Origin of the sequence: Roseobacter sp. HKCC-CH-9351, from assembly GCF_037830295.1 — a bacterium.
Taxonomy (GTDB): Bacteria; Pseudomonadota; Alphaproteobacteria; order Rhodobacterales; family Rhodobacteraceae; genus M30B80.
The window spans coordinates 1,921,581-2,024,574 of record NZ_JBBLYM010000001.1; the positions used below are offsets into that span (position 1 = coordinate 1,921,581).

The following is a 102,994-nucleotide window of genomic DNA, read 5'->3' on the forward strand; positions in this document are numbered from 1 at the left end:
TAGGATTGCTGCGCAATGCGGCGCCTGAACACGCCAACAGGCCCGCTGAATTCAGCATAGATGGGCGCGACTATGTCCTTCATTCCTTGGCCGAAGGCGCGAGCCGCGCCGAGTTTGACAATGCATTAAGCGGCGATGTTACCCTGACGGCTATCACGGCCAATGAACGGATTGCCCATATCACCGCTGCATTAGAAACAGGCACGATTTTGCCCGATGGCGTGAATTGGCAATGGGGCGGCGACCAAGCCGAGCAAGCCGAAAGTCAGGCTTTCTTATCTCAGGCCTTTGCGGCCTCATTGGGCTTGATGTTCATCATCCTGCTGGCGCAGTTCAATTCGTTTTACAATTCGGTGCTGGTGCTTCTGGCGGTTGTCTTGTCGACCGCAGGGGTGTTGATCGGGCTTTTGACCATGGGGCAAAGCTTTTCGATCATCATGACGGGAACGGGCATTGTCGCCTTGGCGGGGATTGTGGTGAACAATAACATTGTTCTGATTGACACCTATCAAGAATATAGCCGCTATCTGGCCCCGATTGAGGCGATCATCCGCACAGTCGAGGCGCGCATTCGCCCTGTTCTTTTGACCACTATTACCACGATGGCGGGGCTTGCGCCGATGATGTTTGGCATCAGCCTTGATTTTGCAAATGGCGGTTACACCATTGATAGCCCGACTGCCCTGTGGTGGAAAAACCTTGCCACGGCAGTGGTCTTTGGATTGGGCATTGCCACAGTTCTGACCCTGGTCTTCACGCCATCGCTTTTGGCGGCGCGGGTCTGGTGGAATGAAATATTAGGCTGGATTGCGCAGGCCTTGGCGCGCATTGGCGCGGCGCGCTTGTCACAGCGCACCCAAGATTACGCTTTGGCGCGCGCGGCATTGGAAACGGCAAACCCCCTCATCTTGTGGGAGGATGACACAGCCGAAGATCAAAAAACACAACCTGCAGGCCCGACCGTTCACGCCGCACAGTAAAGGCAATCGCGCCCCTTATTGGGGCGCGCGTTCCTGTTCACTCATCTGCCGCGCCCACATGGCCGCATAGCGGCCACCTGCTGCAACCAAATCTTCGTGACGGCCCCGTTCCACAACAACGCCTTTTTCAAGCACCATGACCAAATCTGCATCCACCACAGTCGAAAGGCGATGCGCGATCATGATCACGCTGCGCCCTTGACCAAGCGCGCGCAATTGGCCCTGAATCTCGCGCTCGGTTTCCGTATCAAGCGCCGATGTCGCCTCATCGAGCAAAAGAATGGGGGGATCTTTCAACAAGGTGCGCGCAATCCCCACGCGCTGCTTTTCACCACCAGAGAGCTTTAAGCCTCTCTCCCCCACGATTGTCTCATAGCCTTCGGGCAGGCTTTCGATGAAATCATGGATTTTAGCGGATTTTGCGGCGGCCTCAACCTCGGCACGGGTGGCATTGGGACGGCCATAGGCGATGTTGTAGAAAATCGTATCATTGAACAAAACCGTGTCCTGCGGCACCACGCCAATGGCATCATGCAGCGAGCTTTGCGTCACCTTGGCGACATCTTGCCCGTCAATCACAATCTGGCCTTTTTGGGGATCGTAAAAGCGGAACAATAAGCGCCCAATGGTGGATTTTCCCGACCCAGACGGCCCAACCAGTGCCACGCTTTGACCCGCCTCTAGGGTGAAATCCACTCCGTGCAAAATCGCGCGCGTGCTTTCATAGGAAAAATCAATGGCGCGGAATTCCACTTTGCCAAGGCTCACCTTCAGCTCTTGCGCATCAGCGGCATCATGCACATCGGCGGGCTGCTCAAGCAACGTGAATAATTCGCCCATATCAACCAAAGCCTGTCGAATTTCGCGATAGACTGTGCCCAAGAAATTCAATGGCATGGTGATTTGGATCATAAACGCGTTGACCATGACGAAATCGCCCACAGTCAAATCGCCCCGCTCAACCCCATGGGCCGCCATGATCATCACAATCACAAGACCCGTGGTGATGATCAATGATTGGCCGAAGTTTAGAAACCCGAGCGAGTAATTGGTCTTGATCGCCGCCTCTTCATAGCCCGCCATCGCGCGGTCATAACGCTGTGCCTCACGCTCTTCAGCGTTGAAATATTTCACGGTTTCAAAATTCAAAAGACTATCGACCGCCTTTTGATTGGCATCGGTGTCCTGATCATTCATTTGGCGGCGAATTTTGACGCGCCATTCTGTCACCTTAAAGGTAAACCAAACATAGAGGGCAATGGTGACAATCAGAACCGCCAAATAGCTGATGTCAAACACCGTGGCGAGGATGATCCCCGTCAGAAGTAATTCAAGGATCAGCGGCCCGATTGAGAACAGCAAAAACCGCAAAAGAAAATCTACGCCCTTGACCCCGCGCTCGATAATGCGGCTTAGCCCGCCTGTGCGCCGCGTGATGTGAAACCGCATCGATAAGGCGTGGATATGGCGGAAAGTTTCAATCGCAATCATGCGCAAGGCGCGCTGCCCGACACGGGCAAAAATCACATCGCGCAATTGTTGAAAGCCAACATTTCCCGCGCGCGCGACCCCATAGGCCACTGTCAGGCCAACCGCCCCAAGGCCAAGAGCCCAAGCAGGGCTTGGGGCATCGCCCCCAAGCGCATCCACGGCGGCCTTATAGGCAAAAGGCCCCGCAACCGCGACCAATTTGGCAACCACCAAGGCGGCAAGGGCAAAGACAACCCGATATTTTACCCATGGCATCTCTTTGGGCCAGAGATAGGGCCCCACCTTGCGCAAGGTGATCATGCTAGAGGCGCGACTTTCAGGATCAATCGCTGGCCCGTTTGTATGTGGTGCGGTCATTATTTGGAGACTCGGATTTGGTCAGGTGACCCAAACGTAAAGAAGCGGGGCGCTGATGACCAGAGCCCCGCTTGAGCGATCCCGCCCCTACCCCCGCGACCTATTGCGCAGGGATGGTGAAGACCTGACCCGGATAAATCAGATCGGGATCCCGAATTTGGTCGCGGTTGGCATTGAAAATCTGAACATAGTCAAAGCCAGACCCTAGCATATTTTCGGCAATTCCCCATAGCGTAAAGCCACGTTCAACTGTCACCACACGAATGGCGTTTTGCGCGCCACCTGCGGCATCCGCAATCTCAGCCGCAGCCTCGCGGATAAAGCTGGTTTCAGACCGCGCGATCACTGTGCCATCCGCGGCCAGTTGATCTATGCGCAGATCATAAGCACCTGCGGCAACATTGGCGACATCGGCGCGCCATGTGCCATCTTCGGCGCCTGTCACCTCAGCCACAAGCGCGTTGTTGAGGTAAACCCGCAAAGCAGCGCCGCTATCGGCACGCCCCGCAATTTGAACATCCCCCGCACTGGAATAGCTGACCGTGTCAATGCTGAGGGCCGCGCCATCGGTGCTGCCACCTTGCACTAGCGAAACCTCCTGCCCGTCTGATTGCAGAACGATGGGCGTTGTGGTGCTTTGGGTCACTGTTTCCGCCTCGTCTGTGGCCTCTGCAACAGTCACAGGCGCGGCAATTGGGGCCACGACCAAGGTTTGTGCTGCAGCCACCCGCGCACCTGTCTCATCGGTCGCTTCAACCGACAAAAGACGCGGACTGTCCGAAGGGGCAAGTTTGGACAAAAGCACGAAATTGCCGGCTCGATCCGCAGTAGCATCCGCGCTATCTACCCCATCCAGCAAAAGATAAATCTCGGCATTAGGCATCGCGCTGCCGGCGATCACGGTCATGCCATCGGGCGAGACACGGATAACATCCAAAACAGGCGCGGTCGTGACCACGGCCTCAGCCACATCAGCCGCCTCCTGCGCCGTAGAAGGTGTTTCGGGCGCAGTGGTTTCATCGCTCGCGGTTTCAGCAGCAGTGGTTTCTTCTGTGACCTCAGAGGTGACTACTTCCGCAGCCGCTTCTACTGCGGTTTCAGAAGCAGCTGTTTCCTCTACGACCTCTGTACTGATTTCTTCCGATGCCACTTCTACTGCGGGCTCTGGCGCTGCCGTGCCGTTTGTGGCGTCATCTGCCGCGGCAGGCGCCTCTGCTACGGCCTCCTCACCAGCGCGGTCTTCGTTCACCACTTGCCAGCCCAAATAACCCAAAGCGGCGATTGCAAGAGCGATGATGCCCATCCCAAGCCCCGACAAGCCACCCGCAACTTTTGACCCGTTTGCCATATTTTCTACCTTCATGACCGCACCGCATTGCGAGCGTAAATATTTATCCCCAATCCGAAGGGCTTGCGCACATATTGCACCACGCTTAGCACCATCCGCAAGATGTTGCGAAACCTATCTGTCACAAAACTGCGCCACACTAACATCGCCGCAACAGTTGAGCCCTTTGTCGAACGCGGCTATCACAGAACCGACCAAATATGCAAAAACCAAAGGATAGGCCCGATGCGCGATTTTTCAGTTTGTGTCTTTTGTGGCGCGCGGGACGGGGCAAATCCCCTTTATGCAAAGGCCGCGCGCGACTTAGGCCTTGGGATTGCAAAGGCGGGAATGCGCCTTGTTTACGGGGCTGGTGATGTTGGGCTTATGGGGCATATCGCCCGCGCCGCGCAAGAAGCAGGTGGTGACACATTCGGGGTCATCCCAACCCATCTGATGGCCCGCGAGGTCGGCAAACGCGACCTGACGCGTTTTGTCATCACCGAGACAATGCATGAGCGCAAAAAGGTGATGTTCATGAATTGCGATGCGGTCGTGATGATGCCAGGCGGCGCTGGTAGCTTGGACGAGTTTTTTGAAGTGCTGACATGGCGGCAATTGGGACTCCATGATAAGCCCATTATCCTCATGAACACCGCAGGCTATTGGGACAGGCTGACCCATCTGTTGCACCATATGGTCACAGACGGCTTTGCCGATGCCAGCCTGTTGGGCTTTGTTGAAACGGTAGATACGCCTGCCGACACATTGGCGCGGCTCTCTGCCTATCGCGCTGCGTGAGGGCGCATAGCCCCTACCGAATAGATAGCGAGTCCTGACCAGATCATTAGAAACGTAATTGTATGCCAAAGCGTCATAGCTTCGCCAAAAATGAGAACAGCCACGCTGAATTGTATTGTGGGATTAAGATATTGCACTAATCCGATTGTCGATAATGCAGTACGTTTCGAAGCATAAGAAAAAAGTATCATCGGTATAGCCGTCAGCGGCCCTGACAGTATCAATAAAATCAATTCTGTAAGGTCGGGAGAAAAGCCACTTTTGGTAGAATAGAGCCATGCAAGGTATGCCATAGCGAGTGGCATCAGTAGTGATACCTCTGCGGTCACCGAAACTACGGGTCCAGCAATTACGTGACGTTTGATTAAGCCATAAAAACCGAAGCTGAATGCTAAAATCAATGAAATCCAGGGCGCGACACCCAAGCCTAAGGTTAGTTGTACCACCGCAAGTCCCGCCAACAATACAGCGATCTTCTTTGATCTCGTAAACGGCTCTTTTAAAATGAATGCCCCAAGCGCTACGGCCACCAGCGGAAATATATAAAAACCGAGCGAACTTTGCATCAGATGGCCAAGATTTACCGAAACGATAAAAAAATACCAATTTGTTGAAACCAAAACTGCAGCAGCAAATACTTGAGATAACGAACGTTTGTTAGAAAGCACGACGCGCAATTCGCCAAGACGGGACTGGATTGATAAAACTATAACAAAGCAAACAGCTGACCATATCGTGCGGTGCGCAAGGACTTCTGAGGAAGTAATGTCCGACAGTAATTTATAATAAAGCGCGGAGAAGCCCCAAATCACGCAGGCCCCCACCATCGCCAAAACGCCTTTGGTGGCCTCTGTCATGAAGCATCGCCTTCGGTTCTGTGATTATGATCACATGTGAGGGGGGATTACGGGGGAGGTCAAGGGGGGGCATTTGCGATCGATGCCCACCTTTGCATTAAATCTGACGGGAAAAGAAAAAACCCCCCGCTTTCGCGAGGGGTTATTGGTTCAATGAACGCTGCCTTCAAAGGGCTTAGCCCATCCGAGAGGCCACGTTTTCCCAATTCACGAGGTTGTTCAGGAAATTGTCCAAATAGGCAGGGCGCTTGTTGCGGTAGTCGATGTAATAGGAATGCTCCCACACATCGCAGCCCAACAGGGCCGTTTGACCAAAGCAGAGCGGGTTCACGCCGTTTTCGGTCTTGGTAACCTTAAGGCCGCCATCTTTGTCCTGCACCAACCAGCACCAGCCCGCACCAAACTGACCAGCGCCTGCGGCGGCGAAATCAGCCTTGAACTGATCAACCGAGCCAAAACTATCAACCAGTGCCTTTTCCAATTCCGATGGCATGGCCGACGAACCTGGTCCCATCATTTCCCAGAACTGCACATGGTTCCAATGCTGGCTTGCATTGTTGAAGATGCCGTTTTGGGCCACAGCGCCTGCCTGATAGGTGCCTGTGATGATTTCTTCAACAGATTTGCCTTCCCATTCGGTTCCTGCAATCAGCTTATTGCCATTATCGACATAGGCCTTGTGGTGCAGGTCGTGGTGAAATTCCAATGTCTCGGCCGACATCCCCTTTGCGGCAAGCGCATCATGGGCATAGGGCAGGTCAGGAAGTGTAAAAGCCATGGGTTTATCCCCTCGTCTCGCGGTTTCAATTTCTAGACCACAGATGGGGGGCATAGCCCCCAAAGGTCAAGGGGGGCAGATCAGAAATACCCCACCTCGCCGCCTTTTGCGCCAGAGACGCGGAGCAGGTCATGGACATATTGTTTGACCGAACGAAACGCAAAAAGCCGCGCTGTCTTTGGATCGGTCAACCAAACTGCGGCTGCCGCCTGTGCCACGCGACTGCGGCGCAATTCACCAACCCCAAAACTGTCGGGATGAAAATCCGCGGGCATCAGTTTGGCCAAACAATCGCGCAATGCGCCCGCTGTGGGTGCGGTGATCTCAAACACCGCGCGCGCATCGGACATATCGAGCGCCAAATGATGCAGCTTGGCCAATTTCTTGTCCAAACTGGCGACATGGGCAGCGCATTCCGCATAGGGGCAGAGGATCATCACCTCGTCATGTGACATCCATGCGACCCCATAGGCGCCCTTCTCAAGGATTGCGCGCGGGGCGGGCATGGCAAGGCCCGTGATGGCCTTGACCGCTGTCGCCACAGTTTTCTGGGACAGATCTGCACGCAAGGTGATCATCCCTTGCAGTGGCAGTTCGCTGACGCTGACATAAGGTGTTAGGGTGCTGAGATCAGACATTTTGCTTCTCCCCCTCGGGATCAAAGAAGATGGTCGAACAAATCCGTGCCTTGATCTGACCACCCTTACCATCGGTGAGATTCACCACCTCGCCTATGCGATCAGGGCCATTATGGATCAGCGCCATCGCGATCCCGCGTTTCAGGGTTGGTGAATAATAGGTCGATGTCACCCGCCCTTGGACATTGTTCTGACCATTGGCGTTTTTGCATGCGCGGATCACATAGGCACCATCTGGCAGAACCCCACCATCCAGCGTCTCAAGACCGACCAATTTCCACCGATCAGGATTATCCATGAAACTCCGCGCCTGTGCGCGTTTGCCCAAATAATCCTCTTTCTTTTTGGAAATCGCCCAATCAAGGCCCAAATCCTGTGGGATTACAGTGCCATCAGTTTCATCCCCGATCATGATAAAGCCCTTTTCTGCCCGCATGACATGCAGCCCTTCGGTGCCATAGGGGGTGATGTTCCATTCTGCGCCCGCCTCAATCAGGCTTTTCCAGAAATCCAATCCCTGACTTGCAGGAACAGCGATTTCAAAGGACAGTTCACCCGAGAAGGAAATGCGGAACACCCGCGCCTCAAACCCGCCGATTTTCGCATCTGTCCACGCCATAAAGGGCAGTGCTTCTGCCGACAAATCCGTGTCAGAGCCGAGCTTTTCCAACAGCTTGCGCGCATTAGGGCCAACCACGGCCACCTGTGCCCATCTTTCGGTCACATTGGCCGTGTATACCTTAAAGTCCCACCATTCGCATTGCAGCCAATCTTCCATGTGGGCGTGGATGTGATCAGCCCCGCCTGTGGTGGTATGCACGAGGAACGTCTCTTCATCGAGACGCGCCACAACGCCGTCATCCATCAAAAAGCCGTTCTCATTGCACATAAGACCATAACGGCAGCGACCCGGTTTCAGGGTGCTCATCATATTGGTGTAGAGCATATCCATGAACCGCCCCGCATCAGGCCCTTTGACGATGATCTTGCCCAAGGTAGATGCATCAAGCAGACCAAGTGAGCCGCGGGTGGCATTGATCTCGCGGGTCACAGCTGCGTGGCGATCTTCCCCCGCCCGTAGATAGCTATACGGGCGCCTCCATTGACCCACGGGCTCAAAATCAGCGCCATGTTCTACGTGCCAGTCAAAGATCGGGGTGCGGCGCAGCGGTTGGAAAACCGCGCCACGCGCCTCTCCTGCGATGGCCCCCATGGAGATGGGCGTATAGGGTGGGCGGAATGTGGTGGTTCCCACAGCAGGGATTTGCGCCTGAAGCGCATCAGCAAGCACCGCAAGGCCATTGATATTGCTGAGCTTTCCTTGATCGGTTGCCATTCCCAAGGTGGTGTAGCGTTTGGTATGCTCAACGCTTTCATAGCCCTCGCGCGCGGCCAACTGAACGTCAGACACTTTCACATCGTTTTGGAAATCCAACCACATTTTTGCGCGTTTCTGAATGGGCGCGCGGGCGGGCATGATCCAAATCGGGGCCAAGGCCCCCAATTCAGGCTCGACCACTTTGGGCAGGCGCGATTTCACCGCTTGACCTGTGGCGGCAGCAACAGCCGCCTGCGCGGATTTCATCGAGGCTGCTGCAGTGGAATGCCCGTCTGCCGCCCCTGCCACAAAAACAAACCCTTCGCCATCATGGCTGAGCGGCGGGCGTGTAGGATCGGGGCGGAAACAGGCCTGCGCCTCATCCCAAATCAGCTTGCCACCGCAATGTGACCACAGATGCACCACAGGCGACCATCCGCCCGACATGCCGACCGCATCACAGGCGATGACCTTGCCCGTGCTGCCATCACTGTCTTGCGCGCAGATTTTTACGCCAGTGACGCGCTTGCCCCCTTGCGCCTCCGCAACGGCCATCCCCTGCTTGATCGCAATCCCCGCAGAACGGGCGGCTTCAATCAAATCGCCGGTCGCAGCAGGGCGTGGATCGATAATGGCGACAACCTCAAGACCCGCCTCTTTGGCGACCAAAGCACTGCGATAGCCATCATCATTATTGGTGGCAATCACGATACGCTTGCCGGCAGCCACACCGTAATTGACGATGTAATCGCGCAAGGCGCTCGCCAACATCACGCCCGGAATATCATTGCCTGCAAAAGACAGCGGGCGCTCGATTGCACCTGTCGCAGTGATGATGCGTGCGGCGCGAATGCGCCACAACCGATGACGTGGGGCATCAACGCTCGGCGCATGATCCGTCACGCGCTCATAGGCCAAGGCATAGCCGTGATCATAGACCCCTGCCCCCATAGTGCGGCTGCGCAAGGTGACATTCTTCATCTTGCCAAGGGCGGCCAATGTTGCGGTGATCCAGTCATCCGCAGATTTACCGCCCAATTCGATCCCATCGACAGGCGCGCGGCCACCCCAATGGGCGGTTTGCTCAACCAAAAGCACCCGCTTGCCTTGCTTGCCTGCGTCCAACGCAGCCTGAAGCCCTGCAATCCCACCGCCAATGATCAGAAGATCAACATGGGCGTAGAAATGCTCGTAACGATCTGCATCGCGATCTTTGGGCGCTTTGCCCAAACCCGCGGATTGGCGGATGATGGGTTCAAACACATGCTTCCAAAACGGGCGCGGGTGGATGAATGTCTTGTAATAAAAGCCCGCAGGTAAAAACCGCGCGAGGTAGTTATTCACCACGCCGATATCGTTCTCAAGGCTTGGCCAGTGGTTTTGGCTTTGCGCCTCAAGCCCCTCGAACAATTCGGTAGTGGTCACGCGTTGGTTTGGCTCAAACCGCGCATCACGGCCCAAACCGACAAGCGCGTTTGGTTCTTCCGCGCCCGAGGCCACAATACCGCGCGGGCGGTGATATTTGAACGAGCGGCCCACCAACATCTGGTCTTCCGCCAAAAGCGCAGAGGCCAGCGTATCCCCCGCAAGCCCGCGCATTTTTTGGCCGTTAAATTCAAAAGAAACCGTGCGGGCCTTGTCGATCAGACGGCCGCCTTGAGGCAAACGATGGCTCATGTCAGGCTCCAATCAGGGCGTTTTGCCTGTATCTTTGCGATAATCTCTTTGGGGGGTTCGGGCGTTTGTGCGCTATAGGTTCCAAACACCTCTAGGGTTGCGGTGCAGCGCGCCGCCAAGAACCATTTGCCACAGCCATATGTGTGCCGCCAGCGTTCAAAATGCACGCCCTTTTGGTTGTGCCGCATGAACAAATAACCTTCAAAATCCTCATCCGAGGATCCAGGGCCAAAGCGTTTAAGATGCGCCTCACCGCCTGGGGAAAGTTCAGTCTCATCGGCGGAGACACCGCAATAAGGGCAGGTCAAAAGCAGCATAGCTGAACCTCGCTTTGGTAAATCTTAAACATCAAGGCAGGCATCAATGCGCCACCCCTGCGGCCACGCTTTCATCAATGAAGCGACCCTCGCGGAAGCGGTTCAGGCCAAACTCATCGGCCAAAGGTGAATGCCCTTTGGCCATAAGTTCCGCCATCGCCCAACCTGATCCGGGGATAGCCTTGAACCCGCCCGTGCCCCAACCGCAGTTGATAAAGCAATTTTCAACAGGGGTTTTCGAGATAATCGGGGAACGATCCCCCGTCATATCGACAATCCCCCCCCATTGGCGCAGCATCTTAAGGCGCGAAATCATCGGGAATGTCTCGACCAAGGCGCGCACCGTCTCCTCAATATGCTGGAAAGAGCCGCGCTGCGTGTAGTTGTTATAGCCATCCGCGCCGCCGCCAATGACCATCTCGCCCTTGTCAGATTGGCTCATATAGCCATGCACCGTGTTGGCCATAACCACCACATCCATGCAGGGTTTAATAGGTTCGGATACAAGCGCCTGCAGCGCAACCGATTCAATAGGCAGACGGAAGCCTGCCATATCGGCCACATGGCTGGAATGACCCGCCACCACGATGCCCAATTTGTTACAGCCAATCCGACCTTTGGTGGTTTCAATTGCGCTGACTGCGCCATTTTCGCGGTGGATGGCTGTGACCTCGCATTGTTGGATGATGTCCATCCCCATCGCGGAACAGGCTCGCGCATAGCCCCATGCCACCGCATCGTGACGCGCTGTGCCGCCGCGCGCCTGCCACAAACCACCCAAGACAGGATAACGCGGCCCCTCAAGATGGATGATCGGGCAAAGTTCTTTGACCTCGCGCGGGGTGATGAAGCGTGTCTCAACGCCCTGCAGCGAATTTGCGTGTGCCGTGCGCAAATAGCCGCGCTTTTCATGCTCGGTCTGCGCCAACATGATCACGCCGCGCGGGCTGAACATGATGTTATAGTTCAAATCTTGGCTCAGGGTTTCATAAAGGCTGCGCGATTTCTCATAGATCGCGGCAGACGGATCTTGGAGATAGTTCGAGCGAATGATCGTGGTATTGCGCCCCGTGTTCCCGCCGCCAAGCCAGCCCTTTTCAATCACGGCCAAATTGGTGATGCCAAAATTCTTACCCAAGTAATAGGCCGTAGCCAAACCATGGCCGCCTGCGCCAATGATGATCGCGTCATACTGGGCCTTTGGTGTTGGGTTACGCCACGCGCGTTCCCAACCTTGGTGATATCCCAATGCCTCTTTGACGATGGCAAAGACAGAATAGTGGCGCATGGCGAAAGACACTCCTGAAAACTTGCCCCTGTTTGGCCCTGTTCGGGACGCAAAAGGATACTGCGGGCGGCATATTTGCGCGCAAAAACGACCAGATGCAAAACGCAATTCCTGCATTTCTTGCCGTGCTTTGCGGGCCTGCGCAAGATGGTCGCGGCTTTGTGTCACGATTATCCTTTTGATCTGCGGGCCAAGGGCTTACATCTGGGCCAAGACGACATTTCGCAGGAGAATAGGCTTGATGGTTTTCTGGATCACAACTGCTGCAATTTCTGTGGCAGCTATCTTGATTTTGCTGCGTGCTTTTCTGCGCGGCGTATCCGAGACAACCCCAACCGAAGCCTATGATGTGCAGGTCTATCGCGACCAATTGCAGGAACTTGAGCGCGATGAAGCGCGTGGCGTGCTATCGCCGCAAGATGCAGAACGCGCGCGCGCCGAAGTTTCGCGCCGCCTGATTGAGGCAGACCGCGCCCTGCAAGCGGCCCAAGAGGCGGGAACGGGCCTAACCAATGGCAAGGTTCTGATCCCTGTGGGTTTAGTCGCAACGCTGGCTTTTGCGGTTTTGGTCTATGCGCAATTGGGGGTGCCCAATTATCCAGATATGCCGATTACAACCCGCATTGAACGGGTCGAAGAAAATCGCGCCACCCGCCCCTCACAGGCCGAGGCGGTGGCCGAGGCTTCGGTGTCGGCCCGCCCTGCCATCCCCGAAAACCCAGAACTTGAGGCCTTGGTTGAACGTCTGCGCGCGATTATGACGGAGCGGCGCGATGACCCAATAGGGTGGCGCCTCTTGGCGGAAAACGAGTTGCGCCTTGGCAATTTCGAAGCTGCCGTGGCCGCGCAAGAACAGCTTGTCGGCCTGCTTGCCCCAGAAAGCCCAGAGGGCGTGGCCGCAAGGGCCAATCTGGCGGAAATGATGATTTTGGCGGCGGGCGGGTATGTTTCGCCCGAGGCTGAAGCCGTGTTGACCGAGACCATCGCGCAAGAGCCACGCAATGGAACCGCGCGCTATTACATGGGCCTCATGTATGCCCAAGGGGGCCGCCCTGATCTGGCCTATACAATCTGGCGCACTCTTTTGGCCGAAAGCACGTCTGATGCACCATGGCTTGAACCCATCCGTTTGCAGATTGAAGAAGTAGCCTTCCTTGCGGGTGATCCCATCAATGTGGATGACCTGCCTCAACCCCGCCGTGAAGACGCCCCTCTTCGCGGCCCCGATGCTGCGCAAATGGAAACCGCAGCTCAAATGAGCGCCGAAGATCGCGCTGCAATGATTGAGGGCATGGTTGGCAATTTATCGGCCCGTTTGGCCAATGAGGGTGGCACTGTTGAAGAATATGCACAGCTGATTACGGCCTTGGGTGTTTTGGGCCGCCTTGATGAAGCGCGCACGATTCTGGCTGAGGCGCGCGCAAATTTTGCGGGCCAAGACGGCGCTGCGACAGTGCTGAACACTGCCGAGGCAGGCCTGTCCCAATGACCGAGGGTTTTGTCGACCTTCACGACTTTGCCGCGGCCACAGCGCCGCCCGCCGCGATTTTGGGTTTGGATTTTGGCACCAAAACCATTGGCATTGCCATCAGTGATTTGTTCCAAAGCGTTGCAACCCCTTTGGTCACAATCAGGCGCGAGAAATTCACCCAAGACGCCGCCGAATTGGCGAAACTGGTGGCGGCACGCGATATTCGCGGCCTGATCCTTGGCCTGCCCCGCAATATGGATGGCAGCGAAGGCCCGCGCGCCCAATCAACCCGCGCTTTTTTGCGCAATATTGGCCGATTTGAGGGTCTGTCGCATTTGCCTGCCGCGTTTTGGGATGAAAGATTATCCACTGTGGCCGCCGAAAGGGCGCTTTTAGAGGCGGATACGTCCCGAAAACGTCGCGCCGAGGTGATTGATGCGGTCGCTGCAAGCTATATATTGCAAGGATCACTAGATCGCATGCGGGTCATCCGCAGCGCAGAATAGAGGCAGGGCAGGCAATGGTGGATGAGGTTTGGTCGCGCGAAGAAATCGCTTCGCCTTGCATAAAAATCTGCCTTGTTCATCCGACCGAACGGATTTGCACAGGATGCTATCGCACGATTGATGAAATCAGCACATGGGGCCGCAAGTCACCCGAAGAACGCGCTGACATCATGAAGGCCCTGCCAAGCCGTGCAAATCTTTTGACCAAGCGCCGTGGCGGGCGCGCGGCACGGGTGCCAAACTAGGCAGGCTCACTCATCATTTGCATCGCGCGCGCAATCACCTTGGGACTTGCATCGGCTGTTTGTGCCTCGGTCGATAAAATGCGCCGCCATGCGCGCGCGCCAGGCTGCCCCGAAAATAGTCCCAATATATGACGCGTCACATGATGCAACCGCCCGCCTTGCGCGATATGGCGCTCGGCATAGGGGATCATCGCATCGGCCACCTCATGCGCCGACAGCGCTATGCGCGGGTCATGAAAAATCACTGCATCCGCGTGGCCCAAGATCACATAGGGGCTATGATAGGCCGCGCGCCCAACCATTACCCCATCAAGCCCATCCCTGAGGTGGGATGCGACCGCGCCTAGATCCTCAACACCGCCATTGATCGATAGAAGCAGGTTCGGAAATTCTTCCTTCATGCGCCGCACCAAGGCGTAATCAAGCGGCGGGATGGTGCGGTTTTCCTTGGGGCTTAGCCCCTCAAGCCACGCTTTGCGTGCGTGAATTGTCAGACGCCTGACCCCTGCCTCTGCCATCTGTTCCAAAAATGCGGGCAAAATCTCGGCGGGGTTTTGATCATCAACCCCGATGCGGCATTTCACCGTCACCTCGACAGTCGCAGCATCCTGCATGGCCCGCACGCAATCTGCGACAAGCTGTGGGGTTTTCATCAAAACCGCCCCAAAACAGCCCGATTGCACCCGATCAGACGGGCACCCCACGTTGAGATTGATCTCATCATACCCATAGGGCGCAGCAATTTTCACCGCCTGCGCCAATTCGGCAGGATCAGAGCCTCCCAATTGCAGCGCAACGGGATTCTCGGCCGCATCATAGGCCAAATGCCGTGAAGCCTCCCCATTCACCAAAGCAGCGGAGGTCACCATTTCGGAATAAAGCAAAGCGTGACGCGACATCAGACGATGGAAATAACGACAATGCCGATCCGTCCAATCCATCATGGGCGCCACGCTGAGGCGGGCATTGTGGGTGAGGGTGAGGGTCTGGGTCACATCATTACCGCGTTGGTGGTGGGGCCTACCAATATGCGGGGTTTTGCAAGGCAGGCGCACAGGTCGCGGGGCCTTCTAGCGACAAAATCGGGGCCTTTGTCAAGGATTGTGCAACCCACCCTTGCGGTTGGCTTAACGGGTAAGGTGCGGGCAAAACCGCAGGGTCAATGGTCGCAAACCCCGTTTTTCCGTAAAACGCAGGGTCACCATATGTGACCACAATGTCGCCCACCAACTGTGACAGGGCGTAAGCAATCAACCCCTGCCCCACGCCCTGCCCCTGATGGTTTGGCAATACCGCCATTGGCGAGAGCAAGAACACAATTCTACTTATCTGCGGAAAATAGAGCCGCGTGAAAATGACCGCGCCCACGCACAGGTCGCCCTCATGGGCAATAAAGGCTGCGATGTCATTTTCTGGGGTAGTTTTGATTAAGTCAGCCGCGAGTGCTGATACAAATCCCCCCTCCTCCGCCCCTGCAGAGGCGGTGAAGCTTTTCAAAAACACATCCGCAAAGGCGGCGGGATCAGGATTTATGGCACGGCTATACTGCATCTTTGGCAGCGTTAGCATCGGGCATCACGAACTCAAGCCAAAATGCGACTTTGCCCTCTGGGCTTGGCAAGTTCGGCTTTTCCCCCTAAAACCCGCCCGAACAGCATAGGGGGCGCACTGGCCCCTCGCGGCCAAAATCAACGCTTGATCACGCTGATCGGATATGACCCCGCCTTGGCATTCCAAGGCCGGCAAGGGACTAGATTTGATGATATCTCTCGCGCATTACCGCCATGAATGGACGCATAATATCCGTGGCGATCTTTTGTCAGGATTGGTTGTGGCCTTGGCCCTGATCCCTGAGGCAATCGCCTTTTCCATCATTGCGGGTGTTGACCCCAAAGTAGGCCTTTACGCCAGTTTCTCCATCGCTGTGATTTGCGCAATCACAGGCGGGCGGCCTGGCATGATTTCGGCTGCCACTGCCGCCACCGCCGTTTTGATGGTGACATTGGTGCGCGATCACGGGCTGCAATATCTCTTGGCGGCCACGGTTTTGGCGGGTTTTTTGCAAATCATGGCGGGTCTTTTGCGGCTGGGCTATGTGATGCGCTTTGTTTCAAAATCCGTCATGACAGGATTTGTGAATGCATTGGCCATCTTGATCTTCACGGCGCAACTGCCCGAGCTTGACCCGCGCAATGTGCCGATTTTGACCTATCCCTTGGTCGCGGCGGGGCTTACGATCATCTACCTTTTCCCGCGTCTGACGCGGGCTGTTCCCTCGCCCCTTGTCACGATCATCGTGTTGACGGCCCTATGTGTGTTCATGGGGTGGGATGTGCGCACCGTGGGCGATATGGGACAATTGCCTGACACGCTGCCCGTATTTTTGATCCCTGATATCCCGCTGACATTCGAAACATTGCAGATCATTTTCCCGTATTCACTCGCCGTTGCGGTTGTTGGCCTGTTGGAAAGCCTGATGACACAGCAGATTGTGGATGATCTGACCGACACAGCGTCAGATCGCAATCAAGAATGCATCGGGCAAGGTCTGGCCAATTCCGCCACGGGATTTATCGGCGGGATGGCGGGCTGCGCCATGATTGGGCAGTCGATTATCAATGTAAAATCAGGCGGGCGCGGACGGCTTTCGACCTTTGTGGCGGGAATTTTCTTATTGATCCTCTGCGTCTCGCTTGGCGATGTTGTGGCGATTATCCCGATGCCTGCCTTGGTCGCGATTATGATCATGGTGTCGATTGGCACATTTTCATGGTCATCCATCACCAATTTGCGCGAGCATCCCAAATCCTCCTCTATCGTGATGTTGGCGACCGTGTTCTTTGTGATTTACACGCACAACCTTGCGATTGGCGTTTTGGTCGGGGTGCTTCTCTCTGGCATTTTCTTTGCGTGGAAAATCTCGCAGCTCTTTCGCGTTACATCGAGCATCACCGCCGATGGACGCCATCGCAACTATCGGATTGAAGGCCAGCTTTTCTTTGCCTCCTCCGAAGATTTTATGAAGGCCTTTGATTTCCGCGAAGCCTTGGATCGTGTCACCATTGATCTGACCCATGCCCATATCTGGGATATTTCATCCGTGGCAGCCTTGGATATGGCGATTTTGAAATTCCGCCGCGAGGGTGCTGAGGTTGAGGTCATCGGCCTAAACGAGGCCTCAGAGACCATCGTTGATAAACTTGCCATTCATGACAAACCTGGCGCTTTAGATGCGCTGACGGGCCATTGAGGGGATTGTGTGATGACCGATAAACCAAACCTGATGGCGCTTGTGGATGCCTCGGCCTATTCCGAAAGCCTGTGCCATTACGCAGCATGGATCGCGGGGCAGAACGCGTGGAAGGTCAAGCTTTATCATATCTTAGGTCGCCGTTCGGGGCATGATCGGGGGGATTATAGCGGCGCAATTCGCCTTGGTGCGCGCAGCCGCCTTTTGGCCGAGCTGTCACAAATTGACGAAGCCCGCGCAAAATTGGCCCAAGAGCAAGGCCGCGCTGTACTAGAGGATGCCGCCGCCCTTATCAGCGCCGAGGGGGTCGAGGTCGAAACTCGCCTGCGGCAGGGGGATCTTGTGGATACAGTGGCTGACAAAGAACAAGCGGCTGAAATGATCATGATCGGTAAACGTGGCGAGGCGGCAAGCCACGCCATGGCGCATCTGGGGTCAAACCTTGAACGGATTTTGCGCAGCGCGCACCGCCCCGTCTTTATCGCCAATCGCAGCTTTGCCCCTATTTCAAAACTTTTGATCGCATTTGATGGTGGGGTCTCTGCCACAAAGGCAGTCGATTATGTCGCCACTTTGCCCGCGTTTTCAAAGCGCGCCGTCACTTTGGTTTTTGCGGGAACACCAAGCGCCGAACAGATTACGGCGCTTGAGGCGGCAAAAAATCGTCTGACCGAGGCTGGAATGGGCGCAGACATCCTGATCGAGGCGGGCGAGCCCGAGCACCTGCTTGCGCGGCTCTGTGACAGTGACAGCAGCAGTGGCGCTGCCCATGATCTCTTGGTGATGGGGGCCTATGGCCACAGCCGTGTGCGCCAATTGATGATCGGCTCAACCACCACGCAGATGATCCAATCCTGCAAAGCCCCCGTTTTGGTCATGCGGTAACGCCCCTCTCACATGGGTGTGAGGGAGAGAAATAAGACTAGGCGCGCGCGGGATTCTTCGTCAAAAGCGGTGAAGCGCTGTCGAATGAGGCTAAGGGGACCACGATGAAAAAACGCGCTATAGCCGCATTTTTGGTGGTGCTGATTGTCTTGGGGTTTTGGGCTCTATCCGCGCTTGATTTATCCCTTGAGGGGCTGCGCGGCTTTGTGGATGGCGCGCAAATGTGGCGCGACCAAAATGCAGGGCTTTTGTGGGGCCTCTATTTCCTGATCTATGTGGCGGTCACCGCGCTGTCTTTGCCCTTAGCGGTTTGGATGACCTTGGGGGCTGGCGCAATTTTCGGTTTTTGGTCGGCGTTTTTAATGGTGTCCTTTGCCGCATCCCTTGGGGCGACCTTGGCCTTTCTCACCGCCCGCTATCTGGCGCGGGATTGGGTTATGGCCCGATTTGGCGCGCGGCTTGAGGGGGTCAATCGTGGGCTTGCGCAAGATGGGGCCTTTTACCTCTTTACCTTGCGCCTTGTGCCTATTGTGCCCTTTTTCGTAGTTAATCTGGTGATGGGCCTATCGCCGATGAGGGCCTTGACCTTTTACGGGGTAAGCCAAGTGGGGATGCTTGCAGGAACGGCTGTTTATGTGAACGCAGGGACGCAATTGGCAACGATCACAGCCGTTGCTGATATCCTGTCGCCCGCGCTGATTGGGTCTTTTGCAGCGCTTGGCCTTTTTCCATGGATTGCAAAATTTGCGATTGCGTGCATCAAACGCTATCGCGCCTATCGCCCCTATACGCGCCCTGCCCGTTTTGATCGCAATCTGATCGTGATTGGCGCAGGCGCAGCTGGTCTTGTTTCGGCCTATATCGCCGCTGCGGTCAAGGCCAAGGTCACCTTGGTTGAGGCCGGAGAAATGGGGGGGGATTGCCTCAATTTTGGCTGCGTCCCCTCTAAGACGTTGATCAAATCTGCCAAGCGCGCCCATGACATTGCCCATGCCGAGGAATACGGCCTCATCGCAGCGCCCCCCAAGGTGGATTTCCCGCGCATCATGGCCCGCATTCATGAGGTGATTGAAACCATCGCACCCCATGACAGCGCAGAGCGCTACGAGGGTTTGGGGGTTGAAGTGATCAAAGGCTATGCCCGCATCCGTGACCCTTGGCATGTTGAGATCACGCAAAATGATGGCAGCGTTGCGACCTTATCCACCCGCGCGATCATCGTGGCCACGGGCGCATCCCCGACCATCCCCCCCATCACGGGACTGTCCGATGTGCCCTATCTGACCTCTGACACATTGTGGTCAGAGATGAAAACCCGTGAAACCGCCCCACAATCCATGGTGGTTTTAGGGGGTGGGCCGATTGGCTGCGAATTGGCGCAAAGCTTCGCACGGCTTGGGGTTCAGGTCACGCAAATCGAACGCGCGCCGCGGCTTTTGACGCGCGAAGATGAGGAGGTCAGCGCCGCCCTTCTTGCCGCGATAGAGGGCGATGGGGTTGCCGTCAAAACAGGCTCCACGGCGCAATCCGTGAGCCTTGCGGGTGATCAGATTGCCGTGGAAATCGAAGGGCCAGAGGGCCGTGAGGTGATCCTTGCCGATGATCTTTTGGTGGCAGTCGGGCGCAGCCCGCGCCTGACGAGGTTTGGCCTTGAGGAATTGGGGATTGTCACAGATCGCAAGGTCGACACGAATGACTATTTGCAAACCCTTTTCCCCAACATCCTCGCCGCTGGCGATGTCGCAGGCCCTTATCAATTCACCCATACGGCAAGCCACGAGGCCTATTACGCCGCCGTAAACGCGCTGTTTGGGGATATTAAGCGCAGCAAAGCCGATTATCGTACCATTCCTTTTGCAATTTTTACCGATCCCGAAATCGCCCGCGTTGGCCTGTCTGAAAGTGAGGCCCGAACCAAGGGCGTGGCCTATGAGGTCACGCGCTACGATCTCGATGATCTTGACCGCGCCATTGCCGATGGCACCAGAAATGGGTTTGTAAAGGTGCTGACCGCAAAAGGCAGTGACCGCATTCTTGGGGCCACAATCATCGGGGCCGAGGCGGGAAATCTCTTGGCCGAATTCACCTTGGCCATGAAACACGGGCTTGGGCTGAACAAAATCTTGGGCACCATTCACATTTATCCAACCCTCGCAGAGGCGAATAAATATGTCGCGGGGAATTGGCGCAAAGCACGCGTGAACCCCCGCGCCCTTGCGCTGCTGCAGCGGTTTCACGCCTGGAGGTTGGGAAAATGATCGATGCCCGCCTATTGCCCCTGCAACGCCGCCTGGCCCGACCCTTTGCCGAAGCTTTGTATAAGGCCGGTATCAGTGCAGATCAGATCAGTTTGTTTGGCTTTGCTCTGGGGCTGTGCGCCCTGCCTGCGCTTGCCATGGGGCACTTTGGGCTGGGTCTTATGTTCATCCTGCTCAACCGCCTTTGTGACGGGTTGGATGGGGCTGTGGCGCGGATCGCGGGGCCAACAGATCGGGGCGCGTTTTTGGATATCGCGCTTGATTTTCTCTTTTACGCTAGCATCCCAATTGGGTTTGCGCTCTTCGATCCGACCCGCAACGCTCTTGCTGCTGCGCTCTTATTGGCTAGTTTCATTGGCACGGGCGTGTCATTTATGGCTTATGCGGTGATTGCCGCGAAACGCGGGTTGCACTCTTCAGCCTTCCCGCAAAAAGGGTTCTATTATTTGGGCGGCCTGACCGAAGGGGCCGAAACAATTGCCGCATTTGTGGTCTTTTGCCTTTTCCCCATGGCCTTCCCCGCCTTTGCGTTTATTTTTGCGGCGGCCTGCGCCATTACAACACTCACCCGCCTCATCGCGGCATGGGTGGCTTTTTCACCGAACACGCATTGAGAGAGAGACCTCATGATCAAACGCCTTCTGCCGATACTGGCCCTGATGATGGCCACACAAACCCATGCGCAAACATGGCAAGAGACAGTGGATGCCGCGCGCGGGCAGACTGTCTATTGGCATGCATGGGGCGGTGATCCGCGCACGAACAGCTATATTGATTGGGTCGATGCGCAGATGCAGGCGCGCTTTGGTATCGCGGTCGAACATGTGCCGTTGACCGACACGGCCGAGGCCGTGACAAGGGTTCTCTCAGAACGTGGCGCGGGTCAGAACACGGGCGGCGCGGTTGATCTGATCTGGATCAACGGGCCAAATTTTCTGGCGATGAAAGAGCAAGATTTGCTGTTTGGCCCTTTTGTTCAGCGCCTGCCAAATGCGCGTTTTGTTGACCTTTCGCCTGATGCGCCTGCATCGGTTGATTTTACCGTTCCCGTTGATGGGCTAGAGGCCCCATGGCGCTTGGCTAAATTCGTGTTCATCCATGACAGCGCCCGCCTCCCGAACCCGCCGCAATCTATGGGCGAATTGCTCGATTGGGCGCGTGACAATCCAGGGCGTTTCACACATCCCGATCCTGCCAATTTCATGGGGGCAAGTTTTCTAAAACAGGCTTTGATCAGTTTGCTTGATAGCCCCGCCATCCTGCAAAACCCTGTGAGCGAAGCGGATTATACCGCCCTCACCTCCCCCCTTTGGGCATGGTATGATGCCTTGCGCCCCTTGATGTGGCGGGAGGGTGAGACATTCCCAGAAAACGAGTCGATCCAAGCGCGCCTTTTGAACGATGGCGAAATCGATATCACCATGTCCTTTGACCCAAGCTATGCGGCAGCGGCCATCAATTTGGGGCTTTTGCCCGACACGGCCCGCGTTTTCGTGCCCGAGGGGGGAACGCTTGGAAATATAAGTTTTGTGGCGATCCCCTATAACGCGGCCCATGTTGAGGGGGCGCAGGTTGTGGCAGATTTCCTTCTATCGCCCGAAGCGCAGGCGCATATGCAAAATATCGACAATCTTGGCGCGTTTTCTGTGCTTGACCCCGCGCTGATGGATGCCGAAGCGGCACCGTTTTTTGCAGACCTTCCCCAAAGCCCCGCCTTGCCCGAATTGGCCGATCTGGGGCCAACCTTACTTGAACCCCATGCAAGCTGGATGACCGCCATCGCCGAAGATTGGGCGGCGCGCTACGCACGCTGATGGGGCGTGGTGCGTCTATCGGTGTGTTCAGCGCGGCGGCGGCCTTGGTCTTGGCCCCGATTATCGCGGGCTTTGCCTTTGGCTTTGCGGCCAGTTTGGGCTTTTTCCCCGCGATTGGCGCAGATCACCTGACATTTGCGCCCTATCACCGTTTGATGGCGGTGCCCGAGTTTTGGGGCGCGCTTGGTCTGTCGCTGCAAACAGGGGGGGTGGCCACGGCCCTCTCGTTGTTGCTTGCGCTGATCTTCGTGGCACAAGTCGGCGGGGAAAGCCGTATCTTAGCCCCGCTATTGGCCATACCCCATGCCGCAATCGCCCTTGGCCTTGCATTCCTAATTGCGCCTTCGGGGTGGATAATGCGCGCGCTTGCGCCCCTTATGGGCTTTGACCGCCCCCCAGATCTCGCCTTGGTGAATGATCCTGCCGGTTTTGCGCTGATCCTTGGCTTGGTGATCAAGGAAACCCCGTTTTTGGTCATCGCTATCGCCAGTGCCATGGCGCAATTGCCCGTGATCCGCACCCGCCAAATCGGGGCAAGCCTTGGCTATGGCACGCTGCGAATTTGGGCGCTGCTGATCTTGCCGCAGCTTTACCCGCTGATCCGACTGCCTGTGATGGTAGTGTTGGCTTACGGGCTGTCTGTGGTGGATATGGCCTTGATCTTGGGGCCGAATGCCCCGCCGACCTTCGCCGTCTTGGTCACGCGCCTGTTCATCGCGCCTGATTTGACGCTGCTTTTGCCCGCATTTGCGGGGGCTATGGTTCAAATCGCAACGATTGCCTTGGCCTGCCTCAGCCTATGGTTATGTGAGCGCGGCTTAATGCGACTTGCCAAGGCAGAGGCCCGCATGGGGCGGCGCGGCGGGACGCGGATACCCCTATCATGGATCACGCCCCTGCCGCGCGGGATCATGGGGTTGGGTCTGATCGGCGTTGCGGGATTGCTTTTGTGGTCAATCACATGGCGGTGGGTTTGGCCTGATGTTTTTCCACAATCCCTATCCCTCAGGGCATGGCAAAGCGGTGATTGGGGCGCGCCCCTTCAGACAAGCCTTGAGATCGCAGTAATCAGTCTGATAATCGCAACACCGCTTGCGCTTCTGACACTCGAGGCGGTGGATCATTTACCCAAAAAATTGGCGACACCTATCCTTTTGCCGCTGATCTACACCCCGCTGTTGATGCCCCAAATTGGGTTTCTTTATGGGGTGAATATTGCCGCGCTGAAACTTGGCATCACGGCAGGCGTTGCGCCCGTGATTTGGGCGCATCTTTTATTCGTTTATCCCTATATTTTGTTGTTGCTGCTTGATCCGTGGCGCGCAATAAATCGCAGGGTGTTACAGGCGGCAGCCGACCTTGGCGCAGGGCCGTGGCGGCGGTTTTTCGCAGTGAAACTTCCCTTGATGCTTCGGGCCATCATGGTGGCCATGGCGGTTGGTTTTGCCGTTTCCATTGCGCAATATCTGCCGACCCTCTTTGTGGGCGGCGGCAGGGTCGCTACGATCACCACTGAGGCGGTCACGCTCGCCTCAGGCGGGGATCGCAGGATCACAGGGGTTTATGGCAGCCTACAGGCCGCGCTGCCCCTGTTGGTATATCTGCTGGCCTTCTTGACCCCGCGCTATGTTTGGCGCAACAGACGCGCGATGCAAGCGAGGGTGACATGAGCCTAGAGATCACAGAACTGAGCCTCAGCATTGGGGAACGGATGCTGTTTCAGCCCCTCAGCCTGTGTGTTGCGCGTGGTGAAGTTGCCACGATCATGGGGCCATCTGGCATTGGAAAATCCACCCTTTTGGCGGCAATCGCAGGCCATCTTGACCCATCCGTCACGGCGACTGGTCATGTGACACTTGAGGGACAAAACCTCGCCCCACTGGCCCCCGAAACGCGCGGGGTGGGCATGATTTTTCAAGATCCGTGCCTCTTTCCCCATCTCAGCCTTGGTGACAATCTTGCCTTTGGTCTGCGGTCAAGCGCCGACCGCGCGGCGCGCCGCGCAAGCATAGAGGCAGCCCTTGAGACAGCGGGCCTTGCGGGCCTCTATGGGGCAGACCCCGACACCCTTTCAGGCGGCCAGAAATCCCGTGCCAGCCTGATGCGCAGCCTCTTGGCAGAGCCACGCGCGCTGTTGATGGACGAGCCTTTTTCGGCCTTGGACATGGAATTGCGAGATGAGATGCGCCGCTTTGTTTTTGCACATATCCGCGCGCGCAATATTCCTGCAGTTCTGGTTACACATGACCCCGCGGATGCAGAGGCCGCGAACGGCCCCTGCTGTCAGTTACAGCGAGATTAGATCGCGTCTAGCTCTGCCTTAAGGTCGCCCATCTCGGCGCCCCCTGACATCAAGCGGCGCATTTCCTTGTCACCGATCTCGGCAGCGGTGCCCGCCCCAATCGTTTTACCAAGCGCAAGGAACGTGTAGCGATCCCCCACCAGACGCGAATGGATTTCGTTATGCGTGATGAAAATAATCGCAATGTCCCCGCGTGCGCGGACGCGTTTGATTGTTTTCAAAACACCCATCTGCTGACGCTGACCAAGGGCTGATGTTGGTTCATCCAAGATCAAAACCTTGGCCCCGAAATAAATCGCACGCGCAATCGCCAATGTCTGACGCTGTCCGCCCGACATTGTGCCAACCGCCTGCGTGGGGTCAGAGAAATCAATACCGATTTTCAGCATCTCATCATGCGCAATCTGGTTCATTTCATTCATGCGCAAGCTGCCAAGGGGCCCTGTCAATTCACGACCCATAAAGAAATTACGGGTGACGCTCATCAACGGGTTCAGGGCCAAATCCTGATACACCGTGCCAATGCCAGCCGCAGACGCATCCCGCGGCGAGCGGAAGGTGACAGGTTTGCCTTCGATATAGATTTTGCCTTCGGTGGGTTGGTGAACACCTGCAAGGGTTTTGATCAGGGTCGATTTGCCCGCCCCGTTATCCCCCAGAAGGCAATGCACCTCACCTGGAAAGACCTCAAGGTCAACGCCACCAAGGGCTGTGAAAGGGCCAAAGCGTTTGACCAGATTTTCTACGCGAAGATATGGTTCGGCCATGGTTAAATCCCTCCCGTAATACGCTTGCGGATACGCTCATTGGCGAAAACCGCAGCAAGCAGGATACCGCCAAGGAAAACGCGGAACCATGCGCCATCGATAGCAGGAATGAAGAACACCGCATTCGCCACAAGGCCAACGGTAATCGCCCCAAAGACCACGCCAAGGATGGATCCAAAGCCGCCCGTCATCAGTGTGCCACCCACAACCGCGATGGCAATCGCGAACAATTCCATCAAATTGCCTTTTGCGGCATCTGATGTGTTGGTGTCATACACCTGACATGCGGCAAACATCGTGGCGCAAAAGGCGGTGAACATGAACAGGCCCACTTTCACCTTATCGACTGGTACGCCATTGGCCCGCGCGGCCTCTTTGTTATCGCCTGTCGCATAAATCCAGTTGCCGATTTGCGTGCGGCTAAGCACGAAATAGGCCACGCTCGCGATCACAATCCACCAGAAAAACCGCGCGTCAAACCCGTGAACCCATTGTTCGCCATTGCGATTAAGATTACCGCCAAGCGCGAACCAAATATCATAGAACCACCCGAAAACCTCGCCGCCCATGATATCGGCGAACCAGCTTTCCAGTTTGAAATCTTGCAAACCCGATATTTGGGTCGATTGGTTGATCAAGCGGAAGCAAACTTCGGTAACCCCGCGCAAGAAAAACAAAAACGCCAAGGTCACGATAAAACTCGAGAGGCCAGATCGCACAACGATCATGCCAATCACCCAACCAATCCCCAAGGTCATCGCAAGGGTGATGAAAAAGGCGGCGGCAGGGGTTGCTTCGCCCAGACCAAAGGGCAAGCCCCATTTCAGCATCATCGCCATGGACATGCCCGCAAAGCCAATCATCGAACCGATCGACAGGTCAAATTCGCCTGCAATCATTAACACAGCGGCCCCTGTGGCAATGATCCCATATTGGGCAATAATCGCGATGTTATTTTTCAGACCCAAGGGGTTAAACGCCTTACCATCCGAGGCAATCGCCAAGGCCACAATGATGATAATCATCACCACGAAAGAGCCGATCTCGGGACGGCGTAAGATTTTTTGAAAGGCAGTTTCTTGTTGAAGCCTGTTTGCTTCGCTTCGATCGGCCATATCTCACATCCTGTTTTATCTGGATTTTGAAGGTGAAAACAGGCGGGAAATCCCGCCTGTTTCATGTCTTGACTGATCAAAAAACTTAGCGATCGATACCTGCGAGTGCAGAAACCGATGCCGCGTTTGATGCATCCACAAAGCCTGGGCCAGATGGGATGTTCGCACCAGGCAACAGGCCTGCGCCTGTGTTGTAGAGGTGCAGAACGATCACAGGCATATAGCCCTGCAGACGCTGCTGCTGGTCGATTGTGAAGGCCGCATCACCTGCTTGGATCATGTCCATAACGCCGGGGGAAAGGTCGAAACATGCCAAATGCACGTCTGCGCCAACTTCCTTGATCGCGCGGTTTGCCGCTTCACAGACATGTGGGCCAACAGCCAAAACGCCATCGATGGATGCGTCTGCCTGCAGCGCCGCTGCGGTACGGGTTTCGATCTGTGCAGGGTCGTTTGACACGTCAATCATGTTCAGATCGCCGCCGACACCTTCGAAGTAGCCTGTGCAACGATCCACAAGCGCGGTGTTGAACGCTTCTTGGTTCAAGCAAAGCCCGTTGGTCACGCCTTCTGCTGCGGCGCGCTCACCTGCTTTTTGACCTGCCAAACGCTCTGGCTGACCTACGTGCATCAAGGCACCAAGCGCTGCGGATGACTCAAGACCTGAGTTCATAGTAACCACAGGAATGCCGTCCGCAACAGCGGACCGGATTGCTCCACCAAGCGCGTCTGCGTCAGGCAGCGATACGATGATGCCATCGGGCTGCGTTGCTGCTGCGGCTTCGATCAGCTGCGCCATTGCAGCCATGTCGCCAGATACGTCGAAGTTATATTCAAGGGTCGCGCCTACAGCCTCAGCTGCATCACGACCACCCTTTTCCACAACAGGCCAGAACGGGTCTGTGCCCTGCGTGTGGGTGATCATAACATAACGCTCAGCATGTGCCGCACCTGCCATCAAAGCAGCTGCTGCAGCGGTGAGAATGAGTTTCTTCATGGTCTTCCTCCCAAGTTATATGCTCCGAAGAGCCGTTATTCTGCGCTTATGGCAGAATTCTTTGAAACACCCACGCGCGCGTCCTCACGTTTGGCCCCTCCTCACGGCACCAATGCATGAGCAGGCGCAGGTGCCTGTCCATCATACCCGCCCCAGACAGATTGATCGAAATGAATAACAGAGCCCGTCATCATTCCACTATCGTCTGACGCCATCCACAACACTGCTTTTGCCACCTCCACCGGGTCAAGCAGTCTTCCGAAAGGTAACTCTTTTGCGGCGCGATCAAGGGCGCCTGGATCTCCCGTCTCCGCCTCTTGCAAGGCGCGTTCGCCATCGGAATTCATCCATCCGATATCCAATTGGTTCACCCGCACCCTATTGCGCATCAGGGCAAACCCCGCATGGCGGCTCAGCGTGGCAAGCGCACCCTTTGACACTGCGTAAGGTGCAAGAAACGGTTGCCCCACCCTCGAAGATGCGGATCCGATATTGACGATGCTGCCTTTGACACCTGCCTCTTGCATCAGCAATACGGCGTCTTGCATCAAGAAAAACGGCGCACGGGTGTTAACCGCAATCATTTTGTCAAACAGCGCGGCGTTAGTGTTCAGCAGATTGCCACGATCGGTCATGCCTGCCGCATTTACCAAAATATCCACGCGGCCAAATTGCGCCTTGGCTGCGGGAATAATACCACGCACGGCATCTAAATCGGCCAAATCCGCGCCCACAAAGTGACATTGGGTGCCAAATTCATCCGCGATAAGATCGCAAACACGCTGACCTCTCGCAGCGTTACGACCTACAACAATAAGGCCTTCTACATCCGCCTCTGCAAATACGCGAGCGATTGCTGCTCCAAGGCCCTGAGTTGCGCCTGTTAGAACAGCAATTTTACCAACTAAACTACTCACGAGAATGCGCCCCGCGCCAAAATCGAATTGCACAACGCCTTGTTAGCGCTAACTAAACACTTGCACAAGCAACAATAAAGAAAAACAGAAAATATTTTAAGCGAAGCTATGCCAAAAAAATTAGTTTTAAAAATCATTATATTTCTACACTATATCCAGATTTAGAAAATAACTCTGATAGTACTCTGTGTCCAAGTGACGCCATTTCACGAGGCGAATTCATTTTGGGATCCTGCTCTGCCTCCACAACAAACCAGCCCTCGTAACCGACACCTTCGAGTGCGGCAATAATGCTAGAAAAATTTAGATCCCCATCGCCTGGTACAGTAAAGACTCCCATAACCACTGCATCAAGGAAACTATTTCTAGTTCTGTCAATTTTTTCCACAACTTTTTTGCGAATATCCTTCGTATGGACATGAGAGATCCGCGCATGATGATTGTCAATTACGCGTAAATTATCCCCGCCCGCAAAAGCCATATGCCCCGCATCAAACAGCAGCGGAACCGAAGAATGCTTCATAAACACATCAAGCTCAGGCTCGGTTTCGACCACAGCGGCCATGTGATGATGATAGGAAATCGGCATCCCTTGGGCCGCGCACCAATCGGCAAAGTCCGACATCTTGCGCCCATAGGCGGCCATCTCGGCCTCACTGATCGCTGGCTTTTGCGCCAAAGGCACCTCGCGCTTGCCCTGCACAGACCGCGCTGTTTCTCCGTAGACGATGCACGGCGCGCCTGCGGCTTTGAAAAACGCCATTTGCTCTGCAATGCGATCCTTTTCGCGCTCGATATCCCCATCAAGCAATTCACCCGAAAACCATCCGCCACAAACCGAGATCCGATAGCGATCCAAGATCGGACCCAAAACCGCCATATCCATTGGAAAGCGGCGGCCTGTTTCCATGCCGCTAAACCCTGCCTCCGAGGCTTGGGTCAGACATTCCTCTAGGCTGACGTCATCTGATAATTCAGGCAGGTCGTCATTCCACCATGCAATCGGGGCAATGCCCAATTTGGCCTTCAACATGAGGTTTACACTCCAATCCGCTGTTTTTTGCGGAATTCTTCTTGACCCTTGCGGGCGGCTTGAACGCTTTCACGGGGGCTAACTTCGGGCACGCCCACATACCAATCCGCACCGCCATCTGTCCAAGTATAGGCATCAGAGGCGATTGAAATCACCGTTGTCGCATCGGTGGTCTGCGCCCATTCCATCGCGGCCTCTAGATCGGCAAGGCTGTCACAATGGCGTGCATAGGCCCCCATGGCCTCGGCATGTTTTGCAAAATCAACATGGCGCACATTGGCTGGGTCTTTCACGCGGCAATCTTTCAGCAGGTTGTTGAACCCTGCCCCGCCCGTATTGGTCTGCAAACGATTGATCACCGCATAACCACCGTTGTCGCAGACGATAACAATCATCTTATGGCCTGAGATCACCGAGGAATGGATGTCAGAATTCATCATCATATAAGACCCATCCCCAACCATGACGATGGGTGTGCCTTTGCTGCCTGCCATCGCCAACGCGTGGCCCCAGCCCCCTGCAACCTCATAGCCCATGCAGGAATAGCCGAATTCACAATCATAGGTGTGCGGTGCTTTGCAGCGCCAATTTTTGATCGTTTCACCGGGCAATCCGCCTGCGGCAGTCACCATCACATCTTCGGGGCGCGCCATGCGGTTCACAACACCGATGACCTGCGCATAGGATGGCACGGCCTGATTTGTGGGGGCTTGGCCCTTGTCCAAGAAATCATTCCACTCGGCATACCATTTTTGTGCCTGCGTCATACGGGCAGTAGAGGCAGACCAATCCCCCAATTGCGCATCAATCTCGGTGATCGCCTCAAACGCATCCCCCACAACGGCCTGTGCGCGGTGCTTTTGCGCATCAAACCGCGCCGCGTTGATATTGATAAACCGCGCATCCTTTGGGAATGTTGTCCATGATCCTGTGGTGAAATCCTGCAAACGGGTGCCAATGGCGATCACCACATCCGCCGTTTCGGCCAATTGCCGCGCGGCCTCGGTGCCCTCAATCCCCATTGGGCCTGCATAGGCAGGGTTGTCATGCACAACGCCGCCCTTGCCAGCAATGGTTTCAGCCATCGGGATACCACGGCGCTTCGCGAAATCTGCCACCGCGGCCTCAGCCCCAGAATAGCGCACTCCACCGCCCGCGATAATTAAAGGGTTTTTCGCAGTTTTCAAAATTTCGACCGCCGCCTCGACCTGATCGCGCGAGGGGCGTGGGCGGGCGATAGTCCAAACTTTGCGCTCGAAAAACGCCTCTGGATAATCATAGGCCAATTCCTGCGTGTCCTGAGGCAGGCCAAGAAAGGCCGGCCCACAATCTGCAGGGTCTAGCATCGTGGCCACAGCCGCAGGCAAGGATTGGATAATCTGCGCGGGATGGGTGATCCGATCCCAATAGCGCGTCACAGCGCGGAAACTGTCGTTCACCGTGATGCTTGGATCCCCGAAATGCTCGACCTGCTGCAACACAGGATCGGGCAAGCGGTTTACATAAGTGTCGCCCGACAACAACAGGACAGGCAGGCGATTGGCATGCGCAACGCCCGCAGCGGTGACCATATTCGTGGCACCTGGCCCGACTGATGAGGTCGCGACCATGATCTGACGGCGTTTCTTTGCTTTGGCATAGGCAATCGCGGCCAAGGCCATGGATTGCTCATTCTGCCCGCGCCAAGTGGGAAGCTGATCTTGAACGCGCTCTAGCGCCTCGGCCAAGCAGGTTACGTTGCCGTGGCCAAAGATCCCGAACACCCCTGCAAACAGCGGCACCTCCTCGCCATCAATGATGGTGAATTGATTAACCATGTAGCGCACAATTGCCTGCGCCATAGTTAGACGCACAGTGCCGTTTGCACTTGCTCGGTAACTCATACCAGCACCCCTCCCCTGGGCTAGATTCGTCCTCACACGAAATGTATATTGACAAAAAAATTTTGATGCAACGATCATTGCAAAAACTTTTTGACGCTGCAATAGTGACGCTGAAAGACTGTGCGCTTGCTTAAACTTTGGGCGAGGGATTCCCCCAAATCGCGACCGCAGTCATGGGGAGGTTAGAAATGAAAGCAAACAAACTCAAGGCCTTATGGCAAGGGGATCAGCCCGCGTTGAATGGGTGGTGTTCCATCGGTTCTAGCTTTACCGCCGAGATCATGGCGGCGCAGGGTTTTGACAGCATCACCATTGATATGCAGCATGGCGCGTTGGATTATAGCATGGCTTTGCCCATGGTGCAGGCCTTGCGTAATGTAGGCCCCACGATCATGGCCCGCGTACCGTGGCGTGACCCCAGTTGGATCATGAAGGCCTTGGATATGGGCGTTGAGGGGATCATCTGCCCCATGGTGAATTCTCGCGCCGAAGCAGAAGAATTCGTCAGCTACCTGCGCTACCCCCCGCATGGGCAGCGCAGCTATGGCCCGACCCGCGCGGTGATTGCCGACCCCAGTTACAACGTCAAAGACGCGAATGCGCAGGTTCTGGCCATTGCCATGATCGAAACCGCAGCGGGCATGGAACATCTTGAGGAAATCGCAGCGACCCCTGGCCTAGACGGTATTTATGTTGGCCCTGCTGATCTGACCCTCGGCACCCAAGCGGGGCGTTTGCCCCCAGGGTTTGACCGCGAAGAACCCGAGATGATCGCGATGATTAAGGAAATCGCCGCCGTATGTCGCAAGAACAAGATCGCCGCCTGCCTGCATTGCGGCAGCCCCGCCTATGCAGCCCGCGCCATTGAGTGGGGCTATCGCCTCACCACTGTTGGGGGTGATGTGCGCTTTTTGGCGCAATCAGCCCGCGCGGCGGTCACAGGCTGGCATGAGGTTGTGGGCCGCGCCGGTGGTTCGGACAGCACAGGTGCTGGCAAAGGGGGCTATTGATGACACGGCTCTTGGTTGCAGGGGCGCTTCATCCAACGGGCGAGGCGCTGCTTGAGCGACTTAAAACGCAGGGCGTGGATGTCACCTATGTGACCGATCCCGCACCTACGGCCTATCTGCCCTATCTGCCGCAGGCCGATGCGCTTGTGCTGCGCACACAACCCCTGACGGCCGAGATGATTGCAACTGCAACAGACCTGAAAATCGTCTCGCGCCACGGCGTGGGATATGACGCGGTGGATGTAGATGCATTGTCGGCCCGCGGAATTGGCTTGGCCATTGTGGGGGATGTCAATTCTATCTCCGTGGCCGAGCAGGCCATGATGATGATGCTTGCTGGCGCGAAACAGGCGTTAGACGCGCATTTCGCCACACGTGGTAGCGAAGGGTTCGATTGGAACTGGCGTAATCTTTTGCGCGCGCGCGAAGTGTATAACAAACGCCTCTTGATCATCGGCTATGGCCGCATCGGGCGGCGTTTAGCGAAAATGGCCGTTGGGTTTGGCATGCATATATCCGCCTATGACCCCTATCTTTCCCAAATGGGCGCATGGCCCGAAGGGACCGTGCAAGAAGTGACAGATTTATCCGCAACCTTGGCTGAGGCTGATTTCATTTCGGTGCATATCCCCGCCGCCAAAGGCGCGCTGTTGGATCACGCCGCCTTTGCGCATATGAAACGCGGTGTTGTGATCTGCAACACGGCGCGCGGTGGCATTGTCGATGAGGCGGCCCTGTTGGCGGCGCTCAAGGATGGCACGGTGGCCGCGGCAGGTTTGGATGTGTTCCAATCCGAACCCCCTGCCCTTGACAACCCACTTTTCTCGGATCCGCGGGTGATCCTGTCGCCCCATATTGGCGGGCTGTCCAATGAGGCGGCTGAACGTATGGCCTGCGCCTGTGTGGAAAACGCGCTGAACTTTATAAAAGGCAGGATTGATCCTGCGCTCATTGTCAATCACGAGGCAATCAATGGCAGCTAAACCGAAACTTCGCATCGGCTTGATTGGATCGGGCTTTATGGGCAAAGCGCATGTGTTTGGCTTTGCCACCGCCGCGCGGGTGTTTGATTTGCCCTATGAGGTGGAATTACACACGCTGGCAGATGTCACGCTTGCGGGGGCGCAGGCCGCGGCGGCAGGGTTTGGCTTTGCTCATGCCACAGATCGGTGGCAGGATTTGATCGAAAACCCCGATATAGATGTGGTCGATATCACCGCGCCAAATGCGTTGCACAAAGAAATGGCCATGGCAGCGATTGCGGCGGGCAAGCATGTTTATTGCGAAAAGCCCTTGGCCCCCTTGGCGCGTGACGCAGAGGAGATGGCCATTGCGGCAGAGGCGGCAGGGGTCAAAACCCAAGTTGGTTTCAATTATCTGTGTAACCCTATCATGGCGCTTGCCCGCGAGATGATTGCGGGCGGCGAATTGGGTGACATTCGCAGCTACCGCGGCGTGCATGCCGAGGATTATATGCGTGATGCAAACGCGCCCTATTCCTTCCGTCATGATCCTGCGGGCGGCGGGGCCTTGGCCGATATTGGCAGCCATGCCTTGGCCACGGCAGAATATCTGTTGGGGCCAATCACCCGCGTTATGGGGGATTGCGTCACCATGATTAACCACCGCAAGGATGCCACGGGATCCACCCGCAAAATTGAGGTCGATGATGTCGGGCGCGCCTTTTTGCGGTTTGAAAATGGCGCAACGGGCTCGATTGAGGCCAATTGGGTCGCCACGGGCCGCAAGATGCAGCATGATTTCGAGGTCTATGGCAGCAAGGGCGCGCTCATCTTTACGGGCGAGCGGTTCAACGAACTGCATTTCTACAACACCGATGACGCAACAGGCCGTCAGGGGTTTCGCAAAATCGAGGCCAGCCCAGATCACCCGCCCTATGGGCAATTCTGTGTGGCACCAGGCCATCAGATTGGCTTTAACGACCTCAAGGCGATTGAGATCGCAGGCTATCTTGATGCCATCGCAGATCGCGCGCCTGAACCCTTTAACTTCCGTGCGGGGTTGCGCATTCAATATCTGGTTGAAACCATTCAAGCCTCGGCCAAATCCGAGGCGTGGATCGCGACTGTCTGATCGGCGGCGTGATGGATCACAACACCCCCCTCACCGATGCCCCGCCGCCTGATACCTACGAGGGGTTCATCCGCCTGATCCATGAACGTCACAGTGCGATGAGCAACACCTATCAGGCCATCGCGCTCTATCTGACGCAGAACCCCAATGATGTGGCGGTGCGTTCGGTCAATACGATTGCCGAAAGCTGCGGGGTGCATGCCTCGAGTTTCGTACGCTTCGCGCAGGCCTTGGGGTATAAAGGGTTTCGGGATGTACAGGCCCTGTTCCAACAACGCCTAGAGACGGCTGCGCCTGGATTTGGGGCGCGCGTGCAATCCTTGCGTGATGGCATGGCCGCGCGCGATGATATCTCGGAAATCGGATTCCTGCGCGAGATGATCGTGCAAGACATTGCTTCGCTCGAAGGTCTGGTTGATGAGATTTCAGGCCTTGATATGGCCGCCGCCGCCAAGCTGATGGAGCGGGCCGAAACCATTTATTTGGTCGGACAAAATCGATCTTCACCCGTGGTTTTGCTCATGCGCTATCTGCTGACCATGATTGGCAAACGCTGCATCCTTCTGGATGCCAGCGGCGGCCTTGCCACCCATATGGCGCGCAGTATGGGGCCGCGGGACGTGCTCTTTGCTGTATCCTTTCGCTACTACGCCAATGAGGTTGTGCAGATTGTCGATCAGGCCGCCTCGGCGGGGCATGATGTGATTGCCATTTCCGACACGACCCTATCGCCCCTCGCAAAATCGGCAAAGATCCTGTTTGCCGTGCCCGAATATCAGCAAAGCCTCACTCGCTCCTTGGCCGCGCCCATGTGCGTGGCGCAGGCTTTGGTTGTGACGACAGCGGCGCGCCTACAAAAGGGGGCGGAGGCACCGCTGATCCCCCATGTGACCCAACAAGACACTTGAACCCCGACTTCCAAAGGAAAGATCCGCAATGAGCGTGAAAAAAGACCTGGATGTCATCACAATTGGCCGCGCTTGGCTTACGGGGCAAGTCAGCGATGCGCAGGCAATTTCGCAAATGGCAGATCGCTATCGCAGCTTGTCAGCGCTTTGGGATCAGGCCCGGAAAGGGTGAGAGATGGCCGCGCATAAAACCCTTGCTGATCCCATTTTCAACCCGCTGTGGCGGCGGGTGGCCTTGACCATGTTTCTCTGCCTCTGGACAGGGGTCGAGATTTGGAACCAAACCTATGGGTGGGCCGCATTCATCGCAGCCATCACGATCTATTGCGGGTGGAATTTCTTTGTCCTGTGGGAAGATGTCCCAAGCAAGGAATAAGGGCGGCAAATATGCCGCCCCCTTGGTCGCTTAGATTGACCCAGCCTCGACCATGTAATTATTTGCGGTGCACATGGCCGCATCGTCAGAGGCCAAGAACAAAACCATCCGCGCGAGATAAACGGGTTCGATCTCATCGGGCAGACATTGACGATCGAGCGCCTCTTTCAAGGCCTCAGGCGTCACCCAAAGCTGTTTTTGCCGCTCTGTCATCACCCAGCCCGGAACGACCGTATTCACCCGAATGCGATGATCCCCCAAATCGCGCGCCATTGTGCGGGTCAGGCCGTGCACCGCCGATTTGGAGCTGGTATAGGCGGGCATATCGCCACTGGCCTGCATCCAAGAGTTGGACCCAAAATTGATGATCGAGCCACCACCCGCCTCAATCATCGCGGGCGCTACGGCCTGAATGGCGAAAAACATATGACGCAGGTTGGTTGCATATCGCTCGTCCCAATAATCGGGTTCGACTGTCCGCCAGTCATGACGATCATCACGGGCGGCGTTATTCACCAAAATATGTGCGGGCCCGCAGGCCTCAGCCAATGATTTGAAGGCTGTTCGCAATGCAGAAATATCGCGCAGGTCACATTGCTCGAAATGCACAGTATCGCCCAATTCGGCGGCCAAGGCCGCACCGCCTTTGGCATCAATATCGAAAAAACCAACGCGGCTGCCTTGCGCCGCAAAAGCCTTGACGATTTCCGCGCCAATCCCAGATGCACCGCCCGTAACAAAGACGGATTTATCCTTTAGGCTCGGATATATGGCGAATTGTGATTGATCAATCTGACCCATGGGTCTGCCCCTCCTTTGGCAATGCCTCTTTTCGCGCAAAACCTAACCGCTGCCCCTTTAGGCGGCAAGGCGCAAAGCAGTTATTCGTGGAAAGGATTGACAGAAATGAGTGGCAATGGTTGCATCTGTAAAGGCGTGCATAGGGGAGGATGCCCGTGAATAAGATCACCCGAGATTACAGCCTGCTTGGCGCATCTGCGGTCGAGGCAGAGGAAAAGGGTCTGGCCGCCGCGCAGTGGTATCACTCAGATATCCCGCGCGAGGATATGCGCCGCCTGATGCAGCGCAAAGATGGGCCTGCCATTCGTGATACGATCCTTTACTTCGCGGTCTTGTTCGCCTCTGCCACGGGCGGGATCATGCTGTGGGGGTCATGGTGGTCAGCGCCCTTTTGGGTGATATATGCCACATTTTACACCGCAGGCGCGGATAGCCGCTGGCACGAGGCAGGTCATCGCACGGCGTTCTTGACCCCTTGGATGAATGCCGTGGTCTATCACATCGCCTGCTTCATGCTGTTCCGTAATCCTGTCTTGTGGCGATGGAGCCATTCCCGCCACCACACCGACACGATCATCGTGGGCCGTGATCCCGAAATTATCACCATGCGCCCGCCGCAAATATTTAAGGTTCTATGGCTCTTTATCGGCAGCCATACATGGGATGGGTTCAAGGCCACGTTCCGCCACGCCCTTTATGGGCTGAACAAAGAAGAACGCAGTTTCACCCCTGACCGCTATTGGAAAAAGGCGCAGGTGATTGCGCAGATTTGGCTTGCGATCTGCGCCGTGGTTTTGGCATTGGTGCCGATCACGGGGTCGATCTTGCCGTTGATGTTGGTGGGGGTTGGCCCTGCCCTCTTGGGGTCATGGCATCTGATCATGACGGGGTTATTGCAGCACACCGGCATGGCCGATAACGTGCTTGATCACCGCCTCAATTCCCGTAGCGTTTACATGAACCCGATCAGCCGTTTTATCTATTGGAACATGAATTATCATGTTGAGCATCATATGTTCCCAATGGTGCCCTATCACAATCTGCCCGCCCTGCATGAGGTGATCAAACATGATCTGCCGCCCGCAAATCGTGGCTTTGTCGATGGGCTGCGCGAGGTGGCGCATGCGCTGAAAATGCAGCTGAGTGACCCCGAATATCGAATTGAGAAAACCTTACCCCCGACCGCAAAACCCTATCAGGCGCATCTGCACGATCTGGAGGTTTAGGGTTTCAGCGCGCGCAAAACGGGGCGGGTCAGCGCGACCAAGGCTTCCTCGGTTTGGCCAAGGATTTTGATACGATCAAATTCGGCGGGCTGCTCTGATATCACATGGGACAAGGCCGCGCCAAACCCCATGCGCAATTCGGTTCCGATGTTGAATTTACAAATCTTAGACATGCGCGCCAAATCTTGACGCTCTCGCACAGGCACGCCTGAGCCGCCATGAATAACCAGTGGAATGTCACAAAGCGCCTCAATCGCAGCAAGGCGGTTGTGATCCAGACCTTGGTGCTTTTCTTGTTGCAAATGCACATTCCCGATGGAAATCGCCATTGCATCTATGCCCGTCTCTTGGGCAAATCGGGCAGCCTCCTCAGGGTCTGTGCCCCGCGATTTTGCCCCATCCGCATAGCCGACATACCCAATTTCACCTTCACAAGAGACACCTGCCGCATGGGCCATCTCTGCGATTTCGGCGGTGCGGGCAATGTTTAGCGATAGGGGCAGCGCCGAGCCGTCAAACATCACCGAGGAAAACCCTGCTGCTATTGCTGCGGCGCACTCCTCAAGTGACGTGCCGTGATCCAAATGGCTGACCACGGGCACTGAAACGCTTTCGGCCAATTCGCCAAACATCACCCCCCAAACCGAAATCGGCATATGCGCCCGCGCGCCTGGGCCCGCCTGCAAAATAATGGGCAGCCCCTCTAATTCCGCGGCGCGCGTGTAGGCGCGCGCGTCTTCCCACCCCAAACAGACCACGCCTGCCACCGCATAACCTTGGGCTAAGGCGGGCGTCAGGACATCGGTGAGGGTCGCGCGGGTCATTTAAACTTGGCCACCATATCCAAAATGCCTGGGATCGTATGGATCTGTTCGGCATGGGTTGGTTGGAAATATTGTTTGAGCGAGCGTTGGCTCAGGCCGCCTAGAATGGTGAAGTAATACATCTCATAGCCCGGCAGCGCGGCGCACGGGTGATAGCCGCTATCAAGCAAAATGGTCGAGCCATCCATGATGTGATAGGCTTCGCCCACCTCATTATCGAGCCGCTGCAACATTTGCACACCTGACCCGTAATTGGGGCGGAAGCGGAAATTATAGGTTTCATCATGACGGGTTTCGATGATCTCGCCCGCGTCATCGGTTCGATCCGTGTCATGTTTGTGGCTGGGAAAGCCTGACCAGCCCCCTGCCCCTACAGTGAACAATTCCGACACCAAAAGCCGCCCAACCTTATCCGCGTATTTTGTGCCGAGGATATGTTTGATCTTACGATGCGTTTTGGTGTCATCCGATCCGTATTGGATCACATCCAATTCCGCTTCGCGCACATCAAACGGCTCCAAAACTTTGTCATATTTGGCCCCCGCAATGAAGGTTTCAGTCGTGTCACTAACACATGTGATCCGCACCCGCGCGCCCACGGGAACATAAACCCCCTCCGGTTCGCCATCCCAAACATCGGCCCCGCGATTGCCAAGGCGGGGATAGGACGCGCCATCGACATCCACATCGACACTGCCCGTAGCAGGCACGATGCAAGTCTCATATCCAGCAACTTGATAGTCAAACACCTCGCCTTTTTTCAGCTTTACGATGTTGAAATAATTCAGCGGCACTAAGTCGTGATCTACGTCAACGATGGGTTTATTTTGGTTGTCATGGGGTGGGATATGCATCGGGCCCCTCCTTTACTGATGAATTTCGATGAATTGGGATAGGGTCGCGCGGTCGGGCATGGCCCCCGCACAACCTGGATGCGAGACGGTGATGGCCGCCGCTGCGGCACCTTGATCCACGGCATCGGCAAGGCTTGCCCCATTGGCCAAGGCCGCAAGAGTTGCCGCCATAAAACTATCACCCGCCCCAACAGGCTTGAGCGGCGTGGCGGGATAGGTGCCTGTGCGAAATTCCTGATCCCCCGTCATAGTGATCGCGCCTTCGGCCCCCATTTTGTAAATCACCAATTTGCCGCGCGCGGCCAAGCCCCGTGCCGCGTCAAGACCGCGCTCATAGGCGCCTGCCATAAATCCGAATTCCTCATCATTGCCGACAATCATCGCCGATGCGTCTGCCGCACGGGTCAGAACATCGGCTGCAACGTCTGGCGAGGGCCAAGAATAGGGCCGATAATCAATATCAAATATAATCGGCACACCCGCTTTTTTTGCCAAATCAAAAGCGGCAAAGGTGGCGCTGCGCGAAGGTTCCGCTGCGAAAACCGTGCCTGCGGTGACGAGCGCGCCAAAGCGTCCATAGTCAATATCGGCAACATCCTCAGGCGTGACCTGAAAATCGACTGCATTGTTGCGATAGATGCAGACCTGAAAATTCTCCATCACCGATTCATAAACCGCCAAGGAGGAGCGGTATTCCCCCGCTAGAGTGCGGATGTGCCCCACATCCACGCCATACTGGATCAGCTTATTACGGATAAACCGCCCCACCGTGTCATCGCTCAGCGAGGTCACAAGCGCGGCTTGCATCCCCAATTTACAGAGGCCTGCACAAATATTCGCAGAAGACCCGCCAAGATCAGCCCGAAAATTTTCGCCGAATTCGGCCTTTACCCCAATCGGATCGGCATAGAGATCCATGCCCGCGCGGCCCAAAACCACGAAACTGCCTTTTGCGATCCCATTGTGTAATTGCGCAGATAATTCGGACACTGGCCCCCGCCCCTCATTCGTGACCTTGCTTGCACTGCAATCATGCTTGCATGACTATGCGTTCAAAGCTACTTCTTTTGCAACCGCTTGCAAGTGCATTTCACGAGGGGGCCGCCATGTCAGAAATTGGGATAGGAATTATCGGAGGCGGCTATATGGGCAAGGCTCATGCCGTGGCCATGTCCGCCGTTGGTGCGGTGTTCAACACCACGCTGCGGCCCCGTTTGGAAATGGTCTGCGCGAGCAGCACAAAAAGCGCAGAAACCTATCGCGCCGCATATGGTTTTGCCCGCGCGACCGATGATTGGCGCGTTTTGGTCCATGATCCGAAGGTGGAGGCAATCATCATCGCCTCGCCGCAAACCACACATCACGACATCGCACTTGCCGCATTCGCGGCGAAAAAACCTGTTTTATGCGAAAAACCTCTTGGCGCTTCTTTGGCCGAAAGTCAGGCTATGGTCGCCGCGGCTGAGGCCGCAGGTGTCGCCAATATGGTTGGCTTCAACTATATCCGCACCCCAGCCAGCCAATATGCCCGCGCGCTGATTGCACAGGGGGCAATTGGCCAAATCACATGGTTTCGCGGCGAACATACCGAAGATTTTTTGGCCGATCCAAACCTGCCCGCAAATTGGCGCACTTCGGGAATGGCCAATGGCACAATGGGGGATCTGGCCTCGCATATCATCAACGCAAGCCTTGCACTGATGGGTCCCATTGCATCGGTCATGGGGGTTTATGAAACCGTCCACACATCACGGCCCGAAGGCGTGGTGACCAATGACGACCATGTGCAGTTCATGTGTCGCTTTGAAAACGGGGCCATGGGGCAAATCTATGCTTCGCGCATCGCGACTGGCCGCAAAATGGGCTATGCCTACGAGATCACAGGCACCAAAGGCGCCATTCGATTTGATCAGGAAGATCAAAACGCGCTCTGGCTCTATGAGATGACAGGGCCAGAAGCCACGCGCGGCTTTCGCAAGATTTTAACAGGGCCTGCGCATCCTGATTATATGCCCTTTTGCCAAGGGCCGGGTCATGGGACGGGCTATCAAGACCAAATCATCATCGAAGCCCGTGATTTTCTACGCGCGATTGAAACGAGAGAGGCGATTTGGCCCACCTTCCGTGATGGTCACGATGTGAACCGCGTGATTGCCGCCGTAATCGCCTCAAGCGATCAAGGCGCGTGGTGCGATATTTCATCTGTTTAAACGAGGGCATAACCCATTATGACAATCGAAATCGGCAATGCGCCCTGCTCTTGGGGTGTTGAATTTGCAAATGATCCCCGCAATCCAACATGGCGCAAAGTCCTGCAGGATTGCGCTGAGGCGGGCTATCGCGGGATTGAACTGGGGCCTGTTGGCTTTATGCCCGAAGATCCAGAAATTTTGGGCGAGGCGCTTGATGAATTTGGCCTCACCTTGATTGGCGGCGTGATTTTCCGCCCCTATCACGACCCTGACGCATGGGAGGATGTGCTCGATGCCACGCATCGCACCGCCCGCGCCCTCAAGGCACATGGGGCCGAGCATCTGGTGATTATCGACAGTATCTCACCGCGCCGCGCCCCTACTGCGGGCCGCGCTGATGAGGCGGTGCAGATGGATAAGGCCGAATGGACTGGCTTTCGCGACCGCATCGTAGAAAGCGCGCGAATTGGAGCCGAAGACTATGGCCTCACGGTTGGCATCCACGCCCATGCGGCAGGATTTATGGATTTTGAACCTGAATTGATCCGCCTGCTTGATGAGGTTGATGAGGGCCTTTTGAAAATCTGCTTTGACACGGGCCATCACTCCTATGCGGGGTTTGATCCTGCGGCCTTCATACAAAAATATGTCAGCCGTATTTCCTATATGCATTTCAAGGATATAGACCCCAAGGTTAAGGCAGATGTGATTGCCAATCGCACAGGGTTTTATGAGGCCTGCGGACAGGGGATTTTCTGCAATCTCGGCCAAGGCGATGTAGATTTTGAGGCGGTGCGCAAGGTTCTTTTGGATGCAAATTTTGCAGGCTGGTGCACAGTCGAGCAAGATTGCGATCCAACCCTAGATGTGCGCCCCATTGATGACGCACGCGCCAACCGCGCCTATCTGCAATCCATTGGTTTTTAAGCGAAAAGAGATCAAATCATGACAAAACTAAAATGGGGTCTTATCGGTGGTGGCGAAGGCAGCCAGATCGGCCCTGCACATCGTTTAGGCGCACAGGCGGATGGGCATTTTGACTTTGTGGCAGGCGCTTTGGATCACCGCGCGGATGTGGGTCGTGCCTATGCACAGCGTCTGGGAATTGCCGCTGATCGCGCCTATGGCGATTGGCGCGAGATGTTGGCAGGGGAAAGCGCCCGCGAGGATCGCGTTGATCTCGTGACTGTGGCCACGCCAAATTCCACGCATTTTGAAATCACCAAAGCCTTTCTTGAAGCGGGCTTCAATGTTCTTTGCGAAAAGCCCATGACGGTGACAGTCGAAGAAGGCGAAGAAATCGTAAAAATCGCCCGCGCCAATGGCCGAATTTGCGCGGTGAATTATTGCTATTCCGCCTATCCGATGATCCGTCAGGCGCGTGCCATGGTGCGCGCGGGCGAATTGGGCAACATTCGGTTGGTCGTCACCAATTTCAGCCATGGCCATCACGGCGATGCGGAAGATGCCGATAACCCACGGGTGCGGTGGCGCTATGACCCTGCGATGGCGGGTGTTTCTGGGCAGTTTGCTGATTGTGGTATCCATGCGCTGCATATGGCAGGGTTTATTTGTGATGATCACGTCACCACATTGTCCGCTGACTTCGCCTCAACAATTTCATCGCGCGTGCTCGAAGATGACGCAATGGTGAATTTCCGTATGTCCAAGGGCACTGTCGGGCGGCTCTGGACATCTTCGGTTGCGATTGGCCGCCAACACGGGTTCGACATTCAGGTCTTTGGCGAAAAAGGCGGCATAAGATGGGCGTCAGAGCAGCCCAATCAATTGATCTATACCCGCACTGGCGGGCGCACGGAGATCATCGAGAAGGGCGAAGGGGGGTTGCATGACGAGGCCACGCGGCTCAGCCGTGTCGCCATTGCACATCCCGAAGGGTTTCCCTTGGCTGTGGCCAATATTTACTGCGATCTGGCCGATGCCATTCGTGGTCAGGCCCGTGATGGGTTGCCAACGGCAGAAGATGGGTGTCGCTCGCTGGCGGCTGTTTATGCGGCGGTGGCCTCAGCCAAGGATCACGGCGCGTGGCAGGAGGCCCGCCCGCCGATGTTCAGGGGTTGAGCGCACGCAAACTTGCGCGTTCGACCAAATGACAAGGAAACATCTGTGCCTCAGCCTGCGGGCTAGGGTGTTCACTTAGGCGCACGACAAGCGACAACGCCGCCCCCACAATCGCCTCAATCGGCTGCGCAATCGTGGTGAGGCGAATATTGGGCCACGCGGCCATTGCCATATCATTCAGCCCCAAGATGCCAATATCATCAGGGCAGCCTAGACCTGCCGCGCCAATCGCGGCCATGGCGCCGATGGATAGAATATCATCGCCACAAAAATAAACCTCGGCAGGCCCCGCAGACAGTTCGGCGGACATAGCCGCCTGCCCCGCCTCAAACCGATAGGCGGGCACAAAGCGCGCGCGGCAGGTCAGCCCTGCCTCTGCAAGGGCCGCGCGGAAACCCGCCAAACGATCTTGGGTTGAGGTGGCCCCTTCTGGCCCGCCTAGAAACCCGATCTCGCGGTAGCCGCGCGCGATTAATGTCTCGCCCGCCAAACGGCCTGCAGCGTGGTTATCAATGCCCACAACATTGACCCGCGCCTGCGGATCATGGCGACCAAAGGCGTGAACCACAGGAACGCCCTCTTCGTAGAATTGCTCGACCAAACCAGCGGGCAAGGTGGATGAGGCCACCACCACCCCATCGACCGAATATTGCCGCAGCATTGCGGCGGCTTGTTCAATATCGCTCACATCGCTGAGATTAACCAAAAGTGGCCGTAACCCCATCTGCTGCAAGCCACGAGTGAACTGATCGAAAATCTCAAGAAAGACAGGGTTCTGGAAATTATTTGCAACCAAGCCAATCAACTTACTGCGTCCAGTGGTCAGGGATGAGGCCAAGGCGTTTGGACTATAGCCAAGGGCAGCGGCGGCCGCCTCGACCCGCGCGCGCATCGCAGGCGAAACAGATGCACCATCGGTAAAGGCGCGCGACACGGCAGAGGGTGAAACCCCCGCCTTTGCCGCAACATCCCTAAGCGTGATTTTCGCCTTGCGCATCAAACCCGTCCCCTCTCCGCGTTTGACTATGACCCAAAGCGGGGAAGCGCGGCAATCACAAAGCGCGACTTACGAGGACACGACCGCCTCAATCTCGGGGCGGGTTGGCATTGCGGGGGCCGTGCCTTGGCGGGTGACAGACAGGCTTGCAGTCGCGCACGCAAAGCGCAACGCGGCCTCGATCCCCTGCCCTTCGGCAAGCGCAACAGCAAAGCCGCCATTGAACGCATCCCCCGCGCCCGTTGTCTCGACCACCGCACCGCAGTTAAAGGCGGGTTGGTGCAGGGTTTGCTGGCCATCATGGTAAAGGGCGCCTTGCTCACCCAAGGTGATCACCGCCGCCTTGGCACCAAGATTAAGCAATTTTTGCGCGGCCAATTGCGCAGTTTCAGGCGTGGTCACCTTCACCCCTGTCAGCTGCTCCGCCTCAATCTCATTGGGCGTCACATAATCACAAAGGCCCAAGATATCCCGCCCTAATTCTTGAGCAGGTGCGGGGTTTAAGATCGTGAGCGCCCCTGCGGATTTCGCCATGCGCAACCCGTGCTTTGCAGCGGACAAAGGTTGTTCAAGTTGGGTCATGAAAACCTTTGCCGTGTTGATGACGCTGGCGCGCGACTCAAGATCAGCAACCGCAATCTCCGCGGCCGCACCGGGGCTGACGATAATCGCGTTATTGCCGCTGCCCTCTTCGATAAAGATATACGCAGCCCCCGTATAGCTTTCGGGGTGGTGGCTGACATGGGGGGTCACGCCGCACTCGGCCCAAAGATCAAGCGCCATCTTGGCAAAATCATCTTGGCCAAGCCGCGTGATCATATGCACATCCCCGCCTGCCTTGGCTGCCGCAACCGATTGGTTCGACCCTTTGCCACCTGGCCCCAACACAAAACGTGATCCAATCAGCGTCTCGCCCATCACGGGCTGACGCGGCGCGGTATAGGCCGTATCAGCCACAAATACGCCCAAAATCACAATCGCCTTAGACATCCATTTCCCCTATGCGTCAGGGCCAATCACGCCTTTGCGCAACATGAAGCAGCCATAAAAACGCCGCTCGCCCGTTTGAATCACAGCATAGCTTTGCCGCGCCATATCATAAAAGGCAAATCGCTCAATGCTGATCATGGGCCGCTCCGCCCCTTCGGCGGCGTTGATTTTTTGCTGCACCTCGGCCTGAACGGCGGGGATTGTGTCAGGCTCGCCCACAATTTCCATACGGCCTGCAAAATCATCAACAAAAGTATCAAGGGGCATGACCGAAAGAACCGCCTCGACCGCCTCGGCCGCGGTGAGGTTATCCATGCGCAACAGGTTGCCGTAAACCGTGGCGCGGGCAACCGAGTCGGATGGAAAATTCGTGTCCGCAATGATCAGAACATCGCCATGCCCCATCATGCGCAAAACATGCAAAACATCGGCATTAAGCCTTGGATCAATTCCTTTCAGCATGATACTCCCCCTTTTTCTCGAATAGTGATGATCACACGCGTTCTTTGGTGGATTTATCGAAAATATGCAGGTCATCTGGATCAGCCGTCATCGTGATCGTTTGACCCACCTTGAAATCGCGCCGCTCGCGCGAGATCAGTGTAAAATCCTGCCCCGTGCTATGGCGCAACATCACATGTGTCTCTGAACCTGTTGGCTCGATCACTGAAATCGTGCCAGAAATCCCCTTATCCGCGATTTGCAAGGCCTCGGGACGGATGCCAATGATGACCTCTTGGCCTTCAGCAACGCCCGCCCCTTTTGGCAAGGAAACCACCGCACCACCGATCTGCGCCGCCAAAGAACGCCCAGATTTGACCACCTGCCCTTCAAAGAAATTCATCGAAGGGCTGCCGATAAAGCCCGCAACAAAGACGTTGCGCGGGCGGTCGTACAACTCAAGTGGGGTGCCAATTTGTTCGATATAGCCGCCCTGCATGACCACAATCTTATCGGCCATGGTCATCGCTTCGATTTGGTCATGGGTCACATAAACGGTGGTTGTTTGTAGCCTTTGGTGCAATTCCCGAATTTCGGTGCGCATTTGCACGCGCAATTTCGCATCTAGGTTTGAAAGTGGCTCATCAAACAGAAACACCTGCGGATCACGGACGATTGCACGCCCCATAGCAACTCGCTGGCGCTGCCCGCCTGATAATGCACGGGGATAGCGATCAAGATAAGGGATCAGGCCCAAAATCTCAGCTGCGTGATCAACGCGACTGTTGACCTCGGCCTTATCCATGCCGCGCATCCGCAGCGAAAAGGCCATATTCGCACGCACTGTCTTGTGAGGATAAAGTGCATAATTTTGGAACACCATAGCAATATCGCGCTCAGCCGGTGGCAAATTATTCACGATACGATCACCAATTTGGACTGTACCACTCGTTATACCCTCAAGACCTGCGATCATACGCAAAAGAGTTGATTTACCACAACCAGACGGGCCAACTAAAACAACAAACTCACCGTGTTCGATGTCTAAATCCAAACCATGCAAAACCATCACATCACTGTAGGACTTCATCAGCGATCGTATTTCTAACCCTGCCATGCTCATGTTCCTTAAGTCAGTCGGCCTTTAACAACTAAATCGAAAGTCTTTCTCTGTCCATTCCAGATGCATACTAACATGTTAGAATCTTGACAGAATGATTGCTGGCTGGAAAGATAATATCGCTAGCAACTAAAAAATATTCAAACGTCGGACTCAGCTAGCGTCGAAACTGCACAAGTTAAGCGAAGATATCTGGGAGGATAAGTCGTGAAAGTTGAAATGTATAAAGCTATTGTGGCTGCACAGATGAGCCGCCGTAATATGCTCAAAGGTGCCGCCAGCGTCGGCGCAATTGCCGCCGTAGGTGGCGCTGGTGCCTTGACAGCACCTAAAGTTGCGAACGCAGCAGGTCATAGTGACGTCCGCGCTCAAATTCTACAAATTCCGGGGGTAGGAATGGGCTCACCGACCGATGCAGACTGGCAGCGCGTTGGAGAGTTATGCCTTGGTCCGGTCCGAGAGAATGTTGCGGAAGGCGAATTTGAAGGTGTTGAACTGACTTTCTTGGGCCTCAACAACCAAAACCTGCATAACTTCTTGTTCCGCGGGTTCCTCAAGCCATGGGAGGCCTACACAGGCGCGAAGATCAACTGGATCGACCTTGCACAGGCCGATTATAACCCCCGCTTGCAGCAGGCAATTGCCACTGGCACAGTTGACTTCGACATCATCGAAATGGGCGCCCCATTTGAAGGCGACACCGCAGGCAAGGGTCTGTTGGATGAAATGCCAGAATGGGTGAAAGACCAGATTGAAGCCGATGATTTGGTTGGGTATTTGCAGCCACCTGTGGGCACATGGGATGGCAAAACATATCGCATCACCATTGATGGAGACTGCCATACATTCTGCTATCGCAAGGATTACTTCGGCGATGGCGCAATCGGTGGGGCCGAAGTGCCAAGCACATGGCAACAGGTGAACCAAGTGACCAAGGATTTGGTGGGCAAGACCGACCCCCTCACTGGTCTGCCTGCGCATGGCTATCTTGACCCGCTGAAAGGCTGGGGCGGTTTTGGCTTCTACTTTATTGCCAACCGCGCTGCCGCCTATGCCAAGCACCCAAGTGACCCAGCATGGCTGTTTGATCCAGACACCATGGCCCCACGGGTAAACAATCCAGCATGGGTTCAGGCCATCCAAGACGTGATGGATTTGATCGAGACTCCAGGTGCATACCCTGCAGATCAGATCAATGCTGACCCCGGGACAACAGGCTTCCAGCAATTCTTGGCTGGCACAGGTTCGATGCTAATGTGGTGGGGTGATATTGGCTCCAACGCACGCACATCAGATACGTCCGTAGTCGGTGACGTTGTAGGCTTTGGCATTAATCCGGGCTCAGACCGGGTCTACAACTCGCAGACGGGCCAGTGGGAAGACACCTACAACGAGGCGCCCAACATGGCCTATTTGGGCTGGGGCATCTATGTCACCAAAAACGTGCAGGGTGATGACCTTAAGCGTAAAGCTGCTTGGTCTGCGGCGGCGCATCTTGGCGGCAAAGATATATCCTTGTGGATGTCCGCATATCCATCGGGCTTCCAGCCCTATCGTAACTCGCACTTCCAATATGACGAGTGGGAAGCAGCGGGCTATGACCGCGATTATGTTGAGGATTATTTGGGCTCGAACGCGGATAGCTACAACCACCCTAACGCGGCAATTGAACCGCGTATCCCTGGTATCTTCCAATACTACTCGGTGGCGGAAGACGAACTGGCCAAAGGGTTTGCCGGCCAATACGGATCGGCACAAGAGACCGCCGATGCGATTGCCGCTGCCTGGGAAGGCATCACCGATCAAATCGGTAGAGACACTCAAATCAGCCTCTATCGCGCCTCTCTCGGGCTCTAAGGGCAAAAACACGCTGTGGCCGATCTTTCGGGGTCGGCCACAGACTTGTTAATCCATTTACACGATAAATCGGGCGATAAGCATGGAAGACGGCGACAGGCTTCACGTGGTGACGGCAGATCACATTTCGGATCAACGCCGCCGTTTGGGAAAAACCCTTGTCTGGGGATCAGCCGCGCTGATGGCATTGATTATGGCCGTACAAACCCTCGATGGGATTGGCACACTGTCCATCGGGTTTGAAAATTGGCGGCCCTCCCTTTATGCGTATCTACTTTGGTCAACCTGCCTTTGCGTGTCGCAGGTTTTGATCCGCGGCGAACATGGAAAACGCTCATTGTTTGTTCTGCCCGCCGCGTTATTTGTGATCTCTATGGTGGTGTTCCCGCTGCTCTTTGGATTGGTCATTGCCTTTTCAGATTGGAACCTCTCCTCGCCCGATGGGCGGCAATTTAATGGCATCGACAATCTGCGGCAGATGGCGGGCGACCCGTTTTACTGGAACGCGATGCGCAACATGTTTTGGTATACCGCCGCGATTGTTGTGGAATATACGGTTGCCTTTGGCCTTGCCCTGTTGCTGAACGGGCAAATTCGAGGGCGCAAATTCTTTCGTGTGGCCTTCCTTCTGCCATTGATGCTGTCCCCCGTTGCGGTCAGCTGGATGATTGGTAAATCCATGTTGGAAATCCGCTTTGGCCCGATTTCGCGCTTTATGCGCTATATCGCCTCCGAGCCTTCAGCCGACCTGCCTGCCCCGCTGTTTTGGCTGGGTTCCTATATCAGTGATTTTGGTCAATGGTTGGGATGGGCAAGCCCGTCTTTCTTCGGCTCTCCGGGGGTTGCGCGCGCGATGATCATGATGATGGACGCGTGGACGTTCATCCCTTTCATGATGATCATGATCCTTGCAGGGCTTCAGGCAATCCCGCGCGAATTGTTCGAAGCGGCCGAGGTCGATGGCGCCTCGAAATGGCGGCAATTTTGGGAGGTGACCTTCCCCTTAATGTTGCCTGTTTCCATCACTGCGATTTTGATCCGCATTATCTTTAAGCTCAAATTGGCGGATATCATCATCAACATCACCTCGGGCGGGCCAGGCGGCGCGACCGATAGTGTAACCAGCTTTATTTTCCGAGAATATCGTGACCGATCCAATGTGGGATATGGGACGCTTTTGGCGATTGTTTATTTGGTTGTGATCGTGATTGCGATGACAATCCTAATGAAACTAGCAGATCGCTGGATGAAACCGAGGTATTAAAATGTCGGCGCAGATTTTCAAAGACAGTGACACTGACCGCAAATTTCGCCCCGTTTGGTATCTCTCGCGCGGCCTGATCTATGGCGTGTTGATTCTTTGGGCCGTTGTGTGCCTGTTTCCAATTTTTTGGACAGCCACAACAGCGTTTAAGACCGCGCCTGATGTGATGCAGGGCAATATCATCCCATGGGCAGATTTCACGCCCAATTGGTTGGGGTGGCGGTCGCTTGGCCTGTCACCTGATACAATCGGAAATGAATCCACTGTGCGCGAAGAATTTCTCAAGCGATTTTGGAATTCGACTGTTGTCTCTGTCACCGCTTCGTTTCTTGCCGTGGTTTTGGGCAGTTGCGCCGCATATGGACTGTCGCGGTTTAGCTATAAATTTGGCTTCATGCGCAATTCGGACATCTCATTCTTTTTTCTCAGCCAGTTGATCCTGCCGCCTGTGGTTTTGGCCCTGCCCTTTTTGGTTTTATATAAATCGCTTGATCTTCTTGACACGCGGATCGGGTTGATCTTGCTTTATACGCTGACGGTTCTGCCCATTGTTATTTGGATCATGCGGGATCAGTTCAGCTCAATCCCGACCGAGTTGGAAGAAGCAGCTTTGGTGGATGGTTTGTCGATCTGGGGGGCCTTTAGCACCATTGTGATGCCAATCGCCCTGCCCGGTATGGTGGCCGCGTTCATCTTGTCGCTTGTGCTGACATGGAACGAGTATTTTTTTGCAGCACTTCTGACCTCATCTGCGGCAAAGACCTTGCCTGTGATGGTGGCCTCACAAACGGGCTCACAGGGCATTTCATGGTGGTCTATGGCGGCGCTGTCCTTTGCGGCGATTGTGCCCTTGATCATTATCGGCATCATCCTTGAGAGATATATCATCAAAGGCATGGCGGCGGGGGCGGTGAAATAATGCTGAAGGGCATTGATCAGCGTCTTTCCGCTGAAATCGTCTATGCGCTGATGCAAATGGGGCATGGGGATGATCTGGTGATCTGTGACATCAATCACCCCGCCGTGACAATCGCAAAAGAGACAACCTATGGCAGCCTTTTGGATATGGCGGGGTGCGATATTCCGACCGCAACGCGCGCCATTCTGTCCCTCATGCCGCTCGATAGCTTTGTCCCTGCCCCCGTTAGGCGGATGCAAGTTGTGGGTGACCCAGAAGGCGTAGTGCCCATTTTCGGCAAGATGCAGAAGGTTCTGGATGCCTCAAACGGCGCACCTGTCTTGGTCGAGGCCTTGGAACGATTTGCCTTCTACGAGGCCGCAAAGCGGGCCTTTTGTATCATTCGCACCGCCGATAGTGGGCCTTACGGCTGCTTTATCCTGAAAAAAGGTGTGGTGGATTTAGCACCACTTTAGCGCGCGCGGTGTGTTAGCTCAGGCGCTTGCGCATCTCAGCCATGATCAAGGACACCCCTTTCGCGCCAAGCTCTGGTGTCGCCTCGGTCGCGCTGGACGTATACCATGCTGTGTTCTGCGCCATGCGTGCAGCCTCGACCACATCGGGGGCAAGCTCCATCATCAGGGCAGTTTCCCCTGCCCCTGCATGATCAAAGGGATAATGCGCCTTCACCTCGGGCCCCATGAGCGGGTGAATTTTGATCCAGTTGAAGGGGTCGGTGCCCGTGGCGTGCTCGGCATAGTAATCGGCCATGGCGTTATCGCCCCACCACCCTTCGCCACGCGTCTCTTGCAGATACCGAAACAAGGCGCGCCGCGCCGCGAATTTGAACGCCAGATCGGTTGGCATACCTGCGGTGAAGTTTTCCGATTGGTGATGGATAATGCCGTGAATATTGCGAAACCCGATGCGCAAAAGCGCAAAAAACATATCCTCGGCCAGTGCCGAAATTTTGGATGCATCAATATCCATACTGCCCGTGCCCTCTGGCCCCGCTACCGCATAACTGGCCGCGCCATAGGCAAAGGGCGGTAGGATCACCAAATCCATCTCCGCCTCAAGACGCGTGAGGATCTCTGTGACCGCCAAGAGATCCATCCCAACAGCCATATGTTCGCCGTGATATTCCATAACCCCAAGCGCCAAGGCGACAGGCGTGTTATCGGCAATCGCATGCCGAATTTGATGGGGCAACATCCGCTCGAACCGCATTACTGCCCCCCAGCTAGGCTATGCGCCACGCCGCGGCTGTCCTCGTATAATTGGCGAAACAGCTTATAGTGACGGGTATGCGCCGCACTATGATTGGGCGCCACTTCGTGGGTGGCAGGGTTCCATTTGCTGATATCCTCAGGCCGCGCAGCCCCAATGGCGCAGGCGGCAAGGAATGCGTCCCCAAATGACGCGCCGATGGTCTTTTCACAGACGATCTGCGGGATATTCCCAAAATCTGAGGTTGCCTGTAACCACAGCGGGTTTTTCGTGCCGCCCCCAACCGCCAAACAGCGTTCGGGTGCATGGCCAATCTCGCGATAGGTTTCGATGACATGGGCGGTTCCCATCGCGATCCCCTCAATCAAGGCGCGATAGATGTCGCCACGGCTATGGGTCAGGTTCAGGCCAAAAATCGCCCCTTTGGCCAGCGGGTCATGGATCGGCGTCCTTTCGCCCGAAAAATAGGGCAAGACCAAAACGCCATTAGCCCCCACGGGGGAGGCCGCCGCCTCCTGCGCCAAGGCACCAAACGCCGTGTCCTTTGGCAGGTCAGGCGCAAACCTGTCGCGAAACCAATGGGTCAGCGTGCCCGATGTCGAAAGACCCGCCATTGAGGCGTGGCTGTCGGGCCAAAGCCATGGTGCATACCACAGCCGTGCGTCACTCACCCTTTCTGCGGTGCGCTGTATGATAAAGATGGTAGAGCCATACATCATCATCATGTCACCCGCCTCTTGCACCCCGACACTCAGCGCCTCGGCGGCGGCATCAATTGTTCCTGCCGTGACGGGGGTGCCAACGGCCAATCCCGTCTGCGCTGCGGCCTGTTCGGTCACCCGCCCTGCAATCTCACTTGACCATAAAAGGCGCGGCAAACGCCCCGTTTCGATGATCTGATCGCTTAAGGATTGCGTCCAGTCCTGTGTGGTTACATCGTAAAGCGGGCTGAAATTTGCGGCCGTGTAATGGTCAATGACATATTCCCCCGTCAGGCGATGCACGAGAAACGAGGTCGAGGTCAGAATTTTCGCTGTGGCCGCGTAAAGATCGGGCTGTGTCTCTTTGAGCCATAGGATTTTTGGCCCCACAGATTGCGAGGTCAGCGCGTTGCCGCAGCGTGCCAAGATCTGATCTTCACCAATCTCAGCATTAAGGCGGTCAATTTGCGCGGTGGCGCGGGTATCCACCCCATAAAGCACGCCATTCATCAAGGGCGTGCCTGCGGCATCCACGGGCAGCATACAGGGGCCGATGGCTGAGGTGGCGATGCAAGCAATCTCCTGCGGATCAACCCCAGACTGGGCAAGCAGCGCCTTGGTGACCGCAACGAAATCACCCCACCAATCTTCTTCTGCGCGATGCTCGGCCCAACCCGCGCGTGGCACGATCATCTCATGTCTGACAGCGGCCTGCGCCAAAATCTGGCCGACCTCATTGGTCAAAACACCCTTTGTCTCATAGGTGCCAATGTCTACGCCAAGAAACACGGCCATAGCCCAAGCCCCCCATTAATCGCGGTTGAGATTGAAATCTGGGCCAATTTGCGCAAGCCCTGTTTCAAGAAGCTGCGCAAGATCAGTCAAATCACTGAGCGCGCAAACCTCGAGACTGGAATGGGTGTAGCGGCATGGAAAGCCCAAATCGATTGCGGCAACACCCTGCCCCATCTGCTGAATATAGGATAGGTCAGTCAAAACCCCGACCTGCGCGCTGCGCTGCAGGGGCAGATTGGCCATTTTGGCAGCGCCTTCGAATAGGGCTACCATCTTAGGGTGCGGGATCACACCATTGAGGGTGCCCCGACCATGAAAGGAATAGAGCGACATTCCGGGGCCACCGCCCAAAACCATCTCCCCCCGATCCGCCATGTCGGGCGTGTCACAGGCCAGCATCAGATCCAATTGTATGGCAATATCAGGCTGCAAAATTTGTGCAGCAGACATTGCACCCCGCAAATTGAATTCTTCTTGAACCGAAAAGACGATGGCAACAGGCGGCCCTGATTTGCGCGCTTGAAGGCGCGCGGCCAAATCCAGAAGAACGGCACAGCCCGCGCGATCATCAACGGCTGTGCCCGCAATGCGGCCATTTGCCAATTCGATCACATTGGGCCGATAGACCACGGGCGTGCCGATTTGCACCCCTGCAGCCTCTGCGTCGGCCTTGGCTGTAAAGCCTGCATCAATGCGGATCTGCGGCGTGGTCAAAATCTGATATTTCTCGTCAGGGGTGGTTGCGTGATGCGATTTATTGGCAATCACAGCATCAATATCACGCCCCTCCCCGATACAGAGCCGCACCGCCTGCGAGGCTTGCGCACGCTCGGGCACGCCGCCCATGCGTTCAACCCTGATGCTGCCATCTTGTTCGATTTTACGCACAAAGAACCCAAGCTGATCCATATGCGCAAAAACCATCACGGACGGCGCATCAGGATCGCCTGAAAACCGCGCGATGAGATTGCCGAGCCTGTCGGTTTCATGCGCAATACCCATTTGCGACAAACGCGCCGCAATCGCGCGGCGCACCCGATCCTCATGGCCTGACAGGCCCACGATCTGCATCAGATCAATAAGATCTTTTTTTAATTGCTCGCTCATCTGATTGCTCGCACCCGATCCATGAAATCCTTGGCCCGATCAGGATCAACCGCGTTCCATGTGTGCCCATCCACCTTGAGCGCCGATCCAATAATACAGCCATCCGAGACCCGCATAACATCGGCCACAGTTTCATGCTTAACGCCTGTATTCGCCAAAACGGGCGCATCGGGCACAGCCGCTTTGACGCTTTCGAGATCCTCCATTTTCGCAGCCTCACCCGTGATGGTGCCTGAGACTAGAACCGCATCAGGGATGGACGAAAACACGGCGCTGCGCGCACGATCCGCGACCGAGCGCTGATCAAGGCTATAGGCGAATTCGGCACTGATATTGAAAAACTTTGCAACATCGCCCGCGCCGACACGCGCGCCATAGCGATAGGCCGCACCCGCATCAGGCGCCCAAACCCCCATATCCGAGGCATAGGTGCCCGTGAAAATCTCACGCACAAAACGCGCGCCCGTTGCCGCCGCCAAAGCAAGGCTTGCTTTCGGATCCCACAAAACATTCACGCCAAAGGGTACAGTGATCTCATCGCGCAGCCGGCCGATGACATAGGCCATGGTCGCAGTCGAGGCAGTATCTACATTCAATTCATAGGGGCGATCATTCTCATTTCCAAACATCACCGCATCAACGCCTGCGGCCTGCAAGGCGTGCAAATCTTTCCTGCAGCCTGCAATCAACCCCTCAATACCTGCCTCTGCATCATAGAGCGGCGCACCTGGCAGGGCGCCGAAATGAACCATGGCGATGACAGGTTTCTTATCCCCAAAAATAGCTTTGAATTTCTGCACGACACTCTCCCATGCGCGACCTGCGCGAGACATAGCCTAACGTGAAACTATCTTGCATCCAAGGCAAAACATACTAGCATGTCAGTTAAACCTTGGAGGGAGCAGAATGATCAAATTTCGCAATTGGGATCGCCTTGGAAATGGCGGGCTGAGGCTGAGCGAGCTCGGGTTTGGCGCGGCCCCTTTGGGCAATCTCTATCGCGCGATCTCTGAGGAGGATGCGCAAAACACCCTGCGAGATGCGTGGGATGCAGGGTTGCGGTATTTCGATACTGCACCTCTTTATGGGCTTGGCCTCTCTGAGACGCGGATCAACCATTTTCTGCGGGGTAAACCGCGCGAAGACTATGTGATCTCGACCAAGGTTGGGCGGCTGATGCAGGTCACAGCGCCAGAGGCGCGGGATGGGTTCGGGAAATGGTTTGATGTGCCCGCGCGGCGCGAGGTGTTCGATTATAGCTATGATGGTGTGATGCGCTCTTTTGAGGCCTCGCTTGAGCGCTTGGGAATAGACCGCATTGATGTGCTTTATGTGCATGATCTTGACCTCTTCACCCACAAGACCGATGCCGTGCTTGAGGAAAAGCGCGCCGCATTCATGGGGGGGGGCTTGGCCGCGCTGACCGCATTGCGTGATCAAGGGGTGATCACGGCATTTGGTGCGGGTCTGAATGAATGGCAAGCGTCACAATGGCTGGCCGAGCGTGGCGATTTCGATATCTTCCTTCTTGCGGGCCGCTACACGCTGCTTGAGCAAGAGGCGCTTGAAACCTTTCTCCCCCTCTGCGCCGCGCGTGGAATTGGGATTGTCATTGGCGGCCCCTATAATTCGGGCATTTTGGCGACAGGTGCGCGCGAGGGGGCGTATTTCAACTATGACCCTGCCCCGCGACACATCTTGGACAAGGTCGCGGCCATTGAGGCGGTTTGTGCCGCGCATGATGTGCGCCTTGTCGATGCCGCCTTTCGGTTTCCGCTGATGCATCCATCGGTGATCTCGGTGATCCCAGGAGGGCAAAGCCCTGCAGAAATGGCCAGCAATCTGCGCGCGGAACAGGCGCAAATCCCGCCCGCCCTTTGGTCTGATCTCAAATCCGCAGGATTGATGCGCCAAGACGCACCAACCGCCTAAATTCGCAACGGGGAGACAAACGATGCAAATTGATGCCCACCAACATTTCTGGAACCCTGCCCGTGGCGATTATGGATGGATGGATCCCTCAAACGCCACGCTCTATCGCCCCTATGGCCCGGATGATTTACGCCCGCATCTGGCGCGTCATGGCATCGATAAAACCGTTTTGGTGCAGGCCGCCCCAACAGTGGAGGAAAGCGCCTATATGTTGGGCCTTGCCGATGCCACGCCTTTTGTTGCAGGCGTTGTGGGGTGGATTGATTTTGAAAATCCAGACGATGAGGCGGTCTTAGCGCGATTTGCAAAGCATCCTAAATTCGTGGGCGTGCGCCCAATGATCCAAGATATTGAAGACGATAACTGGATGCTGCGCGCAGATATCGCATGGGCCTATCAGGCCATCGCCAAGCATGATCTGTGCTTTGACGCGCTTGGATTTCCGCGACATTTGGCGAATTTCCATACCATCTTGACCCGCCACAGCGAGATGCGCTGCGTGATTGATCACTGCATGAAGCCGCAAATCCACGCGCATAGCGCCGAGACGTTTCAGGTTTGGGCCGATGGCATGGCCGCTTTGGCGCGTGACACCAAGGCCTATTTGAAATTTTCGGCCCTTGTGACCGAGTCAAATGAAGGTTGGACAATCGAAGACCTCCGCCCCTATGCGGATCATGTCTTTGCCTGTTTCGGCGCTGAGCGCATCATGTGGGGGTCAGATTGGCCCGTCTGCCGTCTGCGGGCGGAATATGACGCATGGCGCCATGCAGCCGAGGAGCTGACCAAGACCCTAACCGCCGAAGAACGCGCGCGGGTCTTTGGCGGCACGGCGGCTGAGGCCTATCGCTTGGCGCTATAGGCCAAAGGCATGGCGCAGTTGCGCAGGGGTAATATTGGCGCGCCCCTCAAGCGGGGTTGAGACATGAAGGGCCGCCGCCCCTTGGGCAAAGGCCGCCGCCGCCGCTAAATCGGCACCGCGCGCAATCTCAGCGGCAAGCGCCCCCACGAAAGCATCCCCCGCCCCATGGGTGGAGATGACGGGCACGCGATGCGCCTTGGCCCCAAAGCGAGTGCCGTCCCGCGCTTGCGCGATATAGCCATCCGCGCCGAGTGTAATGATCACCGCACGCCCTTCGCGCGCAAGCTGCGCTAAGGCCGCCTCAGGATCGGGCAGATCATGCGGCAGCCCTGCCTGCATGGCAGCCTCTAGGCGATTAACCACCAAAATATCAGCCCGCTCAATCATCACTGCGTCACGCGTCAAGGCGGGGGCCGCATTCCAGATAACGGTGACATCCTGCGGCAAACGCGCCAAGAGCGCGTGATTTTCCGCAACAGGGATTTCATTTTGCAGCACGACCACTTTGGGGGGTGGGTCAAGTTTTGCCTGCTGCGCGTTGATTTGGCGGTTCACGCCCGAAACGACCACGGCGCCATAGCTGCCATCATTTTGCACGATGGCCACGCTCATGCCTGAGGCCCCATCACAGGTGGCAAGCATGGACATATCGACATCTGCGCGCGCCAGTTCAGCGCGCAAAGGCTGCGCAAAATCATCCGTGCCAACCACGCCAATCATGGCAACCTTGCCCCCCATGCGGGCGGCAGAAACCGCCTGATTGCCGCCTTTGCCACCAAAACGATAGGCCACATCTTGGCCCATCATCGTCTCGTCTGGGGCGGGCAAAGCGGGGGCGTTGACAATCACATCAAGATGCAGCGCCCCCATCACAAGGATATCAGCGCCCATCAGGGATCACCCCGCCATAAAGCCGCTCGGCGATCAATCGCTGGGTGAGGGCCGCGTTTTGCTTTTGCAACAGATCAGACAGCTCTGAACTTTCGGCGAGTTCTGCGGCAATGGCGCGCAACCGCTCGATAATCAGGATATTTGTGCGCCCCTCTTCAATCGGGTTCAGGCCCGAATGGTCGGGAAATGTGTCGAAATAAATGACACCATCATAGCCCATGCGGTGCAATTGCACGAATAACTCGACTGTCGCCACAGGATGCACCGTGCCCGCCATCAAGCCATCATCGCGCTTGCCATAGCCATCATTCAGGTGAACCCCCAAAATCTTGGCATGGCGCTGCGCCAGATAGGCCACATGGGCGGGCATCTCATTTGCATAAAGCACATGGGCAAAATCCACAGTGACGCCCAAATTTTCGGCCCCGACATCACGAATGGCCAATAATGTTGTGGCCATGTCGGGCATCAGCGCAAAGGCGCGGGGCTCATTGGGTTTATATTCGATGGCAATTTGCAGATCGCGGTTATGGGCGCTGACTTCGGCCAAAGCATCAAGCGTATCGCCCCAAAGACGCGCGTAATCGGCCTGAAGAGCGTAATCAAACCCGTCTTGGCCCATCCAAAGGGTCATCACGCCCCCACCCATTTCCGCCAAAGCATCTAGACCCTGTTTGGTCAGATCAATCGCCTTGCGCCGTGTTGCGGGATCTGGGTTGGTAAAGGCCCCTATGGCAAAGGCAGGGTCAGAGTAATAGCGCATCGCAAGCCCGTTTAACCCCAAGCCATTATCGCGCAACATATCGCCAATCTCGCGCGCAGGACGCCCTTCGAAATGATCAGGATAGTTCAAATCCGCCGCATCCATCCCCTCAACACGGGCGGCGGCGGCAATCATGCCCGCAATACCCCGCCCCTCGGCCAGTGGTTTGAATGCATTCAGACGCGCGGCATAGCGGGGTTTATTCGCAGGATAGGACATTTACTGACTTTCAACTGGGGTCGAATAATTCTGGATGGGTCTTCTCAAGCGGGATCAAAGATTTCATCAACTGGCCCAAATGGGCGCGCATCGCTTTTCGCGCCGCTTGCGGATCACGCGCGGCAATCGCATCGACCAAATCGTAATGCTCTTGCAATGTCTCGGCCACGCGCCCTGGCATGGGCAAGATCAACTGCCGTGCGCGATCCACATGAAGCCATCCCGTTTTGGCAATGGTCGATAATTGCTTGAACCCCGTAAAGCCGATGATGAGATCGTGCATTTCGCCATCTAGCCGATAAAATTCGGCAAAATCGCCCTCCTCAACCATCACCTTTTGCAGGCGCAAATTGCGGCGCAATTCGGTGATCTGCTCGTCTGTGATAATCTCGGCCAAAAGCTCGGCGCAGGCCAGTTCGATACTTTCCCGCAGAAACGCACCTTCGCGAATTTCTTCCATCGAGAAGCGCGCGACAAATGTGCCAGATTGCGGCACCACATCCACCAAACCCTCGTTGGAGAGGCGTGTTATCGCCTCTGCCACAGGGGACCGCGACACGCCAAGCGTTGCGCAAATATCCTGCTTGCGCAGCGCCTCGCCCGGTTTGTAGCGCAAGGTCAAAATTGCCTCACGCAGGGCGGCGTAGGTGCGCCGTGCCAAATTCCCTTCATAGTCATCCAAAGACCGCAGCCTAAATTCGCTGCCTTGCGCGGGGTCTGATGGTGAATTCTCTTGCATCATGTCGCTCAATCTCGATAATTCTAGCATGTTAGTATGATTGCCGTGGAAATTTCAAGATCGTAAACTCTCACTTTGAATGAATGATGCCAGCGATGACCCAAGATATTTTGATCCTGAACGCAGATGATACAGTCGGAATTGCCTTGGTCGATATCCGATCAGGCGCGGCTCTATCATCTTTTGAAACGCTTGCGCAATCCGACATTCCAAAAGGGCATAAATTTGCATTGCGCCCCATTGCCAAGGGCGCGGCGGTGATCCGCTATGGTCAAATTATCGGCTATGCGACCGAAGATATCGCCGCAGGCGCGCATGTGCATAGCCACAACCTGTCTTTTGGCGATCACAAACGCGGCTATGAATTTGCCACGCAGAACACCCCCCTTCCTGCGGCGGATGAAAGCGACAGCTTTATGGGCTATCATAGGCCTGATGGGCAGGTCGGCACTCGCAACTATATTGGCATTCTGACATCCGTGAACTGCGCGGGCAGCGTGGCCCGTTTCATCGCAGAGGCTGCTGAAAAATCAGGGCTCTTGAAGGATTTCCCAAATGTCGATGGGATTGTCCCGATTGTGCACAGTTCTGGCTGCGGGATGTCTGGCTTGGGCGAAGGGTATCAGATGCTTTTCCGAACCTTGGCAGGATATTCGAAAAACCCAAATTTTGGGGCGATCCTGTTGGTCGGTCTGGGCTGCGAGGTGATGCAGGTGCCTGACCTGATCGGCCCCGCCCGTCTGCGCGATGGCGAGAGTTTCCGCTATATGACCATTCAGCAGACAGGCGGCACAAAGCGCACAATTGAACGGGGTCTCAGCATGCTGCACGAGATTGCAGCCGTGGCCAATCGTGCGACACGCGCCCCTGCGCCGGCCTCAAAATTGGTGGTAGGCATGCAATGTGGGGGCTCGGACGGCTATTCTGGCATCACCGCCAACCCTGCCATGGGGTATGCGTCTGATTTAATCGTGCGTCAGGGCGGCACCACAATCCTGTCTGAAACCCCAGAAATCTATGGGGCAGAGCATCTTTTGACCCGCCGCGCGATATCGCCCGAAATTGGTGAAAAACTGATTTCGCGCATTCAGTGGTGGGAAGATTATACCGCCCGAAATGGCGGCGAGATGGACAATAACCCATCCCCAGGCAACAAACGCGGCGGGCTGACCACAATTCTTGAAAAATCTTTGGGCGCGGTGGCCAAAAGTGGAACTGCCCCTTTGGCCGGGGTTTATGAATTTGCAGAAACCCTGACCGCGCAGGGCTTTGTCTATATGGACAGTCCTGGATATGACCCATGCTCGGTCACAGGGCAGATTGCCTCAGGCGCCAATATCATCACATTCACCACGGGCCGTGGGTCTGTGTCGGGTTATATGCCCACACCTTGTATCAAGCTTTCGACCAATGATGATCTTTATGGCCGCATGGGGGGCGATATGGATATCAATTGCGGTGACATTATCAGCGGCGGCATCAGCCTAGCCGATAAGGGGCAAGAGATTTATCGCGAGATCCTACGCGTGGCCTCAGGCGGCACTACGAAAAGCGAGGAATTGGGCTTTGGCGGGGTCGAATTCGTGCCGTGGCAAGTGGGGGCAGTGATGTAGTTGGATCAGAGCGTCAGCTTGCGATCCAGATGCACATATCCGCCATCCACGAACATCCATTGCCCCGTGGTATGGCCCGACCGCGCAGAGAGCAAAAACACCACCATTGCCGCGATTTCCGCGCTTTCGGTCATCCGGCGCGACAGGGGAATCGCGGCCTCGATCTTGCCGCGCATCCCATCTGGATCAGGCAAGGTCGACAGCCAGTTTTGATACATAGGCGTCATAACCTCGGCGGGCAAAACGGCATTCACGCGGACACCCGCCGAGGCTAGTTCCGCCGCCCATTCCCGCGTCAAACCCAAGACGCCCGCCTTTGCGGCCACATAGGCCGATGTGCCGCCCTGCCCTGTCACAGCGGTTTTTGAGGCCACATTGACCACCGCGCCACAGCTTGCGCGCAGGTCATGATGCAGGTGATGCATCAAGGTGTAATATTGCACGAGGTTGAGATTGAGAGAGGCCCGAAACGCGTCAGGCCCCGCATCTAGCCCCACGCCATCATTGAGGCCTGCATTATTCACAAGCCCGTAAATCGTCCCAAATTCAGCGCGAATATCGCTCAATGCCGCCGCACAGGCCGCATCATCGGTCAAATCAAGGGTGACGGATGTCGCAATCTGCGCCGCCTTGCAGGGGTTTTTGTCGATCACGATGACCTTGGCCCCTTCGGCCACAAGATCCTGCACAATCGCCTCGCCAATCCCCGATGCCCCGCCTGTCACGATGCAGGGTTTCCCCTTTAGTCCAAAATCCATGACCCGCCCCCGTTTCTCGCTAACATGACCCCCATGTTTCACAGGGGCGAACATCCATCCCATTACCCTTGCTTGTGCGCAGGCTTTCGGCAATCCTATCGCTGCAACACATAGAATGGAGCGGGACAGATGTTTGTAAGATGCGCCTTTTTCAAGGGTAAAATCAAGGATGGCATGGAGGCAGACTTCCATAGCCATTGGCGCGAAAATCTTGTGCCGCTTTGGTCAGCCTTTCCCAATCTACAAGAGTTGCGCGTGATGCGTGAAGTGGAAAGCGATGACCCCGACAGCCCCTTCCCGCTTGTGATGGCCATGAAATTCAAAACCCGCGATGACATCGAAGAGGCGCTGAATTCCCCCACAAGATGGCAAAGCAAAGAAGTATCAAAGCGGCTGTTCGAGATGTTTGACGGCCATGTCATTCACACGGTCTTTGCCGCCGATCAGTTTGATCCGATGTAAGCAGCTCATCAAAGGGTGGGGTGGCGGACAGACAGGGATTCGAACCCTGGAGACGGTTTCCCGCCTACACGCGTTCCAGGCGTGCGCCTTCGACCACTCGGCCACCTGTCCGTGAGGGGTCTCCTATAGGATTTCACCCCCTTTGTGCAACCCGTGAATTGACATCCCCCGCAGAGAATTTCGCCGTGGCACGAGTTTAGGCAAACCCGATGCTGACGCGGCGGTTTTGGCGGCCTTTGTTTTCGATTTTAAGGATCTCTAATTTGCCGATCTCGCCTGTGCGCGCAACATGGGTGCCGCCGCAAGGTTGCTGGTCAATCTGCGCAGCCCCCTCACCGATTTGCACAAGACGAATACGGCCCGCGCCGCGCGGAGGTTTGACCGAGAGGGTTTTGACCATCTCAGGCTTTGCGTCCAATTCCGCCTCGGTGATCCAGTGCTGTGTTACGGGCAGGTTGCGATCAACCAATGCGTTAAGTTGACCTTGCAGGATCATACGCTCAGGCAAACTATCGGGAATGTCGAAATCAAGCCGCCCACGTTCTGCGCCAATCGCCCCGCCTGTCACCCCATAGGACAGAACAACAGACAAAAGATGCAAGGCGGTGTGCATGCGCATATGGTTAAAGCGGCGCGCCCAATCAAGACGCTGCTCAACCGCCGCGCCAGATTTTGGCAGGGCCACGGGTTCGGCAGGCAAGAGAACGACATCCCCGCCCTCGCCCTTCATCGTGGTGGCGATGGAGATGCGCCCGCCCTCGTAATCCAACCACCCGCTATCGCCCGGCTGTCCGCCCCCTTGGGCATAGAAAATGGTTTGATCCAAGATAATCCCACCTGCATCCGTCAGCCCCTTAACTGTCGCAGGCGCAGTTTTGCGATAGGCATCTTCCAGGAATAAAAGCTCACTCATACCAGCACTCAAGATTTAGGGGCGGCAAGCGCCTCGGGGTTGCGCAGCCACAAATCACGCTGTGCGAATGGGATTTCGATACCTGCCTCGCGGAACCTGCGCAGCAGTTCAAGGTTCATCTCGGATTTCACCGACAATAGGAAATTGACATCTCGCAGGATCGCGCGAATTTCAAATTCCAACGCATCTGCCCCAAAATTTACCATCAAGATGGTTGGTTTTGGTTTCAAGATCACCATCGGATGCGCCTCGGCCACCTCGGCCATGATTTTCATCACAAGCTGCGGGTCGCTGTCATAGGCCACCCCAACGGGCAAAATCAGGCGGCCTGTGTCGGAGGAGTGGGTCATATTGGTGACCACCCCCGCAATCAAATCGGCATTCGGCACAATCAAATCGGAACGATCAAAGGTTTCAATGCGGGTCGAGCGCACAGAGATTTCACGCACATACCCCATCTGGCCATTGACCTCGATCCAATCACCCTCTTTGAACGGGCGCTCGATCAACAAAATAATCCCTGAGACGAAATTGGACACGATTGTTTGCAGGCCAAAACCGATACCGACCGACAGCGCACCAGCCACAATCGCAAGGGAGGACAGATCAATTCCTGCCGAGGTGATGGCAAAAAGTGCGGCCAAGAAAATGCCAACATAGCCCGTTCCCGCCAAAATCGCGCTCTGACCGCCTTGGTCGATTTGGGTTTTTGGCAGAAGGTTATAGCGCAGCGTGCTTTGAAGCGCGCGGGTTGCCGTATAGCCAATCGCAAAGACAATCGCGAAAATCAGGAAATTGCGAGGCGAAATCGTCACGCCGCCAATGGTGAACCCCGAGACAATCTGCGCCCAAATGTCAGATAATTGCGCGGGCCGCACCCCCCAGATCAGGGCAAAGGCGGGTAAGGAGGCCAAGACCAAGATAAACCCGATCAAGGTCGGGGTCAGGGCCTCGTCCAACCCCTCGCTGCGGCGGGTTAAGGCCCCGTAGGCATCAGTCACCACCCGCTGCAAGATGCCGAGAACCGCAAGCAAAGATAGGCTGAACAACATCGGCAAAAGGAAGGACGATCCTGCGGTGAAATACCCGACCCCTGCCAAAATCGGCCCCAAAAGACCAAGCGCCATGACCGCCAAAGACAGCGCGCGTGTCATGCGCAGCATCAGGGGGCGCGCGCCGTCCAACTGGGCTGAATTTTTGACATGAACGGCCAACAGACGGCCCAATTGCCACATCATCACACCCGCCAAGACCACGATTGGGAAACTGATCACCAATCGGTCTGCGGAAGTGAAATTTTCGGTTTGTGCGACCTGCCCCACCAAAAGCCACAGCCCCACAATCACCCCCAAAACCCGCGCCAAGCGGCGGCCTGTTGCGCGTGTCGCCTCGTCTAGGCGCAGAAGGGGGCGGTTGGCCTCATCGAGGGGGAAAACCTGCCGCCCAAGCCAAATCGCCGCCATAAAGCTGAGCGCCATCGGGGCGGCCATTTGCACCAACACCGCCGCGCGAAACCCGACCATGCCCGAGATCTGCACCGCATAGGCCAAGGCCCAAACCCCAATGACGGGCATGGCATTATGCAAAAGTGACAGACCAAACAGGGCAAGCCGCGCTGTGGGGGTTGGGCTTGGGCTGTGGTGCGTTTCCATCCACCGCCCCACAAAGCACCTGCCACGGGTCAAAAGAACAAGCCCCACAATCACAAAAATCGCCACAAGCGGCAGGTTCGCCCCAAGGGCGGATATCTGCGCAGGCGCCAGTGAGTAGGTTACGACCTCCTGCCCTACGGCAAAAGCAAAGCCAAGCAGTGTTGCAACCGCACTGGGCCAATTGGCGGGGTTAATCGGGGCGGGTTCAAGCTGCAACAATGCGCCTGCCTGACGGGCGGCGATTTGCGCATCAATTTCCCCGATGAGGCCTTGCGCCTCGCGATAGGCCGCCTCCGCGCGCCGCGCGGGTGCCTCTGCATCAGTCAGGCGTTGGGTCAAATCCGCGCGTTGTGCGGCAATCGCCGCAGGCTCGACCTCCCCTTCTGCGGGGACAGGGCCAAGGGCCGTGATCTGTTCGCGCAATGTTGCGATGCGACTGGCATTGATATCTTGCGCGTCCAAAAACACCGTGCGCCACGTGACGATCTCAGCGCGCACCGCCTCAAGCATCGAGGTTGACGCGCGATCCCCGTCAATCATCACCTGCGCGCGCGCGCTCAGTTGTGACCACGCGGTGTAATCGGGCGGGTCTTGCGCCAAAACCTCGGCTGTGAGGCTAAGCCACAAGACCGCAAAAGCGATCAAAAGCCGCGTCAGGGTCAAACTTGGTCGTGCGAATGTCATCATTACTCAAATACCACGGGCAAATCCGCCGCGCCGCAGTCAAGCCACGCGGGCACGGGCAAGCCCTTTTCACGCAGGAATTCAGGGTTGTACAGCTTTGATTGATAGCGGGTGCCATAGTCGCACAAAATGGTCACGATGGTATGACCCCGCCCCATCTCGCGCGCCATGTTAACCGCGCCTGCGATATTCACCCCTGATGAGCCACCAAGGCACAAGCCCTCCGTGCTGAGCAAATCAAACACGATCGGCAGCGCCTCTTGATCCGAGATGCGATAGGCGCAATCCGGCGTGAACCCATCTAAATTCGCAGTAATGCGCCCCTGCCCGATCCCTTCGGCGATCGAGGTTCCTGGCGCGTCAAAGGTTCCATTGGTGTAAAAGCTATAAAGCGCGGCCCCTTCAGGATCAGCCAAACCGATGCGCACGCCTTTGGGTTGCAGCGCGGCACCAACCCCCGCCAATGTGCCGCCGGAACCGACCGCGCAGATGAACCCATCCACCTTTCCCGCGGTCTGTTCCCAAATCTCGGGGCCTGTTGTCTCAATGTGCGCCTGACGATTGGCGGTATTGTCAAACTGATTGGCCCAAATCGCCCCATTAGGTTCGGATTTTGCAAGTTCAGCCGCCAAACGCCCCGAATAGCGCACATAATTATTCGGATTTTTATAGGGTGCCGCAGGCACTTGCACCAATTCGGCGCCTGCCAAACGCAGCATGTCTTTCTTTTCTTGGCTTTGCGTTTCGGGGATCACGATCACAGTGCGAAACCCCAGCGAGGCCCCGACAAGCGCAAGACCAATGCCCGTATTGCCCGCCGTGCCCTCAACAATCGTGCCGCCGGGCTTGAGATCACCGCGCGCAATGGCATCGCGGATGATGTAAAGCGCTGCGCGATCCTTGACCGACTGGCCGGGATTCATGAATTCCGCTTTGCCCAAAATCTCGCACCCAGTCTCATCGCTGACCTTGTTCAGACGGATCAGGGGCGTCTTGCCAATCGCTGCAGAAAGATCGGAATAAATGGTCATAGCGCGCCCTTTTTGGCAGAATTCTTTGCTTTCTCAAGGGATAGGTGGGATGGGGCGATAACTCAAGGGGCGTTGGCGCTATTGTGAGGGCCAGCCCCGCTCGGCACGCATGCGATCAAGCGCCATTAAGGATAGCAAAAGCGGCGCGTTGCTCAGGCGCGCCTCCCGCACAAGGCGAAAGGCTTCATCAAAGGGTAAGGTTAAGGCGCGAATATCCTCTCCTTCGGCCAACAGGCCATGGGTGCTGTCATAATCCTGCGCCAAATCAGCAAGCCCGATGTAAGAAATCAGGATTTGCGCAACCGCCCCTTGGCTTGGGTAATACCGCCCGATGAGATGCAGCGCGTGCAGCGCAACCCCTGCTTCCTCGCGGGCTTCGCGCTGCGCAGTCTGCTCATAGGTTTCGCCCTCGTCACATATGCCCGCCACAGTCTCATGCAGCCATGGGTTTGGATCACCTTGAACCACCGCGGCAGGGCGGAATTGTTCAATCAAAAGCACCAAGTCCCGCTTGGGATCATAAGGCAGCACAGTGACAGCTTCGCCAAGATCAAGGATCAAACGCCCCGCAGGATCAGACAGGCTGCCATCAAATCGTTGATAGGATGCTGCAATGTCGATTAAATTAAAAAATCCATTATAAACAATGTTTTGATGAGCGATGCTCATGTTTCTCTTGGGGATCTTGCCCACGGGCGGATGATCGCCCGCACGCAGATGGGCCTGCGCCCTTGCGCGAATAATCGGCAGGCGGGCGGCAACGACCTTGGCCGTTTCAATGCCATATGACGACATGATATCTTGCGCGGCCAAACGGGTGAGTGCGCCATGTGCCACAGCCCAAGTTGCAGGATCAAAGACCCCACCTTTCGGCCAAGACCCACCTTCAGGTGGCAGATAAATCTGCAGCGGTCGCGCCTCATGGGAAATGGTTTTGCGGGAATATCCGAACACATCCTCATAAAAATCAATCCGTGCGAGATCGCCCGCATCCAACCCTTGCAAAATTTCTATCTCGCAGTCCGCTCCGCCCTCGGGCCAGATCATGGGATAATGCTGTCCTGCAACCATCGCCACACGATAGCCAGAGAGACGGGCAGATGGCATCTCGCCCCCTGCCCGCCCCAAGACAATCTTGAGGATATCAGGATCACGCAGCGTGCCGTAAAGCGCGAGATCAGTCATACTATCCCTCAGCTTGGCTTGCGCACCGTGATTTGGGTCACATCGCAATTGCGGAAATGAAAGGTTGCGGCACAAGAGGTTAGATAAAAATTCCACATCCTGCGGAAGCGATCATCAAACCCAAGGGCGGCCACCTCATCCCAACGATCGTTGAAAGTGTCACACCAACGCCGCAAGGTCTGGCTATAGCTTTCGCCAAATTCAATTGAACCGGCCACCTCAAGCCCTGCTTTTTGCACTTCTTCGCGCAAAACAACGGGCGATGGCAGCATACCACCGGGAAAGATATATTTCTGAATGAAATCGACCGTATTGCGGTAAATCTGCCAACGGCGATGCTGAACGGTAATAATTTGCAAAGTCGCCTGTTTGCCAGGTTTTAGGCGATCTCGCAGCGCTTTGAAATAGACGGGCCAATATTTCTCGCCAACCGCCTCGAACATTTCAATAGAGACGATCCCATCATAAACACCCGTTTCATCGCGGTAATCTTGCATCTTGATCTCAACCTGATTAGACAGGCCCGCGCGGGCAATCCGATCAACCGCGTAATCATGCTGCTCGCGCGATATGGTTAGGCCCGTAACCTTAAGTCCGCGTTCGCGCGCGGCATATTCGGCAAACCCACCCCATCCACAGCCGATTTCCAAAACATGATCCCCAGGGTGTGCGCCCATCTGATCCACCATCGAGGCGTATTTGGCGATCTGCGCGGCCTCAAGGCTTTCTTGGCCTGTTTGGAACAAGGCCGAGGAATAGGTCATCGTGTCATCAAGCCACAATTTGTAGAAATCATTGCCCAGATCATAGTGATAAGAGATATTTTTGCGCGCCTGAGATTTGGAATTGCTTTGCAGCCAAAACCGAAAGCGCTCGTAGGCGCGGGCGATTTTGAGACCCAAAAAACCATCATAGATATCGTCATTGCCCGCGTGAACCAGATCTAGAAAGGCTTGCAGGTCAGGGGTTGACCACCACCCATCCAAATAGGCCTCGCAAAACCCAAGATCCCCTTCGCGGATCAGGCGCGCAAACACATCCACATTGTGAATGTGAATTTCAGCAACAGGCCCCTGCCCAGCCCCTTCGGCACGGAAGATGCGACCATCGGGCAGAACCATATCCAAACGACCGTTTTTCATGTCCACAGATTTGGCAAAAACCGCCTCAAAATAGCGCGGTAGGTTTGGTTCACCTTTGGTGGTTGTTTTTATTGTCATCATTCCCCCTGACATTGTCAGCCAGTTTCGCCTCAAACCTGTGCAGGCTCAAGCGAATTCATCTCATCGTTGCATGTGTTAAGAATTTCGCGCGCTATATGCAGCAAGCGCCCGCGCGCGCCCCTCGGCCAGATCCACAGTGGGTCGGGTGGGATAGCCCATTTTAGGCTGCAAATTCCACGACCGCGGTGCGGCTTCAAAGAAATCAAGCGCGGTTTGCGGTGCAGGGTTTGACAGTTCGGCAATCCAGCGCGCCCGATACCGCCCGTGCTTGTCGAATTTTTCGCCTTGGGTTTCTGGGTTGAAGATGCGGAAATAAGGGGCCGCATCAGGGCCAGAGCCCGCAACCCATTGCCACCCCATCGCATTGGCGGCGGGATCCCAATCAATCAGGCAATCGGCGAACCAATCAAGGCCAATTTTCCAATGGCACATCATATGTTTGGTTAGATAGGACCCCACCAACATCCGCGCGCGATTGTGCATGCGCCCCGTCACATACAGCTCGCGCATCGCAGCATCGATCACTTGAATGCCCGTCCGCCCCTGTTTCCACGCCAGAACCTGCGGGGCATGCGGGTCGGTGGCCCATGGGAAACTGTCCCAGTCAGGGCGCCAATTCTCAGTCGCAATCTGGGGCGAGTGATACAGAAGATGATAGGCGAATTCGCGCCAAACCAATTCCTTCACAAAATGCTCGGCCCCCGCCGCACCATGGCGATGTGCCTCCCACCCCATATGCCAAATCTCGCGCGGGCTGATTTCTCCAAGCGAGAGATGCTCGGACAGGTTAGAACAGGCGTCTTGATCGAGAAAATCACGCTTGTCCTTATAAGCGCCCACCTTGTGATCGAGAAATTGCGCCAGACGGGTTTGGGCGGCCTCTGCCCCGATTTGTGCATAGCGCGCCAAAACCTCGGCGCCACCGCGCATTTGCGGCGCAAGGTTCAGATCCTCGGCCGATAGGCTGTCAAGCGCATGATCGACCCCGCGCAAGGCTGGCACAGGCAAGGGGCGCGCCACATCACGCCCCATCACCGCGCGCCAATAGGGGGTATAGACGCGGTAAAACCCGCCCTGCCCTGTTTGCACTTCCCATGGCTCGAACAGGAGATGGCCATTATGGCTCTGCGCAGCGATGCCTTGATCACGCAACGCGATCTTGATGGCGCTGTCGCGCGCGCGGGCATGGGGGTCATAGAGCCTGTTCCAATGCACCGCCTTGGCCCCAGTCGTGGCCACAAGATCCGCCAAGACCGCATCAGCCGCCCCTTTGCGGATCACCAGATCAAGACCGTGGGCGCGATAGGCGTGGGCCAAGGCGCGCAGCCCTATTTCATAGCGCCAACGGGAGGCCGCGCCCATCTGATCAACGCTGTCATCCAAAACCACAACGGGGATCACAGGCCCCATGGCGGCGGCGGCCACAAGCGCTGGATTATCGCTGAGGCGAAAATCACGGCGGATCCAATATAGGACAGGCGCGTCTGTCATGGCCCCTCTTTATTATCTTCGGCCGCTGGCGCGATTGGCCTTGGCATTTCCTGTTTTGGGGCGGTGTCACAAGGCCCAACCCAATCTTTTGGGTGCAAGCTAGTGCAGCATCTGGCGGGTCAAGGTATGGGGGGTAAAATCTCGGGTCACAAACTGCTTAATGCTTTGGCGCTTGCCCGATCCCAAAGCGCGAATTTCGCGAATCCTCTTGCGTGATGGTTGGCTTCGCCCTAGCGTCCGTTGCGATTTTTCCCTTAACTCACAGGATCGGGATTGCTGCTTATGACCAAGAAAATGCTCTTTAGCACTTTTGCACTGATGGCGATGTCTGGTTTGGCCCTCGCCCAAGATAGCGAATTGACCGTGTTCGATTATTCGGGCTTTGAAGAACCCGGCTACCACCAACCCTATATCGACCAACATGGCGCAAGCCCCAGCTTTGTGTTCTTCGGGGATGAAGATGAAGCGTTTCAGCGTCTGGTCTCTGGGTTCAAATCCGATGTGACCCATATCTGCGCAGGCTCCGTGCCGCGTTGGCAAGAGTCGGGCATCATTGAACCATGGGATCAGAACCGCATCGCGGCCTTCAATGATCTGGACGCAAGCCTTGTGGGCCAAAATGTGCTTGCGGGCACGTCTGAATTGTTCTTCCTGCCCACCGATTACGGCACAACTGCGATCACCTATAACACCGAAGAGGTGACCGCTGAACAGGTGGCCTCCGTGCAGGTCTTTACTGATCCCGCCTTCGCGGGCCGCTTGTCGATCCCTGACAATGTCGATGACGCCTATGCGTTGGCCTATCTCGCCACGGGCGTGACCGATTGGACCAAAGCCACCGATGCCGAGTTTGAGGCGGCCACCGAATGGCTGCGTTCGATTCACGAAAACCTGCGCACCTATTGGACCGACCCCGCCGAATTGGGCCAGTTGATGGCATCGGGCGAGGTTCTGGTGGCTTGGGCTTGGAACGAGGTGCCCGTGGCATTGGCCGATGAGGGCTTCCCCGTTGGCTTCGCGCGCAACACGGTCGAGGGCACATCTGTCTGGCTCTGCGGCTATGTGAATATGGCCGATGCACCAGGGTCAGAGGACAAGGCCTATGACTTCGTCAACGCGATGCAGTCCGAGGTGTCAGCACAGCCCCTGCTTGATGGCGGCTTTGGCACCGCCAATAGCGCGGCCCTTGCCGCCCTTGGCGCAGAAACGCTCGAGGCCAATGGCTTGGGCGAAGTGACCGTGCCCGTTCTGGCACAGCTGCCCATCAGCAACGACCGCCGCGAGGCACAGGCCGAGGCCTTTGTGCGGATCAAAGCAGGCTTCTGATTTAGGTCAGAAGGTGGAAACGAGACGAGCGCCCGAAAGGGCGCTCGTTTTGCGTTTGGGGGGGCGTGGGACGGACGCTAATCGAACCAACCATTAGAAGGCTGCCCCCCCTTCCCATCCGCCCCCACAGCGCCTATATTCCCCCTGTCCCCTTCGCGGGGCTATGGACATAAACGCGCTCGTAATAAGCGGATCGGACCCGGGGGCGGTACCCGGCGGCTCCACCATACCCCGTCATTTGCGGATCATGGGGCCGAAATAGGATCGACGAACGTCTAAAGGGGTTAGCTTTGTCTCGGTGAGATACCACCGTTATCGGTTCAAATCGTACAGTTGCAAATGACAACCGTGCTCCGGCAATGGCTCTGGCTGCGTAAGCAGTTCGGGTCGCCGAAACTAAGCCCTTGCGCCTAGCCGCGTAAGGCGGGGTCCGCAGGCACCTGGCAACAGAAGCCTGCACTTCCCCCGATTGCCACCTAAATCGCGAAAAAGATTTTCTTGCAGATGCAAGGAAAAGTGATCCAATCCCCTGTTCCGGCCGAATAAGACGAAAGACAAGGCTTGGAAGGGTCAGATGGGCATCGTTGATATTCTAAATTTCGCGGCGGGCGCGATCACCATCGCCCTTGGCGCGCTTGGGTGGTTGGCCACGCGTTGGACGATGGATGTGCTTGATATGCGCGCAGGCCCCACCAATATGGCCTATACCGAAGTCTCTGCCGCCTCGGGCTGTTTGTTTGTGGGCCTTGGTCTGGGCGCGATCTTCATCAATGACCCGCTGGCATGGGTTGTGGTGGGATTGGCCTATGCGGGGGCGGCGCTTGGTCGGATCACCTCGATCCTGCGCGACAAGGCGTGGTCGCGTCAAAGCCTGACCTTTTTTGGCTGCGAGGCGGGATTGGCCGCGTGGTTGATCCTCGCAAACAGCTGAGGCGTGGGCCAAAACCGCGCTTTCTTTCCGTTCCGAATCTTCTATGCTTGGGTCTGCAGATGCAGCAAAGGCAATGATGATGAGTTCGAGTTCCAACGCCTCTATCCCCTATGGTCGCTTGATGCATCACGCGATGCGCAAGCTGATCCAGACTGTACTAGAGGATGTTGCGGATAACGGCCTGCCTGGGAACCATCATTTCTTTATCACCTTCTCCACGGGCCATCCTGATGTGGAAATGGCCGATTGGCTGCGCGAGCGCTATGACGCGGAAATGACCATTGTGATCCAACATTGGTATGACGCGCTTGAGGTGGATGAGGACGGGTTTTCCATCGTTCTGAATTTTGGCGACAACCCCGAGGCGCTGCGCGTGCCTTTTGACGCGATTGTCACCTTTGTTGATCCTTCGGTTGAATTTGGTCTGCGGTTTGAATCGGTGGAAGCCGAAGATGACACCCCTGATCCAGACACCCCCGCCGAGGATGACCCCGTCACAGACCCCGACCTCGCCCCGAAAGGGGCCAAAGCGCAGGGCGAAGTGGTATCTTTGGATAGGTTCAGAAAAAATACCTGAAATTTGTGGGAATTCCGCATATTCGACATAAATAAATTACAATAACCCTGCATCGGATGCGGTATGAACAAGGATCTGCGCCTATTCCTCTCTCAGATTGTGTCAAAACCCCATCAGGTTGTGGCATTGGCCCCCTCATCGGCGGCGCTGTGCCAAGAGATGGTTGCAGGTCTTGATCCCAATAAAGGCCCCGTGATCGAATTGGGCCCAGGCACGGGCAATATCACCCGCGCCATTTTGGGCCGTGGCATTGCCCCGCAGATGCTGCATTCGGTTGAGATGAACCCCAACTTTTGCACCCATCTGCGCGAGAGTTTTGCAGGGGTGAATGTCCATCACATGAGCGCCTGTGATCTCGACAGATTAGGGTTAAACAATGTGCAGGCCGTGATCTCGGGCCTGCCGCTCCTGTCGATGCCCATTGGGGTGCAGCGCGATATTATCAAAGGCAGTTTCAACAGCCTCGCGCGCGAGGGCAGCTTTGTGCAATTCACCTATGGGCCAAACCCTTCGGTGAATGCCGATCTGCGCAAAGAGATGGCCCTGTCATGGACACGCAGCGATAAGATTTGGCGCAACCTGCCCCCTGCCCGCGTCTATCGCTTTACGCGGCCGATGCACTAAATTCCCCGTTGCGATTAAGCAGCGCAGGCCCTATTTGGTATGCAACAGCATACTGGAGGATCTTTGATGACCCAAACCCGCACCGAATCCGATAGTTTTGGCCCGTTGGAGGTTCCTGCCGACCGCTATTGGGGCGCGCAGACACAGCGCAGCTTAATTAACTTCCCCATTGGGTGGGAGAAACAGCCCGTTGCCATCGTGCGCGCCCTTGGGGTGATCAAACGCGCCTGTGCCGAGGCGAATAAGGCAAGCGGCAAACTGCCCGCGAACTTGGCCGATGCCATGATCACCGCTGCGCAAGAGGTGATCGATGGCAAGCTTGATGATCATTTCCCCCTTGTGGTGTGGCAAACAGGCTCTGGCACGCAATCCAACATGAACGCGAATGAGGTAATCTCGAACCGCGCGATTGAAATTTTGGGCGGTGTGATCGGCTCGAAAACCCCCGTTCACCCCAATGACCATTGCAATATGGGGCAATCGTCTAACGACACTTTCCCCACCGCCATGCATATCGCCGCCGCAATGACCGCGCGCGATGTGTTGCTGCCTGGCCTCGACAAACTGGCCACCGCCCTTGAGGCGAAGGCCAAGGAGTTCAGAGGCATTATCAAGATTGGCCGCACCCATACCCAAGATGCGACCCCGCTGACCTTGGGGCAAGAATTCTCGGGCTATGCGCAGCAAATGCGCAATGGAATTGCCCGTATCGAAATGGCCCTGCCGGGCATTTACGAATTGGCGCAGGGCGGCACAGCGGTTGGCACTGGCCTGAACACAGATAAAGGCTGGGACACCACCGTTGCGGCCAACATGGCGCGGATCACGGGCCTGCCCTTCATCACCGCGCCCAATAAATTCGAAGCCTTGGCCGCGCATGATGCGATGGTCTTTATGTCGGGCGCGATTAAAACAACGGCGATGGCCGCCTATAAGATCGCCAATGATATGCGCTTCTTGGGCTCTGGCCCGCGATCGGGCCTTGGGGAATTGATCCTGCCCGAAAATGAACCAGGCAGCTCAATCATGCCCGGCAAAGTGAACCCAACACAGGCCGAGGCGATGACACAGGTCTGCGCCCATATCTTGGGCAATGATGCCGCGATTTCCTTTGCGGGCAGCCAAGGCCATTTTGAATTGAACGTCTATAACCCGATGATGGCCTATAACCTGCTACAATCCATGCAGCTGTTGGGGGATGCTTCAGATAGCTTTACCGAGCGTATGCTGAAAGACACACAGGCCAATGTCGAACGGATCGAAAAACTAATGCGCGAAAGCCTGATGTTGGTCACCGCTCTTGCGCCCACGATCGGTTATGACAATGCCACCAAAGTTGCGAAAACTGCGCATAAAAATGGCACCACCTTGCGCGAAGAGGCCATCAATCTGGGCTTTGTCGATGGCGAAACCTTTGACCGCGTGGTGCGGCCCGAAGATATGATTGGCCCAAAAGGCTAATCACTGCTGCATTTTCATCACGGATGATGGGGTGCCTCTTGCAGGCACCCCATTTTTCTTGCCAAATCACTGATGAAACCGCCAGATAGCCACCTTGCAAAGAGTGACAAGTATGAGCCAGATCATCAATCTACGCCGCGCGCGCAAGGAAAAACAACGCATGAAGAATCGTGAACAGGCATCTAAAAATGCTGTAAAATTTGGTCAATCAAAGGCTGAGAAATTACTCGCCGCCACGCGCGAGGCGCGTCTTCGCGAAGTGTTGGATCAGCATAAACTGACCCCCGATTCAGAATATGATGCAGAATGACTGACCGCCCCAAAAAGCATTCCCTCACCTTGCGCGGGCATCGCAGCTCCGTCTCATTGGAGGATCCATTTTGGGAGGAATTCTGCGCTATTGCCGCTGCGCGCGGGCAGTCAGTGAATGCCCTAGCCGCAGAAATAGACGAGGCCCGTGGATTATCCTCGGGCCTTGCCACGGCGATTAGGTTATTTGTCCTAAAAGAATTGCGCGCTCAAAGAGACGCGCGGTAAATCTTATCAATATTCGCCCCAAGTGCCGCGTTAAATTCGGCATCAGATTGCGCCACATTTAAGCCTTCGGTCAGGGCACGGCTAAAGCTTGCTATCATTTTTGGGTTTTGCGACAGGCGCGCACAAGCGTCATCTGTGCTATAGCCCCCCGACAGGGCCACCACCCGCAAGACACAGGGGTGATCGGCCAAACCATCATAAAGCCCTGCTTCATTTGGAATGGTCAGCTTGAGCATCACCTCATGGCCAACGGCCAGTTGATCCAAATAGCGGGCAATGGCATCGCGTAATAGGGTTTCCGCCTCGGATTTGGTATCCGCGTGAATATTCACTTCTGGCTCAATAATCGGCACCAACCCTGCTGCGCAGACCTCTGCCGCAAGATCGAATTGCTGCGCCACGACCGCCTCGATGCCACCAGCATTGGCGGCATGGATGACCGAGCGTTCCTTGGTGCCAAAGACGCCAAAGGCGCGCGCATCTGACAAAAGCGCCGTTAAGCCCGAAATCGGTTTAAGAAGCTGCACATCATCGCGCGTCTCTTCCAAGCCTTTGTCGATTTTCAAAAACGGCACAACGCCCTTATCGCGCCACAGAAGTTCTGCCACAGGCGTGCCGTTGATCGTGTCGCGCATGGTGCGCTCGAACAGGATAGCGCCTAGAATTTTCTCGGCGGTGAAATCGCGCGCCATAATGATCCGAGCGCGCATCTGATGCATCAGCGCAAACATTTCCGCCTCGCTGCTATAAGCATCTTCCGTGATGCCATAAAGCGCCAGCGCCTTCGGGGTGGAGCCGCCCGATTGATCCAAAGCGGCGATAAAACCTGCATCCGTCATGATGCGCGTGCGCATGTCTCGGAACATATCAAACATCGTAAAATCACCTTTTTCTAGCTGCGCCTTTTTTTGTGGCTGCATACGCCAATAAAACAAGGCTGCATAGGGGCATGGGCGATGTTATCGCTACCGTTAGCGCTGCGTGATGTTTAGCCAAATCCCATTGGCGGCGCGCAGGGTGAGATGGGCCTGTTTCGCGGCCTCGCGGCGATACCGTTCGCGCAAGGCGCGTGGCGGCGCAGGGTCAAACCCTGGCACAAAGAACACCGCCCTATGGCGCATGATATGACCCACCCGATCCATGCGGCCAGACTATCGCCGAAAGAGTGGAAATTGCTATATGAAAAAGGAATCTTTAACCAAGCGCACCAAGGGCTGGGAAATTCTCTAAAAGCCAGAAAGAAAAGGCGGAAAACGCACCTGTCAAAAGGGCAAGCCCCACGACACTCAAAAGCGCCCCCATCAGCCGCTCGATCAGCTTCATATGGCGCTTGAGCCGCGCCATGACCCCCATCGCACGCTCAAGAAACAGCGCGCTTAGCAAGAACGGTATCCCCAATCCCGCGGCATATACCCCAAGTAAAATTGTGCCGCGTGCGAGACTGGCCTCATTCGCGGCTAAGGTCAGGATCACCCCAAGCTGCGGGCCGATGCACGGCGTCCAGCCAAAGGCAAAAGCCAAGCCCAAAACATAGGCCCCAAGCGCAGATCCGCCCCGATCACCCGCATCAAGCCGTGCTTCGCGATCCAACATCGGGATACGGAAAACCCCTAAAAAATGGAGGCCAAAAACGATGATCACCGCGCCCGAGATACGGGACAAAAGAATTTGGTTTTGCAGAAAAAACTGGCCGAAAATTGAGGCGGTAAAACCCAAGAATAGAAACACGGTCGAAAGGCCCAGAACAAAAAACAAGGCCGCAAGAACCGCACGATTGCGTCCCCGCCCCTTAGCCTCGTCTAGGCTGATCCCGCCCATATAGGCCAGATAAGGTGGAACAATTGGCAATACACAAGGGCTAAGAAAACTCAGCACCCCTGCGGTTAACGCCACTAGGATCGCGGGCAAAAGCGATGCGTCATATAGATCGATTCCGAACATAAGTTTGGCTTTAGGGCATTTTTGCCGCTGCGTCACCTATGGCCACTCTGCGCAGGAGATCACATTCTTGTGGACGGCAGGCAGGCCCGCGCGCTAAGCCACACCCCATGCAAGACCATATCCTACATGAAATTGAAATTGATGCGCGCGATTTACGCTGCCCGCTGCCTGTTTTGCGCCTGCAAAAGGCGATACGGTCGGCGCAGATCGGCGCGGTAATCAAGCTCTGTGCCACCGATGCGATGGCCCAGATTGATGTGCCGCATTTTTGTGCCGAGGCGGGCCACGCCCTCATCTCATCTCACCAAGAAAATGGCACCTATATGTTTTTTGTAGAAAAGCAGGGTTAAGTGAAAACAGTAAACGCGCGGGGATCCCAACTGACGCGGGCGCGCGCGCCGACTTCAAGAACAGGGCGGCCCACCACATTGCGCATAGAAATCCGCACAGGGCGCGCAGCCCCATCAAGGCGCAAATCATAATAGGTCATATCGCCATAATAGACGACCTCATCCACCACACCTTCGGCGGTGCGCGCGGATTTGGGATCATCGTCAAAGAGGATCGACAGGGTTTCAGGGCGCAACCCAATGGAAACGGCCCCCGCAGCGCCTGATCCAACCACTTGCTCGGGGGCGATCTCCGCGCGGCCAAGCCCCGCGATATCTACAGAATAACCGCCTGAATGTGCCAAACTGCCCTCAAGGAAATTCATCATCCCGATGAATTCCCCTACCCTACGGCTGACAGGGCGGCGATAAAGCCGCTCGGGGTCATCCAATTGCGCGATCTCGCCCTCGAACATCACCGCGATGCGATCAGACATTACCAAAGCCTCTTCTTGGTCATGGGTCACAAGGATAAAGGTAATCCCCACTTCGCGTTGCAGTTTGATCAATTCAACCTGCATCACCTCGCGCATTTTTTTGTCCAAGGCCGAAAGTGGCTCATCAAGAAGCAAAACCTTCGGCTTTAGGATCAAGGCACGGGCCAATGCGACACGCTGCCTTTGCCCGCCCGAAAGCGCATGTGCCGCGCGCGCGCCATAGCCCCCAAGGCCCACCATTTCCAAGGCCTGCCCTACGGCGCGTGTCTTATCCGCTGCAGACATCACCGATTTTCGCAAACCAAAGGCCACGTTTTGCTCGACATTCAAATGCGGGAAAATCGCATAGGATTGAAACACCATATTGGTCGGGCGATGGTTTGGCGCCACCCCCTCCATATTCTTGCCGCCAAGCATGATCGCGCCTGAGGAGATATCCTCAAAGCCCGCAATCGCGCGCAAAAGCGTGGTCTTCCCACAGCCTGATGGCCCCAACAGTGAGAAGAACTCACCCTGCCCGATTTCGGCCGTGATGCCCCGCAGCGCATGATAATCGCCGTAATATTTGTGGACATTCTCTAGACGGATGATTGGCTCTTGCTTGGTCATAAAAACCCTCCAACATCGCGCTTGCCTGCACGGCGCAGGCCACGGCGGCGGAAATATTCGGCAGTAATCAACAGAATAATCGACAACGCCACCAGCAATGTGCCAAGCGCCATGATCACAGGAACCCGCGCAGGAAAGCGCAGCAAACCCCAGATATACACGGGCAAGGTTGGCTCATTCCCAGACAGGAAGAAGGCGATAATAAATTCGTCCAGACTGATCGTGAAGCAGATCAAAAGGGACGCAATGATGCCAGGTGCGACAAGCGGCAAGGTGACAAGGCGAAAGGTGCTGAGCGGTGTTTCGCCCAAATCCACAGCCGCCTCTTCTAGGCTTTTGTCCATATTGGCAAAGCTGCCTTGCAGGATCGCAATTGAAAACGGGGTGCAGATCAAAACATGGCCCACAATCACCGACCAAATCCCCGTGGACAGCCCCGCTTGGATCAACACCACCAATAGGGACACCGCCACGATGATTTCGGGCAGAACCAAGGGCAGCATGACAAAGCCCACAATTCCCCCTTTGGCAGGAAAATTATACCGCGTGGCCGCGCGTGCCGCAAACAGGCCAAAACAGGTCGACAAGACCGCAACCGAGACCGCGATAAAGACGGAATTGCGCGTGGCCTCAACCAAGGCTTGGGTGGTGAAAACCTCTATGAACCAGCCAAAGGTAAAGCCCTGCAACGGGAACGCGATGACCGTGCCCGAATTGAAGGCAAATAATGGCAAAAGTACAATCGGTGCGTATAAAAACACCAAATAAAGGATCACATAGATCTTGAGGCTTTGCCCCTTCATTTCGACTTGCCCCCGCGTGTCCACCGCAATGTGCCAAGGATCATCACAAGCGAGACAAACCCCACCATCAGCATCGCCAAAACCGATAAGGTCGCCCCCATCGGCGCGTTATTGAGGCGCATGAATTGGGTTTGGATCATATTCGCAATCATCGTGCCATCCGACCCGCCCACAAGACGCGGGGTGACGTAATCGCCGATTGTCGGAATAAACACGATCAAAACCGCCGCCAAAACACCTGGCATCGCGAGGGGCAATGTGACACGCAAAAACACCATTACACGATTTTCTCCCAAATCGCGCCCCGCCTCATGCAAGGATCGATCTATTTTCTCAAGGCTGACGAAAATCGGCAAAATCGCAAACGGGGCATAAGCATGCGCCAAGGTGATTACCACGGAATTGGCCGAATAGAGGATCCAGGCCAAAGGCTCGTCTATCACACCAAGGCCCACCAATGTGCCGTTTACAGGCCCATCATAGGCCAAGATCACCCGCCACAAAAACACGCGGATCAGGTAGCTTGTCCAAAACGGGATTGTGATCAAAAACAGCCACAAGGATTTGCGTTCTGGGGCCACATAGAAAGATACGAAATAGGCCACGGGAAAGGCCAATACGACCGTGATGGCGGTCACCGATAACGATATGCGCAAAGAGCGCGACAGCAATTCCATATAAAGCGGGTCTGTGAAGGCCTCGCGGTAATTCGACAAAGTAAAGCTGCGATCAATCGTCATGAAATCCTGCGTCCAGAAGGAAAACAAAACAATCGCGGCCAAAGGGGCCGCCAGCAGCAAAACCGCGTAAATGAATGGGGGCGCGATCAGAACCATTCCTTTGGTCTCATCGCGGCGCAGGAACCTTCCCAGATCAAAGGATCGGGCCATTTATATCCCCCAAAATCGCCCCTAATCAGGGGTGCATAGCATTCGACCTTTAGAAGAAATCAATCTTTGCGCAAGGGATTCGATGCGTGAAGGCGCAAGATCGGGCGCTTGCGCGAATATTCTGCACAGTCGTGCCGCACCATTGCCTGCGCCTTGGCCCTTGCACCAAGGCAGGCAAGCCTGTAGCCCCTTTTTCACCAACACTGACAGGCCCATCATAATATCCATGCCCCAATCTGCACGCGCCTCCCTTGATAAGGTGAAAACCTATCTGATCAATTTGGATCGCGCGCCTGCGCGCTTGGCCAAACTTGACGCGCGGCTTCGGGCGATTGGCCTTCCCTATCAGCGGATCGCGGCGGTGGATGGCAAAATGCTGCAGTTTCCGCATCCTGATTTCAGCGATTTGGCCTATCGCCTGCTGCATGGCCGCAGACGCGCGCCCGCTGAGGTTGGGTGTTACTTGAGCCATATCGAGGCCCTGCGCGAATTTCTAAACAGTGCCGCGGATCACGCGCTGATCTTAGAAGATGACATTACATTCGAGCCTGATTTTACGCAGGTGATGAAGGCCGCAGTCGCGCGGGCGGGCGAATGGGATATTCTGCGCCTTTCAACTGTGAACACGGGCCGCGCCATTCCCTATAGCGGGCTTACTGGGCGCTATCGCCTGGCCATAGCCCTAACCCGAGAAAAAGGTGCGGGGGCCTATATGGTCAATCGGCGCGCAGCCAAATGGTTGGTGCGGCAACTGCCCATGCAGTTGGCCTATGACATTATGTTTGACCTCGAATATCTTGCAGGCCTGCGGGCGGTTTTCGTCAAACCCCTGCCTTGCGCACAAATTACGGGCGAGGTGACGCAAATCCAAAACCAAGGGCCTGATTTCAAACTGTCCAAATGGCGCTATTTGACGGTTTTGCCCTATCGCGCATGGCTGGAAATCTCTCGCTTGATCATACGGCTATTTCAACTATTCCATGCATGGGGAAACAGCTTTCTGCGATGAGATGAGCGCAGCAAAATAGAAGCTTTAATTAAAAATTATTGCATCAAATATTTTTTGCGCGCGTGTCTAAACTCAACCTTAAGCTGTTCGTTATCATCTGTAACTGAATATAGATGACGGATTCCGTCATGACCCTGCAGCGCGCCACACCACATAAGCATGATATTGATGGCGAAGGGGCCCGCCTTTCTGCAATCGCAGATCATGCTCTCCTGTCCATGGTGAATGATACCCAAGCGGTCATTCATTTCAAAATTGACGGCACCATCATTACGGCCAATCACAACTTCCTTTCCACACTCGGCTATTGGTTAGATGAGGTGGTGGGAAAACATCACTCCCTTTTTGTGGATCCTGACTATGGCCGCTGCACGGCCTATGCGAAATTTTGGGATGATCTGAAGGGTGGCAAAATATTCACGGATCAATTTCCACGCCGCACTAATACAGGTCAAACCATCTGGATCCAAGCCACTTATGCGCCCGTGAAGGATAAGAACGGCAATCTGACCCGTGTTATCAAAGTCGTGACCGATATCACCGAACGCGTCACTGCAGTCGAGGAAATCGCAGAGGCGCTATTTGCCTTGCGCGAAGGCGATTCAACCACGCGGGTCACCCTCAGCCAACTGCCTGATCTGGCCAAGGTGGCTGTGGCCTATAATGAGGCCGCAACGCAATTGGGTAATCTGATGCGAAATGCAACCAATGTCAGCCGCGAGGTGAAGGAGGTGGGTCACACCATCAACAGCGCCGCAGATGCCTTGGCAAATCGCGCCACCGAACAGGCTGCGCAGATCAAACAAACGGCTGCTGCGGTTGAGGAACTCACCACTTCGACAAAGGCGAATGTCGACACCGCGCGGCGGGTTCTGTCAGGGGCCAATTCCACCCGTGACCGCACCCGCGAAAGTGAGGCAGTGGTGGCCAATGCCGTTGCCGCCATGCATAAAATCAAGGAAAGCTCAGATCGCATTGCGCAAATCATTTCCGTGATTGACGGGATCGCGGCGCAGACCAATCTGCTATCGCTGAACGCCGCGATTGAGGCCGCGCGCGCCGGCGCAGCAGGGCGCGGGTTTTCGGTTGTGGCCTCGGAGGTGCGGCAATTGGCACAACGCAGCGCCGATAGTGCGCGCGAAATCAGCACCCTGATCGAAGAAAGCCGCCGCCATGTCACAGGCGGGGTTGATTTGGTCGATAAAACAGGCAGCGAACTGCGCCGCATCTTCGAAGATACTGGCCAAGTCGCCCATGAGGTCGATGGGATCGTGGCGGGTGTCAGCGAACACAGCATCGCCCTTGCCGATATTAATAGCGCCATTTTCAATATGGAACGCGCGACCCAAGAAAACGCCACGATGGCCGAGGAATTGGTCAAAGACAGCGGCACCATGACGAAGGCCGCAACGGGCCTGACGGGGGAATTGCAGTTCTTTCAGCTTGGGGGGGCGACACAGAGCCATAACCACGCCTATCCAACACAGAACGGGCCAATGCCAACACCACAGGACTATGCGCGCGCCATGTAAATTGACCGCGCACAGAATGGGGACGCGTCAAAGGGACAAAGAAAAAGGCCACCCAAACGGGTGGCCTTTTTGTAATCTTGAACAGCGTTGATCCAGATTAACGCTTGGAGAACTGGAAGCTGCGGCGCGCTTTGCGCTTACCGAACTTCTTACGTTCCACAACGCGGCTGTCGCGGGTCAGGAACCCTGCCGCCTTCAGCGCGCCGCGCAAGGAGGGATCATAAAGCTGCAGCGCCTTAGAGATGCCGTGCTTTACCGCACCTGCCTGACCTGACAAGCCACCGCCTTTGACGGTTGCCATCACATCAAACTGATCTTCCACACCAGCCACAGAGAAAGGCTGACGCAGGATCATCTGCAACACAGGGCGGGCAAAGTAGGTTTTGATCTCTTTGCCGTTCACGGTGACCTTGCCAGAGCCTGGCTTGATCCAGACGCGGGCAACCGCATCTTTCCGCTTACCCGTTGCATAAGAGCGGCCAAGCGCATCGCGCACAGGCTCGCGGGGGGAGGCATCCACGGAAATGGATGTCGCACCTGCGGCGGGGGCAGAGCCCTCAGCCACGGCGCCTTTCAGCTCATCGAGCGAAGAGAGTGTCTCGGCCATGGTTTAGCTCCGCGTGTTCTTTTTGTTCATGGATTTTACATCCAGAACTGTGGGGTTTTGTGCCTCATGCGGGTGCGCTGCACCTGCATAGACGCGCAGATTGGTCATCTGGCGGCGCGACAGCGGGCCACCGGGAAGCATGCGCTTGACCGCCTGCATCACAACGCGCTCAGGATGCGCACCTTCGAGGATCTGGCCTGTGGTGCGGCTCTTGATCCCGCCGGGATAGCCTGTGTGCCAATAGTTTGGCTTGTTGCGCTTGTTGCCCGTCACCTGCACTTTTTCAGCGTTGATGACGATGACATTGTCGCCCATATCCATATGGGGCGTGAAGGACGGCTTGTGCTTGCCGCGCAGCCGCATGGCGATGATCGAGGCAAGACGGCCGAGAACAACGCCCTCAGCGTCAATCACGATCCATGACTTGTCGATATCCGCAGGAGTTGCGGTAAAGGTTTTCATGTATACGTTCCTTGGTCTTAGATTTTGACCGAAAAAGAGGCCGCCTGTGCGACCCCCGTTAAAGATGGCAGGCTTATGCGGCAGAGACGGGGTAAGGTCAAGCCTTTTTAGCGCGCCTAAATTCTGATTAATTATTAAAAATCAATTACTTGGATATGGGGTTATATTTTACCCCACAATTTCCATCTCCAAAACCCGCAAAACTGCCTCTGCCGCGCGGGCCTTTGGGTCGCGATCCCCTGCCCCAAGCCGCGCCATCGTCACTTCGGCGGCTTGGATTTGATCGTTGCGCGCGGTCTGATCGCTCACCAACCGCTCAAGCGCCGCCAAAACAGGCGCAGGTTCAAAGTTCTTCCCCAAAAATTCAGGGATGTGGCGGGTTTCGCTGACCAAATTGACCAAAGTGACCGTGTCAATTTTCAACATCCACCGCATCAAAACTCGTGACAGCGGCGCCATATCATAAGCAATCACCATCGGGGTTTTTGCGGCAGCCAATTCCAAGGACACTGTCCCCGAAGCCGCAAGAGCCAGATCCGCCGCCCCAAAAGCGCAGGATTTTTGATGTGGATAATCCGCGCCCGCGGCACGCGGTTCAAGCAGGTGCGCCCTTGGCCCAAAATCCCAAGCGGCCATCATCTGCGCGACATCATCGGCAATGGCGGGGGCCGCAGGCACAACGAGATGGGCGCGTGGATGCGCATGCAAGAACCCGCGCGCAACCTGCCCGAATCGGGGGCCAAGCCGCGCAATTTCGCCCCGCCGCGAGCCAGGCAGCAGCAACAGCAAGGGATCCCCTGCCCCAACACCAAGGCCCGCGCGATAGGCGCTGCAGTCCTCGGGCGCGGCTTGCAGCATCTGCGCGACTGGATGCCCCACAAAATCACAGCCCATCCCCACAGCCTGCATCAATGGCGGCTCAAACGGGAACAACGCCAGCACATGGTCAACAAAGCGTGCCATTTTACGCGCACGCCCCGCCCGCCATGCCCAGACTGTTGGGGCGACATAATGGATCACAGGAAGCTTCGGTGCCCGTTTCTTCACCTGCTTGGCCACGCGCAAGCAAAAATCAGGGCTATCAATGGTGATGAGCGCATCAACCTGCCCCTCAATCACCGCATTGACCGCCTGATCGCGGCGCTTGAACAAATGCCGAAGGCGCGGCAGCACCTCGGCCAGCCCCATGACCGACAGATCAGACATGGGAAAGAGGCTGTTGAGCCCTTCGGCCTGCATCAACGGGCCACCAATGCCTGAGAATTCAATGTCAGAATGCGCGGCCTTCAGCCCCGCCATCAGGCTGGCCCCAAGCGCATCGCCCGAAGGTTCGCCCGCAATGAGAAACAGTTTCACGGCGCAGCCCATAGGGTGATGCCCGCCGATGCCGCGCGGGCGAGAACCTTTTCCCGCTCAAGGATCAGCGCGCCACCCGCCTGCACCACCAAGCCCGACAGCCCCGCCTTTTGCATCATCGCAATCGTCTGCGGGCCAATTCCGGGCATATCAACGCGCAAATCCTGCCCTACCTTAGGGCGCTTCATCAAAACACCCCCCGAATTGGGGCAAGTCTGCGCCACGAATTCTAGCATCGCATCTGTGCCGGGTAGGGTTTCAATCGCAAGAACTTGGCCCTTTGCAACCACGGCACCTTGGCCGACATCTTGGGGCGCAAGGGCCGCCAAAACGGCGGCAGCGCGATGTGCATCGCCGTGCAAAGCCGCGCTGACCTCGCCCACCATCACGCCCTCGGACGCCAAAAGATCGGGGCGGATGTCATGTGGGGCGCAAATGGTGAATCCCTGTTCCTCCAACAGCGCGATCACGGCGCGCAACAGCCCATCATCCCCCTGCTGCAAAGCCGCCATAAGGCGCGGCATCAGCGCGGCTGTGCCCGCATCAAGCGCAGTGGGGTCAAACACGGGGCGGCGCATTGCGCCTGCAAGGCACAGCTCCGTCACGCCCTCGGATTTTAGACGCGCAAACAGGGAGGCCAATTGCTCAAACCGCGCCTCAATCTGCTGCGGTGCACGGGCATCCACGGGCGTGCCGTGGAAGGTGACCAATATCGCGTCCCCCGCCTCAAGCAGCGATTGCGGAAGGGCACCCCCACCCGCCAAGATTGCGCGTTTTGGCATGATCCCCCCGTTCAACCCGGCGTTAAGAATGACCGATCCGAGCCTTTCAGCACAAAATCCACCACATCCCGCACATATTGGGAATTTGGTGCCTCTTCTGATAGACGGCGCGCGCGTTCCTGAAATGCACCCTCGCCTTGCGCCAAGGCCTGATAGGCGGCGCGCAACGCAGTGATATCCTCTTTCGCCACGCCACGGCGTTTTAGGCCCACCAAATTCAGACCATCCAAGGCCCCGCGCGGGCCTTGCACAAGGCCATAGGGAATAACATCATTGGTCACCATCGTGACCGCGCCGATGATGGCCCCACGCCCGATGCGCACAAATTGGTGGATGCCCGAAAGCCCGCCGATGATCACGCCATCCTCAATGATGCAATGGCCTGCAATAGCGGATTGGTTGGCCACCACAACATGATTGCCCACGATTGCGTCATGGCCAACATGCGCGCCTGTCATAAAGAGGTTGTCATCACCAACACGGGTGATCCCGCCCCCGCCATCTGTGCCCGTATTCATGGTCACACCTTCGCGGATACGGTTGCGTTTGCCCACAATCAGCTGCGTCTTTTCACCCGCATATTTCAAATCTTGCGGAATATCGCCGATATTCGCGAAGGGGAAAATCACGGTTTCAGCGCCAATTTCGGTCAATCCTGTGACCACGGCGTGGGATTTAAGCACCACCCCCTCATGCAAGGTCACCTCAGGGCCAACACGGCAAAACGGGCCAATATGACAGCCCGCAGCGATATTTGCCCCGCTTTCAACGACAGCCGATGGATGGATCGAGGCCGAAGGATCAATCGCCATTACGCAGCCCCACCCGTGGCACCCTCAATATCCATCATCGCGGTAAATTCAGCCTCGGCTGCCATTTCCCCCTCGACAGTGGCCTGCCCCTTAAAGCGCCAAACCTTACCACCGGGTTTGCCGCGCGTGGTTTCGATTTTCAGCTCGAGCACATCGCCCGGCACAACCTTGCGGCGGAATTTGCAGGCATCAATGCCCATGAAATACACAAGCAAATTGCGATCAGCCATATCCATAGCCACCCCAACCATCACCGCGGCGGTTTGCGCCATCGCCTCGATGATTGTGACGCCGGGCATAATGGGGGCGGATGGGAAGTGACCCTGAAAATGAGGCTCATTAAAGGTGACATTCTTGATGCCCGTGGCCGAGTGATACCCTTCGATATCGCGCACGCGGTCAATCAACAAAAACGGATAGCGATGCGGAATAATCCGCTGGATCAGATGAATATCTGCCTCTTTCGGCGTCTCGCCCGTCATTTTGGTCTTCCTTTATCAAATTCCGCCTTGAGTGGGTGGGACGATCACATCCCCCCGCGGCCTTGCATCCCTAGCACTTTGGCGCCCCTTGGGGCAAGCCTGCGCAGGCGGCCTTAGCGCCCTTCAAATGTGGGTTTGCGCTTATCGTTAAAGGCCAAAACACCTTCTTTGAAATCGCGCGTGCGGCTGAGCGCGCCTTGATGCGCGGCTTCTTGCAACATTTGCGCCTCAAGCCCCTGTTGCGCAGAGGCGCGCAGTGCAGATTTTATCTTGCTATAGGCAAGTGTGGGGCCACAGGCCAAATGCGCGGCGCGGGCGCGCCACGTGGCGTCAAATTCGGCCTCACCGGTGGTCTGCCAAATCATCCCCACTGCTTCGGCCTCCCGCGCGGTGACAGGCTCGCCAAAAAGTGCTGCCCCCATGGCACGGGCCTGCCCCACGAGGCGGGGCAAAACCCAAGTTGCCCCCGCATCAGGCATGAGGCCGATTTGTGCAAAAGCTTGGATAAATCGCGCATTTTCGGCGGCAATGACGACATCACAGATCAAGGCAAGGCTTGCACCCGCCCCCGCCGCCACGCCATTGACCGCCGCAATCACAGGGATCGGGCAATCGGCAATCGCCGAGATCAGCGGCATGTATTCATCCCGCAAGACCCGCTCAAGATTGAGATCAGCCACACGGCCCGCATCGCCCAGATCCTGTCCCGCGCAAAAGGCGCGACCTGCGCCTGTGATCACCAAAACCCGCGCAGAGGCCCCCGCCTGCCCTATCGCATAGGTCAATTCGGCCCGCATCTGCGTGTCGAGCGCATTTAAGACATCGGGTCGATTGAGCGTAATCACCGCAGTGCCATCATCCAATTCATAGAGAATCCGCTCGTAGTTCATGATCGCCTCAATCTGGGTTTGGAAGGCTCAACTTTGCTTGTCGCCAAGAATACGCGCAAGCGCGGCCTGCTCATCCGGGGTTAGTTCTGCTTCGGTGGGGTTCGTGCTGCGCGCTCGCGTGCGGATAAAGGCAAAGGCCACACCAAAGCCCAACAAAAGCAAGGCAGGCCCCGCGAGCCAAAGCGCCAGATTGCTGCCCGACATCGGCGGGCGCATCAGCACATATTCACCATATCGATCCACCACCTCTGCGATGACCTGCTCGTTGCTATCGCCCATCATGATCCGCTCGCGCACGAAAATGCGCAGATCGCGGGCGACTGTGGCGTTGCTTTCGTCAATCGATTCATTGCGACACACCACGCAGCGCAAATCAGCTGAAATCTCACGCGCCCGCGCCTCGAGGGCAGGATCAGACAAAACCTCATCAGGCTGCACCGCAAGCGCGGGGGTTGAAATCAACCACATTGCGGCAAGCGCGGCTTTTGCGAAGGCCCGCGTCATTCGGCAGGCACCCCAATAGCGGCCCGATCCCGCGCGGCCCCCGCCGCGACACGATAGCGGCGATCGGTCAGGCTAAGCGCCCCGCCAAGCGCCATGATAATTGCACCGCCCCAAATCCAATTTGCAAAGGGTTTGATCCATGTGCGCACGGCCCACCCCCCATCCAACTGGGGATCGCCAAGCGCCACATAAACATCACGGGTAAATCCACTGTCGATCCCGGCCTCTGTGGTGGGCATACCCGCCACGGGATATATCCGCTTTTCAGGGGTTAAAAGATCCACGATACGCCCGTCTTTGGCGACTTCGACAAAGGCCATGGTTGAGATGTAATTTGGCCCCTGCACCTCGCGCACATCGCGCACTGTCAAATGATAGGCGCCCACATCGAATTCTTCGCCAATTTGCGCCACGCGGATATCTTCGATTTGATAGGTCACCAAGGCCCCCACACCAATAAAGGTGATGCCAAGCCCCGCATGGGCCAAGGCCTTGCCCCAATCGGCGCGCGGCAGGCGGGTCAAGCGGCCAAATTTCGCGGCAATCTCACGCCCCTGCCCTGTGCGCTGCCACAGATCAACCGCGGCCCCTGCAACCAGCCAAACCCCAAGCGCGAGGGTAATCAAGCCCGCCAACGAGCGCCCCGTTCCAAGCGCATAAAACAAACCCAAAAGCGCGATGGTCAAAAGGGCCACGCCGCTCATCAGGCGCATGGCACGGCCAAGCTGCGCGCGTTTCCACGGCAAGACCGCCCCAATTGGCAAGGCCACCGCAATGGCAAAGGCAAAAGGCGTAAAGGCCGCATTAAAGAAAGGTGGCCCCACAGAAACGGTGCGGCCCCAAAACATCTCTGCCACCAAGGGCCAGATTGTGCCGATGAACACAACAAAGGATGACACCGCCAAAAGAAGGTTATTCAAGACCAAACCGCTTTCGCGGCTCACAGTTGAGAAAACGCCCTTAGCCTCCATCGCGCTTGCGCGGAAAGCATAGAGCGTAAAGGCCCCGCCCATGAAAACGGCCAAGATCATAAGAATAAACATCCCGCGCTCTGGATCATTGGCAAAGGCGTGCACCGAAGTGATGATGCCCGACCGCACGATAAATGTGCCGATCAGCGAGAAACCAAAGGCCAAAATTGCCAAGAGAATTGTCCAGCTTTTCAGCGCCTCGCGTTTTTCGACCACAATCGCCGAATGCAACAGGGCCGCCGCAATCAACCACGGCATGAAAGAGGCGTTTTCAACAGGATCCCAGAACCAGAACCCACCCCAACCAAGCTCGTAATAGGCCCACCAAGACCCAAGTCCGATCCCGATGGTCAGGAACACCCATGCCGCCAATGTCCAAGGGCGCACCCATCTGGCCCATGCTGCATCAACGCGCCCTTCGATCAAGGCCGCCACAGCAAAAGAAAACGCCATGCTGAGGCCGACATACCCCAAGTATAAAAACGGCGGGTGGAAGGCGAGACCAGGATCTTGCAGAAGCGGGTTCAAATCTTGGCCGTTAAAGGGCGGCAATTCGAGCCGCAAAAACGGGTTCGATGTGAACAAAATGAAGGCGTAAAACGCAACCCCCACCGAAGATTGTACGGCCAAAACGCGCGCACGCAGGCGCGGCGGCAGGTTTTCACCAAACCACGCCGCTGAGGCCCCAAATAGCGACAAAATCAAAACCCATAGCAATAGCGAGCCTTCGTGATTGCCCCAGACACCGCTGATTTTATACAGCAGCGGCTTGTCGGTATGGGAATTGGCAACAACCAAATTCAGCGAGAAATCAGAGGTCACAAAGGCATAGGTCAGCGCTGCAAAGGAAATCGCCACAAGCGCGAATTGCAAGCTGGCCGCAGGTCTGGCAACCGCCATCCATGCGCTCCAATTTTTATGTGCGCCAATCATCGGCACAATCATTTGGAACACAGCCACGGAAAAGGCCAAAACCAAAGCAAAATGGCCAATTTCAACGATCATCTATGCCCTCCTTCATCACAGCGCGGCCCGCATGATCCAGATTTTGCCGTCCGTTCGCGGCAAAGAGTAACGACAAAGCCGCCCGCATCCAAGGGGTTAGCGCGAAAGAGCCGCACCCCTGATCACAGCGCCGTGATCTAGCAGAGGACATCTCAACGCCCCGTGAGCGCCCCCAAGACGCCGCGCATCACCGCGCGCCCTACCCTTGTGCCCATTCGACGGGCGAAACTTTTGGCAAAGGCTGTGCCAACACTATCGCCACGCGAGGGTGCTTTTCGCTTGGGGCTGTCCCCCGCAGTATAACGGCGCGCTGCTGAAAACTCGCGCGCGGCTTCTGCACCAACCACCTCTGGGGCCTCGCGTGCAGCGGCGGCTTCTGCCTCGGCTGCGGCCCTTGCGGCGCGGGCCTGTAGGATCTCATAGGCGCTTTCACGATCCAAAACAGGGCCATATTTGCCCTGCAGAGGCGCGGATTTCACCATCGCCTGCCGCGCCGCCTCATCCATTGGCCCCAATTTGGACGAGGGCGGGCGGATCAAACAGCGCTCAACCACACTTGGCGCGCCTTTTGCCTCAAGGGCCCGCAGCAAAAAATCGCAGTTTCATAAAAAACCCCTGTTGACGGAACAAAAATCCTGACATAGCGTTTGCAGCAATAAGTCGGCCAGTCCGACAGGGAGTGATAAATCAGTCGCACAGACTGATCTAAAAAGGGCCTCGTTTCGAGGCTCTTTTTTGTTGGGAACGCGCCACATGTAAATCATGGCAATTCTGCCCCGCCGGCCAAGAATTTAAATCATATCGCGCTGCACCCGCTGACAATGGTGCCATGCTATGTTAGCGCAGAGGTCATATGACATATGAGGATATTATGACCCGATTTTCACGTCACCTTTCGCATACGGTTCTCGCTCTGGCGCTTTGCGGGGGCGTGGCCCCACAGGCCTTCGCGCAAGACACTGAAACCTTTGGCGCATGGACAAAAATTTGCAGCGGCGAAGGCGAGGCGCAAACCTGTCTGATTTCGCAGGTGCTGCAAGATACGGATGGCAATAACGTGGCCGAGGTCAGCATTGCCGATGTCATTGACGGCGGCGATACGGTGGGCGCGATCAGCATCGCAACCCCGATTGATACGCTGCTTTTGCCGGGTGTTCGGTTCAAGGTCGATGATTTCGATGAAAACCGCCTCCCGTTCAATTTCTGCCAACCCGGTGGATGCGTGGTGCAAATCGGTCTGGCCCAAGACAATATTGACGCCTTCGAAGGGGCCACGGCGGCGGCTGTCACCATTGTGCCAATTGCTGCGCCCGATGCAGAGGTTGCCCTAACCCTGTCTTTTGACGGGTTCACCGCAGCCTTTGCTAGCCTTCAACCTGAATAAACCATCATGAGCAGCGCCCCGCTTAGGGCGCTGCTTTTAGGGCCAAAACCGCGTTCAACCCGCCAAAGGCAAAGGCGTTGGAGAGAACTGCATCAACCTTGGCCTCTCGTGCCTCATTGGGGACAACATCAAGGGCGCATTCAGGGTCGGGCTCCTCATAGCCGACGGTGGGTGCAATCACTCCATCGCGCAGCGCCATGATACAGGCCAACAGCTCGACCGCGCCTGTGCCGCCGATCAAATGCCCGTGCATCGATTTGGTGGAGGATATCATCAGGTCATCGGCGTGATGGCCAAATACATCCGCGACAGCCGCGCATTCCACCTTGTCATTGGCCGCCGTGCCCGTGCCATGCGCATTGATATAGCAAATATCCTCAGGGTTCAGCCGCGCATCCTTGAGCGCGCCTGAAATCGCACGACCTGCCCCTTGCTTGGAAGGCATCACGATATCCGCCGCGTCCGATGTCATGGCAAACCCCACCACTTCGGCCAAAATCTCGGCGCCACGCCGTTTGGCGTGATCATAGTCTTCGAACACAAACACTGCGGCCCCTTCGCCCTGCACCATGCCATTGCGGTTGGCCGAAAACGGGCGACAGGCATCTTTGGACATGACCCGCAACCCTTCCCACGCTTTCACCCCGCCAAAGGAGAGCATCGCCTCAGACCCGCCTGTGACCATCACGTCACAGGCCCCGCCGCGGATCAATTGAAAAGCTAAACCCATCGCATGGTTTGACGAGGCGCAGGCGGTGGCGACCGAAAAGGATGGTCCCTTAAGGTTCCATTCCATCGACACATGGCTGGCTGCGGCATTGTTCATCAGCTTGGGAACAACAAAGGGGTGAACGCGATTTTTTCCCTCTTCATAGACAGTGCGATAATTCTCGTCCCATGTATTAACACCGCCCCCTGCCGTGCCGAGAACCACGCCCGCCCGCGTGGCCGCCTCGCCCCCAAAGACAAGGCCAGAATGATCCAAGGCTTGATGCGCAGCGATTAAGGTGAATTGCGTAAAGCGGTCATAGAGCGCAATTTGCTGGCGGTTGAACAGCGCCTCAGGATCATAGCCCCTCACCTGCGCCCCAATTTTAACGGACAGCCGATCCACATCGCGCAAATCAAGGGGGTCAATCCCGCATTTTCCTTCGCGCATCGCGGCCAAGGTGGTCGGCACATCATGCCCTAATGCATTGATTGTGCCCTGCCCCGTGATAACAACGCGCCTCATGAGTGCTGCTCGGCCACGAGTTTTTCGACCGCCGCCACAATGGCCGCAACCGATGAGATATCAAAATCGCTTTTGTCAGGCTCATTGGCGTTGAACGGCACCTGAATGTCGAATTCTTCTTCGATGGCAAAAATGGCTTCGACCAGACCTAACGAGTCGACCCCCAAACCTTCGAGTGTTTTTTCAGGCGACACATCGCTTGCCTCAAGCACCGCTTGTTCTGCAATGATCTTGATGATCCGCTCAGAAATATCTCCAGACATAAAACCTTGCCTCCATCAGCATATCCAAAGGCCTAGCCTTTCGGATTGGTCAATTTCTTCTCAAGCGCCGCCACAGTTTTTGCAAGACGCGGCAATCGCCTTAGCGCCTTATACATCTCGATATGTGTCTCCATTTTGACAGCCGGGCTGCCCATCACCATTCTGCCCGATGGAAGGCTAGAATAAATCTTGGTGGCCCCTGCGGCGACCACATCAGAGCCGATCTCGATATTGTCGGAGACACCGCACTGCCCGCCCAAAACCACGCGATCGCCCACGCTACAAGATCCCGCAAACCCGACCTGCCCGCAGAGCAGGCAATCGCGACCAATGCGGCAATTGTGGCCGATATGAACCAAATTATCGATCTTTGTGCCTGATCCGATTTCCGTATTCGCTACAGTGCCGCGGTCAATCGCAGCGCCTGCGCCAATTTCGACATCATCCCCAATGACGACACGACCCAAAGAATGAATGCGCGCCCAAGATTGCGGGGTCTGCGCCGCGTCTGATTTCCCTAAAGATTGGCGGGCAATTTCGACTTGGGATTTTTCTGGGGTGACGAAAGAGAACCCATCCCCCCCAATCACCGCATTGGGTTGAATGATCACACGATCCCCAATTTGCACATGATGCGCGATGCGGACACCCGCATGGATCAACGCATCAGCACCAATTTCCGCGCCTTCGGCAATGCTGACATGCGGGGCGATACGGGCGCGTGGCCCGATGATGGCGCCCGCTCCGATAACCACAAAAGGCCCGATGGCGGCATCCGCGCCAATTTGGGCGCTTGGGTCAATCACCGCGCTGGGGTGAATTCCTGACACAATATGCGGCCCTTGATCCATGAGTGCCGTAACACCCGCCATCGCATAGCGCGGGCGGGCGATTAAAATCGCAGCCTCTAATCCAAGGGTCCTCCAATCTGTGCCTTCGGCCAAAATCGCAGCCTTGGCCTGTCCTTTGGCCAAATCGGGCAGATATTTTTCTGACATCGCCAAGGCCAGATGATCAGATGCCGCCGTGGCGGGCTCGGACAGGCGCGAGACGACCAATCCAACCGCGCCTTCGGCTTTTGCGCCCAATTCCTTGGCGATATGCTCAATGCTGCTGCCAGCCATGTGGGATGCGCCTTATTCTTGCTATGGCCCAATCACGGGGCCACCCTTTGCCTTTAACTTGAGATTGCCGCAACGGAAACCCCCACCGCCTCAAGGGCCTGCCACAAATCGGCATTGCGCCCATAAATATCGGCGCGATGCTGCAGTCGCCCATCGGGGTCCACAAAGGATGTCCAATAGACCAAATGCACGGGGATCGGTGTTTCAAGCCGCACCGTTGTTTCGCGACCCGTTGCAAGAAGACGCGCGAAATAGGCTTCGGGATCGTCCACTTGAGGGGCCAAAAGATGATAGGCGAAATCAAACGGATCCTGCAGCCGCACGCAGCCATGGCTATAGGCCCGCGTTTCGCGCGCGAAGAGGTTTTTTGCAGGTGTGTCATGCAGGTAAATGTTCCACGGATTGGGGAACATGAATTTCACCAACCCCAAGGCATTGCTGGTTGAGGGGGCTTGGCGCAACGTATAGGGGAAGGTGCTTGCCGTGTATTGGGTGAAATCCACCTGCGCGCGATCGACAACTTGCCCCCCGCTCCACAATTCCAACTGACTTTGCGCTTTAGGGTCTTCTTGCAATTGCGGCAGATATTCGCGTGTGGTGATTGAACGGGGCACCGTCCAACTGGGGTTAATGACCATATATTCCATAACGTCTGAGAATTCGGGCGTGTGACGGCGTGGATCGGGGTGGCCAACAACCGAACGGGTTGAGAAGGTCACGACATCTTGATCCACCACAGTCGCATGGAAGTCAGGGATATTGACCAAGACATGGCGCTCACCGCGGTCAAAATTCATCCAACGTTGCCGCTCCATGGCCAAGATCACATCTTTCAGGCGCGTTTCGGCATCCACATTGATCGCGGCCAATGTATTGGCGCCAACAATTCCATCTTGGGTTAACCCGTTATCCGCTTGGAAGCGCATCACCGCCCCGACCAGCCTGTCATCGAATAGGGAGGGCACGGGCGCTTCGGTCGCCGTTTGCGCATCATTCGCGGTTGATAGGGTTACGGATGCAGAACTGGGCTCTTCGGCGAGATATCCCATCGCTTGCAGCCGCGCAATTAGGGCCGCGACAGCGGGCCCTTGGTCGCCCAATTCCAGTCTTTCGGCCACCACAGGCGCCCCCCATCCACCCACTTCAACCACGCGCGCCAAGTCAAACATTGCGCGCTGAAGGCGGGCATATTGCGGGTGCTGCGGTGTCAAATTTGACAGATATATCATTGGATTATCAGCCGAAGCGAAGCCTGAAAGTAATGCCTCACTGCTTCGGCGTGGGGTGGTTTTATGAATGTCTTCGGCCAAGGTTGCAGGCTCTAACACCCCTGCGTTGATATCTTGCGCATAGTCCAGATAGGTCAAAGCCGCGCGTAACTCGGCTGCAATATCTGCCCCAGTTGCAAAGCCCGCGCGTAAACCTGCGATGTCATAAGTCGCGCGCGGCAGGCCGTGATCGTCAGATGCCTCAAGGGCCGCAAGCAACGCAGCACGGCGCAGCTCAAATTCAGGCCCCTCGCCGGTCCAAATTGGTGCAAAATCGCGTGCAGCATAAAAGGCGAATACCTCAGGATTATTGGCAAACCGGGCCGCCATTTCTTCGCGCGCGGCGACATCTTGCCAGAACTGCGCCGATGATGGCGGTGAGGTGACCACCGTGGCAGGCAGGCTTTGCGCCACAGCAGCGCCCGCGATGATCAGGCCTAAGCCCGCCCCAGCCACCAACTCAACCCAAAAACCAGTTCTTTCAACACTCACGGTATTACCTATTTTCAAACGAACCCCTATGCCAAATATGGGGAAGAAGGCCCGCGCCGTCCATGTTCAATCGCGGCCGCACGATCGCTCAGGCGTTACGCCTATGCAGCGTTGCAACAGATGTTTTTCACCCTTCACGAGGGTCTGATGGCCGCCACGAGGCCAAACCCGATTATAGGCAGGTGAATTTTTACGCAAAAACAGCGCACTACACCGATTGGCAAATTTCCGCCGAATCGAAAGACCCTTCCTGCCAAGAGGTTAATCAATACTTTCACAATCATTTCACCTGTGTCATATTTCGTTACGTGACGTGCGAATAAAAAACCGCCCGCTGCCATTCACGCTGGATCCGTCCAGCTCAGGGACAGAGGCACCCGTAGCAAGTGTAGTGGTAATCAGGGCAGAAGCATGGGGACTGGAATGAAATTGATTAGCCGTCGGGGCTTATTGCGGGCATTTGCTGCGACAACGATCGCGGCGGCACCTGTATCGGCCAACGCCTTTGGGATTTTGCGCGGCGCAGGCGATTTTCGCAGATTGCGCATGCATAATGGCCGCACGGGCGAAACGCTGGATATGATTTACTGGATTGATGGCGACTATATTCGCCCCGCAATTGAAGAAATCAGCTACTTCATGCGCGACTGGCGCCAAAATGAGGTGCATGCGATTGACCCGCGCACCCTCGACATCATGGCAGCCTCTCATAACCTTTTGGATACGAACGAACCGTATCTGCTGTTGTCTGGCTATCGCTCGCCTGCAACCAATTCGATGCTGCGTCAACGCTCGTCAGGTGTTGCGCGCAACTCACTCCATATGGTTGGCGAGGCGGCTGATTTGCGCCTCACCTCCCGCAGCGTCAGTCAAATTGCGCGCGCGGCTGAAAGCTGCGCCGCAGGTGGGGTTGGGCGGTATTCGCGCTCGAACTTTGTGCATATGGATTGCGGCGATGTCCGCCATTGGGGCGGGTAAGTCGGCCAATATTCGGCAAAAGACGTGCTCGTTTTGGCGTAACGTCTTTGGGTGACTTGCCATTTTGACTGGATAATTTGCGCGGCGCCCCCACATTATGGCTCAAACCCCACAAGGAGTGAGCCATTCCTCATGACAAAATATAAAAAGACGCCGCAGGCCATCGCGGCACTGACGCCCGAGCAATACCACATTACCCAAGAAAATGGCACTGAGCGCCCCTTTACGGGGACCTATACCGATTTAGAGGCGCGCGGGATTTATGTGGATATCGTATCTGGCGAGCCGCTGTTTTTGTCGAATGACAAATTTCATTCTGGCTGTGGTTGGCCCTCATTCACAAAGCCCGTCAGCGATGAAATGGTGGTCGAAAAGCGCGACCTCAGCCATGGGATGGTGCGCGTTGAGGTGCGTTCGAAATATGGAGACAGCCATTTGGGCCATGTTTTTCCCGATGGGCCGCGGGATCGCGGGGGCTTGCGCTATTGTATCAATTCAGCCGCTTTACGTTTCATTCCCGAAGCAGATATGCAGGCCGAAGGGTATGGCGATTATCTGATGATGTTGGAGGCGTAAACAATGGCGCAAGAACGGGCGGTTTTAGCAGGTGGATGCTTTTGGGGGATGCAACAATTGATCCGCCGCATGGATGGGGTGTGTGCAACCCGTGTTGGCTATTCGGGGGGCGATGTTCAAAATGCCACCTATCGCAACCATGGCACCCATGCCGAGGCCATTGAAATTTTCTTTGATCCCCAGCGCTTAACCTATCGTGATCTGTTGGCGTTTTTCTTTCAAATTCATGATCCCACCACATTGAACCGTCAGGGAAATGATATTGGGATGTCCTATCGGTCTGCGATTTTTTATGTCGATGAAGCACAACGCGAAACCGCGTTAGAGGTTATCGCAGATGTCAACGCATCGGGGCTTTGGCCTGGAAAGGTTGTGACTGAATTGGCGCCTGTGGGCCCGTTTTGGGAGGCAGAACCTGAACATCAAGATTATCTCGAGCGCCTTCCCAATGGGTATACCTGTCATTTCCCGCGCCCTGATTGGGTCTTGCCAAAGCGAGCCTAAAAGACAACCGATTAGATCAAAAAATGGGCCAAATCGCTGGCCCATTTTTGCGTTCTGCGGTTCCATCAAGTTTAAAAATCTTCCCAAACAACACCGCCCGTGCTGGCCTCACGTTGCAGATACGGGCGTTGCGGTGTGGGGATAATCTCGGGCTTTTCTGGCGCCTGCTTCGTCCCATGATCCAGCATCTGAGGGGGGGCAGGATCGGCCATAACATCTGATCCATTGAGCAGTGCCGCGCGGGCAGCCAGCCTGCCCCGCTCCGCGGAATTTGTCATTGTCGAAGGCAATTATCTGCTTTTGGATCAAGACGGATGGCGTGATTTGCGCAAGTTTTGGGACAGCGCAAGTATGTTGATGCCTCCACGCGCGGAAATCGAGGCGCGGCTGTTGCAGAGATGGATTGATCACGGCCACACCCCCGAAGCGGCCCGCGCAAGGCGCGATGCGAATGACCTGCCAAATGCCGAATTGGTCTTGGCCAATGCCCTGCCAGCAGATTGGGTCATGGCAGAGGCCGCCTAGGCGCAAATGGCGCAAACGCGCCTTGTCGTGACGCGCCCCTTCCTTGACAAGCAGAGCCCGTCACGGCCAGCCTAGGCTGACACAGTCGCGAACCGCTAAGAGGCATCCTATGGCAGACCCGATCTTGCAGCCGTTTCAGCTGAGACATCTGACCTTGCGCAATCGGGTCATGATCACCAGCCACGAGCCCGCCTATAGCGAGGATGGCCTGCCCACCGATGCCTATCGCGCCTATCATGTGGAGCGCGCCCGTGCTGGCATTGCGCTGACCATGACGGCGGGCTCTGCCGTGGTCAGCCGCGACAGCCCACCCGCCTTTGGTAATCTCTTGGCCTATCGGGACGAGATTACCCCGCATATGGCCCGTCTTGCCCGCGAGGTGCATGACGAGGGCGCGGCTGTGATGATCCAACTCACCCATCTGGGGCGACGCACGCGGTGGGACACAGGCGATTGGCTGCCTGTCCTCTCGCCAAGTGCGCTGCGCGAACCCGCACATCGCGCCTATCCCAAAGTGCTTGAGGATTGGGACATCGCGCGGATCATCAGTGATTATGCCGATGCGGCTGAACGGATGAGGGATGCAGGGCTAGACGGGATCGAATTGGAATCCTACGGCCATTTGATGGATGCGTTTTGGTCGCCCCGCCTCAATCACCTAGACGGGCGATACGGGGCTGAAACGCTTGAGACGCGCATGGCCTTTTCGATGAATGTCCTGCGCGCCATTCGTGCCCGCGTTGGGGATGATTTCATCGTTGGCGTCCGTTTTGTGGCCGATGAAGATATCAAGGGCGGTATTTCTGCCACCGAAGGCCAAGAGATTGCCCGCCGCCTGCGCGACAGCGGGTTGGTCGATTTCCTAAACGTCATTCGGGGCAATATCGACACCGATGCAAGCCTGACCCGCGTGATCCCGTTGCAGGGCATGGCCTCGGCCCCGCATCTGGATTTTGCGGGCGAGTTACGCGCGCAAACGGGCATCCCGATCTTTCACGCCGCGCGTATTCCCGATTTATCGACCGCGCGCCATGCCATTGCTGCGGGCAAGTTGGATATGGTGGGGATGACGCGGGCACATATTGCCGACCCGCATATCATGGCAAAACTTCTCGAAGGACGCGAGGAGGATATTCGCCCCTGCGTGGGGGCAAATTACTGTATCGACCGCATCTATCAGGGCGAAAAGGCGCTGTGTTTGCATAACCCCTCAACGGGGCGAGAATTAAGCCAACCGCATGAGATTGCCCGAACGGACACCCCGACCCGCGTCACCATTATCGGCGCGGGCCCTGCGGGCCTTGAGGCCGCGCGGGTTGCGGCCACGCGCGGGCATCAGGTGCATCTCCTTGAGGCCGCCCCGCAGGCAGGCGGGCAAATTCGCCTCACCGCGCAATCGCCCCGCCGCCGCGAGATGCTGGCGATCACCGAATGGCGGGTTGCACAATGCGAAAAGCTGGGCGTGCGCCTGCAATATAACACCTATGCCGAACCCGAAGATGTTTTGGCGACTGCGCCCGATGTGGTGATTGTGGCCACAGGCGGGATGGCCCGCGAAGGGGGGTTAGAGACGGGCAGCGACCTCATTTGCAGCGCATGGGATATTTTATCGGGCGATGTCAAGCCCGAAGGCGATATGCTGATCTTTGATGAGGCAGGCGATCACGCGGGGTTGCAGGCCGCGGAATTTGCAGCCCCCCATGCCCGCAGCATTGAGATCGTCACCCGCGACCGCGCCATCGCGCCCGAGGTGATGGGCATGAACCTCACCCCCTATATTCGTGCGCTGCAACACTCAGGCGCGCAGATGACAATCACATGGTATCTCAGCCATGTAACGCGCACAGGCAATCGCCTGACCGCGCATTTAATCAGTGACTATAGCGACAAAATCGAAACCCGCGAGGTAGATCAGGTCGTGGTCAATCAAGGCACAACGCCGCTTGATGATCTTTATTTTGCGCTCAAACCACAGTCGCGCAATTTGGGCGAGGTGGATTACCATGCCTTTCTTGCAGGGCAATCCCAAAAGATTATCAAAAATCCAGACGGGCAGTTTGACCTCTACCGCATTGGTGATGCAGTCTCACCGCGCAACACCCATGCCGCAATTTATGATGGGTTGCGCCTTGCGCGCAGCCTCTAAGGAATGAGCCCAAAAATGACCCGCTACCCGCCCCTAGACAACACCCATTGGCCCGCCGAAATCGCGGATATGCAAGCGGGGTTTGCGGGGCGGTTGAATGTCTATC

General features: G+C 56.1%; 106 protein-coding genes, 1 tRNA gene and 1 other RNA gene (1 of these 108 running past the window's edge). 47 read left to right on the forward strand and 61 right to left on the reverse strand.

Translation table 11 applies throughout. The annotated features are described in order from the left end of the window. Positions 1–980, forward strand: the end of a protein-coding gene (locus tag AAC632_RS09635) for an efflux RND transporter permease subunit (RefSeq protein ID WP_340296564.1). 2,716 nt of this gene lie to the left of the window's left edge; 980 of the gene's 3,696 nt are visible here — the last part of the coding sequence; the start codon falls outside the window, past its left edge; it ends in the stop codon at positions 978–980. A 15-nt stretch (positions 981–995) separates the two neighbouring features. Here AAC632_RS09635 and AAC632_RS09640 read toward each other — a convergent pair whose 3' ends face one another. Both AAC632_RS09640 and AAC632_RS09645 read right to left on the reverse strand, forming a co-directional pair. Then, the gene (locus AAC632_RS09640; RefSeq protein WP_340298731.1) at positions 996–2,771 is read right to left on the reverse strand and encodes an ABCB family ABC transporter ATP-binding protein/permease; all 1,776 of its coding nucleotides are present in this window, start codon (positions 2,769–2,771) and stop codon (positions 996–998) included. Between the two features lie 157 nt (positions 2,772–2,928). Continuing rightward, the gene (locus AAC632_RS09645; protein WP_340299911.1) at positions 2,929–4,191 is read right to left on the reverse strand and encodes a LysM peptidoglycan-binding domain-containing protein; all 1,263 of its coding nucleotides are present in this window, start codon (positions 4,189–4,191) and stop codon (positions 2,929–2,931) included. A gap of 210 nt (positions 4,192–4,401) precedes the next feature. On the opposite strand from AAC632_RS09645, the gene AAC632_RS09650 reads away from it, so the two are divergent. Beyond that, the gene (locus AAC632_RS09650; RefSeq protein WP_340251129.1) at positions 4,402–4,956 is read left to right on the forward strand and encodes an LOG family protein; all 555 of its coding nucleotides are present in this window, start codon (positions 4,402–4,404) and stop codon (positions 4,954–4,956) included. Here the strand turns inward: AAC632_RS09650 and rarD are convergent. The 6 genes from rarD to AAC632_RS09680 all read right to left on the reverse strand — a co-directional run bounded on the left by rarD (position 4,941) and on the right by AAC632_RS09680 (position 11,829). Then, complete coding sequence (gene rarD, locus AAC632_RS09655; protein WP_340296560.1) at positions 4,941–5,813, reverse strand: EamA family transporter RarD; 873 nt, start codon at positions 5,811–5,813, stop codon at positions 4,941–4,943. The two genes, AAC632_RS09650 and rarD, sit on opposite strands and share 16 nt — an antisense overlap. A gap of 175 nt (positions 5,814–5,988) precedes the next feature. Next, positions 5,989–6,591, reverse strand: a complete 603-nt coding sequence (locus tag AAC632_RS09660; protein ID WP_340251125.1) for a superoxide dismutase — start codon at positions 6,589–6,591, stop codon at positions 5,989–5,991. Positions 6,592–6,671: 80 nt separating this feature from the next. Then, positions 6,672–7,229 (reverse strand): sarcosine oxidase subunit gamma, encoded by a 558-nt coding sequence (locus tag AAC632_RS09665; RefSeq protein WP_340296558.1) that lies wholly within the window; start codon positions 7,227–7,229, stop codon positions 6,672–6,674. Further along, on the reverse strand, positions 7,222–10,224 hold the full coding sequence (locus AAC632_RS09670) for a sarcosine oxidase subunit alpha family protein (RefSeq protein WP_340296556.1): 3,003 nt from the start codon (positions 10,222–10,224) through the stop codon (positions 7,222–7,224). Before AAC632_RS09670 ends, AAC632_RS09665 begins: the two co-directional genes overlap by 8 nt. Continuing rightward, positions 10,221–10,541, reverse strand: coding sequence for a sarcosine oxidase subunit delta (locus AAC632_RS09675; RefSeq protein ID WP_317654691.1), 321 nt, complete (start codon positions 10,539–10,541; stop codon positions 10,221–10,223). The genes AAC632_RS09670 and AAC632_RS09675 overlap by 4 nt, the downstream gene beginning before the upstream one ends. A gap of 43 nt (positions 10,542–10,584) precedes the next feature. After that, positions 10,585–11,829: a sarcosine oxidase subunit beta family protein gene (locus AAC632_RS09680; RefSeq protein WP_340251119.1), complete on the reverse strand. Its 1,245-nt coding sequence runs from the start codon at positions 11,827–11,829 to the stop codon at positions 10,585–10,587. On the opposite strand from AAC632_RS09680, the gene ccmI reads away from it, so the two are divergent. From ccmI to AAC632_RS09695, 3 genes are read left to right on the forward strand one after another with little or no spacing between them, the layout of a single operon-like run. Then, positions 11,828–13,318: a c-type cytochrome biogenesis protein CcmI gene (gene ccmI, locus AAC632_RS09685; protein ID WP_340299912.1), complete on the forward strand. Its 1,491-nt coding sequence runs from the start codon at positions 11,828–11,830 to the stop codon at positions 13,316–13,318. The genes AAC632_RS09680 and ccmI overlap by 2 nt on opposite strands. Then, positions 13,315–13,806 carry a Holliday junction resolvase RuvX gene (ruvX, locus tag AAC632_RS09690; protein WP_340296552.1) on the forward strand — a complete coding sequence of 164 codons (492 nt, stop codon included), beginning with the start codon at positions 13,315–13,317 and terminating at the stop codon, positions 13,804–13,806. Before ccmI ends, ruvX begins: the two co-directional genes overlap by 4 nt. Positions 13,807–13,820: 14 nt before the next feature. Then, positions 13,821–14,051 carry a DUF1289 domain-containing protein gene (locus AAC632_RS09695; protein WP_340296550.1) on the forward strand — a complete coding sequence of 77 codons (231 nt, stop codon included), beginning with the start codon at positions 13,821–13,823 and terminating at the stop codon, positions 14,049–14,051. On the opposite strand, the gene dusA is transcribed toward AAC632_RS09695, so the two are convergent. Continuing rightward, a complete protein-coding gene (gene dusA, locus AAC632_RS09700; RefSeq protein WP_340296548.1) occupies positions 14,048–15,046 on the reverse strand; it encodes a tRNA dihydrouridine(20/20a) synthase DusA in 999 nt (332 codons plus the stop codon). The two genes, AAC632_RS09695 and dusA, sit on opposite strands and share 4 nt — an antisense overlap. A 25-nt stretch (positions 15,047–15,071) precedes the next feature. Next, positions 15,072–15,602, reverse strand: a complete 531-nt coding sequence (locus AAC632_RS09705; protein WP_340296546.1) for a GNAT family N-acetyltransferase — start codon at positions 15,600–15,602, stop codon at positions 15,072–15,074. A gap of 208 nt (positions 15,603–15,810) precedes the next feature. Here AAC632_RS09705 and AAC632_RS09710 point away from each other — a divergent pair, with 208 nt between their 5' ends. From AAC632_RS09710 to AAC632_RS09740, 7 genes are all read left to right on the forward strand, one after another. Next, complete coding sequence (locus AAC632_RS09710) at positions 15,811–17,301, forward strand: SulP family inorganic anion transporter (protein ID WP_340296544.1); 1,491 nt, start codon at positions 15,811–15,813, stop codon at positions 17,299–17,301. Positions 17,302–17,313: 12 nt separating this feature from the next. Then, on the forward strand, positions 17,314–18,186 hold the full coding sequence (locus tag AAC632_RS09715) for a universal stress protein (protein ID WP_340296542.1): 873 nt from the start codon (positions 17,314–17,316) through the stop codon (positions 18,184–18,186). A 104-nt stretch (positions 18,187–18,290) separates the two neighbouring features. Next, positions 18,291–20,444, forward strand: a complete 2,154-nt coding sequence (locus tag AAC632_RS09720) for an FAD-dependent oxidoreductase (protein ID WP_340296540.1) — start codon at positions 18,291–18,293, stop codon at positions 20,442–20,444. Further along, positions 20,441–21,058, forward strand: coding sequence for a CDP-alcohol phosphatidyltransferase family protein (locus AAC632_RS09725; protein ID WP_340296538.1), 618 nt, complete (start codon positions 20,441–20,443; stop codon positions 21,056–21,058). Before AAC632_RS09720 ends, AAC632_RS09725 begins: the two co-directional genes overlap by 4 nt. 12 nt (positions 21,059–21,070) lie before the next feature. Next, entirely contained in the window at positions 21,071–22,258 is a 1,188-nt protein-coding gene (locus AAC632_RS09730) for an ABC transporter substrate-binding protein (protein ID WP_340296536.1), read from the forward strand. Then, a complete protein-coding gene (locus AAC632_RS09735) occupies positions 22,258–23,928 on the forward strand; it encodes an ABC transporter permease (RefSeq protein WP_340296534.1) in 1,671 nt (556 codons plus the stop codon). The genes AAC632_RS09730 and AAC632_RS09735 overlap by 1 nt, the downstream gene beginning before the upstream one ends. Then, positions 23,925–24,560 carry an ATP-binding cassette domain-containing protein gene (locus AAC632_RS09740; protein ID WP_340296532.1) on the forward strand — a complete coding sequence of 212 codons (636 nt, stop codon included), beginning with the start codon at positions 23,925–23,927 and terminating at the stop codon, positions 24,558–24,560. The genes AAC632_RS09735 and AAC632_RS09740 overlap by 4 nt, the downstream gene beginning before the upstream one ends. On the opposite strand, the gene AAC632_RS09745 is transcribed toward AAC632_RS09740, so the two are convergent. The 6 genes from AAC632_RS09745 to iolD form a co-directional block, all read right to left on the reverse strand. Beyond that, complete coding sequence (locus tag AAC632_RS09745; protein WP_340260603.1) at positions 24,557–25,327, reverse strand: ATP-binding cassette domain-containing protein; 771 nt, start codon at positions 25,325–25,327, stop codon at positions 24,557–24,559. The genes AAC632_RS09740 and AAC632_RS09745 overlap by 4 nt on opposite strands. 2 nt (positions 25,328–25,329) lie before the next feature. Next, positions 25,330–26,442 carry an ABC transporter permease gene (locus tag AAC632_RS09750; protein WP_340251095.1) on the reverse strand — a complete coding sequence of 371 codons (1,113 nt, stop codon included), beginning with the start codon at positions 26,440–26,442 and terminating at the stop codon, positions 25,330–25,332. A gap of 85 nt (positions 26,443–26,527) precedes the next feature. Next, positions 26,528–27,439, reverse strand: coding sequence for a sugar ABC transporter substrate-binding protein (locus AAC632_RS09755; RefSeq protein ID WP_340251093.1), 912 nt, complete (start codon positions 27,437–27,439; stop codon positions 26,528–26,530). 101 nt (positions 27,440–27,540) lie between these two features. Beyond that, the gene (locus AAC632_RS09760; RefSeq protein WP_340296530.1) at positions 27,541–28,356 is read right to left on the reverse strand and encodes an SDR family oxidoreductase; all 816 of its coding nucleotides are present in this window, start codon (positions 28,354–28,356) and stop codon (positions 27,541–27,543) included. A gap of 136 nt (positions 28,357–28,492) precedes the next feature. Further along, a complete protein-coding gene (gene iolE, locus AAC632_RS09765) occupies positions 28,493–29,389 on the reverse strand; it encodes a myo-inosose-2 dehydratase (RefSeq protein WP_340296528.1) in 897 nt (298 codons plus the stop codon). 5 nt (positions 29,390–29,394) lie between these two features. Next, positions 29,395–31,272: a 3D-(3,5/4)-trihydroxycyclohexane-1,2-dione acylhydrolase (decyclizing) gene (gene iolD, locus AAC632_RS09770; protein WP_340296526.1), complete on the reverse strand. Its 1,878-nt coding sequence runs from the start codon at positions 31,270–31,272 to the stop codon at positions 29,395–29,397. 188 nt (positions 31,273–31,460) lie between these two features. Between iolD and AAC632_RS09775 the strand changes: the two genes are divergently transcribed. Genes AAC632_RS09775 through AAC632_RS09800 form a run of 6 tightly spaced genes read left to right on the forward strand, consistent with a single transcriptional unit; the run spans position 31,461 to position 35,660 of the window. Then, a complete protein-coding gene (locus tag AAC632_RS09775; RefSeq protein ID WP_340296525.1) occupies positions 31,461–32,282 on the forward strand; it encodes an HpcH/HpaI aldolase family protein in 822 nt (273 codons plus the stop codon). Then, positions 32,282–33,265, forward strand: a complete 984-nt coding sequence (locus tag AAC632_RS09780) for a hydroxyacid dehydrogenase (RefSeq protein ID WP_340296524.1) — start codon at positions 32,282–32,284, stop codon at positions 33,263–33,265. Before AAC632_RS09775 ends, AAC632_RS09780 begins: the two co-directional genes overlap by 1 nt. Next, positions 33,255–34,376: a Gfo/Idh/MocA family protein gene (locus AAC632_RS09785; protein ID WP_340296522.1), complete on the forward strand. Its 1,122-nt coding sequence runs from the start codon at positions 33,255–33,257 to the stop codon at positions 34,374–34,376. Before AAC632_RS09780 ends, AAC632_RS09785 begins: the two co-directional genes overlap by 11 nt. Beyond that, on the forward strand, positions 34,358–35,284 hold the full coding sequence (locus AAC632_RS09790) for a MurR/RpiR family transcriptional regulator (RefSeq protein ID WP_340296520.1): 927 nt from the start codon (positions 34,358–34,360) through the stop codon (positions 35,282–35,284). The genes AAC632_RS09785 and AAC632_RS09790 overlap by 19 nt, the downstream gene beginning before the upstream one ends. Before the next feature lie 28 nt (positions 35,285–35,312). Further along, entirely contained in the window at positions 35,313–35,456 is a 144-nt protein-coding gene (locus AAC632_RS09795; protein ID WP_340296518.1) for a 2-deoxy-5-keto-D-gluconate 6-phosphate aldolase domain-containing protein, read from the forward strand. Positions 35,457–35,459: 3 nt separating this feature from the next. Continuing rightward, positions 35,460–35,660: a hypothetical protein gene (locus AAC632_RS09800; protein ID WP_340296516.1), complete on the forward strand. Its 201-nt coding sequence runs from the start codon at positions 35,460–35,462 to the stop codon at positions 35,658–35,660. Between the two features lie 30 nt (positions 35,661–35,690). Here AAC632_RS09800 and AAC632_RS09805 read toward each other — a convergent pair whose 3' ends face one another. Continuing rightward, positions 35,691–36,461, reverse strand: a complete 771-nt coding sequence (locus tag AAC632_RS09805; RefSeq protein ID WP_340296514.1) for an SDR family NAD(P)-dependent oxidoreductase — start codon at positions 36,459–36,461, stop codon at positions 35,691–35,693. A gap of 155 nt (positions 36,462–36,616) precedes the next feature. Here AAC632_RS09805 and AAC632_RS09810 point away from each other — a divergent pair, with 155 nt between their 5' ends. Beyond that, positions 36,617–37,687, forward strand: coding sequence for a fatty acid desaturase (locus AAC632_RS09810; protein ID WP_445322636.1), 1,071 nt, complete (start codon positions 36,617–36,619; stop codon positions 37,685–37,687). Here AAC632_RS09810 and AAC632_RS09815 read toward each other — a convergent pair. From AAC632_RS09815 to AAC632_RS09825, 3 genes are read right to left on the reverse strand one after another with little or no spacing between them, the layout of a single operon-like run. Then, the gene (locus tag AAC632_RS09815; RefSeq protein ID WP_340296510.1) at positions 37,684–38,511 is read right to left on the reverse strand and encodes a class II fructose-bisphosphate aldolase; all 828 of its coding nucleotides are present in this window, start codon (positions 38,509–38,511) and stop codon (positions 37,684–37,686) included. The genes AAC632_RS09810 and AAC632_RS09815 overlap by 4 nt on opposite strands. After that, positions 38,508–39,365 carry a 5-deoxy-glucuronate isomerase gene (locus AAC632_RS09820; protein ID WP_340251068.1) on the reverse strand — a complete coding sequence of 286 codons (858 nt, stop codon included), beginning with the start codon at positions 39,363–39,365 and terminating at the stop codon, positions 38,508–38,510. Before AAC632_RS09820 ends, AAC632_RS09815 begins: the two co-directional genes overlap by 4 nt. A 12-nt stretch (positions 39,366–39,377) precedes the next feature. Next, entirely contained in the window at positions 39,378–40,355 is a 978-nt protein-coding gene (locus AAC632_RS09825) for a PfkB family carbohydrate kinase (RefSeq protein WP_340296508.1), read from the reverse strand. A 116-nt stretch (positions 40,356–40,471) separates the two neighbouring features. Here AAC632_RS09825 and AAC632_RS09830 point away from each other — a divergent pair, with 116 nt between their 5' ends. The 3 genes from AAC632_RS09830 to AAC632_RS09840 are packed head-to-tail and all read left to right on the forward strand — an operon-like array spanning position 40,472 to position 43,639. Continuing rightward, positions 40,472–41,575 carry a Gfo/Idh/MocA family protein gene (locus AAC632_RS09830; RefSeq protein ID WP_340296506.1) on the forward strand — a complete coding sequence of 368 codons (1,104 nt, stop codon included), beginning with the start codon at positions 40,472–40,474 and terminating at the stop codon, positions 41,573–41,575. 18 nt (positions 41,576–41,593) lie between these two features. Continuing rightward, positions 41,594–42,484: a sugar phosphate isomerase/epimerase family protein gene (locus AAC632_RS09835; protein ID WP_340296505.1), complete on the forward strand. Its 891-nt coding sequence runs from the start codon at positions 41,594–41,596 to the stop codon at positions 42,482–42,484. Between the two features lie 18 nt (positions 42,485–42,502). Further along, a complete protein-coding gene (locus AAC632_RS09840) occupies positions 42,503–43,639 on the forward strand; it encodes a Gfo/Idh/MocA family protein (RefSeq protein ID WP_340296503.1) in 1,137 nt (378 codons plus the stop codon). Here AAC632_RS09840 and AAC632_RS09845 read toward each other — a convergent pair. The 4 genes from AAC632_RS09845 to AAC632_RS09860 all read right to left on the reverse strand — a co-directional run bounded on the left by AAC632_RS09845 (position 43,629) and on the right by AAC632_RS09860 (position 47,184). Next, positions 43,629–44,636: a LacI family DNA-binding transcriptional regulator gene (locus AAC632_RS09845; protein ID WP_340296501.1), complete on the reverse strand. Its 1,008-nt coding sequence runs from the start codon at positions 44,634–44,636 to the stop codon at positions 43,629–43,631. The genes AAC632_RS09840 and AAC632_RS09845 overlap by 11 nt on opposite strands. Before the next feature lie 69 nt (positions 44,637–44,705). Then, positions 44,706–45,626: a ribokinase gene (locus tag AAC632_RS09850; RefSeq protein WP_340296499.1), complete on the reverse strand. Its 921-nt coding sequence runs from the start codon at positions 45,624–45,626 to the stop codon at positions 44,706–44,708. Positions 45,627–45,635: 9 nt separating this feature from the next. Further along, positions 45,636–46,088 (reverse strand): RbsD/FucU family protein, encoded by a 453-nt coding sequence (locus AAC632_RS09855; protein ID WP_340242635.1) that lies wholly within the window; start codon positions 46,086–46,088, stop codon positions 45,636–45,638. A 31-nt stretch (positions 46,089–46,119) separates the two neighbouring features. After that, a complete protein-coding gene (locus tag AAC632_RS09860; RefSeq protein WP_340296497.1) occupies positions 46,120–47,184 on the reverse strand; it encodes an ABC transporter ATP-binding protein in 1,065 nt (354 codons plus the stop codon). A 222-nt stretch (positions 47,185–47,406) separates the two neighbouring features. Between AAC632_RS09860 and AAC632_RS09865 the strand changes: the two genes are divergently transcribed. The 4 genes from AAC632_RS09865 (at position 47,407) to AAC632_RS09880 (ending at position 51,682) form a co-directional block, all read left to right on the forward strand. After that, positions 47,407–49,044, forward strand: coding sequence for an extracellular solute-binding protein (locus tag AAC632_RS09865; RefSeq protein ID WP_340296495.1), 1,638 nt, complete (start codon positions 47,407–47,409; stop codon positions 49,042–49,044). A gap of 82 nt (positions 49,045–49,126) precedes the next feature. Continuing rightward, positions 49,127–50,308, forward strand: coding sequence for a carbohydrate ABC transporter permease (locus AAC632_RS09870; protein ID WP_340296494.1), 1,182 nt, complete (start codon positions 49,127–49,129; stop codon positions 50,306–50,308). Between the two features lies 1 nt (position 50,309). After that, complete coding sequence (locus AAC632_RS09875) at positions 50,310–51,227, forward strand: carbohydrate ABC transporter permease (RefSeq protein WP_340296492.1); 918 nt, start codon at positions 50,310–50,312, stop codon at positions 51,225–51,227. Continuing rightward, positions 51,227–51,682 carry an RbsD/FucU family protein gene (locus AAC632_RS09880; RefSeq protein WP_340296490.1) on the forward strand — a complete coding sequence of 152 codons (456 nt, stop codon included), beginning with the start codon at positions 51,227–51,229 and terminating at the stop codon, positions 51,680–51,682. The genes AAC632_RS09875 and AAC632_RS09880 overlap by 1 nt, the downstream gene beginning before the upstream one ends. A gap of 13 nt (positions 51,683–51,695) precedes the next feature. Here the strand turns inward: AAC632_RS09880 and AAC632_RS09885 are convergent, their stop codons facing one another. The 4 genes from AAC632_RS09885 to AAC632_RS09900 are packed head-to-tail and all read right to left on the reverse strand — an operon-like array spanning position 51,696 to position 55,839. After that, the gene (locus AAC632_RS09885; RefSeq protein ID WP_340296488.1) at positions 51,696–52,436 is read right to left on the reverse strand and encodes a creatininase family protein; all 741 of its coding nucleotides are present in this window, start codon (positions 52,434–52,436) and stop codon (positions 51,696–51,698) included. Continuing rightward, positions 52,436–53,932, reverse strand: coding sequence for an FGGY-family carbohydrate kinase (locus tag AAC632_RS09890; protein WP_340296486.1), 1,497 nt, complete (start codon positions 53,930–53,932; stop codon positions 52,436–52,438). The genes AAC632_RS09885 and AAC632_RS09890 overlap by 1 nt, the downstream gene beginning before the upstream one ends. Positions 53,933–53,947: 15 nt before the next feature. After that, positions 53,948–55,039, reverse strand: a complete 1,092-nt coding sequence (locus tag AAC632_RS09895) for a M20/M25/M40 family metallo-hydrolase (RefSeq protein ID WP_340296484.1) — start codon at positions 55,037–55,039, stop codon at positions 53,948–53,950. Beyond that, complete coding sequence (locus tag AAC632_RS09900; protein ID WP_340296482.1) at positions 55,036–55,839, reverse strand: BtpA/SgcQ family protein; 804 nt, start codon at positions 55,837–55,839, stop codon at positions 55,036–55,038. Before AAC632_RS09900 ends, AAC632_RS09895 begins: the two co-directional genes overlap by 4 nt. Positions 55,840–55,945: 106 nt before the next feature. Between AAC632_RS09900 and AAC632_RS09905 the strand changes: the two genes are divergently transcribed. Then, entirely contained in the window at positions 55,946–56,971 is a 1,026-nt protein-coding gene (locus AAC632_RS09905) for an aldo/keto reductase (protein WP_340296480.1), read from the forward strand. A gap of 22 nt (positions 56,972–56,993) precedes the next feature. Further along, entirely contained in the window at positions 56,994–57,833 is an 840-nt protein-coding gene (locus AAC632_RS09910; RefSeq protein ID WP_340296479.1) for an amidohydrolase family protein, read from the forward strand. Here the strand turns inward: AAC632_RS09910 and AAC632_RS09915 are convergent. The 3 genes from AAC632_RS09915 to AAC632_RS09925 are packed head-to-tail and all read right to left on the reverse strand — an operon-like array spanning position 57,828 to position 60,445. Then, the gene (locus AAC632_RS09915; protein ID WP_340296477.1) at positions 57,828–58,724 is read right to left on the reverse strand and encodes a PfkB family carbohydrate kinase; all 897 of its coding nucleotides are present in this window, start codon (positions 58,722–58,724) and stop codon (positions 57,828–57,830) included. The genes AAC632_RS09910 and AAC632_RS09915 overlap by 6 nt on opposite strands. Then, positions 58,714–59,706, reverse strand: coding sequence for a sugar phosphate isomerase/epimerase family protein (locus tag AAC632_RS09920; RefSeq protein WP_340296476.1), 993 nt, complete (start codon positions 59,704–59,706; stop codon positions 58,714–58,716). Before AAC632_RS09920 ends, AAC632_RS09915 begins: the two co-directional genes overlap by 11 nt. Positions 59,707–59,716: 10 nt before the next feature. Next, positions 59,717–60,445, reverse strand: a complete 729-nt coding sequence (locus tag AAC632_RS09925) for a GntR family transcriptional regulator (protein ID WP_340251026.1) — start codon at positions 60,443–60,445, stop codon at positions 59,717–59,719. 95 nt (positions 60,446–60,540) lie between these two features. On the opposite strand from AAC632_RS09925, the gene AAC632_RS09930 reads away from it, so the two are divergent. Continuing rightward, positions 60,541–62,058: a UxaA family hydrolase gene (locus tag AAC632_RS09930; protein WP_340296474.1), complete on the forward strand. Its 1,518-nt coding sequence runs from the start codon at positions 60,541–60,543 to the stop codon at positions 62,056–62,058. 5 nt (positions 62,059–62,063) lie between these two features. Here AAC632_RS09930 and AAC632_RS09935 read toward each other — a convergent pair whose 3' ends face one another. Continuing rightward, positions 62,064–62,870, reverse strand: a complete 807-nt coding sequence (locus AAC632_RS09935) for an SDR family oxidoreductase (RefSeq protein WP_340296472.1) — start codon at positions 62,868–62,870, stop codon at positions 62,064–62,066. A 75-nt stretch (positions 62,871–62,945) separates the two neighbouring features. Between AAC632_RS09935 and AAC632_RS09940 the strand changes: the two genes are divergently transcribed. Further along, positions 62,946–63,278 (forward strand): EthD family reductase, encoded by a 333-nt coding sequence (locus tag AAC632_RS09940; protein WP_340296470.1) that lies wholly within the window; start codon positions 62,946–62,948, stop codon positions 63,276–63,278. A gap of 21 nt (positions 63,279–63,299) precedes the next feature. Here the strand turns inward: AAC632_RS09940 and AAC632_RS09945 are convergent. The 7 genes from AAC632_RS09945 to AAC632_RS09975 form a co-directional block, all read right to left on the reverse strand. Continuing rightward, positions 63,300–63,389: transfer RNA gene (locus AAC632_RS09945), tRNA-Ser, on the reverse strand. Positions 63,390–63,474: 85 nt separating this feature from the next. Beyond that, the gene (locus AAC632_RS09950; protein ID WP_340296469.1) at positions 63,475–64,191 is read right to left on the reverse strand and encodes an alanyl-tRNA editing protein; all 717 of its coding nucleotides are present in this window, start codon (positions 64,189–64,191) and stop codon (positions 63,475–63,477) included. Between the two features lie 8 nt (positions 64,192–64,199). Further along, positions 64,200–66,527, reverse strand: a complete 2,328-nt coding sequence (locus tag AAC632_RS09955; RefSeq protein WP_340296467.1) for a mechanosensitive ion channel family protein — start codon at positions 66,525–66,527, stop codon at positions 64,200–64,202. Positions 66,528–66,529: 2 nt separating this feature from the next. Then, positions 66,530–67,558, reverse strand: a complete 1,029-nt coding sequence (locus AAC632_RS09960) for a cysteine synthase A (protein WP_340296465.1) — start codon at positions 67,556–67,558, stop codon at positions 66,530–66,532. Positions 67,559–67,636: 78 nt separating this feature from the next. After that, a complete protein-coding gene (locus tag AAC632_RS09965; RefSeq protein ID WP_340296463.1) occupies positions 67,637–68,743 on the reverse strand; it encodes an NUDIX domain-containing protein in 1,107 nt (368 codons plus the stop codon). 8 nt (positions 68,744–68,751) lie between these two features. Further along, positions 68,752–69,963, reverse strand: a complete 1,212-nt coding sequence (locus tag AAC632_RS09970; RefSeq protein ID WP_340296461.1) for a cyclopropane-fatty-acyl-phospholipid synthase family protein — start codon at positions 69,961–69,963, stop codon at positions 68,752–68,754. Between the two features lie 78 nt (positions 69,964–70,041). Beyond that, the gene (locus AAC632_RS09975) at positions 70,042–71,457 is read right to left on the reverse strand and encodes a cryptochrome/photolyase family protein (protein ID WP_340296459.1); all 1,416 of its coding nucleotides are present in this window, start codon (positions 71,455–71,457) and stop codon (positions 70,042–70,044) included. 282 nt (positions 71,458–71,739) lie between these two features. On the opposite strand from AAC632_RS09975, the gene AAC632_RS09980 reads away from it, so the two are divergent. The 8 genes from AAC632_RS09980 to AAC632_RS10015 all read left to right on the forward strand — a co-directional run bounded on the left by AAC632_RS09980 (position 71,740) and on the right by AAC632_RS10015 (position 76,913). Further along, positions 71,740–72,783: an extracellular solute-binding protein gene (locus AAC632_RS09980; RefSeq protein ID WP_340296457.1), complete on the forward strand. Its 1,044-nt coding sequence runs from the start codon at positions 71,740–71,742 to the stop codon at positions 72,781–72,783. A gap of 107 nt (positions 72,784–72,890) precedes the next feature. Further along, positions 72,891–73,244: a transfer-messenger RNA gene (ssrA, locus tag AAC632_RS09985) on the forward strand. Positions 73,245–73,357: 113 nt separating this feature from the next. Further along, entirely contained in the window at positions 73,358–73,714 is a 357-nt protein-coding gene (locus AAC632_RS09990; protein ID WP_340296455.1) for a DUF4345 family protein, read from the forward strand. 79 nt (positions 73,715–73,793) lie between these two features. Next, a complete protein-coding gene (locus AAC632_RS09995; protein WP_340260528.1) occupies positions 73,794–74,291 on the forward strand; it encodes an SspB family protein in 498 nt (165 codons plus the stop codon). A gap of 63 nt (positions 74,292–74,354) precedes the next feature. Further along, positions 74,355–74,915, forward strand: coding sequence for a class I SAM-dependent methyltransferase (locus tag AAC632_RS10000; RefSeq protein ID WP_340296453.1), 561 nt, complete (start codon positions 74,355–74,357; stop codon positions 74,913–74,915). Positions 74,916–74,981: 66 nt separating this feature from the next. Then, the gene (fumC, locus tag AAC632_RS10005) at positions 74,982–76,376 is read left to right on the forward strand and encodes a class II fumarate hydratase (RefSeq protein ID WP_340296451.1); all 1,395 of its coding nucleotides are present in this window, start codon (positions 74,982–74,984) and stop codon (positions 76,374–76,376) included. Positions 76,377–76,488: 112 nt separating this feature from the next. Next, complete coding sequence (locus tag AAC632_RS10010) at positions 76,489–76,686, forward strand: DUF4169 family protein (protein ID WP_340296449.1); 198 nt, start codon at positions 76,489–76,491, stop codon at positions 76,684–76,686. Next, a complete protein-coding gene (locus AAC632_RS10015) occupies positions 76,683–76,913 on the forward strand; it encodes a ribbon-helix-helix domain-containing protein (protein ID WP_340251000.1) in 231 nt (76 codons plus the stop codon). The genes AAC632_RS10010 and AAC632_RS10015 overlap by 4 nt, the downstream gene beginning before the upstream one ends. On the opposite strand, the gene AAC632_RS10020 is transcribed toward AAC632_RS10015, so the two are convergent. The 3 genes from AAC632_RS10020 to AAC632_RS10030 all read right to left on the reverse strand — a co-directional run bounded on the left by AAC632_RS10020 (position 76,895) and on the right by AAC632_RS10030 (position 78,854). Further along, positions 76,895–77,788 (reverse strand): fructose bisphosphate aldolase, encoded by an 894-nt coding sequence (locus AAC632_RS10020; RefSeq protein WP_340296447.1) that lies wholly within the window; start codon positions 77,786–77,788, stop codon positions 76,895–76,897. The genes AAC632_RS10015 and AAC632_RS10020 overlap by 19 nt on opposite strands. 96 nt (positions 77,789–77,884) lie before the next feature. After that, positions 77,885–78,055 (reverse strand): hypothetical protein, encoded by a 171-nt coding sequence (locus tag AAC632_RS10025; protein ID WP_340299913.1) that lies wholly within the window; start codon positions 78,053–78,055, stop codon positions 77,885–77,887. 52 nt (positions 78,056–78,107) lie between these two features. After that, positions 78,108–78,854, reverse strand: a complete 747-nt coding sequence (locus tag AAC632_RS10030) for a cytochrome c biogenesis CcdA family protein (protein ID WP_340260520.1) — start codon at positions 78,852–78,854, stop codon at positions 78,108–78,110. A 107-nt stretch (positions 78,855–78,961) separates the two neighbouring features. On the opposite strand from AAC632_RS10030, the gene AAC632_RS10035 reads away from it, so the two are divergent. After that, positions 78,962–79,204, forward strand: coding sequence for a sulfurtransferase TusA family protein (locus AAC632_RS10035; protein WP_340296443.1), 243 nt, complete (start codon positions 78,962–78,964; stop codon positions 79,202–79,204). Here the strand turns inward: AAC632_RS10035 and AAC632_RS10040 are convergent. From AAC632_RS10040 to AAC632_RS10050, 3 genes are read right to left on the reverse strand one after another with little or no spacing between them, the layout of a single operon-like run. Further along, positions 79,201–80,289, reverse strand: coding sequence for an ABC transporter ATP-binding protein (locus AAC632_RS10040; RefSeq protein ID WP_340296442.1), 1,089 nt, complete (start codon positions 80,287–80,289; stop codon positions 79,201–79,203). The two genes, AAC632_RS10035 and AAC632_RS10040, sit on opposite strands and share 4 nt — an antisense overlap. Next, entirely contained in the window at positions 80,286–81,092 is an 807-nt protein-coding gene (locus tag AAC632_RS10045) for an ABC transporter permease (protein ID WP_340296441.1), read from the reverse strand. Before AAC632_RS10045 ends, AAC632_RS10040 begins: the two co-directional genes overlap by 4 nt. Further along, on the reverse strand, positions 81,089–81,982 hold the full coding sequence (locus AAC632_RS10050; protein ID WP_317654867.1) for an ABC transporter permease: 894 nt from the start codon (positions 81,980–81,982) through the stop codon (positions 81,089–81,091). Before AAC632_RS10050 ends, AAC632_RS10045 begins: the two co-directional genes overlap by 4 nt. A gap of 226 nt (positions 81,983–82,208) precedes the next feature. On the opposite strand from AAC632_RS10050, the gene AAC632_RS10055 reads away from it, so the two are divergent. Then, complete coding sequence (locus tag AAC632_RS10055; RefSeq protein ID WP_340296439.1) at positions 82,209–82,991, forward strand: glycosyltransferase family 25 protein; 783 nt, start codon at positions 82,209–82,211, stop codon at positions 82,989–82,991. 128 nt (positions 82,992–83,119) lie between these two features. Continuing rightward, positions 83,120–84,523, forward strand: coding sequence for a methyl-accepting chemotaxis protein (locus tag AAC632_RS10060; protein ID WP_340296437.1), 1,404 nt, complete (start codon positions 83,120–83,122; stop codon positions 84,521–84,523). 97 nt (positions 84,524–84,620) lie between these two features. On the opposite strand, the gene rpsI is transcribed toward AAC632_RS10060, so the two are convergent. The 11 genes from rpsI to AAC632_RS10115 all read right to left on the reverse strand — a co-directional run bounded on the left by rpsI (position 84,621) and on the right by AAC632_RS10115 (position 92,984). Then, entirely contained in the window at positions 84,621–85,130 is a 510-nt protein-coding gene (rpsI, locus tag AAC632_RS10065; protein ID WP_317654870.1) for a 30S ribosomal protein S9, read from the reverse strand. Between the two features lie 3 nt (positions 85,131–85,133). Further along, positions 85,134–85,592, reverse strand: a complete 459-nt coding sequence (rplM, locus tag AAC632_RS10070) for a 50S ribosomal protein L13 (RefSeq protein WP_317654871.1) — start codon at positions 85,590–85,592, stop codon at positions 85,134–85,136. A 168-nt stretch (positions 85,593–85,760) separates the two neighbouring features. Further along, entirely contained in the window at positions 85,761–86,948 is a 1,188-nt protein-coding gene (gene lpxB / locus AAC632_RS10075; protein ID WP_340296434.1) for a lipid-A-disaccharide synthase, read from the reverse strand. After that, positions 86,945–87,730 (reverse strand): LpxI family protein, encoded by a 786-nt coding sequence (locus AAC632_RS10080; protein WP_340296432.1) that lies wholly within the window; start codon positions 87,728–87,730, stop codon positions 86,945–86,947. Before AAC632_RS10080 ends, lpxB begins: the two co-directional genes overlap by 4 nt. Positions 87,731–87,741: 11 nt before the next feature. Then, positions 87,742–88,542, reverse strand: a complete 801-nt coding sequence (gene lpxA / locus AAC632_RS10085) for an acyl-ACP--UDP-N-acetylglucosamine O-acyltransferase (RefSeq protein WP_340296430.1) — start codon at positions 88,540–88,542, stop codon at positions 87,742–87,744. Next, positions 88,542–89,024 (reverse strand): 3-hydroxyacyl-ACP dehydratase FabZ, encoded by a 483-nt coding sequence (gene fabZ, locus AAC632_RS10090; RefSeq protein WP_340296428.1) that lies wholly within the window; start codon positions 89,022–89,024, stop codon positions 88,542–88,544. Before fabZ ends, lpxA begins: the two co-directional genes overlap by 1 nt. A gap of 113 nt (positions 89,025–89,137) precedes the next feature. Then, positions 89,138–89,914: an enoyl-CoA hydratase-related protein gene (locus AAC632_RS10095; protein ID WP_340296426.1), complete on the reverse strand. Its 777-nt coding sequence runs from the start codon at positions 89,912–89,914 to the stop codon at positions 89,138–89,140. A gap of 27 nt (positions 89,915–89,941) precedes the next feature. Continuing rightward, a complete protein-coding gene (locus AAC632_RS10100; protein WP_340296424.1) occupies positions 89,942–90,418 on the reverse strand; it encodes a cytochrome c-type biogenesis protein in 477 nt (158 codons plus the stop codon). Further along, complete coding sequence (locus tag AAC632_RS10105) at positions 90,415–92,394, reverse strand: heme lyase CcmF/NrfE family subunit (protein ID WP_340296422.1); 1,980 nt, start codon at positions 92,392–92,394, stop codon at positions 90,415–90,417. Before AAC632_RS10105 ends, AAC632_RS10100 begins: the two co-directional genes overlap by 4 nt. Continuing rightward, positions 92,384–92,545: a hypothetical protein gene (locus AAC632_RS10110; protein WP_340296420.1), complete on the reverse strand. Its 162-nt coding sequence runs from the start codon at positions 92,543–92,545 to the stop codon at positions 92,384–92,386. The genes AAC632_RS10105 and AAC632_RS10110 overlap by 11 nt, the downstream gene beginning before the upstream one ends. A 1-nt stretch (position 92,546) precedes the next feature. Next, positions 92,547–92,984: a helicase HerA-like domain-containing protein gene (locus tag AAC632_RS10115; RefSeq protein WP_340296418.1), complete on the reverse strand. Its 438-nt coding sequence runs from the start codon at positions 92,982–92,984 to the stop codon at positions 92,547–92,549. A 281-nt stretch (positions 92,985–93,265) separates the two neighbouring features. On the opposite strand from AAC632_RS10115, the gene AAC632_RS10120 reads away from it, so the two are divergent. Further along, positions 93,266–93,778: an invasion associated locus B family protein gene (locus tag AAC632_RS10120; RefSeq protein ID WP_340296416.1), complete on the forward strand. Its 513-nt coding sequence runs from the start codon at positions 93,266–93,268 to the stop codon at positions 93,776–93,778. 22 nt (positions 93,779–93,800) lie between these two features. Here AAC632_RS10120 and AAC632_RS10125 read toward each other — a convergent pair whose 3' ends face one another. From AAC632_RS10125 to AAC632_RS10140, 4 genes are read right to left on the reverse strand one after another with little or no spacing between them, the layout of a single operon-like run. Beyond that, the gene (locus AAC632_RS10125) at positions 93,801–95,012 is read right to left on the reverse strand and encodes a beta-ketoacyl-[acyl-carrier-protein] synthase family protein (protein WP_340296414.1); all 1,212 of its coding nucleotides are present in this window, start codon (positions 95,010–95,012) and stop codon (positions 93,801–93,803) included. Then, positions 95,009–95,275, reverse strand: a complete 267-nt coding sequence (locus AAC632_RS10130) for an acyl carrier protein (RefSeq protein ID WP_340296412.1) — start codon at positions 95,273–95,275, stop codon at positions 95,009–95,011. The genes AAC632_RS10125 and AAC632_RS10130 overlap by 4 nt, the downstream gene beginning before the upstream one ends. Positions 95,276–95,307: 32 nt before the next feature. Continuing rightward, positions 95,308–96,399 (reverse strand): UDP-3-O-(3-hydroxymyristoyl)glucosamine N-acyltransferase, encoded by a 1,092-nt coding sequence (lpxD, locus tag AAC632_RS10135; RefSeq protein ID WP_340296410.1) that lies wholly within the window; start codon positions 96,397–96,399, stop codon positions 95,308–95,310. Between the two features lie 53 nt (positions 96,400–96,452). Continuing rightward, on the reverse strand, positions 96,453–98,159 hold the full coding sequence (locus AAC632_RS10140) for a L,D-transpeptidase family protein (RefSeq protein WP_340296408.1): 1,707 nt from the start codon (positions 98,157–98,159) through the stop codon (positions 96,453–96,455). Between the two features lie 423 nt (positions 98,160–98,582). On the opposite strand from AAC632_RS10140, the gene AAC632_RS10145 reads away from it, so the two are divergent. From AAC632_RS10145 to msrA, 3 genes are all read left to right on the forward strand, one after another. After that, entirely contained in the window at positions 98,583–99,137 is a 555-nt protein-coding gene (locus tag AAC632_RS10145) for a YcbK family protein (protein WP_340296406.1), read from the forward strand. A gap of 132 nt (positions 99,138–99,269) precedes the next feature. Beyond that, positions 99,270–99,713 carry a peptide-methionine (R)-S-oxide reductase MsrB gene (msrB, locus tag AAC632_RS10150; protein WP_340296405.1) on the forward strand — a complete coding sequence of 148 codons (444 nt, stop codon included), beginning with the start codon at positions 99,270–99,272 and terminating at the stop codon, positions 99,711–99,713. Between the two features lie 3 nt (positions 99,714–99,716). Next, positions 99,717–100,217, forward strand: a complete 501-nt coding sequence (gene msrA, locus AAC632_RS10155; protein WP_340296403.1) for a peptide-methionine (S)-S-oxide reductase MsrA — start codon at positions 99,717–99,719, stop codon at positions 100,215–100,217. Between the two features lie 71 nt (positions 100,218–100,288). Here msrA and AAC632_RS10160 read toward each other — a convergent pair whose 3' ends face one another. Further along, positions 100,289–100,429: a hypothetical protein gene (locus tag AAC632_RS10160; protein ID WP_340296401.1), complete on the reverse strand. Its 141-nt coding sequence runs from the start codon at positions 100,427–100,429 to the stop codon at positions 100,289–100,291. A 13-nt stretch (positions 100,430–100,442) separates the two neighbouring features. Here AAC632_RS10160 and AAC632_RS10165 point away from each other — a divergent pair, with 13 nt between their 5' ends. Together AAC632_RS10165 and AAC632_RS10170 are read left to right on the forward strand one after the other, a co-directional pair. Further along, the gene (locus AAC632_RS10165; RefSeq protein WP_340296399.1) at positions 100,443–100,742 is read left to right on the forward strand and encodes a hypothetical protein; all 300 of its coding nucleotides are present in this window, start codon (positions 100,443–100,445) and stop codon (positions 100,740–100,742) included. A 109-nt stretch (positions 100,743–100,851) separates the two neighbouring features. Then, entirely contained in the window at positions 100,852–102,888 is a 2,037-nt protein-coding gene (locus AAC632_RS10170; protein ID WP_340296397.1) for an NADH:flavin oxidoreductase, read from the forward strand. Positions 102,889–102,994: the final 106 nt, after the last annotated feature.

Bases quoted from the DNA above. Each gene is read 5' to 3' on its own strand.
- AAC632_RS09640 (WP_340298731.1), bottom strand. From the start codon at position 2,771: ATGATCACCTTGCGCAAGGTGGGGCCCTATCTCTGGCCCAAAGAGATG.
- AAC632_RS09645 (WP_340299911.1), bottom strand. From the start codon at position 4,191: ATGAAGGTAGAAAATATGGCAAACGGGTCAAAAGTTGCGGGTGGCTTG.
- AAC632_RS09650 (WP_340251129.1), top strand. From the start codon at position 4,402: ATGCGCGATTTTTCAGTTTGTGTCTTTTGTGGCGCGCGGGACGGGGCA.
- rarD (WP_340296560.1), bottom strand. From the start codon at position 5,813: ATGACAGAGGCCACCAAAGGCGTTTTGGCGATGGTGGGGGCCTGCGTG.
- AAC632_RS09660 (WP_340251125.1), bottom strand. From the start codon at position 6,591: ATGGCTTTTACACTTCCTGACCTGCCCTATGCCCATGATGCGCTTGCC.
- AAC632_RS09665 (WP_340296558.1), bottom strand. From the start codon at position 7,229: ATGTCTGATCTCAGCACCCTAACACCTTATGTCAGCGTCAGCGAACTG.
- AAC632_RS09670 (WP_340296556.1), bottom strand. From the start codon at position 10,224: ATGAGCCATCGTTTGCCTCAAGGCGGCCGTCTGATCGACAAGGCCCGC.
- AAC632_RS09675 (WP_317654691.1), bottom strand. From the start codon at position 10,541: ATGCTGCTTTTGACCTGCCCTTATTGCGGTGTCTCCGCCGATGAGACT.
- ccmI (WP_340299912.1), top strand. From the start codon at position 11,828: ATGGCGAAAGACACTCCTGAAAACTTGCCCCTGTTTGGCCCTGTTCGG.
- AAC632_RS09680 (WP_340251119.1), bottom strand. From the start codon at position 11,829: ATGCGCCACTATTCTGTCTTTGCCATCGTCAAAGAGGCATTGGGATAT.
- ruvX (WP_340296552.1), top strand. From the start codon at position 13,315: ATGACCGAGGGTTTTGTCGACCTTCACGACTTTGCCGCGGCCACAGCG.
- AAC632_RS09695 (WP_340296550.1), top strand. From the start codon at position 13,821: ATGGTGGATGAGGTTTGGTCGCGCGAAGAAATCGCTTCGCCTTGCATA.
- AAC632_RS09705 (WP_340296546.1), bottom strand. From the start codon at position 15,602: ATGCAGTATAGCCGTGCCATAAATCCTGATCCCGCCGCCTTTGCGGAT.
- AAC632_RS09710 (WP_340296544.1), top strand. From the start codon at position 15,811: ATGATATCTCTCGCGCATTACCGCCATGAATGGACGCATAATATCCGT.
- AAC632_RS09715 (WP_340296542.1), top strand. From the start codon at position 17,314: ATGACCGATAAACCAAACCTGATGGCGCTTGTGGATGCCTCGGCCTAT.
- AAC632_RS09720 (WP_340296540.1), top strand. From the start codon at position 18,291: ATGAAAAAACGCGCTATAGCCGCATTTTTGGTGGTGCTGATTGTCTTG.
- AAC632_RS09725 (WP_340296538.1), top strand. From the start codon at position 20,441: ATGATCGATGCCCGCCTATTGCCCCTGCAACGCCGCCTGGCCCGACCC.
- AAC632_RS09730 (WP_340296536.1), top strand. From the start codon at position 21,071: ATGATCAAACGCCTTCTGCCGATACTGGCCCTGATGATGGCCACACAA.
- AAC632_RS09735 (WP_340296534.1), top strand. From the start codon at position 22,258: ATGGGGCGTGGTGCGTCTATCGGTGTGTTCAGCGCGGCGGCGGCCTTG.
- AAC632_RS09740 (WP_340296532.1), top strand. From the start codon at position 23,925: ATGAGCCTAGAGATCACAGAACTGAGCCTCAGCATTGGGGAACGGATG.
- AAC632_RS09745 (WP_340260603.1), bottom strand. From the start codon at position 25,327: ATGGCCGAACCATATCTTCGCGTAGAAAATCTGGTCAAACGCTTTGGC.
- AAC632_RS09750 (WP_340251095.1), bottom strand. From the start codon at position 26,442: ATGGCCGATCGAAGCGAAGCAAACAGGCTTCAACAAGAAACTGCCTTT.
- AAC632_RS09755 (WP_340251093.1), bottom strand. From the start codon at position 27,439: ATGAAGAAACTCATTCTCACCGCTGCAGCAGCTGCTTTGATGGCAGGT.
- iolE (WP_340296528.1), bottom strand. From the start codon at position 29,389: ATGTTGAAGGCCAAATTGGGCATTGCCCCGATTGCATGGTGGAATGAC.
- iolD (WP_340296526.1), bottom strand. From the start codon at position 31,272: ATGAGTTACCGAGCAAGTGCAAACGGCACTGTGCGTCTAACTATGGCG.
- AAC632_RS09775 (WP_340296525.1), top strand. From the start codon at position 31,461: ATGAAAGCAAACAAACTCAAGGCCTTATGGCAAGGGGATCAGCCCGCG.
- AAC632_RS09780 (WP_340296524.1), top strand. From the start codon at position 32,282: ATGACACGGCTCTTGGTTGCAGGGGCGCTTCATCCAACGGGCGAGGCG.
- AAC632_RS09785 (WP_340296522.1), top strand. From the start codon at position 33,255: ATGGCAGCTAAACCGAAACTTCGCATCGGCTTGATTGGATCGGGCTTT.
- AAC632_RS09795 (WP_340296518.1), top strand. From the start codon at position 35,313: ATGAGCGTGAAAAAAGACCTGGATGTCATCACAATTGGCCGCGCTTGG.
- AAC632_RS09800 (WP_340296516.1), top strand. From the start codon at position 35,460: ATGGCCGCGCATAAAACCCTTGCTGATCCCATTTTCAACCCGCTGTGG.
- AAC632_RS09805 (WP_340296514.1), bottom strand. From the start codon at position 36,461: ATGGGTCAGATTGATCAATCACAATTCGCCATATATCCGAGCCTAAAG.
- AAC632_RS09815 (WP_340296510.1), bottom strand. From the start codon at position 38,511: ATGACCCGCGCGACCCTCACCGATGTCCTGACGCCCGCCTTAGCCCAA.
- AAC632_RS09820 (WP_340251068.1), bottom strand. From the start codon at position 39,365: ATGCATATCCCACCCCATGACAACCAAAATAAACCCATCGTTGACGTA.
- AAC632_RS09830 (WP_340296506.1), top strand. From the start codon at position 40,472: ATGTCAGAAATTGGGATAGGAATTATCGGAGGCGGCTATATGGGCAAG.
- AAC632_RS09835 (WP_340296505.1), top strand. From the start codon at position 41,594: ATGACAATCGAAATCGGCAATGCGCCCTGCTCTTGGGGTGTTGAATTT.
- AAC632_RS09840 (WP_340296503.1), top strand. From the start codon at position 42,503: ATGACAAAACTAAAATGGGGTCTTATCGGTGGTGGCGAAGGCAGCCAG.
- AAC632_RS09845 (WP_340296501.1), bottom strand. From the start codon at position 44,636: ATGCGCAAGGCGAAAATCACGCTTAGGGATGTTGCGGCAAAGGCGGGG.
- AAC632_RS09850 (WP_340296499.1), bottom strand. From the start codon at position 45,626: ATGTCTAAGGCGATTGTGATTTTGGGCGTATTTGTGGCTGATACGGCC.
- AAC632_RS09855 (WP_340242635.1), bottom strand. From the start codon at position 46,088: ATGCTGAAAGGAATTGATCCAAGGCTTAATGCCGATGTTTTGCATGTT.
- AAC632_RS09860 (WP_340296497.1), bottom strand. From the start codon at position 47,184: ATGGCAGGGTTAGAAATACGATCGCTGATGAAGTCCTACAGTGATGTG.
- AAC632_RS09865 (WP_340296495.1), top strand. From the start codon at position 47,407: ATGTATAAAGCTATTGTGGCTGCACAGATGAGCCGCCGTAATATGCTC.
- AAC632_RS09870 (WP_340296494.1), top strand. From the start codon at position 49,127: ATGGAAGACGGCGACAGGCTTCACGTGGTGACGGCAGATCACATTTCG.
- AAC632_RS09875 (WP_340296492.1), top strand. From the start codon at position 50,310: ATGTCGGCGCAGATTTTCAAAGACAGTGACACTGACCGCAAATTTCGC.
- AAC632_RS09880 (WP_340296490.1), top strand. From the start codon at position 51,227: ATGCTGAAGGGCATTGATCAGCGTCTTTCCGCTGAAATCGTCTATGCG.
- AAC632_RS09885 (WP_340296488.1), bottom strand. From the start codon at position 52,436: ATGCGGTTCGAGCGGATGTTGCCCCATCAAATTCGGCATGCGATTGCC.
- AAC632_RS09890 (WP_340296486.1), bottom strand. From the start codon at position 53,932: ATGGCCGTGTTTCTTGGCGTAGACATTGGCACCTATGAGACAAAGGGT.
- AAC632_RS09895 (WP_340296484.1), bottom strand. From the start codon at position 55,039: ATGAGCGAGCAATTAAAAAAAGATCTTATTGATCTGATGCAGATCGTG.
- AAC632_RS09905 (WP_340296480.1), top strand. From the start codon at position 55,946: ATGATCAAATTTCGCAATTGGGATCGCCTTGGAAATGGCGGGCTGAGG.
- AAC632_RS09910 (WP_340296479.1), top strand. From the start codon at position 56,994: ATGCAAATTGATGCCCACCAACATTTCTGGAACCCTGCCCGTGGCGAT.
- AAC632_RS09915 (WP_340296477.1), bottom strand. From the start codon at position 58,724: ATGGGCGCTGATATCCTTGTGATGGGGGCGCTGCATCTTGATGTGATT.
- AAC632_RS09920 (WP_340296476.1), bottom strand. From the start codon at position 59,706: ATGTCCTATCCTGCGAATAAACCCCGCTATGCCGCGCGTCTGAATGCA.
- AAC632_RS09925 (WP_340251026.1), bottom strand. From the start codon at position 60,445: ATGCAAGAGAATTCACCATCAGACCCCGCGCAAGGCAGCGAATTTAGG.
- AAC632_RS09930 (WP_340296474.1), top strand. From the start codon at position 60,541: ATGACCCAAGATATTTTGATCCTGAACGCAGATGATACAGTCGGAATT.
- AAC632_RS09935 (WP_340296472.1), bottom strand. From the start codon at position 62,870: ATGTTCGCCCCTGTGAAACATGGGGGTCATGTTAGCGAGAAACGGGGG.
- AAC632_RS09940 (WP_340296470.1), top strand. From the start codon at position 62,946: ATGTTTGTAAGATGCGCCTTTTTCAAGGGTAAAATCAAGGATGGCATG.
- AAC632_RS09950 (WP_340296469.1), bottom strand. From the start codon at position 64,191: ATGAGTGAGCTTTTATTCCTGGAAGATGCCTATCGCAAAACTGCGCCT.
- AAC632_RS09955 (WP_340296467.1), bottom strand. From the start codon at position 66,527: ATGACATTCGCACGACCAAGTTTGACCCTGACGCGGCTTTTGATCGCT.
- AAC632_RS09960 (WP_340296465.1), bottom strand. From the start codon at position 67,558: ATGACCATTTATTCCGATCTTTCTGCAGCGATTGGCAAGACGCCCCTG.
- AAC632_RS09965 (WP_340296463.1), bottom strand. From the start codon at position 68,743: ATGACTGATCTCGCGCTTTACGGCACGCTGCGTGATCCTGATATCCTC.
- AAC632_RS09970 (WP_340296461.1), bottom strand. From the start codon at position 69,963: ATGACAATAAAAACAACCACCAAAGGTGAACCAAACCTACCGCGCTAT.
- AAC632_RS09975 (WP_340296459.1), bottom strand. From the start codon at position 71,457: ATGACAGACGCGCCTGTCCTATATTGGATCCGCCGTGATTTTCGCCTC.
- AAC632_RS09980 (WP_340296457.1), top strand. From the start codon at position 71,740: ATGACCAAGAAAATGCTCTTTAGCACTTTTGCACTGATGGCGATGTCT.
- AAC632_RS09990 (WP_340296455.1), top strand. From the start codon at position 73,358: ATGGGCATCGTTGATATTCTAAATTTCGCGGCGGGCGCGATCACCATC.
- AAC632_RS09995 (WP_340260528.1), top strand. From the start codon at position 73,794: ATGAGTTCGAGTTCCAACGCCTCTATCCCCTATGGTCGCTTGATGCAT.
- AAC632_RS10000 (WP_340296453.1), top strand. From the start codon at position 74,355: ATGAACAAGGATCTGCGCCTATTCCTCTCTCAGATTGTGTCAAAACCC.
- fumC (WP_340296451.1), top strand. From the start codon at position 74,982: ATGACCCAAACCCGCACCGAATCCGATAGTTTTGGCCCGTTGGAGGTT.
- AAC632_RS10010 (WP_340296449.1), top strand. From the start codon at position 76,489: ATGAGCCAGATCATCAATCTACGCCGCGCGCGCAAGGAAAAACAACGC.
- AAC632_RS10015 (WP_340251000.1), top strand. From the start codon at position 76,683: ATGACTGACCGCCCCAAAAAGCATTCCCTCACCTTGCGCGGGCATCGC.
- AAC632_RS10020 (WP_340296447.1), bottom strand. From the start codon at position 77,788: ATGTTTGATATGTTCCGAGACATGCGCACGCGCATCATGACGGATGCA.
- AAC632_RS10025 (WP_340299913.1), bottom strand. From the start codon at position 78,055: ATGGATCGGGTGGGTCATATCATGCGCCATAGGGCGGTGTTCTTTGTG.
- AAC632_RS10030 (WP_340260520.1), bottom strand. From the start codon at position 78,854: ATGTTCGGAATCGATCTATATGACGCATCGCTTTTGCCCGCGATCCTA.
- AAC632_RS10035 (WP_340296443.1), top strand. From the start codon at position 78,962: ATGCAAGACCATATCCTACATGAAATTGAAATTGATGCGCGCGATTTA.
- AAC632_RS10040 (WP_340296442.1), bottom strand. From the start codon at position 80,289: ATGACCAAGCAAGAGCCAATCATCCGTCTAGAGAATGTCCACAAATAT.
- AAC632_RS10045 (WP_340296441.1), bottom strand. From the start codon at position 81,092: ATGAAGGGGCAAAGCCTCAAGATCTATGTGATCCTTTATTTGGTGTTT.
- AAC632_RS10050 (WP_317654867.1), bottom strand. From the start codon at position 81,982: ATGGCCCGATCCTTTGATCTGGGAAGGTTCCTGCGCCGCGATGAGACC.
- AAC632_RS10055 (WP_340296439.1), top strand. From the start codon at position 82,209: ATGCCCCAATCTGCACGCGCCTCCCTTGATAAGGTGAAAACCTATCTG.
- AAC632_RS10060 (WP_340296437.1), top strand. From the start codon at position 83,120: ATGACCCTGCAGCGCGCCACACCACATAAGCATGATATTGATGGCGAA.
- rpsI (WP_317654870.1), bottom strand. From the start codon at position 85,130: ATGGCCGAGACACTCTCTTCGCTCGATGAGCTGAAAGGCGCCGTGGCT.
- rplM (WP_317654871.1), bottom strand. From the start codon at position 85,592: ATGAAAACCTTTACCGCAACTCCTGCGGATATCGACAAGTCATGGATC.
- AAC632_RS10080 (WP_340296432.1), bottom strand. From the start codon at position 87,730: ATGCCAAAACGCGCAATCTTGGCGGGTGGGGGTGCCCTTCCGCAATCG.
- lpxA (WP_340296430.1), bottom strand. From the start codon at position 88,542: ATGGCGATTGATCCTTCGGCCTCGATCCATCCATCGGCTGTCGTTGAA.
- fabZ (WP_340296428.1), bottom strand. From the start codon at position 89,024: ATGACGGGCGAGACGCCGAAAGAGGCAGATATTCATCTGATCCAGCGG.
- AAC632_RS10095 (WP_340296426.1), bottom strand. From the start codon at position 89,914: ATGAACTACGAGCGGATTCTCTATGAATTGGATGATGGCACTGCGGTG.
- AAC632_RS10100 (WP_340296424.1), bottom strand. From the start codon at position 90,418: ATGACGCGGGCCTTCGCAAAAGCCGCGCTTGCCGCAATGTGGTTGATT.
- AAC632_RS10105 (WP_340296422.1), bottom strand. From the start codon at position 92,394: ATGATCGTTGAAATTGGCCATTTTGCTTTGGTTTTGGCCTTTTCCGTG.
- AAC632_RS10110 (WP_340296420.1), bottom strand. From the start codon at position 92,545: ATGTCCTCTGCTAGATCACGGCGCTGTGATCAGGGGTGCGGCTCTTTC.
- AAC632_RS10120 (WP_340296416.1), top strand. From the start codon at position 93,266: ATGACCCGATTTTCACGTCACCTTTCGCATACGGTTCTCGCTCTGGCG.
- AAC632_RS10125 (WP_340296414.1), bottom strand. From the start codon at position 95,012: ATGAGGCGCGTTGTTATCACGGGGCAGGGCACAATCAATGCATTAGGG.
- AAC632_RS10130 (WP_340296412.1), bottom strand. From the start codon at position 95,275: ATGTCTGGAGATATTTCTGAGCGGATCATCAAGATCATTGCAGAACAA.
- lpxD (WP_340296410.1), bottom strand. From the start codon at position 96,399: ATGGCTGGCAGCAGCATTGAGCATATCGCCAAGGAATTGGGCGCAAAA.
- AAC632_RS10145 (WP_340296406.1), top strand. From the start codon at position 98,583: ATGAAATTGATTAGCCGTCGGGGCTTATTGCGGGCATTTGCTGCGACA.
- msrB (WP_340296405.1), top strand. From the start codon at position 99,270: ATGACAAAATATAAAAAGACGCCGCAGGCCATCGCGGCACTGACGCCC.
- msrA (WP_340296403.1), top strand. From the start codon at position 99,717: ATGGCGCAAGAACGGGCGGTTTTAGCAGGTGGATGCTTTTGGGGGATG.
- AAC632_RS10160 (WP_340296401.1), bottom strand. From the start codon at position 100,429: ATGGCCGATCCTGCCCCCCCTCAGATGCTGGATCATGGGACGAAGCAG.
- AAC632_RS10170 (WP_340296397.1), top strand. From the start codon at position 100,852: ATGGCAGACCCGATCTTGCAGCCGTTTCAGCTGAGACATCTGACCTTG.